General features: G+C 55.8%; 100 protein-coding genes, 1 tRNA gene, 3 pseudogenes and 1 CRISPR repeat array (1 of these 105 only partly in view). Of the genes and pseudogenes, 56 read left to right on the top strand and 48 right to left on the bottom strand.

Annotation, left to right across the window (positions count from 1 at the left end):
- Positions 1-14: 14 nt before the first annotated feature.
- The 4 genes from IPN69_01490 to IPN69_01505 form a co-directional block, all read right to left on the bottom strand.
- Positions 15-578, bottom strand: a complete 564-nt coding sequence (locus IPN69_01490; protein ID MBK8809393.1) for a TlpA family protein disulfide reductase — start codon at positions 576-578, stop codon at positions 15-17.
- 13 nt (positions 579-591) lie between these two features.
- Complete coding sequence (locus IPN69_01495; GenBank protein MBK8809394.1) at positions 592-3,696, bottom strand: FHA domain-containing protein; 3,105 nt, start codon at positions 3,694-3,696, stop codon at positions 592-594.
- A gap of 125 nt (positions 3,697-3,821) precedes the next feature.
- Entirely contained in the window at positions 3,822-3,974 is a 153-nt protein-coding gene (locus IPN69_01500) for a hypothetical protein (GenBank protein MBK8809395.1), read from the bottom strand.
- A complete protein-coding gene (locus tag IPN69_01505) occupies positions 3,943-5,250 on the bottom strand; it encodes a dipeptidase (GenBank protein ID MBK8809396.1) in 1,308 nt (435 codons plus the stop codon). Before IPN69_01505 ends, IPN69_01500 begins: the two co-directional genes overlap by 32 nt.
- A 195-nt stretch (positions 5,251-5,445) precedes the next feature.
- Between IPN69_01505 and IPN69_01510 the strand changes: the two genes are divergently transcribed.
- Positions 5,446-5,883: a hypothetical protein gene (locus IPN69_01510; GenBank protein ID MBK8809397.1), complete on the top strand. Its 438-nt coding sequence runs from the start codon at positions 5,446-5,448 to the stop codon at positions 5,881-5,883.
- A 75-nt stretch (positions 5,884-5,958) separates the two neighbouring features.
- On the opposite strand, the gene IPN69_01515 is transcribed toward IPN69_01510, so the two are convergent.
- Both IPN69_01515 and IPN69_01520 read right to left on the bottom strand, forming a co-directional pair.
- The gene (locus IPN69_01515; protein ID MBK8809398.1) at positions 5,959-7,956 is read right to left on the bottom strand and encodes a tetratricopeptide repeat protein; all 1,998 of its coding nucleotides are present in this window, start codon (positions 7,954-7,956) and stop codon (positions 5,959-5,961) included.
- 59 nt (positions 7,957-8,015) lie between these two features.
- On the bottom strand, positions 8,016-8,981 hold the full coding sequence (locus tag IPN69_01520) for a hypothetical protein (protein MBK8809399.1): 966 nt from the start codon (positions 8,979-8,981) through the stop codon (positions 8,016-8,018).
- Between the two features lie 366 nt (positions 8,982-9,347).
- On the opposite strand from IPN69_01520, the gene IPN69_01525 reads away from it, so the two are divergent.
- The gene (locus tag IPN69_01525; GenBank protein ID MBK8809400.1) at positions 9,348-9,539 is read left to right on the top strand and encodes a hypothetical protein; all 192 of its coding nucleotides are present in this window, start codon (positions 9,348-9,350) and stop codon (positions 9,537-9,539) included.
- 44 nt (positions 9,540-9,583) lie between these two features.
- Here IPN69_01525 and IPN69_01530 read toward each other — a convergent pair whose 3' ends face one another.
- Complete coding sequence (locus IPN69_01530; GenBank protein MBK8809401.1) at positions 9,584-9,691, bottom strand: hypothetical protein; 108 nt, start codon at positions 9,689-9,691, stop codon at positions 9,584-9,586.
- 19 nt (positions 9,692-9,710) lie between these two features.
- Here IPN69_01530 and IPN69_01535 point away from each other — a divergent pair, with 19 nt between their 5' ends.
- Positions 9,711-12,197, top strand: coding sequence for a S9 family peptidase (locus tag IPN69_01535; GenBank protein ID MBK8809402.1), 2,487 nt, complete (start codon positions 9,711-9,713; stop codon positions 12,195-12,197).
- Positions 12,198-12,224: 27 nt separating this feature from the next.
- Here IPN69_01535 and IPN69_01540 read toward each other — a convergent pair whose 3' ends face one another.
- Positions 12,225-12,641, bottom strand: a complete 417-nt coding sequence (locus tag IPN69_01540) for a type II toxin-antitoxin system VapC family toxin (GenBank protein MBK8809403.1) — start codon at positions 12,639-12,641, stop codon at positions 12,225-12,227.
- Positions 12,641-12,898 carry a type II toxin-antitoxin system Phd/YefM family antitoxin gene (locus IPN69_01545; protein MBK8809404.1) on the bottom strand — a complete coding sequence of 86 codons (258 nt, stop codon included), beginning with the start codon at positions 12,896-12,898 and terminating at the stop codon, positions 12,641-12,643. Before IPN69_01545 ends, IPN69_01540 begins: the two co-directional genes overlap by 1 nt.
- A 132-nt stretch (positions 12,899-13,030) precedes the next feature.
- On the opposite strand from IPN69_01545, the gene IPN69_01550 reads away from it, so the two are divergent.
- The 7 genes from IPN69_01550 to IPN69_01580 all read left to right on the top strand — a co-directional run bounded on the left by IPN69_01550 (position 13,031) and on the right by IPN69_01580 (position 19,505).
- A complete protein-coding gene (locus IPN69_01550; protein ID MBK8809405.1) occupies positions 13,031-14,986 on the top strand; it encodes a CocE/NonD family hydrolase in 1,956 nt (651 codons plus the stop codon).
- Positions 14,987-15,148: 162 nt separating this feature from the next.
- On the top strand, positions 15,149-15,748 hold the full coding sequence (locus IPN69_01555) for a type IV toxin-antitoxin system AbiEi family antitoxin domain-containing protein (GenBank protein MBK8809406.1): 600 nt from the start codon (positions 15,149-15,151) through the stop codon (positions 15,746-15,748).
- The gene (locus tag IPN69_01560) at positions 15,748-16,647 is read left to right on the top strand and encodes a nucleotidyl transferase AbiEii/AbiGii toxin family protein (GenBank protein MBK8809407.1); all 900 of its coding nucleotides are present in this window, start codon (positions 15,748-15,750) and stop codon (positions 16,645-16,647) included. The genes IPN69_01555 and IPN69_01560 overlap by 1 nt, the downstream gene beginning before the upstream one ends.
- Before the next feature lie 125 nt (positions 16,648-16,772).
- Positions 16,773-17,927, top strand: a complete 1,155-nt coding sequence (locus IPN69_01565; protein MBK8809408.1) for a hypothetical protein — start codon at positions 16,773-16,775, stop codon at positions 17,925-17,927.
- A 31-nt stretch (positions 17,928-17,958) separates the two neighbouring features.
- Positions 17,959-18,546 (top strand): hypothetical protein, encoded by a 588-nt coding sequence (locus IPN69_01570; protein MBK8809409.1) that lies wholly within the window; start codon positions 17,959-17,961, stop codon positions 18,544-18,546.
- A gap of 12 nt (positions 18,547-18,558) precedes the next feature.
- A complete protein-coding gene (locus tag IPN69_01575) occupies positions 18,559-19,077 on the top strand; it encodes a ClbS/DfsB family four-helix bundle protein (protein ID MBK8809410.1) in 519 nt (172 codons plus the stop codon).
- A gap of 23 nt (positions 19,078-19,100) precedes the next feature.
- Positions 19,101-19,505 carry a hypothetical protein gene (locus IPN69_01580; protein MBK8809411.1) on the top strand — a complete coding sequence of 135 codons (405 nt, stop codon included), beginning with the start codon at positions 19,101-19,103 and terminating at the stop codon, positions 19,503-19,505.
- Here the strand turns inward: IPN69_01580 and IPN69_01585 are convergent.
- From IPN69_01585 to IPN69_01595, 3 genes are all read right to left on the bottom strand, one after another.
- Positions 19,491-19,880 (bottom strand): hypothetical protein, encoded by a 390-nt coding sequence (locus tag IPN69_01585; protein MBK8809412.1) that lies wholly within the window; start codon positions 19,878-19,880, stop codon positions 19,491-19,493. The genes IPN69_01580 and IPN69_01585 overlap by 15 nt on opposite strands.
- A gap of 127 nt (positions 19,881-20,007) precedes the next feature.
- Positions 20,008-20,514: a hypothetical protein gene (locus IPN69_01590; GenBank protein ID MBK8809413.1), complete on the bottom strand. Its 507-nt coding sequence runs from the start codon at positions 20,512-20,514 to the stop codon at positions 20,008-20,010.
- A gap of 154 nt (positions 20,515-20,668) precedes the next feature.
- Entirely contained in the window at positions 20,669-21,556 is an 888-nt protein-coding gene (locus IPN69_01595; protein ID MBK8809414.1) for a dienelactone hydrolase family protein, read from the bottom strand.
- 131 nt (positions 21,557-21,687) lie between these two features.
- On the opposite strand from IPN69_01595, the gene IPN69_01600 reads away from it, so the two are divergent.
- The 3 genes from IPN69_01600 to IPN69_01610 all read left to right on the top strand — a co-directional run bounded on the left by IPN69_01600 (position 21,688) and on the right by IPN69_01610 (position 27,126).
- Positions 21,688-24,891 carry a hypothetical protein gene (locus IPN69_01600; GenBank protein MBK8809415.1) on the top strand — a complete coding sequence of 1,068 codons (3,204 nt, stop codon included), beginning with the start codon at positions 21,688-21,690 and terminating at the stop codon, positions 24,889-24,891.
- Positions 24,892-24,970: 79 nt separating this feature from the next.
- Complete coding sequence (locus IPN69_01605) at positions 24,971-25,753, top strand: hypothetical protein (GenBank protein ID MBK8809416.1); 783 nt, start codon at positions 24,971-24,973, stop codon at positions 25,751-25,753.
- On the top strand, positions 25,741-27,126 hold the full coding sequence (locus tag IPN69_01610; GenBank protein MBK8809417.1) for a prolipoprotein diacylglyceryl transferase: 1,386 nt from the start codon (positions 25,741-25,743) through the stop codon (positions 27,124-27,126). Before IPN69_01605 ends, IPN69_01610 begins: the two co-directional genes overlap by 13 nt.
- Before the next feature lie 109 nt (positions 27,127-27,235).
- On the opposite strand, the gene IPN69_01615 is transcribed toward IPN69_01610, so the two are convergent.
- Positions 27,236-29,149 (bottom strand): hypothetical protein, encoded by a 1,914-nt coding sequence (locus IPN69_01615; protein MBK8809418.1) that lies wholly within the window; start codon positions 29,147-29,149, stop codon positions 27,236-27,238.
- Between the two features lie 11 nt (positions 29,150-29,160).
- The gene (locus tag IPN69_01620) at positions 29,161-29,901 is read right to left on the bottom strand and encodes a DUF305 domain-containing protein (GenBank protein ID MBK8809419.1); all 741 of its coding nucleotides are present in this window, start codon (positions 29,899-29,901) and stop codon (positions 29,161-29,163) included.
- 150 nt (positions 29,902-30,051) lie between these two features.
- Between IPN69_01620 and IPN69_01625 the strand changes: the two genes are divergently transcribed.
- Together IPN69_01625 and IPN69_01630 are read left to right on the top strand one after the other, a co-directional pair.
- Positions 30,052-30,198 carry a hypothetical protein gene (locus IPN69_01625; GenBank protein MBK8809420.1) on the top strand — a complete coding sequence of 49 codons (147 nt, stop codon included), beginning with the start codon at positions 30,052-30,054 and terminating at the stop codon, positions 30,196-30,198.
- Between the two features lie 51 nt (positions 30,199-30,249).
- Positions 30,250-31,254: a DUF362 domain-containing protein gene (locus IPN69_01630; protein MBK8809421.1), complete on the top strand. Its 1,005-nt coding sequence runs from the start codon at positions 30,250-30,252 to the stop codon at positions 31,252-31,254.
- Between the two features lie 469 nt (positions 31,255-31,723).
- Here the strand turns inward: IPN69_01630 and IPN69_01635 are convergent, their stop codons facing one another.
- The 3 genes from IPN69_01635 to IPN69_01645 all read right to left on the bottom strand — a co-directional run bounded on the left by IPN69_01635 (position 31,724) and on the right by IPN69_01645 (position 36,871).
- The gene (locus IPN69_01635) at positions 31,724-32,869 is read right to left on the bottom strand and encodes an alanine racemase (GenBank protein MBK8809422.1); all 1,146 of its coding nucleotides are present in this window, start codon (positions 32,867-32,869) and stop codon (positions 31,724-31,726) included.
- A 124-nt stretch (positions 32,870-32,993) separates the two neighbouring features.
- Positions 32,994-35,234: a TonB-dependent receptor gene (locus tag IPN69_01640; protein ID MBK8809423.1), complete on the bottom strand. Its 2,241-nt coding sequence runs from the start codon at positions 35,232-35,234 to the stop codon at positions 32,994-32,996.
- A 374-nt stretch (positions 35,235-35,608) separates the two neighbouring features.
- Positions 35,609-36,871 carry a transcriptional regulator gene (locus tag IPN69_01645; protein ID MBK8809424.1) on the bottom strand — a complete coding sequence of 421 codons (1,263 nt, stop codon included), beginning with the start codon at positions 36,869-36,871 and terminating at the stop codon, positions 35,609-35,611.
- Positions 36,872-37,018: 147 nt separating this feature from the next.
- Here IPN69_01645 and IPN69_01650 point away from each other — a divergent pair, with 147 nt between their 5' ends.
- From IPN69_01650 to IPN69_01680, 7 genes and pseudogenes are all read left to right on the top strand, one after another.
- Complete coding sequence (locus IPN69_01650; GenBank protein ID MBK8809425.1) at positions 37,019-37,210, top strand: hypothetical protein; 192 nt, start codon at positions 37,019-37,021, stop codon at positions 37,208-37,210.
- Between the two features lie 298 nt (positions 37,211-37,508).
- Complete coding sequence (locus IPN69_01655) at positions 37,509-37,673, top strand: hypothetical protein (protein ID MBK8809426.1); 165 nt, start codon at positions 37,509-37,511, stop codon at positions 37,671-37,673.
- Positions 37,660-40,098 (top strand): PD40 domain-containing protein, encoded by a 2,439-nt coding sequence (locus IPN69_01660; protein ID MBK8809427.1) that lies wholly within the window; start codon positions 37,660-37,662, stop codon positions 40,096-40,098. The genes IPN69_01655 and IPN69_01660 overlap by 14 nt, the downstream gene beginning before the upstream one ends.
- Before the next feature lie 42 nt (positions 40,099-40,140).
- Positions 40,141-40,407 carry a hypothetical protein gene (locus tag IPN69_01665; protein MBK8809428.1) on the top strand — a complete coding sequence of 89 codons (267 nt, stop codon included), beginning with the start codon at positions 40,141-40,143 and terminating at the stop codon, positions 40,405-40,407.
- Between the two features lie 35 nt (positions 40,408-40,442).
- On the top strand, positions 40,443-41,990 hold the full coding sequence (locus IPN69_01670; GenBank protein MBK8809429.1) for a M12 family metallopeptidase: 1,548 nt from the start codon (positions 40,443-40,445) through the stop codon (positions 41,988-41,990).
- Between the two features lie 179 nt (positions 41,991-42,169).
- Complete coding sequence (locus tag IPN69_01675) at positions 42,170-42,865, top strand: hypothetical protein (GenBank protein ID MBK8809430.1); 696 nt, start codon at positions 42,170-42,172, stop codon at positions 42,863-42,865.
- A 109-nt stretch (positions 42,866-42,974) separates the two neighbouring features.
- Positions 42,975-44,500, top strand: a pseudogene (locus IPN69_01680) (IS1182 family transposase).
- A gap of 1,172 nt (positions 44,501-45,672) precedes the next feature.
- Here the strand turns inward: IPN69_01680 and IPN69_01685 are convergent.
- Positions 45,673-46,011: an ADP-ribosylglycohydrolase family protein gene (locus IPN69_01685; protein ID MBK8809431.1), complete on the bottom strand. Its 339-nt coding sequence runs from the start codon at positions 46,009-46,011 to the stop codon at positions 45,673-45,675.
- 565 nt (positions 46,012-46,576) lie between these two features.
- On the opposite strand from IPN69_01685, the gene IPN69_01690 reads away from it, so the two are divergent.
- Both IPN69_01690 and IPN69_01695 read left to right on the top strand, forming a co-directional pair.
- On the top strand, positions 46,577-48,055 hold the full coding sequence (locus tag IPN69_01690) for a hypothetical protein (protein MBK8809432.1): 1,479 nt from the start codon (positions 46,577-46,579) through the stop codon (positions 48,053-48,055).
- 17 nt (positions 48,056-48,072) lie between these two features.
- Positions 48,073-48,342, top strand: coding sequence for a hypothetical protein (locus IPN69_01695; protein MBK8809433.1), 270 nt, complete (start codon positions 48,073-48,075; stop codon positions 48,340-48,342).
- A 402-nt stretch (positions 48,343-48,744) separates the two neighbouring features.
- Here IPN69_01695 and IPN69_01700 read toward each other — a convergent pair whose 3' ends face one another.
- The 13 genes from IPN69_01700 to IPN69_01760 form a co-directional block, all read right to left on the bottom strand.
- Positions 48,745-50,847 carry a TIGR03986 family CRISPR-associated RAMP protein gene (locus tag IPN69_01700; protein MBK8809434.1) on the bottom strand — a complete coding sequence of 701 codons (2,103 nt, stop codon included), beginning with the start codon at positions 50,845-50,847 and terminating at the stop codon, positions 48,745-48,747.
- A 17-nt stretch (positions 50,848-50,864) separates the two neighbouring features.
- On the bottom strand, positions 50,865-52,439 hold the full coding sequence (locus tag IPN69_01705; GenBank protein MBK8809435.1) for a hypothetical protein: 1,575 nt from the start codon (positions 52,437-52,439) through the stop codon (positions 50,865-50,867).
- Positions 52,436-54,223: a hypothetical protein gene (locus IPN69_01710; protein ID MBK8809436.1), complete on the bottom strand. Its 1,788-nt coding sequence runs from the start codon at positions 54,221-54,223 to the stop codon at positions 52,436-52,438. Before IPN69_01710 ends, IPN69_01705 begins: the two co-directional genes overlap by 4 nt.
- Positions 54,224-54,233: 10 nt before the next feature.
- On the bottom strand, positions 54,234-55,670 hold the full coding sequence (locus IPN69_01715) for a hypothetical protein (GenBank protein MBK8809437.1): 1,437 nt from the start codon (positions 55,668-55,670) through the stop codon (positions 54,234-54,236).
- Positions 55,663-57,297 carry a hypothetical protein gene (locus IPN69_01720; GenBank protein MBK8809438.1) on the bottom strand — a complete coding sequence of 545 codons (1,635 nt, stop codon included), beginning with the start codon at positions 57,295-57,297 and terminating at the stop codon, positions 55,663-55,665. Before IPN69_01720 ends, IPN69_01715 begins: the two co-directional genes overlap by 8 nt.
- 364 nt (positions 57,298-57,661) lie before the next feature.
- Positions 57,662-60,907: direct repeats of the CRISPR family, unit length 37 nt; unit sequence GTCTTAATGGGCTGCTACTTCTTACGCCCCAAGGAAG.
- A gap of 258 nt (positions 60,908-61,165) precedes the next feature.
- Positions 61,166-61,438: a CRISPR-associated endonuclease Cas2 gene (gene cas2 / locus IPN69_01725; GenBank protein ID MBK8809439.1), complete on the bottom strand. Its 273-nt coding sequence runs from the start codon at positions 61,436-61,438 to the stop codon at positions 61,166-61,168.
- Between the two features lie 5 nt (positions 61,439-61,443).
- Positions 61,444-63,570 (bottom strand): CRISPR-associated endonuclease Cas1, encoded by a 2,127-nt coding sequence (gene cas1, locus IPN69_01730; protein ID MBK8809440.1) that lies wholly within the window; start codon positions 63,568-63,570, stop codon positions 61,444-61,446.
- A gap of 215 nt (positions 63,571-63,785) precedes the next feature.
- Positions 63,786-64,151: a hypothetical protein gene (locus IPN69_01735; GenBank protein ID MBK8809441.1), complete on the bottom strand. Its 366-nt coding sequence runs from the start codon at positions 64,149-64,151 to the stop codon at positions 63,786-63,788.
- Positions 64,152-64,156: 5 nt separating this feature from the next.
- On the bottom strand, positions 64,157-65,188 hold the full coding sequence (gene cas6, locus IPN69_01740) for a CRISPR system precrRNA processing endoribonuclease RAMP protein Cas6 (protein ID MBK8809442.1): 1,032 nt from the start codon (positions 65,186-65,188) through the stop codon (positions 64,157-64,159).
- A gap of 596 nt (positions 65,189-65,784) precedes the next feature.
- Positions 65,785-65,860 (bottom strand) — tRNA-Thr (locus tag IPN69_01745).
- 212 nt (positions 65,861-66,072) lie between these two features.
- Positions 66,073-68,298, bottom strand: coding sequence for an acetate--CoA ligase family protein (locus IPN69_01750; GenBank protein ID MBK8809443.1), 2,226 nt, complete (start codon positions 68,296-68,298; stop codon positions 66,073-66,075).
- On the bottom strand, positions 68,295-68,882 hold the full coding sequence (locus tag IPN69_01755) for an indolepyruvate oxidoreductase subunit beta (protein MBK8809444.1): 588 nt from the start codon (positions 68,880-68,882) through the stop codon (positions 68,295-68,297). Before IPN69_01755 ends, IPN69_01750 begins: the two co-directional genes overlap by 4 nt.
- 18 nt (positions 68,883-68,900) lie before the next feature.
- Positions 68,901-70,535 (bottom strand): indolepyruvate ferredoxin oxidoreductase, encoded by a 1,635-nt coding sequence (locus IPN69_01760; GenBank protein MBK8809445.1) that lies wholly within the window; start codon positions 70,533-70,535, stop codon positions 68,901-68,903.
- 680 nt (positions 70,536-71,215) lie between these two features.
- Here IPN69_01760 and IPN69_01765 point away from each other — a divergent pair.
- The 9 genes and pseudogenes from IPN69_01765 to IPN69_01805 all read left to right on the top strand — a co-directional run bounded on the left by IPN69_01765 (position 71,216) and on the right by IPN69_01805 (position 75,909).
- Positions 71,216-71,527: a transposase gene (locus IPN69_01765; GenBank protein ID MBK8809446.1), complete on the top strand. Its 312-nt coding sequence runs from the start codon at positions 71,216-71,218 to the stop codon at positions 71,525-71,527.
- 8 nt (positions 71,528-71,535) lie between these two features.
- Complete coding sequence (locus IPN69_01770; GenBank protein MBK8809447.1) at positions 71,536-71,712, top strand: hypothetical protein; 177 nt, start codon at positions 71,536-71,538, stop codon at positions 71,710-71,712.
- 148 nt (positions 71,713-71,860) lie between these two features.
- Positions 71,861-72,454: a transposase gene (locus IPN69_01775; GenBank protein MBK8809448.1), complete on the top strand. Its 594-nt coding sequence runs from the start codon at positions 71,861-71,863 to the stop codon at positions 72,452-72,454.
- Between the two features lie 535 nt (positions 72,455-72,989).
- Positions 72,990-73,139, top strand: coding sequence for a transposase (locus tag IPN69_01780; protein ID MBK8809449.1), 150 nt, complete (start codon positions 72,990-72,992; stop codon positions 73,137-73,139).
- Positions 73,076-73,216, top strand: a complete 141-nt coding sequence (locus IPN69_01785; protein MBK8809450.1) for a hypothetical protein — start codon at positions 73,076-73,078, stop codon at positions 73,214-73,216. The genes IPN69_01780 and IPN69_01785 overlap by 64 nt, the downstream gene beginning before the upstream one ends.
- Positions 73,182-73,586 (top strand): hypothetical protein, encoded by a 405-nt coding sequence (locus IPN69_01790; GenBank protein ID MBK8809451.1) that lies wholly within the window; start codon positions 73,182-73,184, stop codon positions 73,584-73,586. Before IPN69_01785 ends, IPN69_01790 begins: the two co-directional genes overlap by 35 nt.
- A 2-nt stretch (positions 73,587-73,588) precedes the next feature.
- On the top strand, positions 73,589-73,729 hold the full coding sequence (locus IPN69_01795) for a hypothetical protein (GenBank protein ID MBK8809452.1): 141 nt from the start codon (positions 73,589-73,591) through the stop codon (positions 73,727-73,729).
- A 185-nt stretch (positions 73,730-73,914) separates the two neighbouring features.
- Positions 73,915-74,391, top strand: a pseudogene (locus tag IPN69_01800) (transposase).
- A gap of 540 nt (positions 74,392-74,931) precedes the next feature.
- Entirely contained in the window at positions 74,932-75,909 is a 978-nt protein-coding gene (locus tag IPN69_01805) for a hypothetical protein (GenBank protein ID MBK8809453.1), read from the top strand.
- Positions 75,910-76,125: 216 nt separating this feature from the next.
- Here the strand turns inward: IPN69_01805 and IPN69_01810 are convergent, their stop codons facing one another.
- From IPN69_01810 to IPN69_01820, 3 genes are all read right to left on the bottom strand, one after another.
- Positions 76,126-77,619 carry an ABC transporter ATP-binding protein gene (locus tag IPN69_01810; protein MBK8809454.1) on the bottom strand — a complete coding sequence of 498 codons (1,494 nt, stop codon included), beginning with the start codon at positions 77,617-77,619 and terminating at the stop codon, positions 76,126-76,128.
- 235 nt (positions 77,620-77,854) lie between these two features.
- The gene (locus IPN69_01815; protein ID MBK8809455.1) at positions 77,855-78,901 is read right to left on the bottom strand and encodes a BMP family ABC transporter substrate-binding protein; all 1,047 of its coding nucleotides are present in this window, start codon (positions 78,899-78,901) and stop codon (positions 77,855-77,857) included.
- A 66-nt stretch (positions 78,902-78,967) separates the two neighbouring features.
- Positions 78,968-80,284, bottom strand: coding sequence for a thymidine phosphorylase (locus IPN69_01820; protein MBK8809456.1), 1,317 nt, complete (start codon positions 80,282-80,284; stop codon positions 78,968-78,970).
- Positions 80,285-80,396: 112 nt separating this feature from the next.
- Between IPN69_01820 and IPN69_01825 the strand changes: the two genes are divergently transcribed.
- Entirely contained in the window at positions 80,397-80,894 is a 498-nt protein-coding gene (locus IPN69_01825; protein ID MBK8809457.1) for a hypothetical protein, read from the top strand.
- Positions 80,895-81,051: 157 nt separating this feature from the next.
- Here IPN69_01825 and IPN69_01830 read toward each other — a convergent pair whose 3' ends face one another.
- The 4 genes from IPN69_01830 to IPN69_01845 are packed head-to-tail and all read right to left on the bottom strand — an operon-like array spanning position 81,052 to position 84,146.
- A complete protein-coding gene (locus IPN69_01830) occupies positions 81,052-81,528 on the bottom strand; it encodes a 2-C-methyl-D-erythritol 2,4-cyclodiphosphate synthase (protein ID MBK8809458.1) in 477 nt (158 codons plus the stop codon).
- A 35-nt stretch (positions 81,529-81,563) separates the two neighbouring features.
- Positions 81,564-82,229: a 2-C-methyl-D-erythritol 4-phosphate cytidylyltransferase gene (gene ispD / locus IPN69_01835; GenBank protein MBK8809459.1), complete on the bottom strand. Its 666-nt coding sequence runs from the start codon at positions 82,227-82,229 to the stop codon at positions 81,564-81,566.
- Positions 82,230-82,269: 40 nt separating this feature from the next.
- Positions 82,270-83,403 carry a TRAM domain-containing protein gene (locus IPN69_01840; GenBank protein ID MBK8809460.1) on the bottom strand — a complete coding sequence of 378 codons (1,134 nt, stop codon included), beginning with the start codon at positions 83,401-83,403 and terminating at the stop codon, positions 82,270-82,272.
- Positions 83,404-83,447: 44 nt separating this feature from the next.
- The gene (locus tag IPN69_01845) at positions 83,448-84,146 is read right to left on the bottom strand and encodes an SDR family oxidoreductase (GenBank protein MBK8809461.1); all 699 of its coding nucleotides are present in this window, start codon (positions 84,144-84,146) and stop codon (positions 83,448-83,450) included.
- Between the two features lie 93 nt (positions 84,147-84,239).
- On the opposite strand from IPN69_01845, the gene IPN69_01850 reads away from it, so the two are divergent.
- The 6 genes and pseudogenes from IPN69_01850 to IPN69_01875 all read left to right on the top strand — a co-directional run bounded on the left by IPN69_01850 (position 84,240) and on the right by IPN69_01875 (position 90,765).
- Positions 84,240-84,830: a hypothetical protein gene (locus tag IPN69_01850; GenBank protein ID MBK8809462.1), complete on the top strand. Its 591-nt coding sequence runs from the start codon at positions 84,240-84,242 to the stop codon at positions 84,828-84,830.
- Positions 84,830-86,220 (top strand): annotated as a pseudogene (gene radA / locus IPN69_01855) (DNA repair protein RadA). Before IPN69_01850 ends, radA begins: the two are co-directional and overlap by 1 nt.
- A gap of 174 nt (positions 86,221-86,394) precedes the next feature.
- Positions 86,395-86,847, top strand: coding sequence for a nuclear transport factor 2 family protein (locus IPN69_01860; GenBank protein ID MBK8809463.1), 453 nt, complete (start codon positions 86,395-86,397; stop codon positions 86,845-86,847).
- Positions 86,848-87,104: 257 nt separating this feature from the next.
- Positions 87,105-87,767, top strand: coding sequence for a hypothetical protein (locus IPN69_01865; protein MBK8809464.1), 663 nt, complete (start codon positions 87,105-87,107; stop codon positions 87,765-87,767).
- Positions 87,768-87,774: 7 nt separating this feature from the next.
- Positions 87,775-88,569: a phytanoyl-CoA dioxygenase family protein gene (locus IPN69_01870; protein ID MBK8809465.1), complete on the top strand. Its 795-nt coding sequence runs from the start codon at positions 87,775-87,777 to the stop codon at positions 88,567-88,569.
- A 15-nt stretch (positions 88,570-88,584) separates the two neighbouring features.
- On the top strand, positions 88,585-90,765 hold the full coding sequence (locus tag IPN69_01875) for a GH92 family glycosyl hydrolase (protein ID MBK8809466.1): 2,181 nt from the start codon (positions 88,585-88,587) through the stop codon (positions 90,763-90,765).
- Positions 90,766-90,771: 6 nt separating this feature from the next.
- Here the strand turns inward: IPN69_01875 and IPN69_01880 are convergent, their stop codons facing one another.
- Positions 90,772-91,335 (bottom strand): hypothetical protein, encoded by a 564-nt coding sequence (locus IPN69_01880; protein ID MBK8809467.1) that lies wholly within the window; start codon positions 91,333-91,335, stop codon positions 90,772-90,774.
- A gap of 64 nt (positions 91,336-91,399) precedes the next feature.
- On the opposite strand from IPN69_01880, the gene IPN69_01885 reads away from it, so the two are divergent.
- Together IPN69_01885 and IPN69_01890 are read left to right on the top strand one after the other, a co-directional pair.
- Entirely contained in the window at positions 91,400-91,942 is a 543-nt protein-coding gene (locus IPN69_01885) for a hypothetical protein (protein ID MBK8809468.1), read from the top strand.
- A gap of 12 nt (positions 91,943-91,954) precedes the next feature.
- A complete protein-coding gene (locus tag IPN69_01890; GenBank protein MBK8809469.1) occupies positions 91,955-93,358 on the top strand; it encodes a phosphoenolpyruvate kinase in 1,404 nt (467 codons plus the stop codon).
- On the opposite strand, the gene IPN69_01895 is transcribed toward IPN69_01890, so the two are convergent.
- A complete protein-coding gene (locus IPN69_01895; protein ID MBK8809470.1) occupies positions 93,355-93,810 on the bottom strand; it encodes a PilZ domain-containing protein in 456 nt (151 codons plus the stop codon). The genes IPN69_01890 and IPN69_01895 overlap by 4 nt on opposite strands.
- Positions 93,811-93,907: 97 nt before the next feature.
- Here IPN69_01895 and IPN69_01900 point away from each other — a divergent pair, with 97 nt between their 5' ends.
- Positions 93,908-94,576, top strand: a complete 669-nt coding sequence (locus tag IPN69_01900; protein MBK8809471.1) for a lysoplasmalogenase — start codon at positions 93,908-93,910, stop codon at positions 94,574-94,576.
- A gap of 86 nt (positions 94,577-94,662) precedes the next feature.
- Here the strand turns inward: IPN69_01900 and IPN69_01905 are convergent, their stop codons facing one another.
- The 5 genes from IPN69_01905 to IPN69_01925 form a co-directional block, all read right to left on the bottom strand.
- Complete coding sequence (locus IPN69_01905) at positions 94,663-95,106, bottom strand: BrxA/BrxB family bacilliredoxin (GenBank protein ID MBK8809472.1); 444 nt, start codon at positions 95,104-95,106, stop codon at positions 94,663-94,665.
- Positions 95,107-95,229: 123 nt separating this feature from the next.
- Entirely contained in the window at positions 95,230-95,703 is a 474-nt protein-coding gene (locus tag IPN69_01910) for a L,D-transpeptidase (protein ID MBK8809473.1), read from the bottom strand.
- A 125-nt stretch (positions 95,704-95,828) separates the two neighbouring features.
- On the bottom strand, positions 95,829-96,239 hold the full coding sequence (gene tsaE, locus IPN69_01915) for a tRNA (adenosine(37)-N6)-threonylcarbamoyltransferase complex ATPase subunit type 1 TsaE (protein ID MBK8809474.1): 411 nt from the start codon (positions 96,237-96,239) through the stop codon (positions 95,829-95,831).
- A gap of 316 nt (positions 96,240-96,555) precedes the next feature.
- A complete protein-coding gene (locus IPN69_01920) occupies positions 96,556-96,969 on the bottom strand; it encodes an ester cyclase (GenBank protein ID MBK8809475.1) in 414 nt (137 codons plus the stop codon).
- Entirely contained in the window at positions 96,965-98,536 is a 1,572-nt protein-coding gene (locus IPN69_01925; GenBank protein ID MBK8809476.1) for an NAD(P)H-hydrate dehydratase, read from the bottom strand. Before IPN69_01925 ends, IPN69_01920 begins: the two co-directional genes overlap by 5 nt.
- Positions 98,537-98,958: 422 nt before the next feature.
- Between IPN69_01925 and IPN69_01930 the strand changes: the two genes are divergently transcribed.
- Positions 98,959-99,111 (top strand): hypothetical protein, encoded by a 153-nt coding sequence (locus IPN69_01930; protein MBK8809477.1) that lies wholly within the window; start codon positions 98,959-98,961, stop codon positions 99,109-99,111.
- Positions 99,112-99,320: 209 nt separating this feature from the next.
- On the opposite strand, the gene IPN69_01935 is transcribed toward IPN69_01930, so the two are convergent.
- Positions 99,321-99,866 carry a sigma-70 family RNA polymerase sigma factor gene (locus IPN69_01935; protein MBK8809478.1) on the bottom strand — a complete coding sequence of 182 codons (546 nt, stop codon included), beginning with the start codon at positions 99,864-99,866 and terminating at the stop codon, positions 99,321-99,323.
- Between the two features lie 430 nt (positions 99,867-100,296).
- On the opposite strand from IPN69_01935, the gene IPN69_01940 reads away from it, so the two are divergent.
- The 12 genes from IPN69_01940 (at position 100,297) to IPN69_01995 (ending at position 112,589) form a co-directional block, all read left to right on the top strand.
- Entirely contained in the window at positions 100,297-100,905 is a 609-nt protein-coding gene (locus IPN69_01940; GenBank protein ID MBK8809479.1) for a sigma-70 family RNA polymerase sigma factor, read from the top strand.
- Positions 100,906-100,967: 62 nt separating this feature from the next.
- Positions 100,968-101,207, top strand: a complete 240-nt coding sequence (locus IPN69_01945) for a zf-HC2 domain-containing protein (GenBank protein ID MBK8809480.1) — start codon at positions 100,968-100,970, stop codon at positions 101,205-101,207.
- A 203-nt stretch (positions 101,208-101,410) separates the two neighbouring features.
- The gene (locus tag IPN69_01950; GenBank protein MBK8809481.1) at positions 101,411-102,844 is read left to right on the top strand and encodes a S8 family serine peptidase; all 1,434 of its coding nucleotides are present in this window, start codon (positions 101,411-101,413) and stop codon (positions 102,842-102,844) included.
- A 49-nt stretch (positions 102,845-102,893) separates the two neighbouring features.
- Entirely contained in the window at positions 102,894-103,655 is a 762-nt protein-coding gene (locus tag IPN69_01955; GenBank protein ID MBK8809482.1) for an aquaporin, read from the top strand.
- 60 nt (positions 103,656-103,715) lie between these two features.
- The gene (locus IPN69_01960) at positions 103,716-104,483 is read left to right on the top strand and encodes a glucose 1-dehydrogenase (GenBank protein MBK8809483.1); all 768 of its coding nucleotides are present in this window, start codon (positions 103,716-103,718) and stop codon (positions 104,481-104,483) included.
- A 66-nt stretch (positions 104,484-104,549) separates the two neighbouring features.
- On the top strand, positions 104,550-106,106 hold the full coding sequence (locus IPN69_01965) for a GMC family oxidoreductase (protein MBK8809484.1): 1,557 nt from the start codon (positions 104,550-104,552) through the stop codon (positions 106,104-106,106).
- A gap of 62 nt (positions 106,107-106,168) precedes the next feature.
- Positions 106,169-107,200, top strand: coding sequence for a VOC family protein (locus IPN69_01970; GenBank protein MBK8809485.1), 1,032 nt, complete (start codon positions 106,169-106,171; stop codon positions 107,198-107,200).
- Between the two features lie 42 nt (positions 107,201-107,242).
- Positions 107,243-107,680, top strand: a complete 438-nt coding sequence (locus tag IPN69_01975) for a YHS domain protein (protein ID MBK8809486.1) — start codon at positions 107,243-107,245, stop codon at positions 107,678-107,680.
- Between the two features lie 97 nt (positions 107,681-107,777).
- Complete coding sequence (locus IPN69_01980) at positions 107,778-110,384, top strand: glucosidase (GenBank protein ID MBK8809487.1); 2,607 nt, start codon at positions 107,778-107,780, stop codon at positions 110,382-110,384.
- A gap of 5 nt (positions 110,385-110,389) precedes the next feature.
- A complete protein-coding gene (locus tag IPN69_01985) occupies positions 110,390-110,605 on the top strand; it encodes a hypothetical protein (GenBank protein MBK8809488.1) in 216 nt (71 codons plus the stop codon).
- Positions 110,606-110,737: 132 nt separating this feature from the next.
- Positions 110,738-111,766 carry a ferric reductase-like transmembrane domain-containing protein gene (locus IPN69_01990; GenBank protein ID MBK8809489.1) on the top strand — a complete coding sequence of 343 codons (1,029 nt, stop codon included), beginning with the start codon at positions 110,738-110,740 and terminating at the stop codon, positions 111,764-111,766.
- 67 nt (positions 111,767-111,833) lie between these two features.
- Positions 111,834-112,589: a hypothetical protein gene (locus IPN69_01995; protein ID MBK8809490.1), complete on the top strand. Its 756-nt coding sequence runs from the start codon at positions 111,834-111,836 to the stop codon at positions 112,587-112,589.
- Between the two features lie 116 nt (positions 112,590-112,705).
- Here the strand turns inward: IPN69_01995 and IPN69_02000 are convergent, their stop codons facing one another.
- Complete coding sequence (locus IPN69_02000; GenBank protein MBK8809491.1) at positions 112,706-113,725, bottom strand: NAD-dependent epimerase/dehydratase family protein; 1,020 nt, start codon at positions 113,723-113,725, stop codon at positions 112,706-112,708.
- Between the two features lie 97 nt (positions 113,726-113,822).
- Positions 113,823-115,343, bottom strand: the 3' portion of a protein-coding gene (locus IPN69_02005) for an insulinase family protein (GenBank protein MBK8809492.1). Its footprint extends 1,299 nt past the window's final position; the window shows 1,521 of its 2,820 coding nt (coding positions 1,300-2,820); its start codon lies off the right edge, out of view; the stop codon is at positions 113,823-113,825.

The raw sequence follows: 115,343 nt of genomic DNA on the forward strand, positions 1-115,343 counted from the left end.
GCGCGTTTCTGCAGTTATTCGTTGACGACCTTCGCGACCGTTTGCTTCATCTTGGCGATGACGTTGCCGCCTCCACCGCGGAAAACGCCGGTGAGCTGACCCTCGCGGTTGATGAGGATCGTTTGCGGAATGCCGCTCATCTGGTTCTTGCGCATCACTTCAAGCGTGAGATCTTCGTGGGCCCAGCCGATCGTGTAGTTGATCTTCATTTCGGCCATAAACTTTTCGATCTCTTCTTTGCTTTCGGGGTTGACGTCGAGTCCTATCACCTCAAGTCCTTTGTCCTTATACTTTTCCTGCAGTTCGACGAGATGCGGGATCTCCTCGCGGCAGGGGCCGCACCACGTCGCCCAGAGATTCAGCAGGACGGTCTTCCCTTTCTTGTCCTCGATCTTGAGCACCGAGCCGTCAAGGTGACGGTTTTCCGCCTTTGAAATCGCCGAACCGACCGGCGGATACTTCGATTTTGAAACATCGCCGGTATTCCCGTTCAAAGGGTCGGCGGAATTTGCAGCCGGACTTGTCGAACAGGCCGAAACGACGAACAAAACGAGAACCAATAAAACTACTGACTTCATAAAAACTGCTTCCCTATCCAATGTCCTGCATTCGCAAGACGATCAGCGTCGCAAAAAACAAAAAGAAGAACATCAACATCAGGACGACCTGATTCAACACTTCGTCCATCCAGGGATGAAGGAAGTTGACGTAGGTGCTTAGATTCTTGTCAACCTTCGTCGGGTTGTCGATCGTCGGCTCCTTATCGAGTTTCGGCATATCCGGCGGCGACTTTCCGACCGCCAGATTGTCCTTCATCTTGTCTTCGTAATCGTCGATCTTCTTTTCCTGCTTTTTCTTGTAATCCTTGATCTTTTCGCGCGAATCCTCGATCAGTTTGTCGTTCTGCGCCTCGACCCAATCGTAATAGCCCTTGCCGTTGGTCTTGCCTTTCGGGTCCGCGCCTTCGGGCTCGAGCGTGTCGAGCGTCGAAAAGCGCTTCATCGCGTCAAACGACCAGGTTGCCGGCATTATCAGTCCGGCGACCTTGTTCATCCCGCTCGGCACACCGACCAGTCCCGAAAAGAGGATCTGCGGGATGAGAATCAAAGGGACGAGCGACGTCGCCATTTCACCCGTGCTGACAAGCGCCGAGATAAGAAGCCCGAGCGCGATCCCGACGCTCGCCGTGATCAGCATTACCCAAAGCTGCGGGATTCCCAAAAGCTCTCCGGGCATCGGCATCAGATCGACGAGATCGAGCAATTTCAACGGCACGAACAGCATCATACACTGCAGCCCGACGATGATCCCGAGGACGAAGATCTTCGACCCCACATACGGCAGAAGCCCCAGATTGACCATTCGCTCGCGATTGTAAACGGCGCGTTCGCGAATGATCTCGCGCGCCGAAACCGAGGTCCCGAACCAGACCGCGACGAGCGACATCACGAAGTACGCAAAATCGCGAGGCTGGTTTTCGCCCATCACGAAATACGTCAAAACGGCGATGATCGGCGCCTGCGCGAAAAGAATGAAAAGATTGAGCTTGTCGCGGAACAGGACTTCCCAGTAACGGCGCGAAAGCGTCAGGAACTGCCGGATCCCGCCGAAGACTCCCAAACGCCGCTTTTTCTGAACGCCCTGCGACTGCAGCGTTCCAAGCTGCTTGAGCGGCTCGAAAACGTTCTTCTGGAATTGCGGCGTCTTCAAGAACTTCTGCTTCCATTCTTCGGCGACCTGTTCGTCGGCCTGTTGCGTACTTCCGCCGCTCGCCACGATCTGTGCGATCGGTTCCTCAAGCTTGTCGTAGAGTTCCTTGAAACTCGACGCGCCGAGATGCTTGAGCGCTTCGTCCGGCTTTCCGTAAAACGCCAGTTTCCCGCGCATCAGGAGCACGATCTTGTCGAACAATTTGACGTTCTCCATCGCGTGCGTCGTCAGGATCACGGTCCGCCCAGACTCGGCGATCTGTCGGAAAAGCTTCATGATCTTTTCCTCGGTGGCCGGATCGAGACCCGACGTCGGCTCGTCGAGAAAGATGACCGACGGTTTCGTGATCAGTTCGACGGCGATCGAAACACGTTTGCGCTGGCCGCCCGAAAGTTGGTTGATCGGGACATTGCGGCGCTCGCTGAGACCGGTCACGTCCATCACCTCGTCGATGATCTGGTCGATCTCTGATCGCGAAACGTCGCCCGAAAGCCGCAGTTTCGCAACGTAATAAAGCGTTCGGTAGACCGTCAGCTCACGGTGGATGATGTCGTCCTGCGGAACGTAACCGATCGACTGCTTGAGCGAATCGAGATGCTCGTAAAGGTCGAGATTGTTGATCAGGACACTGCCGCCCGAAGCCGGCCGCATTCCGTTGAGCGCGTCCATAAACGTCGATTTTCCGGCGCCCGACGGCCCGAGAAGTCCGACGAATTCATTCGGCAGGATCGACAACGAAACATTGTCAAGAAGCCGGATCATCCCGCCGCCCGAACGATTCTTGACGTCTTTGGTGATATTCACCGAGTCGATCCGCGTTTTCGAACGTGTGTCGAAAACACCGATATTGTTCGCCTGATCGACCTGGATCAGAAACGAACCGATCTGGACGTTGTCATTCGGAAAGACGCCCTGCCGCGAGATCCGTGTGCCGTTGACGTAAACGCCGTTCGTCGAATTGAGGTCCTCGATGACGATTCCCGAGCCGGTCTGCAACAATCTTGCGTGGTGATTCGAGATCTGCAGCCCGTCGAGCCGGATGTCGCAATTTTCTGCACGGCCGATCGACAGTTCCTGTTTCGCCGCGAAGTTGAGCGTCATCAGAAGCGTCGGCTGGCTCGCTTCGGCGAGCGAGACCTTTTGCGACAGATCGCCAACCTTCGCGACGATCGTTTTCGATCCGACGGATTCGACGAAATTCGATAGATCGCCGGCCTGGGCGGACGCGACCGCGCGTTGTCCGGCAAGACTCGCGCCTTTCGGAGCCTGGCGCGTCGGCGAATTGAAACGCACGATCGGCCCGCCCAATCCAAGCGTGATCTCGTCGTTGTGATATATGGGGGTTTGCGCCGAAATCCGGACGTCATTGACGAGTGTGCCGTTGAAACTGTTATTGTCGTTCAGCAGATAGATGCCGTTGTTTTCGATGATCTGCGCGTGTTTGCGCGAAACCATCACGGCGTCGGGTTCGAAGACGATGTCGCACGACGGATCGCGGCCGAGCCAGATCTGCGGTTTCGTTATCGGATACGGAGCCGAATGAACCGTTGATTTTACGAAGTCCAATTGCGCCCGCCCGGTTGTCGTTACCGGCGGCGGCGTCTGGCTTGCGGCCTGAACGGGCACGGGAACCGGCGTCGGCTGAATCTGACTCGGCGTTGCGCTCATCGGCCCGGCGGAGACCTCGAACCAAACGACCCGCAGCGTCGGACCTTGCGTACCGAATTGAAGTTTGTCGCCGATCGCGACCGGGTGCGGTTGCGACACACGCTGGCCGTTGGCGTAGGTTCCGTACGACGAATTCAGGTCGCACAGATACCATTGGCCGCCTTCCCAACGAATTTCGGCGTGCTTGCGGGATACCATCGGGAACCGTGCGCTGTCGTACACAATCTGGCAATCAACCTGATCGCGGCCGACGCGAACCACGCTTTGGCTATATGATTTTTCGGACGAACCACCGTCGTCAGCAAGAACTATTTTCATTGATGTTTTCGAACGATCTGGAGTACGAACAATTCTAGCCTAATTGCGCTGAATGCAAAAACGCGGTGACCGTTAGCTTGTTCTTCGCCTGTGCTTGCCCGCCCGCTCACGCTCACCTTAAGGACTCAGTCCCTTTTGCCCTTTTCCTTTTTCCTTTTTCCCTTTTCCCTGTTGCCCTTTTCCTTTTCCCTTTTGCCCTTTTTCCCTTTTCCTTTTGCCCTTTTACCTTTTCCCTTTTGCCCTTCTCTACCCTTTCCCACGTTGAAGCCGTTTGGCAACCTTCTGGACATCGTCCAGGACGCGGAGCAGATTGCCGCTCCAGAGTTGTCCGATCTGTTTTTTCGTGTAGCCGCGGCGGACGAGTTCGATCGTCACGTTGAGCGCTTCGGAAGCATCGTCGAACCCCTCGACACCACCGCCGCCGTCGAAGTCCGAGCTGATCCCGACGTGGTCGATCCCGATCTTTTTGACCAGGTAATCGATATGGTCCACAAAATCCTTGATGTTGACATCGGGGGCTTTGTCCTTCAGACGCGCGTTGATGATCGGCCGCGCCTTGACGCGAAAGGCCGCCATCTTCTCCATATACGCGCTGCGGTCGGCTTCAGGCAGTTTCATCACATCGGCGCGTTCCATCATTTTGATTCCTTCGGCGACGGCAAGTTCGCGCATAATCTCGTTCGTCAGTTTCGAACGCAGTTCGCTTTTCTCTTTGTGAACGTAACTGCGAAAAGCGACGGCCTGCACGACACCGCCGTTTTTGCGGATCGCTTCGAGCTGTTCGTCGTCGAGATTCCGGCTGTGGTCGCACAACGCGCGGGCACCGGAGTGGGAAGCGATGACCGGAGCTTTCGACAGCGCGATCGACTGCAGATTCGCCTGCTTCGAGGGATGTGAAAGATCGATCATAATTCCCCATTTGTTCATCTCGCCGATCGCCTTTTTGCCGAGCTCGCTGAGCCCGTTATGAAGCCACTTTCCGTCGCGCTCTCCGGTGTTCGAATCCGCCAACTGGCTGTGGCCGTTGTGCGCGAGTGACATATAACGCGCGCCGCGTTCGGCGAACTTGCGGATCAGCGAAAGATCGTTGCCGATCGGATAGCCGTTCTCGATCCCGATCATCGCCACCAGCTTTCCGGACTTGACGATCCGGCGGACGTCCTTCGATGTTCGCGCAAGTTCGATCTTGCCAGGCGCGATCTTCTGCGTCAGACGGTCGATGGCGTCGAATTTGTCGATCGCGTTCTCGTAGGCCTTTTTGTAGGCTGCGTCGTTGAGTTCGCCCTGTCCGGTATAAACGATCATCCACGACACGTCGAGGCCGCCGGCGATCATTTTGGGCAAATTGACCTGCGTCGGCAGATCCTGCGTGTAATTCCTGGTATCCGTAAAGTTGCGCGTATCGATATCGTTATGTGTGTCGAGCGTGATGATAGCCGCGTGGATCTTCTTGGCTTTCGCGACGATCTCGGCCTCGGACATCGTCTTTTGCGATACTCCGGAAACGGGCAAAAGGACGGCAATCAGTACGAGCAGCGACAGTATTCTTTTCATAGTCCGACTAGGTTATTGCAGAACCGTTTCCGAGGCAAATCTTCGCGCGACTTCCTGGGAACTTCACCTTTTGCACTCCGATGACCCGTTTCCCACGCGGAATCCGTTTCTCAAAGCGGAGGAACAGTTTTGAGGAACCGGTTATCATCGGATTTCTGGACGCGATCCGAAACAAGTGCGAAACTGGAAAGCAATATGAAGACAATTTTGATTTTTGCATTAATGATGACCGGACTGGTCTTTATCTCGCCGCGCGCCGCGTTAGCCTGCAGTTGCCAGTTGAGCCCCAAGCCGCTCAAAACGCAGGTCAAGCAAGCCTTTGGCGCGAGTGCAGCGATCTTTTCCGGTGAAGTGCTCGACATCAGTCGCGATCCGAATAGCGAGGGCCGGTTGCTCGTCAAGATCAAAGTCACCGAGAACTGGAAAGGCAAGACCGCGGCCGAAGTGCTGATCTCGACGGAGGAACAGTCTTCGATGTGCGGATACACATTCGAAGTCGGCAATACCTATTTGATTTACGCATACGGCTCGAACGCCGCCGGCCTCAGCACGACAAACTGCTCGCGAACCGCCCGACGCGCCGATAACCAAGACATCGCGTTCCTCAAAAAACTCAAGCCCAAGAAAGGTTGAAAACAATCCGGAACCGCGCACGGAGTATGGAGGCACGGCCGCAGAGCGGTCGGCGCGCCCCGATCGCAGTGAACTTTAATTTTGTCCCAGCACCCGCCGCAGATTGTTCTGCGCGGGAGTGAAATTCGGGTTGATCTGTAGCGCTTTCTGAAATTGCGCGGCCGCTTCCTGTTTCCGGTTCTGCTCGGCATAGATCAGGCCGAGCGTGTTGTATGCTTCGGGCACGTTCGGATTCTTTCTGATCAATTCCTCAAGAATTCCGATTCCTTCCGCCGACCGGCCCGTCATATGAAGCGACAGCGCCAGATTGCGTTGCAAATCGGCATTGTTCGGCGCGAGCTCGGCAGCTTTCCTGAAAAACTCCGCCGAATGCGTGTAGCTCTTTTGCTTGATCGCAGCCACCGCGAGGCTCGTGTAAGCATCGAGTAGTCGGTTCGCGTCGAAAAACTGGCCGTTGTCAATCTCGACCGCTGTTTTGAGATTCGCCGCGGCGGCGTCGAAATTGCTTTGATTCGTTTCGACAACCGCCAGGTTTGCGTAGGCAAGCACGAACTTCGGGTTCAGTTCGACCGCCTTTTGAAAATTCAGCTTCGCCTCCGCAAGTTTGTTCTGCTTGATCTGAACCGTCCCAAGGGTGTTGTAGGCGTCGGGCAGTTCGGGTTTCTCGCCGATCGCCGAAGAGCATTGCGCGGCAGCCTCGTCAAAGCGATTCTTTTTCTCGAGATAATTGCAGAAGTTGTTCTTGACGAGATAATTGTTCCCGGTAACCGAAAGGGTCCGCGTGTAAAGCGTTTCGCTCGTTTTCCAGAACGCCGCCTGACGGAACGACAGCGCCGTCGCGGCAAGCAGACAAATGCCGCAGATGACGGCGACAACGGTCCTGTTTAACCGAAGTCGCTCGAAGATCTCCGCGGCCATCCACACAACCAGGATCGACAGACCAACGTACGAGACGTATGTATACCGGTCGGCGAGCGCCTGTCGCCCGACCTGCAGGATGCCGATGACCGGAACGAGCGTCCCAAGAAACCAAAACCAACCGACGAACAGATACTTTCTTTCCCTGAGCTGCCACAGGCAAAGCACCGTAACACCGACGAGCAGCACGATCGACGCCGCGATCTGCGCGGCGCCGAAATCACTCTCGAACGGATACCAAACGCCCAGATTCGCGGGATAAAAGAACATCGCGACATACTTCGCGTAAGAGACGACGCCGTTCAAAACACGGTCGCCCAGCGGAAACGTCTCGATCGATTGAATCGCGCCGCCCGCTTTCTGGGCAAAGACGGTAATGATCGATGAAACCAGGCTGAGGGCGAAAAAAGGTATCTTCTCTTTGACGAGCGGCAACAAACTGTCCGGCGTCCATTTGTCGAACCGCTCAAGCGCCCAGTAATCGAGAAGGATGAGCGTGAACGGCAGCGTCACGAGCATCGGTTTTGACGCCAGGCCGAGCGCGAAACATAAAACGGCGGCCCACAGAAGACCCGACCGTTTCTCATCCGAGGCCGACCGTGCGTATTTCAGATAGAACCAGGTCGTCAAAAGCCAGAACAGGGTTGAAAGAACGTCTTTGCGCTCGGCGATCCACGCGACCGATTCGACGTGCGCCGGATGGACCGCGAAGATCGCGGCGACGACCGCGCTTTTCCAAAAAGCCTTGGTCAGTTTGTTGACGACGACGAAGAGCAGGATCGAATTGACAATGTGAAAAATGACGTTTACGGCGTGATGCCCGGCCGGCTCGACACCGAAAAGACTCGTATCGATCTGGTGCGAGATCCAAGTCAGCGGATGCCAGTTGGCGACGTGAAACGCCGTCAGCGCCCATTTTAGATTTGTAAGACTGAACCCGCCCGAGACGAACGGATTTTCGTAAATATAGACATCATCGTCGAGATTGATGAAATCGAAACCGACGGTTTGAGCGTAAATCACCACGCAAACGACGGTGAGACCGGCCCAAACATAGTAGTTTGCGGTCAAAACAGGACCGCGGGCGTGCTCACGTTCCGAGTCCTTTTCCGCGGCCTCCGGAGCGCTCGTCTTCGTGATCTTTCTTTTTGCCATTGCGCGATGTCGCAGTTTGAAATGAACCGCCCGAATACGGCCGGAAAACAAAAACTCCTCTATTCGGATTCCGGATCGACCTTCGGCGGTCGCCCGTCGGAATAAACGAAACTGTAAAACCCGACCTGATCTCCGTAAATGACTAACGCGTCAAGCTTTTCGTTCCGCTCAAGTTCGGCAAGTTTTCCGATGATGAAATTCTGTTCCTCAGCCGTCAGATGCTTGCGTTCGATAAAGAAAACACAGCCGGAAAGCCTTGGCGGAAGGGAGTCCTTCCCCATTACCTTGAACGACGTCGCGCTGACCTTGTTCAGATCGATCTGGTAGTCCATCGAATAGGTCGCCGCTCCCAGCAAAAGCGGTCTGGCGAACTGTTTCTGATATGCCGCCGCGACTTCCTCGACGGTCTTCTTTGTTTCCGGGTTGACGAGCCTGAGCAGTCTGGTCCTGACGGCTTTCCGGTCCTGCGATTTGGTCAGGTCGTATTTGGTTCCGCCAAAATCGCTGGCGAGCTTTTCGAGCGTTCGGTACTTCGGAGAGTCGGAAGCCAGCGCAACGGATCCGCCTTCGAAGGTGAACGATGTAAACGGATCCTCGCTCGCGCCGATGTCGGCGAACACATAATCTTTGGTCGCTTCCGCAAGTTCCGCAAGTTCGCCGTTTTGGAGTTTTTCGGCGAGGTCCGAAAAATCCATCGGCAGGCGATAACCTCCGGCGACCATCTCGGCGAGTTTCGCCTTTGGCTTGATCACTCCGTTGGAGGCGAGTTCCGGAGCGACCTCGAGTCCTTTCGGGTTCATACCGACCGGTGCGTTCCGGGGTTCCAATGCTTTTGCCTTTTGCGATTTCGAAAACTCGGGGTCGGCGTTTTTCTCAACAGTTGTTTTCAACGGATTCGCGTTCCCGTTTACGTTAACGGCGCGGTTCGAATCGTCGGATCGGTTGCTCTCGACGGCCGCAGGACCGCAGCCGATCGAAGTCATAACCGAAAGCGCCGCCGGCAATAGTGTATTAGCGATTCTCATATCGAAGATCTCCGTTGGCCGGCGCCGTCGACGGCCGTGCAGAAAAGCAATTGAACGGGAAAGCGTTTTCGAACGATGTTAGGTCCTATCGATATCAAAGTCAAAGATATTGCGCCGAATCGGCCGACAGCCGCGCGCAAAACGTGCGGCTCCAAACGGACGGCTTGACTCGCCGGCAATCGGCGGTTTCTTCGCCTTAGGATGATCACCCCGCAAAACTGTTGACCGCCGGTAAAGATGAGTAGTACTATGTTGGCGAATCATACTCGAATCGACCATTTGTTGCCGTTCGGTTTCCGACCCGTTCATAACGTCTTAATTCGTTTGATAGATACGACGAAGCACACCGAGGAGACCCGGCGACCGATGAGAAAAACGACTGTACTTTCAGCGATAACTTTGATGCTCTGCGTTCTCGTGGGATACGCCGCGTTTCAGGCGGCGAATCTCGTCAAGAATTTTGTCGGCGACCGTTTGAACGCTTGCCACTCGGAGACAGAACGCGGCTGCGGGCAGCGGAATTCGCTTTCGACCGAGCGCGGACCTCAGCGGCCGTGAACTGACGTCAGCAATTTTCGCCGGACCTGCGTTTCGCCGACCTGTTACGGCGAGTGCAGAGATTTTGCGCGAGTATCAGGCTTTGCATCCTTCGTTTCGCGACCGGGAATTTCCGATCGCATCGCTTGCTCCCGGAAACGGATCCGGGCCATCGCGAGGACCCCTTAAACCATGACAATCAGAAAATCGTTATCACTCGCCGCATTGTTCTTGTCTTTGGCGGCGCTTCTTCCGGCGCAAACCGTTCGCCGTCCGCTCGTACTCGACGACCTTTTCAAGATCAAAAATGTCAGCGATCCGCAGATCTCGCCGGACGGCGAGTGGATCGCCTACGTTGTTTCGACGATCGATACCAAGGCGGACAAGTCGAATTCGGATGTTTGGATCGTCAGCTACGACGGCAAGACGGATCGCAGGATAACTTTTACGGCGACCGACAACGAAGCGTCGCCGCGCTGGAGCCCGGATGGAAAGTATCTTTCTTTCGTCTCATCGCGGCCCGGCCCGAACAAAGGCAGTCAGGTCTGGCTGCTTGATCTCGCCGGCGGCGAAGCGCGGCAACTGACCGAAACGAAGGGCCGGCTTCAAGGCTACGAATGGTCGCCCGATTCAAAACGCTTCGCGATGGTCATCGGCGACCCTGATCCTGAAGCGGACGCGCCGGCCGATCCGGCGAATCCGAAGGCGCCGAAGCCGATCGTCATCGATCGTTACAAGTTCAAGCAGGACGGCCAGGGTTACTTGCGCTCGGACCGAAAGAGTTATGTTTACATTTACGACATCGCGACGAAGCGGCTCGACCGTCTGACCAAGGGTAAATCCGACGAGGGCGCGCCGGCCTGGTCGCCGGATGGAACGCGGATCGCCTTCACATCGAACCGCGCACCCGACCCGGACCGCGAACCTTCGTTCCGGATCTATGTCGCCGAAGCCAAACCGGGTGCGACCGAGAAACAGGTTACGCCGGATTCGAGCGTCGGCTCACGCGGCCCCGAATGGAGCCCTGACGGCAAATGGCTTGCGTTTCTCGAAACCGATGAGAAGAAATACGGCGCCTACGGGATGAATTATCTGACGATAGTCGCCTCCGACGGCAGCGCCGCTCCGGTTCGTCCGAAAGCCGCGCTCGATCTCGACCGCGGAGTTTCGGACCCGTTGTGGAGCGCGGACGGCAAATTGATCTCGTTCTTCGTGACCGACGACCGTTCGGTCTATCCGGCGAAACTCGCGATCGCCGGCGGAAACGTCGAAAAAATGCTCACACCGCCGGTCGTCGCCGGCGGCTGGACCGAAGCCAGGGGACGCATCGCGCTTCTTTCCGGCGGCGACAACGCGCCGAACGAAGTTCACGTGCTCGAAAACGGCAAGCTTCGCCGATTGACGCGCCAGAACGATGATCTTTTCAATCGATTGGAACTGCCGCCGACCGAAGAGGTCAACTTCAAGAGCAAGGACGGCACCAGCGTCGGCGGACTGCTGACCTATCCGGCGGGCTACGTGAAAGGGACAAAAGTTCCGCTGCTGCTCAGGATCCACGGCGGACCGAACGCGCAGGACCAGCATTCGTGGAGTTCCGAGCGCCACTTTTTCGCGGCCAACGGCTACGCCGTACTCGCGGTCAATTACCGCGGAAGCTCAGGACGCGGACAGAAATTCTCGCGGGCGATCTGGGCCGATTGGGGGAACTTCGAGGTGCAGGATCTGCTCGCGGGCGTCGATCACGCGATCGCGATGGGCGTCGCCGATCCCGAAAGACTTGGAGTCGGCGGCTGGAGCTACGGCGGCATCCTGACCAATTATCTGATCGCCAGCGACAACCGTTTCAAGGGTGCGACGAGCGGGGCGGGAACGGCATTTACCGTATCTTTCTACGGCACGGACCAGTACATTATCCAGTACGATTACGAGATCGGACCGCCTTGGGATCCGAAGTCTTGGGAAACGTATCAAAAACTCTCGTATCCGCTTCTGAAAGCCGACCGGATCAAGACGCCGACCCTCTTTCTTGGCGGCGAGAAGGATTTCAACGTTCCGATCTCGGGCAGCGAGCAAATGTATCAGGCCTTGAAAAGCCTCGGCATCGACACGCAGTTGATCATCTATCCGAATGAGAATCACGGAATTCAGCGGCCGAGCTACGTCCGCGACCGATACGAGCGCTATCTCGGCTGGTACGACAAAAACGTCCTCAAGAAGACACCGGAACCGAAGCCCGCGATCGCCGGCTGGGAAGGAAAATGGAGAGGTACGCTGAAGAATTTGCCTGCAAAACCCGATGCTTCCGCGGTCGAGGTTGAAATGGAGATCGGCGCGGTTCCCGTCAAGGACAACACCTGCGGGATATGGAAGACGACGTATCTCGAACTCGGCATCGTCAAACAGGTCAAGGATTACAAACTCTGCCGCGGCACAGGCGCCGACGATCTTTATCTCGACGAGGGCAACGGCATCAGACTGGCGGCGCGGATCATCGGCGATTCGCTGGTCATTCCCTTCAAATACGATAATCTGTTGATCGTTTCGACAACCCGCCTGCGCGGCGAGGTCTTGGAGCAAGAGATCCTGACCGTCGAAGACAAACCGGCCGTCAAAGGCGCGCTTCCGATGAGCGCGAAAGGGATTCAGAAGCTGGAGTTGAGAAGGGTTCCGGTCGAATAACCAACGTCGATATCGATCGAGACGATTCTAGATCCAGGGATTTAGAATCTCAACCCCGGTTTCTTTGAAATCGCCTACGTTGCGGGTTACCAGAATGAGGTTATTTGCGATTGCGGTCGCGGCGATCAGCGAATCCATAAACGGCAGAACGAGTCCTTTCAACTCGAGCCGCGAAGTTGTTTCGCCCCAAACGAGCATTTCTTCGGTCCCGATTCCAAGGATGCGTCCGTGATAGCGGACGATGAGCGCTTGAAACCAGGTTTCGAGTTCCGCTCGTTTCCTGGACGACTCGAGTCTCGAAATGCCCTTTTGGATTTCGCCGAGAGTGACGACGCTCAAATAGAGCCGGTCCTCAAGCTGGCCTGAAAGCCACCGCACTACTTTCGCTTCCGGCGTCCGCTTTCGGAATTCCGAGAAGATGCAGGTGTCGAGAAGGAAACTCATCAGTCGAACTCCAGTGTTTCGCGTCCGGAACCCGCTTTCGAGCGTTCGAGATCGATCCCCGAGTTCCGGAGCGGACTGTTCAAAAGAAAATCTACAAAGGGTTCCGCTCTTGCCGTCAATCGCAGGTAATCCTGATACGAGATCAGCACGGCGGTTTCGACGCCGTTCTTGGTGATCAGTTGCGGTTCGCCTTCGACGGCGGCGGCTATCAAAGCACTCAGTCGATTTTTCGCATCAAATGTCGATACATTCTTCATTGGGGCATCCTCCTATCTTTAGCTAGGCTAGCTAATCTTACATAGAATTCGATCTTGTCGCAAGTTCTTTTTTCGTTCGGTACGCGTTCGGCGGCACTTGCCGAAAAGCAAAACTTGACTGAGTATGGAAAAATGAAATCATCGGCATTGAGACCTTTCTCGTTCGCGGCGCTGCTTTTGAGTATTTTGATTACCGGCGTTTTCGCGCAACCCCGCGCGCAGCAGGATCCGGAACTGATCGCGAAGCGGAATGCGGTCGAGAATGAACTGCTGTCGGTCGCGATCGTCGAACGCAAAGTGATGATCGCGATGCGCGACGGCGTCCGCGTGGCGGCGGACATTTACCGCCCGAAGGACGCGACGAAGAAGTACCCGATCATCTGGTCGCGCACCCCCTACAACTTCAACTTCTGGGACGTAAGGCTCGGCGCTCCGCGCGATATGTCGACGCCGCTCGACGCGGTCAAGCGCGGCTACGCTTACGTCGTGATGAACGAACGCGGCCATTTTTTCTCCGAAGGAAATTACGACATTCTCGGCGCGCCGACGACCGACGGCGAAGACGCGCTCAAGTGGCTATCGTCGCGCCCTTGGTCGAACGGCAAGGTCGGCGCGATCGGCTGTTCGTCAACCGCGGAATGGCAAATGGCGGTCGCATCACAGGGAAATCCGGCGTTCGCGGCGATGATCCCGCAAGGTTTCGGCGCCGGCGTCGGACGCGTCGGACCGTACTACGAGCAAGGCAACTGGTACCGCGGCGGCGCGATCCAGATGCTGTTCATCGCCTGGCTCTACGGCGAGCAGAATCAGATCCGGCCGATGTTCCCTGCGAATCTGACGCAGGAAGAGTTGATCCGCGCATCGAAATCGTTTGACCTCGGACAGCAATTGCCGCCGGTCGATTGGTCGAAGGCTCTGCGGCATCTTCCGGTGATGGACATCCTCAAAGCCGTCGACGGGCCGCGCGGAATCTTCGCCGACGAAATGCCCGTGCCAACGGGCGGCGCGATGGTCCGGCGGACACCGAACGATCCGGCGTGGTACAAAGGCGGGCTGTGGCACGACAATATGAAGATCAACGTCCCCGGATTTTGGTTTATGTCGTGGTACGACGTCTCGACGGGGCCAAACCTCGCGGCGTACAATCACGTCCGCAAAACTGCACGGCCCGACATCGCCGACAAGCAATACGCGGTGATCGCCCCGACGCTCCACTGCGGCTACACGCGCGCAACCGAAGATACTGTCGTCGGCGAACGGTCGATGGGTGACGCCCGGCTGAATTACAGCGAATTGACCTACGGCTGGTTCGATCATTTCCTGAAGGGCGAAGAAAACGGGATTCTGCAGAAAATGCCGAAGGTTCGATACTACACGATGGGCTCGAACAAATGGCAGACGTCCGAATCTTGGCCGCCGGCGGGCGCGAAATCCGAGACGTTTTATCTATCGAGCGGCGGCAAGGCAAATTCGCTGAACGGCGACGGGGTTCTGCAAACAAGTCCGCCGGAATCCGACAATCCCGACCGTTTCACATATGATCCGATGAACCCCGTCCCGTCATTTGGCGGCAATGTTTGCTGCACCGGAAACGCCGTCCGGGGCGGATCGTTCGACCAGCGCAAGATGGAAGAGCGCCCGGATATTCTGGTTTACAGCACGGAACCGCTCAAAGAAGGGATCGAACTGAGCGGCCCGATTGACGTCACGCTCTATGTTTCGTCGGACGCGAAGGACACGGATTTCACGGTCAAGCTGATCGACGTCGACGCCGAGGGCCGCGCCTGGAACCTCGACGAGACGATCCAGCGGTTGCGCTACCGAAACGGCTACGACAAACCCGAAGTCTGGATGGAATCCGGCAAGGTTTACAAGTTCACGTTCCAGCCGATGACGACCAGCAACTATTTCGCCGCCGGCCACCGCATCCGGATCGAGATCTCGTCGAGCAACTTCCCGAGATTCGACCGCAATCTGAACACCGGCGGCCGCAACTACGACGAAACAAAAGGCGTCATCGCCAACAACGCGGTCCATCATTCAAAACAATATCCGTCGTCGATGACGATCTCGGTTGTGAGGAAATAGCCCTGGGGAGATTAGAGCCATAATCATGTCTACTTCTTGGAAGAAAGCATTCTATGTTTTTATTACAACTTCCAATCATTGAAATAAAGGCGTCAGAACCCTCAATTATTGGTTGGATAGAATCCCTAATAGATGTTAATCTCGTTAGGGGATTTTATCCATATGGAAAGCGCGTCGCAAACCAAGGCATCCGAGATCTTCCGCGCAAATGGCGGAACGCTTCGTACATCGCAGATCCTTCGGCTCGGGATCCATCCGAGAACTCTTTACCAGATGCGCGAAAGCGGTCGGGTTATTCAACTGAGTCGCGGCGTTTATCGGCTCGCAGATATAGCTCTGCTTGCGAACAGCGACCTCGCGACCGCGGCGATTCGGGTTCCGAATGGGGTCGTCTGTCTGGTTTCGGCGCTTTCGTTTCACGAGATAACCTCCGAAATCCCGCACGAGGTTTACCTTGCGATACCGACCGGCAAAGAAAAGCCCAAAGTCGATTTTCCGCCAACGCGGGTGTTCCATTTTTCAAGCGATAGCTATTCCGCGGGAGTTGAAGAGCTCCAAATGGGCGGCAATCCCATCAAGATCTACTCGAAGGAAAAAACCGTTGCCGATTGTTTCAAGTTCCGGAACCGAATCGGTCTCGATGTCGCAATTGACGCGCTCCGACAATGTATTCGGAAAGGTGGTTCTCGAAGTAAGATTATGGACTTTTCGAGAATCTGCCGGGTTGAAAATGTAATTCGCCCATACCTGGAGGCAACTTAATGACAAAGACGAATCTCGCCGCCTCGATACATCAGCGGTTACTAAATCTTGCGCGTCGCGACAATCGGCCGCTCAACGAACTGTTGCAGCATTTCGCGATCGAGCGTTTTCTTTACCGACTTGGCAAAACGAATCATAGGACGGCGTTCGTTTTGAAGGGCGCGCAGATGTTGCGAGTTTGGAACGCTCCCGCCGCTCGCCCAACTATGGACATCGACCTACTGGGAATGACGGAGAACAATACTGACAATCTGACGAGCATTCTTGAGGAGTGCTTTGCCATCGAAGTGGAAGATGGCGTTGTTTTCGATCCGAAAAGCTTGGAGACGAAAGTGATTAGGAAATCCGACGCTTACCAAGGAACCCGCGCCACTGCGAATGGGCTACTCGGTAAAATCAAATTGCAACTGCAGATCGATGTTGGTTTCGGAGACGCCGTTGTGCCGGGTCCGGTTGAGATTGAATTGCCTCAGCTGCTCGATTTCGGACAACCACTGCTTTGGGGTTATAGCCCCGAAAGTGCGATCGCGGAAAAATTTCATGCAATCGTAGTCCTCGATATGGCTAACACCCGGATGAAGGACTTCTATGACATTTGGTTACTTTCCACGAACTTGGATTTTAACAACGCAGTCTTGGAAGAAGCGATCCGCAAGACGTTCGAGAGACGGAAAACGGCGATTCCCGTCGACACGCCGGTTGCCTTTACTCACAGATTCACAGAAGATGAGTCGAAGAAACTGCAGTGGCACGCGTTTTTGCGAAAGAATAGGCTGAATCTCGACCTCACTCTGGGAAACGTAACGGACGCCATCAAGGAGTTCTTGCTTCCTTCGATTCAGGAGCAAGTAGTAGACCACTCGGAGTCTATTGAGCAAACGCAAACTCCTGTAGATTGAAACGGTAATGGTAACGAGCGCCTTTGCCGATCCATGGGCGTAAGATTCTCCAACGCGACGGATACGGATTTTACCATCAAGCTGGTCAATGTCGACAAACGGGCCGCATATGGAACCTCGACGAAATGATCCAGCGGGAAGACAGGCGAAGCTCGGACAAAACTCGTTCAGAGTCGGGCTCCTTCCTAACCGGAAACGGCCTGCAGAAAACAGTCGGCTATGCCCGAAATCCCGGCAATGATTCGGCGCATCGGACAGCAGTAATTTCCGTGCCCGATAAAGCCGGACTTTGGCTCCATCGTATGACCCTGACGGATTCACTTTGCACGCACGAGAACCCGGTCGTCGCTTACCGGGCTCGGCGGCTTCTGGCCGGCGAGCCCGAAAGCTCGCGGGCGATGAGCACGTTGGGGCGTGAGGTCGGCTCGTCGAAGATGGCGAAGCGTCTCCTCCTTGCACTGAACGGCGAGCGTTTCAATCCTTATCGCAAGTGGCAGGGGCCGCACTGGACGCTGTATTCGCTGGCGGAAATCGGGTTTCCTGCGGGCGACGAGAGGCTCCTTCCCCTGCGTCGGCGCGTAATGGACTGGATGTTCGCGCCGGCGTTCCTGAAGCCGCCGATGACCGCGTTTTTCCCCGATCAGCCGCGGCGACCGCGGCGCTGCGCCTCGATGGAAGGCAACACCATCTGGTCGCAAATTGTACTCGGCATCGTCGATGACGAGCGCGTGCCCGTTCTCGTTGATCGCTTGGTCGAGTTTCAGTGGCCCGACGGCGGATGGAACTGCGACAAGCGACCGGTGGCGCGAACATCCTCCGTGCAGGAGACGCTTCTGCCGCTCCGGGGACTCGCTCAATGGCATCGCGCCACGGGAGATGCGCGCGCGCTGAAGGCCGCGCAGCGCGCATCCGAGTTCCTGCTCGACCGGCGTCTTCTCTGGCGAAAACGCGACGGAGCGCTCATCAAACCCGAGTGGGGCGGCCCTGTCGACCGAATCCACTATCCCATCCGCTTCTACGACGTGCTGGGCGTGCTCGTGGTGATGGCGGAGATTGGTATGGTCCGCGACCCGCGATGCAAGGAAGCCCTCGATCTTCTCGAAAGCAAGCGCCTCCCTGACGGCACGTTCCCGGTCGAGTGGACCAACGTAAAGAAGGCCGACCGAATCGTGAGCCGCGGGACATACGCGGACTGGGGAACCCGTCACAAAAGAAAGGGCAATCCGTTTGTGACCGTCGATGCGCTCTATGTACTCCGGGAGGCCGGACGGGCAGCGTGAAACGCCGGTCCGAAAACATCGGGAAGACGATATGGTGATGATGAAAAGTTGGAAGGCAATCGTTTTGCTCAGTGCATTCTTGGCGGTAACGGCTTGCAGTTCGGCGATCCAATCTCGGGTCACCGATAATCGCCCCGCACAGTTGACTGTCGCCGATAGAGCACCGGTTCCGGACCCAAAGATCTTATGTTCCCGCGTCGCGGACATCAAGAAGATTCCACTGAAAGAGGACCAACCGATTGAGGATTCAGCCTACCGAGATGTTATCGACGCGGGCGAGGCCGTGCTTCCCTGTTTGATCGAAAAGGTCGCGGACTCAACGCCGATGGCGGATCCTCGAGGAATTCCGGGGCCGACAGACACACGAATCGGTGATGTTGCTTATTTCGTCTTAAGTCGCATTTCGAATCTGGATTTTATCGAGTTGCTGCCGGCTTACGTGCAGAAGGAATACCAAACGGAAGGCGTTTTTGCGTATCATCGCTATGTCGCCAAGCGCGAGAACCGCTTGCAGTTACAGGCAAACCTGAGGGACTGGTATAAAAAGAGGCGGCCTTCTACCCGCCCAGATTCCGAAAATGCGCCTACGAGACATCCAAGTTCCGTTTCCGAGAACTGACGACCGAACTCAATGAAATACGAATCGAAACACGAATTGATCGATGACATTCGAACCGAGCACGCTTCGTTGTGGGCGCGGCTCGCCGAGATTCCCGATTCGCTTTGGAACGAGCCCGGAGTCTGGGGCGACGGGTGGAATCTGAACGACCTCGTCGCTCACCTTGCGGAATGGCAGTTTATGTTCCTTCGTTGGTACGACGACGGCCTGAACGGGGTGAAACCCGAGATGCCCGCGCCCGGATTCAAATGGAGCGAAATGCCGCGACTTAACCGTTTGATCCGGGAGAAGCACCGATCGCGGTCACTGTCGGCGGTTCGTGCCGATTTTGATTCGGGTTATGAACGGATCCTGAACATCGCCGAGTCTCTCACGCCCGCTCAGCTTTTCGAACCCGGCCATTTCAGTTGGACCGGAAAGTCTGCGCTGAAAACGTATCTCGGCGCGAACACCGCGAGCCATTACCGTTTCGCGATGAAAGCCGTCAAGCGCTGGCAAAGGCACGGGCCGAAACAAAGTGACCAAAAGTGACGAAATCAAGGCCCGCAACGATTTTGGAGTATTTTGAGGAAACGCATCCCTCGGAAGTGAGGGAGCTTTTGATCGAAGCGCATCGATTCTTGCAGGAGAATTTGCCGCCTTTTGCGACCTGCGGCATCAAATGGCGGTTGCCTTTCTACACTCTCAACCGTAATATCTGCTACCTGAACCGTCATCCGGATCACATCACCCTCGGATTTTCCTTCGGTTACAAACTCTCACTGCGTCCGGGCGTTTTGCTTGATGAAAACGGGACTTTGAAACACATCCGATATCTCGAACTCTTCAGCATCGGCGATCTATATTCGGAAACCGTGAACGGCATCTTGCAGGAAGCGTTGATCATTGATGAGATGATGCGAAGAAAGTTGAACGAAAGGCGGATTCAGAATATCTTGCAAGAGTCATTTTTTTCTTAAAACGAGTTTGATGCTCGGCGGCGGATCGATGAGTGAAAAGGCCTCGGACTCGCCCGCGAATTCGATCTGTTGACCGTCGAGTGTCTTCGTAGCCGAGGCCTTAAGTCGATAGGTTCGCCCTGAAAATGCGCTCAACCGGAAGCGTCCGTCAGAATTACTTTTGAGGTCGCAGACAGAGCCTGTGAAACGCAGCGACGTGGATCTGACGGGCGAATCAACGTCAGCGGACTTCTTCCTGATTTCCATCAGGTAACACCCGGCATAAACTCCCGGAAACGCCTGATCGAAGAGCTTGATCTCAACGCCGGCAGCGGGTGCCCCGTTTTCCCACAATACCTGGCCCTCGATCGCTATTTCCGAGATCTTCGGAGGCAAACGCCAAACGATTCCTTCGATCCTGCTTCCGACTCCGATCTCAAGAATTTTCGCCTCAGAGCGTTCACCGCCGCCAGGATAAAACGTCGTCGGGAAAGGACTCTCGGGATCGGGATTCGAATTGTAGTTAATGCTGAGCGTGTATCTTCCCGCGGGGATCTGTCTGATCGAAAAATCGCCGTTTGACCGGCGCGCGCTCTTCCCTCATTCGGTTTGCAGACTCGGCGAGAACCGTGCCCGCCACTCGACCTTCAGCTCCCGATCGCGAGAGTCTCCGCAATTCAAGGATTTGTTCACCGGCGAACTCGAACGGCAGATTCCCTTCACAGAATCCGGTCCCGAATCCTGACTTTTTGTCGCCGCCGGCAAAGACCAGGTAAATTTCGCCGATGGTGAATTCCGCGTCACAGGAGAATCCACTCTTGTTTTGAACGCGTATTGACTCGGCATTCTCGCCCGACAGGACTTCCTTTACCTCGAATAGCGTGGTTTCAGTCTTGAACGATCCCTTGTTCGACTTTTCAACACCGATCGCCTTTCCGACGAAAATCGTCGTGTAAAAATTGAACCGTTCGCAGGTTGACGCGCGCCCGCACGTACACCCATAGACAGAAAGCGCAGAGCCCAACATCATTGCCAGTATGGTAGCGAATACGGCCAACACCGAAAGTCGGCCACCGCCCGCGTTTTGAATTTCCTCTACCATAAATCCAACGCTGTCGTCAGCTAGCGTAAGAATTCTTGCCCGGGAGCGTCCAGTTCACGGGCGGCCCGACGGTTTCGCCCGGTCACTTCAAATGCTTCTTGAACCAATCGAGCGTCCTTTCCCAGGCAAGTTTCGCGGCTTCGGCGTCGTAGCGCGGCGTCGTGTCGTTGTGAAATCCGTGCTGTTTGCCTTCGTAAGTGTAGCTCTCGTAAGTCTTCTTGTTCTCTTTGAGCGCCTTCTCGTAGGCCTCGATGCCGGCATTGATGCCCTGGTCGTTGCCGGCATAGTTGAACAAAAGCGCGGCCTCGATCTTCGGGACGTCCGCGACGCCGGCCTGGCGGCCGTAAAACGCAACGCCGGCATTGAGATCCTTGCCTAAACGCACCGCCAACTGATTGACCATTCCGCCGCCGAAACAGAAACCGACGGCCCCGAGTTTCTTCTTGCTGTCGGGCCGCGCCTTGAGCCACAGCGCCGAGGCGACAAAATCCTCAGTCATCTTCTTGCCGTCGACCGTGCGGAACGCCGCCACGCCTTTCTGCTCGTCGCCGGGATAGCCGCCGACCGACGTCAGACCATCCGGAGCGAACGCCATATAGCCGGCCTTGGCGAATCTTCGCGCGACGTCCTCGATATATGGATTGAGCCCGCGGTTTTCGTGGATCACGAGCACGGCGCGGAACTTCTTCCCTTTCGCCGGCTTCGCCAGGTAGCCCTTGACCGAGCCGTTGCCGTTCGGCGACGGGACAGTTTCGTAACTCAATTTGAGGGTTTTGTCGTCCTTCGGAACCGTCTGTGCCCAGGCGAAATTCGGCGTCAGGCTCTCAAAGATCGCCGCGGCCGTCAGTCCGCCGACGGCGAACTTGGTCAAACTGTTCAGAAATGACCGGCGATCCATATCGCCGTGCTGATATTCGTGAAAAAGATCCAACAACTCCTGCGGGTACTCGTCTGCGGTCTTGCGTTCCATATTGTTCTCCTCGTTTCGAAAAGATTAACCGAAATTCCATTCGATTCAAAACTGGAAATCCATACATACCGATCAATTGACCTCTGCTCGGTTTGGGCATATATTCGCCGGTAAGACTCTAACGTGGACATATGAAGAAAAAACATTTCATGATGTATGGCGTGATCGTCGCGATTTCGGTGGCGGCTGGCTTAAACCTGAGGTCGGCTAACGCGGAAAGCCAGTCTCAGTTTTCAAGTCCGGCCGCGGGTGCTGGCGGCGTTTGCAACGACGGCTGGGACAGCGCTTTCTCAATCACCGGCACTGACGGCTCCGTGCGTAGTATCGTGTCCGATGGCGCCGGAAACGTTTACATCGCCGGCAGTTTCTCCGTGGTCAACGGTGTCGCCGCGAACCGGATCGCAAAATGGAACGGAACCACCTGGACTGCGTTAGGATCCGGCATCTCCGGCGGAAACATTCTCGCTATTGCGGTCTCGGGCACCGACGTCTACGTTGGCGGCGGATTCACTTCGGCCGGCGGAGTCGCGGCGAACAAGGTTGCCAAATGGAACGGCAGCTCCTGGTCTGCGCTCGGAAGCGGACTTGGAACCGGTTTCGAGGCGGTTTACGCGCTCGCCGCATCTGGGACCGATGTCTACGCCGGCGGGACGTTTACAACGGGTGCCGGGTCTTCGTTACACATCGCTCGGTGGGACGGTTCGGCATGGAACGGACTAGGATCAGGAGCCGACTCGGACGTCCTCGCGATTGCCGTTTCCGGAAACACGGTTTATGCCGGAGGCCGGTTTTCGACAGCAGACGGCGTCGCGGCGAGTCGCGTCGCGAAATGGGACGGAGCAACTTGGTCGCCTCTCGGAGCCGGGGTTTTTGGATACGTGCAGGCTCTGCAGATCGTCGGGACCGATCTTTACGTCGGCGGCGGGATCAGCTCAGGCGTTCCCGGCGGCAACAATATCGCCAAATGGAACGGATCCATATGGACCGCGCTCGGAACCGGGATCGGCGACGCGCCAATAGGCTTGCCGCCGGTCTCGGCGATCACGGTTTCCGGCAACGACGTCTATGTTGGCGGCGCATTCGCGAGCGCCGGCGGATCATCAAGCATCGCCCGCATCGCGCGCTGGGACGGCGTCCAATGGAATGCCCTCGGAAGCGGAACGGGCGGGTCGGCGAGCCAGGTCAACGGCATTGCGGCCGCCGGAAGCACCGTTTTCGTCGGCGGTGATTTCGCGACCGCCGGCGGATTGCAGGCCAAAAGCATCGCGACCTGGAATTCCGGCACGTGGTCCGCGTTTCCGGGAACGGGCCTTGAGTCAACGCCCTCCGCAATCGCGCCGGCCGGAACCGATGTCTACGTTGGCGGCGCATTTACAACGGCCGGAGGCGTTCCGGCCAACAACATCGCGAAATGGAACGGATCGAACTGGTTGGCACTCGGGACCGGAACCAACGGTACCGTTTCAGCGATCGCCGTTTCCGGAAACGATCTTTACGTCGGAGGTACATTCACAAACGCCGGCGGCGTCACCGTGAGCAACATTGCCAAATGGAACGGCGCAAGCTGGTCGGCGCTTGGTCCAGGCGTCGGCGGACCCGTTTATGCGATCGCCGTTTCGGGCGAGGACATCTACGTCGGTGGCGGTTTCACGACGGCCGGGGGAAACGCCGCGAACCGGGTCGCCAAATGGAACGGATCGTCCTGGAGCGGTCTGAACTCGGCGATCATTCCGAACTCTGTCACTGCGATCGCGGTCGCTGGGAACAGTGTGTATGTCGGCGCCGGTTACACGACGCTTGACGGGCCCAATTATTTCCTGAAATACGAGGGATCGGCGTGGACGCCTCTCGGGACCGGAATGACAGGCGGCGGAGTGGATTCGATCGCGGTTTCGGGATCGGACGTATATGTATCCGGCGGGTTTACGTCGGTCGGCGGATTGTCCGCGGCCCGCGTCGCGAAATGGAACGGCGCGAGTTGGTCGGCACTCGGTTCGGGACTGCCAGGTAATTCGAACCTGGTACGGTTGGCGATGTCGGGAACGGATCTTATCGCAGTCGGCGATTTCACGGTCGCCGGCGGAATTCCCGCGAACCGTGCCGCGAAATGGAACGGCTCCGCGTGGTCGCCGCTCGGAGCCGGTTTGAATGGAAGCGGGACGCAGGTCGCGGCGGCCGGCGGCGAGATCTATGCCGCCGGAAATTTCGCGGTCGCCGGATGCAACGTGTCGCCGTTTTTCGCCCGCTGGCGAAACAACCGCTGGCTTGGTTCGACTACTGACTGGCACGCGGCCTCGAACTGGTCCGACGGAACCTTGCCTGGGGCCGGAACCGGTGTGACCATATCCAACAACGACGCGCTGATCGCGTCGGGGAACGTAACGCTAACCAGCCTGATCGTGAGCGGTTCGCGTACCGTGACGATCGCCGCCAGCCGGACTTTGACCGTCAACGGCCGTCTCGATCTTTCAAACGGCAACATCGCCGGCGCCGGGACGCTGATCGTCAACGGCGACCTGAATCTTAATGGTGAATCTCTGTCGGGGCTGTCTTCGGTCACGGTCAACGGAAATCTGTATCTCGGCGCGGGATTGGTCTCGGGAGTTTCGAGTTTCGTCGTCAGCGATTGCCGGGCGGCGGCGATAGCCGGCGGCAGCGCATCTTCTTTTTTCGTATCTCCGCTCACACGCTGCGTTTCGGGGAACGGCGTTTTCCGGTTTCCGGTCGGCGCCGGCGGTGTTTATTCGCCGGTCGAGCTTTCCGCGGTTTCGGGAAGCGGGAGTTTCACCGTCGAAGCGAGATCGGGCGCCTATTCGGGTGCGGCGAACGGGCTTCCGGCGAACAGGCTCCAGCGTTGGTGGAATCTTGCGAACGGCGGCATCACGCAAGCCGATGCGACATTCTCGTACCCCGATTCCGACGTCGTCGGATACGAACCGCGCTACAAGGTCTTCAGCATCAGCGGCGGAAACGCGCAACTTTTGCCGACAACGCTGAACGCGACGACGAACCGCGCGTCGGTCTCGGCGCTCAGCACTTTTTCGGCGTTCACTATGGCGGAAGGGCCGTCAACCCCGCAGATGCTCAAGGGCCGCGTTCGATCGTCTGCCGGTCGGGGAGGCAACGGAGTCATTCTCACGTTGACCGACCAAGCGGGCAATGTTCGGTACACGGTAACCAATTCGTTCGGCTACTACCGATTCCAGAACGTATTGACCTGGGAGACTTACACGATCCGTGTGTTTTCGAAACTCTACGTCTTCAGCTCGGACACGCGGGTCTTCGAGTTCACAGACAATCCGACCGACTTCGATTTCACGGCGACGAACCGTTGAGCGCGATTCTGATGCTTCGGAGACTTAAACCGTTTCAATCGCATCGAATTGCGAGATGCTTAGGCGCGGTTTTCCAAGAATGGCACGATTCAAGCTCGAGAAATGGTATTTCGACTGTGTCACCGCAAGCGGTACCGTCTTTATCGGTTACGCCGCGAAGTTGAATGCCGGTCCTTTCCGTCTTGGATACGGCGCCGTGATCACAAAAGCGGCGGACGGGCCGCCGACGCAACGCCAGTCGTTCTTCAATGGAACCGTTGACGACGCGGCGGGGAACACTCTTTGGACGAACGATCCGCTCAAGGTCCGCGGTGAGTGGACGGCAGGCTCGGGAATCCCGCCGACGATCCTGTTGGACGAATCCGCAGGACGCATCGAGTGGCAGTGTCTCGGCGCGAACTGTGCCGTCGATGTCCGCCTTGACGGGCAATCGATGATCGGAACAGGCTATGTCGAAAAACTGTCGATGACGATACCTCCCTGGCGGCTCCCCTTCACGGAACTGCGTTGGGGCCGTTTCATAAGCGATGATCGCAGCAACTACCTGGTCTGGATCGATATGAGAGGCGAAACGCCGCGAAACTGGGTTTGGTTCAACTCGCCGCGGCCCGTCGCTGGAACCGTCGACGGCGACGGAGTCCGTGCGAACGATGCGGAGCTGATCTTCAACGGCTCCGCGCCCCTGCGTAGCGGCAATGTCGCCGAATCAATTTTTGGGCGCTTCCAATTCCTGAAGATCCTGCTCCCTAGGGGCGCGCGTGGAATCCGGGAAGACAAGCGAGTCTGTGATTGTCTGTTGAGGACGCAAGGGGCGGAGTCGAAGGGCTCCGCGATCTACGAGGTCGTGATATGGGGTCGATAAAGACGATCTTTGCCAAGATTCTTTACGCGGCGCTCTTCGTCGTTCTTCTCCCGTGTTTTCTGGTGTTGTTTGCGGTGAACGTCGAGATTCCGCTTACGATCGAACGGTTTCCGTGGATCGGGGCGGTTTTCGCGGGCCTCGGAACCGTCGTTATGCTCTGGGGAATGCTGGATATCCGGTTCCGCGGCAACGGTTTGCCGATGAATGCCTTTCCGCCGGAAAAGCTGGTCGTGGACGGAATCTACCGCTGGATCCCGCATCCGATCTATACAGGCTTCGTGCTGATCTGTTTCGGCGCTTCCCTGTTCCAGGGTTCCGCGACGGGAGCGCTTCTCGTAACTCCGATCATCGCGCTTTCGGCGACGGCATTGGTCTTGGGCTACGAACGCCCATACCTGCTTGATACCTTCGGTAAACTGCCGCGACCCGTTTTGGGAATCACGAATATGCTTGGCCCGATCGGCCGCGCTCTACGTCTGAACGATGTCTGGCCGTCTCTTCTCCGATTGAACGAGCGGCTTGCCAACGCCTGGGACGCGAAAAGGATCGGCTCCGCTCGAGTAATCAATCACGCGGTTTTCGCTGGCGTTGCGGGAGGCGCGGGTTGCTTCATCACCGTGCTTGCGGCCGGGAACGAACACGTGGCGACGGTCTCGCTGACAATGTCGGCGAGCATCCTCGGTGCCGCGGTAGTCGGGCAACTGATGGAAGGCTCATCGGAAGGCCTGAGCCGCCCGCTCGGCTACTTCGGAGGATTGCTCGGGATCGCGGCTGTCGGCGTCGTTCTCATGATGATCTCTTTTCCGATGCTGCCGGTTCTGGCTGCTTTTGCGCTCGCGGGCTCGTGGACGCAGGCGATCGGCCGGTTGCGCTGCATTATTCAGGGTTGTTGTCACGGTGCGCCCACGCGAACCGGAGATTCGGGCATCGTGGTTGTTAACCCGCATTCTCGGGTGACTCTCGCCGGACTCAACGGGACGCGCATTTATCCGACACAGCTTTATTCGATTCTCGGCAACGTCGTCATCGGTACCGTGCTCGCGTCCTTGTGGACGGCCGGCGTGGCCCTGACTCTGGTGATCGGGCTTTATCTGGTACTGGCAGGACTCGTTCGATTTGTCGAAGAACGCTATCGGGGCGAGCCGCGGACAAGTATCACCGGCGGTCTGCGAATCTATCAGTGGTTCACGATCGGTATGGTGATCGCCGGGGCGCTCGCCATGATGGTCGATTCGGAAAATGCTCGTCCGGTCACTGCCTCGGCGATCTTGCCGGCAGTTGCAACGGGCATCGTGTTCTTTTTCGTTTGTGGATTTGCGGCAGGCGTCGACTTCCCCGAATCCACGCGAAAGTTCTCGAGGTTGTCGGGTTGATCCGACACCAACCGACACCAACCGATCCGATCTGCCCGTGATTTGCAAAAAAAAGGCCGGAGTGGGCCCCGGCCTTTGGTCTATTCGGTCACGTGTTCGCAACCCTTGGTTAAAGCGCCGGTTGCTTCAGAATCTCAGCCAGGCCGCGGATCCGGGCGGCGTCGGCTTCGTTCTTCGCAGCGGCGGCTTCGACCGACGGTGCGAGTTTGTTGAGTTCCTTCGCCGTCTTCTTGTTCAGCTTTGAGATCTCGGCGTCCCGTATCGCTTTGCGGACCGCCGCGATCCGCTCGGACGGAAGCGCCCGCGAACGCTCCAACTGATCGACATACGCCTTGGCAACGACCAGCCGCCGCGGCCAAACGGTTCGTTCCTGTGACTGAACGTTCAGTTCGGCGACGCGAACCGTTTTCGCGGCGTCGATCTCGTTTTGCGTCAGATTGGCTGTCGGCGTGAGTTCGAAAACATCAAGCCCGCGTTCGATCTCAGAGCCGTAAATATGGCCGTTGTACCAGTAAGCAGACCAGAATCCCGCCAGGATCAGCATTTTGGGATCGATCGCGCCGCGGTCGAAATATCCGATCTCGACCGGACTTGCCGGATCCGTGAAATCCATCAGCGAAATGCCGCCCTGATACCACGCCTGAACTTTGATGTCGCGGCCCGGAACCGGGATCAGCGAACCGTTATGCGCGACGCAGTTCTCGGTGTCGCCCTGCGCTGCCGGCAATTTGTAGTAGTTCTTGAAATCAAGCTTGCCGTCCTTGAGGCCGAAGATCGCGTTTGCCCCCCAAACGTTCGGGTCGGTGGCACGGCAGCGCGCGCCCATTCCGCCGCCCCATTCATCGGTGAAGACAACCTTTTTGCCGTCGTTCGAGAACGAGGCCGAATGCCAATAGGCGTAATTCTTGTCGTTGACGGCGTCGATCCGCTTCGGATTCGCCGGATCGCGTATGTCGAGCAGGATTCCGTTGCCCGAACAAGCGCCGGCGGCAAGTCCGATCTCCGGGTAGACCGTGATGTCGTGGCACTGGTCGGTCTCGACCGGACGGGTCGCGCCGTTGTTGGCGTGCGAGCCGCCGTCGGTCAGAGCGTTGATCTTGGTGTCGTCGGCGAAGACGCGCGGGCTGGACACGACCTTCGCGTTCTGCGGCGCCGCGACCGGGACCTTGATCACCTCGATCCGGAAATACGCGGTATTCGGATCCTTGTCGGGCGGCCCGTCCGAACATCCGGCCAGTTCTTCGCTTTGACGGACGAACGAGGTTCCCGATACATAAACGTAAACGTTTTCCTTGTCCTTCGGATCGACGACAAGCGTGTGCGTGTGCGAGCCGCGACACGTTTGAACTGCGCCGACCTGTTTCGGATTGCGGATGTCGGCGATGTCAAAGATGCGGACGCCGCGAAAGCGGTCCTTGTTCGCCGCCGGAATCTCGGGGTTCTGGCCGGCCTCGGGCGGCACCGGCGCAAAACCGTCAACGCCGCAATCGAGCCGTCCGTTGGGCATTTCGACCGACATAAACAAAAGATTGCCGAAAACCGAAACATCGCCCTGGCCACCGGGGCAAAGCAGCGATGTCAGAAGTTTCGCCTTCGACGGGTCGCCGATGTCATAGATGTTGATGCCGTAAAAGTTGCCGAGAAAGAGTCGATTGCCCTGAAACGCGATGTCCGAATTGGCGAACGCGAGCCCGGCGTACGAGAGCCGAAACGGTTTCGGGATCATCGCCGGATCCGGAATGCCGAGTTGGGAAAGCGTCGATTTGACCCGCGGCGAGTCGGGATCGTCGGTCGCGAGCTGAAAAGCGTCGGGCTTTTTCATCAGTTGGACGTGTTTGATCCCCAACGCGGTCTCGCCCGCGTCGTAAACGCCCGGCGTGAGCTTCGACCGGGGATCATCGACGTTCGCGCCCTTCATCCCGACCGGGAGTTTCGGTGCCGGTTCGACGTTCTGGGCCAACGAGGCAACCGCGAACGCGGCGACCAACAATATCGCAAAAAGTACCAGTTTGATTCGGTTCATCGTGTTGATTTCTACGGTTTTTCACCAAGCAAGGTTTGCATTATTTTGATTTCGGCGCGTTGGCCGGTATCGACATCGCTCGTGAAGTTGAAGAGTTCGGCGTCCTGGCCGGCACCGGCTGTATCGAACAGGTCTTTGACCATCACCAGGGCTCCCTCGTGATGCTGGATCATACCACTGAGAAATAGCCGGTCGAATTCCCTGCCTTTCGCGTTTCGGAGCGCTTCCAACTGTTCCGCCGTCAGCATTCCAGGCATCGAGTGCTCCATTTTGGGTTCTTCGGTCTTGCCCCCCGAGTGATGCGAATGGCCGCCGGTTGGTTTAGATTCCGGCATTTCCGTCGTTTGGCCTCGAGCCTCAAGCCACCGCTTCATAAAGTTGATCTCGTCGCTTTGCGACTGGCTGATACGCGCTCCAAGCAGACGAATCTCCTTGTTGTCGGTCCGCTCGGCGATGAGCGCCGTCATTTCGACGGCCTGGGCGTGATGCATGATCATCCCGCGCATAAATTCGAGGTCCTTCGGAGAGATCGGCGGCAGTTTGGCCCGCGTCGATGGCGGCAAGATCTTGCTCGGCTGTCCCGGCGTTCCCGGCTGAACAATGACCGGCTTATCCGTCGAAACGACTTCCTGGCCGAACGCGGTTTGCAGAGACATAAGAAGAGCGACGACCGCGGCCAGGAACAGAGTCCGCAAAACCGCCTGACGCCCGGCGCGCGAGCGATTTTCCCCGAACCCGGAAAACCCCGGCATTAAGTGATTCATCATTGAGTACTCAATTTACCACAAACCGTGAGGCGTTCGGTAGCAATACCTTGGCACCGCTCTTGCACCCGGAGTTAGTTTGAACGAGATCCGGCAACACAAACGGATATTTCGGAATTGCGCTTCCAAGATCGGCTGATGAGCGCCGAACGCGTCGTCGCAAATGCTTTCGGCGCGCCGAGTCGCACGATTCACCCAGGAAACGAAGCACTCGCGTCGCATCTTACGCCGCGCGCCCGGATCCTGTTTGACTGGCCGGACGGTCGGCGTTACGATACGCGGTAGGTACGGATCACGGCGCGGATGCCGGAAAATTCGGTGTTTGGAGGCAAACGGATGAATCGAAGATCGTTCCTTGAAAAGCTGGCCGGAACGGGCGGCGCGTTGCTGCTTTCGCCGCTGTCCTCGGCGTGCCAGACGAAGGTTCCGGCGCCTTTGGGCGCAAAAACCAGGATTGCGTTCGTGAAAACCACGGACCGGGCCGCGGGTGTCAAAAAAGCGATCGGATTGCTCAATTCCGACGGTTTCCGGGACAAAAGCCTGTTTATCAAACCGAATTACAACAGCGCCGACATCACTCCCGGCTCGACCCACGCCGATACTCTTGTCGCGCTCATCGAGGAACTCCGGAAAGCCGGAGCGAAGGAGTTCACGGTCGGCGACCGGAGCGGGATGGGCAAGACGCGGGAGGTTATGGAGGCGACCGAGGCGTTCCGCATCGCGAAGGACCTCCGCACGAAAACTCTCGTTTTCGACGAACTCGCCGATAGCGACTGGGAGCTTTTCAAATCGGACTCGATGAAGTGGCCGCGCGGCTTCTTGCTCCCGAAACCGGTGCTGCGCGCGGACGCGATCGTTCAGACCTGCTGCCTCAAAACTCACCGCTTCGGCGGACATTTCACGCTTTCGCTCAAGAACTCGGTCGGGTTCGCCGCCCGCCGGATCCAGGGAGACCCATACGATTTTATGCGCGAGCTCCACAGTTCGTCGGACCAACGCCGGATGATCGCCGAGATAAACACGGCCTATAAACCGGCACTGGTCGTCCTCGACGGTGTCGAGGCCTTTACGACGGGCGGGCCGGACAAGGGAAACGTCGCCAAATCGGAGGTCATCATCGCCGGCACCGACCGCGTTGCGATCGATGCCGTCGGGGTCGCGATCCTGCGGCATTTCGGCACGACTCCGGAGGTTTCGAAAGGAAGGATCTTCGAGCAGGAACAGATCGCCCGCGCCGTCGAACTCGGCCTCGGCATCGCCTCGCCCGAACAGATCGAGTTCGTCACGCCCGACGACGCCAGCAAAGAATACGCAGCACTGATCAGCAAACAGTTTGCATAAGAAGACCGGATTAAGTTTTAGGGACGTCCGAAAGGAATTTCCTTTCCCCGCCAAACATGCGAAAAACGGGAAAATCAGTATGATCCCGAATTACGCAATGGAAAGTTTGCCCGCGAATTTCCGCGAATCGGCGCGAATAGAATTTTGTCCGAACGCGTCCGAACAAACCGCTTTTCGAAGCTTTGTGTCCCAATTTCATAAAAACGGAGTCTTTCGGCGCGCTCTTAAACCGGATTTCCATTCGCGCCGATTGGCGAGGATTCGCGGGCAAAATCCGCTAATGCGTAATCTGGGATGATTTCATCTTGTTTTTCGCGTATTTCGCGGGAAGCTCCTTCAAATGCGTAGTTTGGGTTCAACTTTGTCGAACTCGCAGCCAAACTCCGGCTAAGAGATTTAGCTTATCCATGTTTCGTCGGCACGCCGTGCGCCCGCCGATTGGACAGCTAATGGGTAATCTGGTTTTACTTCACCAGCCGCCGCGGATTTCCCACCGTCCGACGACCCGCCCTCCGTCCAAAAGGTTGTAATGATTGTGCTGCGCGGCCGTCAGACACGAGTGATTGGCCAGAACGCGAACCCGCGAACCGACACGGAACCGCTCGAAAAGCGCCGCATCGGCGACTTGGAAGACGCCGTGTTCCTGCGATAGCGATTCGACACGCAACCCGAGTTCGTTGCCGACTCCGTCCAGGATCCGGCCGTAGCCGCAGGCATCGTCGAATTCGGCCGGGCCGCGGTCTTTGCTGAGCGCGATCGCCCCGGCGTCGACGACGATCTTTCGCCGGGCCGGGTCACGGTGGGTGACGGCCGTCAGGACAGTCAGCGCGCAGTCGTCGAAGGCACAACTTCCGAGCGTCGCCTGAAAAGCGTCGAAGAAGATGTAGTTTCCCGGGCGGACTTCGTCGATGCCGCGGAGATGATCCGCCTGATTGATCGTCGGCGTCGATCCGATGCTGACGCACGGAACGGGTATCCCGCCGGCCCGGAGACGATCGGCGAGTTGGACCATCGAATCGCGTTCTTCGGCCGCGATGCGCCGGATCTCGGCGACCGACCGCGCGTGGTAAGAATGGCCGGCGTGTGTCAGGATGCCTGCGAAATCGAGATTGGCGGAGCGCGCGATCGCGGCCGGGATCGAGACCGCCTCGGCCGACTTCGGTTCGACTCCGCACCGGTGGTAGCCGCAGTCGATCTTGACAAAAACCGGGAACCGAAGGCCGGCGGAACCCGCCGCCGCGTCGAGCGCCGCGACCGTGTCCACGTCGTCGGTCAGCAGATTGAGTCTGATCCCGTTTCGCGCAATCGCGATCGCGTCGGCGAACTTGCCCGGTTCGATCGGCACCGCATAGGTAAAATCGCGAAATCCTTGGTCGGACATTGCGCGGACCTCGGCGAGCGTCGAGGCCGTCAGCGCCGGCTCGCGCCCCTCGGTCTGCAGCCGCGCGATTTCGGCGGATTTGTGCGTTTTGATGTGCGGCCGAAGCCGGACGCCGTGGCGGTCGGCGATTCCGGCGATGCGCACAGCATTGCGCCGCACGCGATCCACGTCGAGGATCAGCGACGGCGTTCTCAGTTCCGGAAAGACCGCTTGGGTGAATTCTTCATTTGACATAGGAATCGGTCGGATTGCCTCCGTTTTGCCGGAAAAAGCAAAATCTCGCTTTCATCTTACACGCCTGACCGGAGACGGTCGACGAGAGCTGCCATCGCCTCGAGAAATTCGCCAAGATTCGGGTTCAGTCCTTTCCGAGGCGGATGCGAAATCCGGCGCGGAAGATGACCGGCGGTCCGACGGTCGGCGTCGGGGTGCGGCCCGTCGGATAGCGGTTTCCGGTCAGGTTCTCGGCCGCGACGAAGATCTCCGCGCGGCGGCCGACGGGGCGCGACACAAAAGCATCGAGCGTCAGGTAGCCGCCGAGCGACAACTGGTTGAGATCGTCGTCGAACTGGCGGCCGGTCGCGCGAAACTGGACGACGGCGGTCAAACGGGCGGCATCGGCGTATTTCAACTGAAGAGTTCCCTGATGACGGGCAACCTGCGGAATCCTCTTTCCGATCAGTTCGGGAGCCGTCTCGAACTCGGCCACAACGGCGTCGGCGAACAGATAGCCGCCGCTGACCGTGAAGCGCCGCATCGGTCGAACTTCGAATTCCGTCTCGACGCCGCGTGAACGGGTCCGTCCGGCGTTGCGCCTTTGGCGCGTGATCACGCCGCCATTGATGGCCGTCGTGACATTGGCCACGGGGTCGGAAACTTCGGACCAAAAAAGAACTGTTCGCGCATCGAACCGGCGGACGGCGAGACCGAAACCGGCCTCGGCGCCGCTTAATCTCTCTGACTCGAGGCGTTCGTTGGCGAGCGTCACGACGTTGCCGACCCGGAACCCGCGGTAGAGTTCATTGAGCGTCGGCGAACGGAACGCTCCGTAAACCGAACCGAATACCGAAACGGCCGCTACCGGCCGGAAACTGACCGAAAAATGCGGGCTCAGACGTTTCTCCGACCGATCGGGAAATCGCGAAACCGATGTCGGCGCGCCCGTCAGCGGTCCCGTTTCGGAAAACCCGCCCGAAGCGTCGCGCAGATCAAGTCGGATCTTGCCGGTCACGGTCAGCCGGTCGGTCACGCGGAAGATGTCCTGGGCGAAAATACCGGTGACGGTTTCGCGGCCGCCGGCCGACACCCGTGCCGTCGCGGCGTTCTGCGAAAGGACCGTCTCATCGCTCGACCCCGAAACGCGCCGCGTTTCGATTCCGGCGAGCAGGAATTGCTTTGAGCCGAAGCCGCGCGACCAGATCGCGGAAAGACCGAATTCGGTCGACGGAACGAACTGTATCCGGGTCATCGTTTCGGTTGCGCGGCTGGCCGAAACGGCCGAGAACAGCTGGTCATAGCCCTGCGAACCGCCGAAGACTCGCAACGCGATCGAACCCCCGGCCACGGTTTCGATGTCGAGGCCGCCCGAGAACCGGCGTGAGAACGTCCGGTTCGTCTGAAGCCGCGTCCCGTTGGCCCGCGCTTCGCCGAAGACAGTCGCTCCGGCAAACGCCCGGACGCGCCGGCCGAAACGCTTTTCGACGCGCAGGTCAAGGTTCGCATATCGCGATCCGGCGCGCGCATCGGCAGTGCCACGCAGATCCGGAGTGACGACGAAATATCCGTCCGAACGCAACGCATCGACAGCCGCCGTTATCCCGAAACCGCCGACTGATCTTCCGGCGAAAAGCGACAGTTCGCCGGTTTCAAGGTTGCCGCCCGAGGCCGTCAACGAGAATCCGTCGCGCCGCCGCGAACGGATCGAGACGAGGCCGCCGAGCGCCCCGCTGCCGTATGCCGCCGATGTTCCTCCGCGGACGACCTCGACGAGTTCGACCGCTTCGCGCGGGATCCGGCTCCAGTAAACCCATCCGCCAAACGCATCGGTTTGCGGGATTCCGTCGAGCAGCACCGCGGCCCGGCTCGCGCCGCTGGCGCCGACACCCCGGAGGCTGACGCCCTGCGCGGTCGGGTTGGCGGCGCGGCTGCCGGTCCGCCGAAACAGCTGAAAACCGGGAATCTGCCGGAGCGCGTCGTCGATGCCGAGCGCCGGAGTCGAATCGAGCGTCTCTCGCGAGAGCACTGTCACGGCGGCGGCTGTCTCTCCGATCCGTGTTTCGACGCGGTCGGCCGAGACCGTGATCTGCTCAGAGATCGAAGCCGGAGCCAGAACGACGACGATGAAATCACCGTCCGATCCCGCCTGCCAGACTCTCCGAAACGGTGCGAATCCCCGCGCTTCGACGGCGATCTCGCCGCGTCCGTCGCCGGTTGCGACCGAGAACTCCCCTTGTCCGTCGGTGACCGCATCGTCGACTACGACCGCGCCGCGCCGGAATTCGACCCGCGCCCCGGCGACCGCCGCGCCGTTCCGGTCGGTCACCGTTCCGACGACCTCGACTTCCGGTAAGGTCTGCCCGAAAACGGTCGGGACGGCCACAAAAATCGCGATAGCGGTGAGTCTTATGGCAACTAAGAGCATGTCAATGATGATTGCGAAAAACCCGCCGGCCCGCAACTCGTGGCAGCCGCTCAAGCAATCGGAGGATTATCTGATTTGACCGTGTGATCCGGCCCGGCACGGTCGAAGTTTTGAACTATGAAGCGATGATCGCCGCGGATGAACCTGACGTTCGCGGTAAATCCCGGGCAAGCGACCGGTCCGGCCTTTGACGGCAAGGTGATGTGCCCTGCTCATTGCAAAACGGCCATCCGGCAAATTCATCGCCAAATGCCCGTAAATACTGAAGCCGGTGAATGACGCGCAGAATGGTTTCGTGCGTTGCGTCCGCGTCAAGCATCGACTACAGACGTTTAATTCTTCCTTTCCAAGAAGTTCTTGCTGATGGTGACAGTCCAAACATCAGGAATGGGTTGATTGTATGAAGTGCTTTGAGTGAATACCAATTTTGAACCGTCATAATCGCTGAATGTTGGGATATCTTTCACCTGGCCCGTCACGTTCAGAAATCCGGAAAGACGATTTTTCCCCTTGTCGTTTATGAAATAGCTGCTTTCGATTGCGATGCTGTCTCCTTCAAAAACGGGAGTTCCGTCTTCCAGTGTGGCAGACCTGACGATCCAAACGCCTGTTCCATTGTCACGGTTCGGCGATTTGGTGGTAAAAACCGCTCCCGTATGATCTGTGAATTTCTCAAAAACCCGCAGATGTTCGACCCAACCGCAAGCGTCCAGATAACCTGCGTCGGGATACATATTCTTCAAGTGAATCCGGTCGCCGACCACCAGCGGATCGCCGTCGCTCTTGCCGCTTTCAGAAACGATCTCCCAACTGCCCGAACCGTTTTCGCGGTCGGGACTTCGGTGGGTTGAAACAAACATCGTTTCGGTCGGAACCTTGCTGAATTCGGGTTTGCTCCAAACCGCGCCCCACGCATCGAGATACGAGCCGTCGTTGGGATAACGGTTTTGCAGATGGACGACCGAACCGATCTTGATCGCAGATCCATCGGATAAGTTGAGATTTCTTGCCGGCTTGCTTGTTTTCTTGCTCAGCTCATCGGTCTTGGAACCAACAAAACCGACTCCGGCAAGGAGTCCAACCGCCAATGCCAAAACAACTATCATCGGTGTGATGAACGATTGCCAGGACCTCGAGGGCTTGGATGGAGCAGCGACGGCTTTCGTTCTCGGTTCCTTCCCGAGTATTGCTTGCGCCGCCTCATCATCAAAGGTGATCGTTTCCTCACCGCGAGTATATTGTATGGATTCTTCTTCGATGACAAGCAGGTTTCCGTCAGGCCGGACGACGTCGGCGGTGAAGCGATAGCCTACTTTGGGGACGGTTTCGATAAATGATTCGCCAAGAATACTTCTGAGCCACGAAATGTTTCTTGCAAGCGTTGATTCTTCGACAAAGGTATCCGCCCAAACCGCGTCGAGCAGTTCGCTCTTTTTCGCTACGCGTCCGGCATTTTCGACAAAATAAAAAAGCAGGTCGAATTGCTTCGGAGTAAGCTGTATGGGCTCATCTTCACGCCACAAACAAAGCTCAGCCGCGTCCAAACTAAATATACCGAATCGGTAGACTTCCTTTGGTTTTCTTGGATTGCCCATTTCCATATACGGGGAGAAGTGCCGAGATACTAACATAATCCCAGGACAAATCCAAAAAACATCCGAAAAATATCCAGACTTTACTTTTCGAAGATCATAAATTGGCTGTCATCGCCCAAAGGAGATCTAGTTTCGATAAAAAGCAAAATGGAAATCAAGCGGAAGTTTGAAAAATTGACCGTCACCAAGCGGAGCTTCCTCATCCACGACGGCACCGTGCTAGAGAACGTGGGCCGCGCGCACGTCCGCGGTCACGCCCAGTTCCAGGCCAAGAACCTGACCGCCGCGTGGTGCGCCGCATCGACTGGCTGCATGGCTTCCACAAGCCCAAATAGTTGAAAGACAGATGAGCGATTCGGTTTGGCGAATGTACCGCCGATTCACGCCGTTTTGTCGGTCAAACGAACGATTATCGACAAGCCGGAAAGAAATCCGAAAAACATCCGAAAAACATCCAGACTTCTTATTTCGAAAATCATACAGTCTCACACATCGCCGAACGAGCGTTTTATTTTCGATAAAAAGCAATATGGAAATCAAACGAAATTTTGAAACACTTGTTGTCACGAAACGAAGATTCGTCATTCGCCAAACACCGGCGGTTGAACAAACGGTCTGTGCGGAATGCGGCGAAACGATGCTGCCGATCGCCCAAGCCGCGGTTTTGTTGCGCATCAAACAAAGCCGGATTTTCCAGATCGTTGAAACGGGCGCTGCACATTTTACCGAAGCGGAAGCGGGCGCATTGATGGTCTGCCTGAATTCGTTAGGGAGATTTTTAGACGCGAATGAAAGAGAATAAAGATTCCAATCTACCTTCAATAGAAATCTCATTGCTTGGCAGATTTGGGGCGAAAATTGACGGCGTTCCGATTGATGAGAAGCGCTGGTCGCGCAGTTCCGCTAAATCTCTGGTTAAACTGCTCGCACTCAAACCGTTTCACACGCTGCACCGCGAACAGATTATGGATCTGTTGTGGCTTGAGCAAACGCCGGAGACTGCGCTGAACAATCTGAACAAGGCTATTTATGGCGCGCGTCGGGCTTTTGAACCTGATCTGGAAAAAGGTTCGGCCTCGCAATTTCTGGTAACCCAAAAGAATCAGATCGTTCTCAGTTCGCCCGGAATGTTGCGGATCGATCTCGACGAATTTGAAAGACTCGCCAATTTGGCACTGCAGAACAACGATATCGATGCGGGACAGAAGGCTCTCGAAATTTATCAGGGCGACTTGCTCACGGAAGACATTTACGAAGATTGGATTTACTCCCGCCGCGAAACGCTCCGGCTTTTGTTTCGCAAAACAGCGACCAAAACCGCCGCGCTTTACGCTGCCGGAAACGATCGAACTGCGAGTATCGAGATCTTGAAAAAGCTGTCTTGTGACGATCCGTCCGATGAATACGTGCAACGGTTGTTGATGCGTTTATACGCAGAAACGGGGAGCAAATACCAGGCAATAAAGCAGTTTGAGCAATGCCGCGATTCTCTCCGCGCTCTCGGCATCGAGCCCGAATCGGAAACAATAAAAATCGAGCAGAGCATCAAACGCGGTGAAATTCTGCCGGTTGCAAACGAAATAAAAGCCACGCCCACCATTCCGGTGATCGCCGCGCCCCGGATTCGACAGCTTACGTTTCAAAACGGTTTGGTCAGAACCCCCAGATTTTTGCCCGGCGGCCAATCAATCGTTTTCAGCGCGGCCTGGAACGGCAACGCGGCCGAGCTTTACTCGATGCCGCTTGATACCGGCGAAATGCATTGTTTAGATACCGAGAATGCCGAGGTTTTTTCGGTTTCCACCGCCGGAGAAATAGCCGTCGCCCTGCAACCAAAGTTCGAAGGATATTTCAACAGTTCCGTTCTGGGCAAATTAACACTCAATAACAGACCGACGCACGAGATTTTAGACGGCGTTCATTGGGCGGACTGGCATCCGGCACGAAAGGATGAAAACTCACTTCCTGACGAACAGTGTTTGGCCGTCGTTTGCGAACGTGACAAGAAGACCTATCTGGAATATCCGGTCGGCAATGTAATTTTCGAAACTGCGGGTTGGATCGGACATCCGAGATTTTCAAACGACGGGCGGAAGATCGCCTTCATTGAACATCCGCTGCATTATGACGACCGCGGTTATGTGTCGGTGATCGATCTGGAAAGCAAAGAACATCGCCGGCTCACCGAAAATATGCCGAGCGTTCAGGGGTTGGCCTGGTCGAACGATGAAATTTGGTTTACGGGGTCGCGCGAAGGTCCGGCGCGGATGATCAACGCGATCGATCATAAAGGCAAGGAACGCCTGATCTATCGCGGAACCGGCAGACTGACGATTCACGACGTTTCCGCGAGCGGAGCTGTTCTCGTGACAGATGATAGTGTGCGTATTCAGGCCGTCGGCGGCGGCGCGGGCGAGGAGATCGAGCGCAATCTTTCGTGGCACGACTGGACGCTGGTCCGAGACTTAACGGATGACGGCGAAACCTTGCTGTTCGAAGAAGCCGGATTCAGCGGGGGAAGCGAGCTGACCACCTATATCCGCAAAACCGACGGTTCAGCGCCCCGAAAACTCGGCAACTGTTCGGCGGCCGCCTTTTCGCCTGATAACCAATTCGCACTTTTGCGATATCTGACCCCGCATCATCAATTGGCTTTCGTCCCGCTCGGCGAGGGCGAGATCAAACTACTGGAAAACGATCCCGACGATCGGTTGGCTTATGAAGTGTATGTCGATTTTTTCCCGGACGGCAAACGGATCATTTTCACCGCCACCGGAAGCAGCGGTCGGCGTGTCTATGTCCAAAACATCGACGGCGGCAAGCCCGTCCCGTTCACGTCCGACGAAGGCGTGACAATGGGCTCACTTCATTCGATTTCGACCGCCGGCAGATATGTTGTCTTAACCGATTCCGAACACAGACTGAGGCTTTACCAAACCTCCGACGGCACTTCTACGCCGCTAAAGAATCTGGAAAAGGATTTTTGGATGATTCGCTGGGCGGATGACGGTGAAAATCTGTTCGTGTGGAAACGCGACGGTCTGCCGGCAGTCGTTTACAAATACAATCCGGTGAGCGGAACGAAGGAAGAATGGCTGACACTGATGCCGAAAGATCCGCTGGCCAATCAAATGGTCGGAATCAAACTCTCGCCGGACGGCAAAACGTACGCTTACTCCTACATACGCGAATCGTCCGAACTGTTTTTGATGGAAGTCATTAAATGAATTTTTAGACTTTTCGAAAAAAAAATCCAAAACAAGCCGTTTTTGGAAGTTTTCTGGAAGTTTTGGCAGTTATTGTGGATTCGTTCGCAAGGGCAATGTCCCGAAATTGAGGTTTTTATGATCACTCGGAAATCATTCTTTATTCGCTGGCTCTTATTCCGCGATGAAAAAGAACCGCAAATGGAAAAATCCGTGATTGACATTGAGCATATCCAAAGCGGTAACAGCCAGCGTGTTTCAACTCTGGATGAAGCCAGTTTGTGGATGCAGGAAATAGAGGCGGATGGTGAAGAAAAAGTAGAAGAATAAAAGGAGAAATTAACGAAAGTTAAAAATAGAAACAGATGAGCAAAACACTACGAAAGAACAGTTCCAACAATCGAATCGTCATTTTTTTGATGATTCTCGGCTTGACTACAATTTTTTTGTCCGGCTGCGGGCAACAACCTGCTGAACCGGCAAAAAATACAGCGTCCAACACAACTACCAATAGTCCTGATTCCGCACCTACTGAAGGCTACACGGGTGAGACCAAAAAGCAGGAATTGAAGAACATCTCACTTCCTTTTGCTGAGGGTGAGGACCTGTCAGTCGAAGTTGCCAACGACGGCACGGTGATCTACGAAAGAGATATGATTCTCGGAAATATTTCCGATTTCACCAAGAACAGTTCACCGGCAAGCGCTCAGTTATCAGGCGATACATCAGCGAAAAAAGATACGAAACCCGGGATTTGGGCTAACTCCACAATCCCATATGTCCTTCCGGACAACCATGGCAAAAAAGATGTTATTTTAGCGGGTATCAAGGAAATAAACGAAAAAACAAACATTTGTTTAGTGCCTAGAACCACTGAAACAGACTATGTTGAGTTTGTCTCGAAAGATGGAAGTTGGGCGAGGCTTGGCAGAGTGGGGGGGCGACAGGAAATCTCCATTGATCAGACCTGGACATCCCTGAAGGCGGGCACTGTGGCTCACGAGATAATGCACACTGCCGGATTCGTCCACATGCAATCACGTGAAGATCGTGATGAAAATGTGACAATCAACTCCGACAACATCGAATCAGGCAAGGAATCTCAATTCCGGAAGCTGAAGGATAAGTCAAGCAACATCGGTGCATATGATTTTACCTCTGTCATGCACTACTCTGCTAAGGGTTTTTCCAAAAATGGTAAAAATACAATTGATGTCAAAGCGGGCGGGGACGCTTCGAAAATGGGACAACGCGATGCCTTGAGTACCGGGGATATTGCAGCAATTGCAGTTAAATACACCACTGCGGGGGCGTGCAAGTCCGGAGGCGAATCAAAGACCACCGCGGCAGCCGGAACATGCGGAGAGGCTCCCGGTGATGACGAAGTCTATATCTATGAACATATTTTCAGCCAGGACAAAGGCGGAAAATGTGTGAAGTTAGGAGTAGGCGAATACAAAGATGCCGCCGCCACGGGCTTAGCCGACAACATTATGAGTTCGATCAGAGTTGGTAAAAATGTTCACGCAGTCGTCTGTGACAAAGAAAATTTTGACGGAGCCTGTATGGCATTTGATGCGGATGACGATAATTTTACGAACAATGCAACGCTGAAAAATGATATTGCCTCCTCGGTTAAGGTTGTCAAAGCAGAGATCTGTTCCGCGACCGCGACCGTGGCAATGCCTATTGCCTGGACGAACAAAACGGATAAAACCCTTCGCATAAATTGGGTCAAAAGTGATTGCACGGAAGAAAACAACTCGAGAGAAATCAAACCCGGTGATGTTTATAACGGGTCGGCGGGTGTCGGTCACATCTTCCACATCACTAACTTCCAAACGGGAGAAAAGTATGGATATATCCATGTGAACAAATCAACCGCAACTCAGGATATTAAAGACATCAAATAGACTTTAATACAATTTGCCGTCTTTATTTCCGATCCTGAAATAAGGGCAACAAAACGATGAATGATGAATGTGGAATTGAAGCAGGATTCTTGCATTCATCATTCATCGTTTATCAGCGGTCGGGCAGAAAAAGAACAGACCGAAAAAAGGTGAGATTAACGAAAGTTAAGGTAATAATCATGAACGAAACATTACGAATCAAAAGTTCCAACATCAACATCATCCGTTTTATGGTGATGATCGTTTTATGTGTCTTTTCGATGTCCGGCTGTCGGCAGGCCAATGATTTGGCCAACGCCAACAAAGCAACGATCAGCAACACGGCGGCAAATACAAATCCGAACGCAAACGCCAACAGCAATGCTAACAGCAACTTGACGGCAAGCAGCAACGCCAACACTGAGGATAAGAAGTCCAACGCGGAGATCGAAACAATTTCCACTGATCTTACCGAGGGCAAATGCAAAACGACCAGTGAAGATGAAAGCGACGTGATAACACAGGAATGTCCGGGTGTTGCGGGCTACAAACTCGAAGTCGCCGAGCACGATGCTCAGAAAACGATCAACGTTTTGTCGCCATCGGGCAAAACATATAGCCTTGATTTTCAGGGCAAAGTTTCGGGCGGTCTCTCCACTTTGGGGGAAAAGGCTGAATGGCGTGTGAAAAAAACAGGCGGCAAGGAACAGCCCGTCGGGTTGATCACACGTTTCAACTTCTCCAAAAGCGGGGATCCGAACAATCTCACTTCATATCTGATCGTCACGAAAATTGACGGTGACAAAGTCTGCATCACGGACATCGTCAAGACGAAAGACGCCAATGAAAAAGCCAGACAATTGGCCGATGTCGCTCCGACCAAGCCGTGTCTCTAATCGGCTAAAGAGAGGCTGTCTGAAAAGTCCCCTCGGGTTCGGCGATTTTCGGTCTCGGGAGTGTTGTTTGAATTTCGTCGAGTTGCATACGTGGGTTATAATACTAAGTATGATACACGAGAAAAGGAAGAAGGTGGTCTTCAAGCATTACGATCAGAACCAACCGATGTTGTTGCCGCCGAGCCTGGATGATCTGGTGCCCGCGAACCATCCGGTGCGCGTTGTGAACGAAGTGATCGAGCGGATCGACATCGGCGTGCTTGAGCTTGGGTACAAAGGCGGCGGAGCGTCGAGCTACCATCCGCGGCTGCTTTTGAAGGTGCTGGTTTACGCGTATCTTCGGAATATCTATTCGTCCCGGAAGATCGAGCAGGCGTTGCAGGAAAACGTGCATTTCATGTGGCTCGCCGGCAACGCGAGGCCGGACCACAACACGCTGGCGGACTTTCGGTCGAAGCGGCTGAAAGATCATCTTGAGAAGATCTTTTCGCAGGTCGTGCTGCTGCTTGTCGAAGAGGGGGCGGTATCGTTGCGGGAAGTGATACTGGACGGGACGAAGATCGAGGCGAACGCGAACCGGTACACGTTCGTCTGGGCAAAGACGGTGGAGCGGAACAAGCAGCGGATAAGGGAACAGTTGCGTGACGTGTGGAAGTACGTCGAGCGGGCGAGCGCGGAGGAAGAGCAGGCGCCGAACGAGCCGGATTTTGAGGCGGTGGACCCGGAAGCGGTGACGCGCGCGGTGAGAGCGATCGACGAGGAGTTGCTGAAAGCCGAGCCCGATGCGAAGACAAGGCAGCGGGTGCGGAAATTGAGGCGGGAGTTGCCGGGCCGGGCGGCGAAGGTCGAGGCGCAGGAGCGGATGCTGGACGGGCGACGAAGCAGTTCGAAGACCGATCATGACGCGACGTTCATGAGGATGAAGGAAGACCATCTGGGGAACGGGCAGTTGAGACCGGCGTACAATGTCCAGCTGGCGACCGAGGGGCATTTTCTGACCGGGTACACGCTGACACAATCGGCGGGGGACACGACCGCGCTGCCGGAGCATGTCGGCAAGATGATCGAAACGTACGGAACGGAACCCGAAAGCGTGACGGCGGATGCGGGTTACGGCAGTGAAGAGAACTACGCCTATCTGGAGAAACGGGCGATCAAGGCATTTGTGAAGTTTCCGGGGTTCGATTCCGGGAAGCCCAAGGGGAAGTTCGCGGCAGACAACTTCCAATACGACGCAGAGACCGATACTTACCGGTGTCCGGCGGGGCACGTGATGGAGTTCTCGGAGGATCGCGTGAAGACGACGCAGAACGGCCGGAAGCAAAACGTCAAAATCTACCGGACCGAGGCCTGCGGCGGATGTCCGATGCGGGCCGAATGTTCGAAGGGCGAGGGGGACGGTCGATCGAGCGCAACGAAGAAGTTCTGAGGCACCGGCGCAAGGCGCGCGAGATGCTCGAAAGCGAGAAAGGCGTCGAACGGAGGAAACAACGGTACGAGGTCGAGGCGGTGATCGGAAACATAAAGGAAAACAAGAAATTCAGAAGGTTCTTACTGAGGGGGTTGGCAAAAGTACAGATTGAGATCGGATTGATCGCGATCGCACACAACCTGCAAAGGCTGGCAACCGTCTGAAAAGGCGGAAATGCGCTCGGCGACCGGCCAACTGATGACGGCCGAAGCGGACTCTCCCAAAACAGACAACAGAAAAACGGCAATCCCAGAGACTTTCTGAGTGACTTTCCAGACAGCCTCTGAACGTTGTCGTCGCTCCCGCGACTCGATTCAGATCGCGCCCTTTTCCGTGGACTCACGCCCACTGCCACAACGTGCCGCCGCTCCCGCGGCTTAAGCTCGGGAAACAACCGGCAACCGAGATTCCAATCGCCCGTCGCGCCTGCAAGGCGCAACTCGTACCGGTTGACGAACGCCAAACTTTGCACTTTTTTGCATAGTCTTCCGTTCAGCGCCGGGCTGCGGCCCGGCGGAGTCGACGCGGCCACATCTCGGGCTACCGCCCGACGCCCTCGACTATATGACGGGCAGTAGCCAGTAATGTTGTTCCGAATGAAGATCGGCGGGCCGAAGCCCGCCGCTGAACGTTGTCGTCGCTGCCGCGACTCGATTTGTCTTTATAGAGAGTTCTTCTTAACGAGCCTGATGCTTTGCGCGAACTCCGCGCTGTATGATTCCCGCTGTTTCGGCATGTACTGCATATTTCGCACGAACGTGCACACTATTTCGCGCGAAGGTGAACACTATTTCGCGCGAAGGTGAACACCGGATTTCCGGTCGCGGCTGGTCGATGAACTGACCGCGGAGCATCATTCTTTTTATCCATTTTCAGGAGGAAAAAAGAATATGCCCGCACATCGGCTTGATATGCGACTAATCAGAGAAGTACTGCGATTGAAATACGGAGCGGGGCTTTCGCATCGCGCGATCGCCGCCGCGCTCGGTGTGAGCGTCGGAACGGTTTCGAACTATCTCGGCGCGTTTTTACGGTCGGGGATGACGTATCCGTTTCCCGGCGAGACGGACGACGAGGAGCTCGGGCGGCGGTTGTTTCGGCAAAGTCCGGCCGCCGGCCGCGCGCGGCCAAGGCTTCCGGACTTTGCCGAAACAAGGGAGCAGCTGCGCCAGAAGGGCGTGACGCGCCTCCTTCTGTGGGAAGAGTACTCGGCGGGAGCGGGCGACGCGGAAGTGTACGGCTACACGCAGTTCTGCGTCCTGTACCGGCGATGGCTCGGGCAGCAGCGTCTGTCGATGCGGCAGACGCACCGGCCGGGCGAGAAGATGTTCGTCGACTATTGCGGCAAGACGGTGCCGGTGGTGGACGCGGCGACGGGCGAGGCGCGCGAGGCGCAGATATTCGTCGCCGTGCTCGGGGCGTCGAACTTCACGGGAATAGCGCCGATTCCGTGTAAGGCTCCGAGGATGTTTCCGGTTATCGCACCGGTGCTGTCGCTGTCTCCCGAGTGGTTTACCGCAAGCAACAAGGCCCCACTGAGATCATTTTCACTCACTAGCGAACAATAGATCGAGATCGCCAGAGCTTCTTCGCCGACCCAACCCCCGCCTAGGACAGAAACGCGCAATGCTGAAACACGTACGAAGTAAGCGTGCCCGCTCGCAGCGCGAGCGATCCGCTGTCATCGCGAACGCGACCGATCACCAGGCGTCGGCCGGGCCGCGGGCCGTGCACGCTTACTGAAGTGCGCGTTTCCGCAGTCCGATCCCCGGGCTTCAATTTCAATGGTCCCCGCGTCTGACGTCGCCGGTGGCCGGGATCCGTCATAAGCGTTCGACGGACTTCGATCGATGTTGGCCCCGGCTGCCCAATTCCGGTTACGGAGGAATCCCGAATCCCCGTAGTCGTAAGGGCACGGGCAAACCGTGTTAACTAGACGAAGCCATATTACATTCGACCGCGCAGTCTGACAAGATATTTTTGAGCCGTGCAAAACGAACGTGTTCTGCCTCAAGACGAAATCCGCGAAGTCTTGCCAATCTCAATCGAACAAATTCGAAAGCCAAGATTCGGTAGTTTTTTTCGTTTTGGATGAAAGGCATTGCCAATTTCTGACATTACTGTAGATGACGAGCAACGCCTAAAGAGAGAATTCGTTGAACCCAAGCCGACAATGAAGGCAAAAACGCTCAAAAGACGCGATAAATCGGACAATTCGGGCGAGAGAAGGGAGAAATACAATGAGACTAAAAAAACACCAAATGATCGCGGCGCTGATAATAGCGCTTTTCGCCTGCGGCTTGTCCGCGGCGCAAAACGCGGCGGAAGAAGCGGCGATCAGTATTGAAAAAGAAGGCAGAACGGTTTCGATCACGGACGCGACCGTTCTAGAGGACGGCAGACGCGTTTTGGTGATTGAGAAAAACGAAACGGTCAAGCTCGTTTTGCCTTCCGGCGTATCGGTCGAGAGCTCGGATTTGAATTCTGTCCTGGTCATTAACGACTCGATCCTATTGGGGAAAAAGGAGAATACCGAAGCCGTAATTGCTGCAAAAAAAGCCGGCAAGGAAATCGCTATCAAGGGAGTGATAAAGCTCGTTGTTAGGGTTGTCGAGGTCGACTTCACTCGACAGATTATCGCCGAGTCCACTTTTTTGCCTTACAAATCGGTCAAAGACAATTTCGGAAAGAAGTTCGCTCAGTCTTACTTTGTCGTTCAGGTCGACATTCGAAACGAGAAGCTAAGCAAGCAATTCATCGTTCAAACGCTAGATGTGATCATTGATCCTAACCAGTGTCAGAACGGAAGGTATCTCTACCGCGACTTTAACGAATCCCTTTGCACGGCCATTTTTGAAAAATACTTCATCTTTCCTTCGACGCAGCAAGGAATCCGTCGCGATGAAGTGATCGGCATGGCGAAAGCCGATCTCGGTCGAAGCAATCGGAATCTCGGGTTTCGTGCGCTTTCATTTACGGCCAGCATGGGAACCGTTCTATCCGGCTTCAAAGGGCTGATCGGCACCGATGGCCTATTGGGAATCAACGTTTTGGGTACAACCGTTTCCGATGCGGCGAAGGCGTTGTTCCCGGACAGTTCCGCCGAAAAGCTGGAGAACGTCAAGAGCGCGCTTCCGACCGAAGACGTGATCATAAAGAGCAAGGAGTCGAAAACGTTCAACATCTTCATTCCGACCGATCAGATTTTTTACGACCAATCGTGGCAGGATTACATAAAGCCTGCACGCGACGCGGACGCCAGCGCCTACGCACTCAAGAAGGTGTTGAAATTGCTGCTGCTTTCAACCGCGACGGGCGTTCTGGTCGACAACGACGCGCCAAAGGTGAAGGTTCAATCCGACGATGCGCTTGGCAAGGTGGCGGATAAGTTCGAAATCATACGCGCATTTCCGGAAGATGTAGTGAAGCGCAATGAGAAGGCACTCAAGATTCTCATGGACCTTGAATCGACGCTTCGTGATCCGGATCCGAAGAAGAGTCAGGCGGCCGAAAAAACTCTAAAAGACATCGTCAGGGAATTGCGCAACGATCCGTTTTTCGAAGGATATTTCAACGCAAAGAAAAAGGACATTTCAACCGGCGCGGGAATCGTAAAGGCGATCGATGAGTTATCACGACAGCTCTTCACCGAAGATGCAAATGATAAATCAGGGCGGATCAAAAAACTCGAGGAAACGATCATCCTGCGTGCACTTTAACTTAGAGGAGAAAAATTATGTCAATCGTCAAACATCTTGATCCCGGCCACAGTTCACTTTCCCAGCTTCAGGGGACCTGCAATACCCTTGAACGCGGGCTGAGAGCCAAACTGAAGTCGCTGCAGGCGGCCACCAACCCGGATAACGCCAAGATCACCGTCGCAACTTTTGAGGAGTTCGACGGCCCGAAAAGCGAACTCGGGAAGGCAAAGCTCGACCCCGGCGAGGGTCATACGGCCTTCATAAATAATGAAGTCGTGAAGATCTCAATCACTCGCAGTTCGTAAAGAGATTCGGCAAATTGGCCGAGGGAATAATAGGCACCGAACTTGTGCCAAACCGTTCCGGCCGACCAAGCCTGCGCAGTTGCGGTCGGCCGGCCGCGGTGTGCGCCCAAATCGAATTATGCGCGGGCTACGCCGACAAGGCATTTGGCGCTTCATCAAATTGGTTGAATTCAACTCGATCGCGCCCTCGGTGATGTTGGCGGACTGAGTCAAGTACGAAAGAATCTTCTGATTCCAGTCATCGATCCGCAGTGATATGTCACCTAGGAGTGGCACCACGCGTCGACCGCTCCGACGCAGTGCACGCATACTCCGCGCTTCCCCAGTCCCTGATCGTTTCTTCCGTGTCGACACGACCGCTTGAGTTCGAGACCGAGCGCCACCGCAGCGGCATTCCGGGCTTCACAACTCGTTCAATGTTGGAAGGCCAAGGTTCGAAATCCGGTTCAGGCTCTGGCGAGCTGTTTCGTTTGCGACGAACCACTTGAAAGTCTCTTCTTCCGGATCTTGGCCTCTGATTACCGGATACCGTACCGGCTGCGTCACGTTGTTGGGGTTGCCGAGAACCGACAGCGCACTGCTGATCTCGCTCGACACTGACGACGAAAAGCAACTTCGAATGTTCTCAAGGTCGTCATCGGGCATATTCGGCTCCGCTTTTTTCTCGAGCTCATAAATGTCGGGAATTTTGTCATCCCACAAAACGGAGGACTTCCAGACCGTCCCGTAACGAGATGAAAGAACTCCATCCGCGGAATATCGATTAGCGCGATCCACCAAGAATAATCCTACCGGATCGAGTCGAACCGTGCCGAGCCCCAACGGCTTACCCAACCCCAACTTGTGCCAGTATTCGAGATAGGGTCGAACGGCGAAAATCAAGGCTGCCAATTCGGCTGTGCTCAGATTCGAGAAGTCGATATGAAAATAGAAAACCGCCCCTCCCTTTACCGGCTTCACTTTCATTTTGAGATTTCTTCGTTCTTGCGAATGTCGCGTTGCCCAAGGACGAACCTCGTTAGACCGATCGTGGATATAAAACTTACGTCCATGTGGCCGGCACGATGTGGAGTTCAGATTCTTTTTGGCAATGAACGTATCGTCCGGCTTCTTGAAGTAAAGTGCCGGCGACGGGGGCTTTGGCGCCGACAACGCCCTGAGTAGAGTGAAGCCGTCATCAGCCGGATTCAAATCGAGGCATTCCTCCATCGACTTCGGCTGTTGAAGTGTTCCATCAGTCCGACGAAGTGAATGAAGCATTCCCGCCGACGGCAGTATCCGACCCGCAAGTGAAAGTTGCGGTTCATCGTCGTTAGCGTGAACTTGATCTTCGGTAGCCGATGATTGAACGAACCCAAACATCTGTTCGGCGATCGTAATGAGCTTTCGATCCGAATTGAAAGGGATCAGTTCGGGATCAACGGCTTTGAAGAAATCAAAGGTAGTGTCCGGCTTGTCAACCGGATCATTCGGACCCCGGACCAGATCCCGCCAAATTGACGAGAATGAAACTTCGTTGACCAAATTCCCGTCTCTATCGGCCGTTCGGTAGTAAACCAAATCGCCGGTCCGAAGTCGTAGCGTTTCGTCGCTCCCACGTTCGGTACCGGAAGGCTGAAATGGCAGCAACGGCCCGTCGGACTCTCTGTGATCCGACCGCAGATCCGCAAGAACATGGAAACGATTGATTGCTTCGTTCGCAACTTTTAAAAGCCCACGCTCGGCGTCTAGATCGCCATCTTCACCCTGATCCCAGAATATAAAAAGCTCGTATTTTCGCCCCAACTCCGCAAATTCAGCTTGCCGCTCCGGATTCCACATAACGCGAAGAAAACCACGCTCGTAATTGTCCCGTTCGCGAGGTTGTTTGCTCACACGAGAGCGATATTCGGCTTCGGAGATCGGTTCGACAGTCGTCGGATCATCGACATCCTTCGAAAGATAATAAAACTTCTGATCGTCGAATTTGAACGTTGAAAAACGGCCAGGGTTTGCCAACTGAAGCCTGATACAGCCCCCGGATACCATTCCTCGAATCCTCGGATCGAATCGGAACTTACACAAGGGCCTGAGACGATAGTCGTCACTGCCTTTCTTGATTATCATTCCAATATGGTGCATCGCTTCCTGCGGCGTCTTCCGAAACGAATATGTCTGGTCCTGCAAAACTCGTAACGCCGAATTGCTTGCCGCCTCAACAATCGAAGAGAGCATCCCGCGGATGGTCGTCGCCGGAATCGCCGGGAAATCTCCAATTTCAAATTGATCGACGATCGTCGGTTCCCGACCCTCCGGATCTGAATGTTGTTGACCGCCGACGACGAAAGGAGTCTCCGATTCCAACCTGCAAACCAATCGGCCAGAAAAGCAATTCTCGGAGTAGCGGTCATGAGTCACGTTTCCCAACTCACCACGTCCGCCGTTTTTGAACTCACTCACTTTCAGATCGTCAATTCGATCTTCCTTTCTTACCGGCACAAAATGATACGGATTGTGAAATGGCATAATTTCTCCTATTTGCCCTAAACCATCGCGGCCAGGGCCTTGACCGCCGATTTAAGCGATCGGGTCGGATTCTCACTGGTCAAAGGGAATCCCTGATTCAATTCCTTCACGAACTCCGAAACGCTGCGATCATTGCTCGTGACACCGGTAATCGACGCGCGGCACCGGCCATAGCCTTTCGCGCTGCCCAAGCCGAATGTGATGTCGCCTTCGGCCAGATCGCGGAGCGTCAGGACAAGCAGTCCGAGCGCTGCGTTCCGATCGCCCGTACGCGAAAAAGCGTTGAGGTCGATTTTGATCGATCCTTTGAGTTTCGGCCGAAATCTGGTTGTGGCGTTGAACTTCGCCGAATGCGCGCTGCCGCCCGTAAAGCGGTCGATCGCGACGAATTCCTGGATTTTGATCGGACCGTTGTCCTCCGCGCTGTCCGTCTCGGGCATGAAATCCGTCACGTCGAACGGCGAACGCCAACCTGGCGCGCCGAACATCTGGCATGCGGGGCACAACTTGCCGGCAACCTCGGCAATGTCCTTTATCGCGCCGCACGCCGGTTCAGGGCCGCCGCCGTCGGGATGGCACGCCGCATCGTTGCCGCCGATGGTTCTCAATATCCGTTCTGCTTGACTTCTAAACGCCCCCCGAAACGATCGCGCCGGAAGCAGCGTCAACCCATTGCTGTCGTAAAGCGGGAAATGGTCGGGTTTGTCCGCCCCCTTTCCTGTTTGCGAAGTGTCGTTTACGAGGAAATTCGAATCGAATTCGAGCCGGAGTCCAATCTCCAACATAGGCGTGGAACCGACGGCGCGGGCCGCAATCGCACGGCTGATGATGCCCTCAAATTCATCCTTTGGCAGTTCGCGGTGAATCCCGTATCCGACCGTCAAGCAACCGCCTTTCGCCCATTGATCGAGTGCGTCCTTATCAAGCACCGTGATCCTCTCCGGTTTCCAACTGAATCGCCCCCAGCCGTTTCCGGTCTCCGCGCCGAGCGTTAACCGGCCATGGTTGAATCCTTCGAGCAACCCCAGCATCACTTCGATTTCATCAAATCCGGACTCGCCATTGGTATCCTGTCCGCCGATCCGCAAACTGAACCCGGCGCCAGCGGGAACAAATTCGGTGTGGAACAACTTGTTCTCACTGACCGTTTTTGTCCGTCGCGCGATCTGTGTCGATGCGGCGACGCCTGTACGCCGTTTTTCATGCCAATATGGCGGCTTGTGTGCCGGGTCCGGCCAAGTTGCCCCGTCAGACGGTCGGACCATCGAGGCATCGAAGAAATCGGCCTTTCCGCCAACTGAATCCTCTTCTTTGGGATCGGGTGATCCGAAGATCCGATCGACGAAATCAGAGTCAGATGCGTCTTCCGCAAAAGCCCGGAGCTTCCCCTTGATCGTCGCGCCGGGGATGTAGGGCTTGCCGTCGACGTCGACGCAGAGTGCCGTTACTTCGACAGGTTTTTTCGTCTTTTCATTCACTAAACCCTCGCGCTCGACCGTCTCACCGCTGCCTGAGTGGAATGGCGAGGTTGTCGTCAGCTTCCCTTCAATCAACCATCGGCGCGTGAACTTTGCGGGCTTCTTTTCCGTCATTGCATCCCTCCTTTGCCGGGTCCGGCAGCATAAACGCGGACTTCGCCGTAGCCGTTTTCCGGAATGTACGGGTTCGATTTCCAATCGATTCCGTGGCGACCGCGGACCGACTTATCCAACGGCAAGCCACGCGAAACCGCTTTCGTCAATTCGCCAAGATCAAGCCCGTCTTTCTTCAACGCAAAAACGCTTCCCGCTTCCGTTAAGAGGAACGGCATGTACTTCCCGCCGTCGCCGAACCGCTTCCAGACATACTCGCCGCCTGCAAGCCGCTGACGCGCGAAGTAATGCGAAAGCTCCGGTTTGCCCGGCAGTTCAGACCAGTAGTTCCGATAGGCCTCGGACAATTCTTCCGCACCCGAAAACTCGTCAAGATTCGACGGGTCAAGCATAAGCGCCGGTGTCTGAAGATACACAAACACAAACCTCTCATCCGACGGTGCCGCAACTTCAGCATCTCTGAAAATACCGGAGCCAAGCTTGATATCCGCCCGAGCTTTGGTCTTGCCGAGGAATCGCAGCGTGCCGAGACATTCGATTAGATGATTCAATTGCTGAATTGTCCGAAAACGCTCGGAATCGTCCTCAATGTCGCCGAAATCAATTCGCCCGAGCCATTTGTGCCCGTCGGGAATCACCATTTGATATGCGAACAGATTTTCGTCCATTGCTTTGCGACGATCCCGATCGTGCCGGTTTCTCACTTCGAGCTTCGTCGGCGGCAAATCCCAGGCAAACAATTTCTCAGCCTCATTCCAGCGTTCGCGCTTCCAATCCATCTGGAATGCGGGCGCAGCACCGTCGAGCAGGCAAGCTTCCGATACGGCCGCCAGATCAACGAGCGGCGTGTCTTTCTTGCCCGCGGCCATCGAAAACGGAATCGCGAGTGGTCGCGTGTTCGAGCCTGCAGGCGCCGGCATCGCGTGCGTGAACCGGATCTTTTCAAAATTGCGCCAAAGATCGGCATATTCCGCGCGCGGTGAGTCGATTGTGTTGTTGATCCCTTCAGCCGGGTCAGTGCCCAAAAAGGCGAGCCACGACGTCGCGAAGCAGCCCTTGATCGCGCCGCCCGTGATTATTTTGTCAGATTCGAACGTGTTCTCGGCGATCTGATCCTTGGTCAGACAAAACGGTGATTCGGGCCGGATGACAAAATCAAGTGTCAGCGGCGCGGCGTTCGGAACGGCGTTCAAATTTACCGTTGACGTCATTTCCCTTTCGCCCGGATCGATTCTGACATCCGTCAATTCGCCGAACCCAACGCTTTTTTCGGCGCCGAGACAGGTCATGAACGCGAGTCCGCGCCGGAGTATGCGTTCCTTTGCTTTCGACTCATTCCGATCAACGGCAAAAAACCGCACCTTTCCGGTAAAATCAACCGGACTTCCCGGCGCAAACGGTGAATCGATCACGAGCAGCGCGTTGTGCATTACAGCCCGTCGATGATCATCGATCTGAATACGGTAGGATTTGGCCTCCGACCCGCCGGACTTCGGATGTATGAGATTCGTGAACTCGAGCGTTCCGCGATTCGGACGATATGATCCTGGGTCCGCCTCGTCGCCCATCAGTTCCGCCCATTCATTGCGGGAAATGCCGCCAAGGTCCTCCTGTTCAAGAAACGATTGTTTGAGCCGCCCTTTTACAAGCGATCGCGGCAGTAGGTAATCGCCGTTTTCATCACGAGCGAACGAGGCGTCGATTCCGTAGCCGCCGGCTGAGGTAGATTTTGTCAGAACGGGAGCGCGGAACGTGAGCGTTATAGTCAGGGTTACATCTATCATTTTTCCTCCGTCAGCCGAGATAGTCCCAGAGCGTGTTCAAATGAATCCAAACCGCCGGATTCGCGGCGAGTTCGTCCTTAAGATCCTTCGCCGGATCGACCGGACTGTTGAGCAGCGGCGCGATTTCGGCCAGGGACTTCCGATCGGCATCGTTTAATTCCTTAAGGAGTTCATCGATCTCAGCCTTAACGTCCGTTCCGGCAATCAGCATCTCGGCGATCCGATACAAACGGCGACGCGGTAGCGAATCGGCAAAGGCGCTGAATTCTTCGGCAATCCCAGCCATGTTCGCGCCACTGAGCAACAACGATTCGAGCCGCAAATCCTCTACTATCGCGGCCGGAGTCCGGCGCAAGCGGTAATCGTCGATCTTGCCGCCGACATGATCGAAAGACTCGAGCACCTCGTACGCGAAATAGTTGCCGTTTGGATCCTTACGGTCCTTCGCCGATTCCGCCAGGTCGTGCGCGAGTTCCTTTATGCGCCGGATCGGCGCGTTGTGATGGCAAAAGACGATTCCCGCGCTGTGCGTCAGATCCGCGCCCACGAACTCCCAGTCTTTCGAAAACTCGAAAAAGAAACGGAGCGTATCCCAACCCTGCCATGCCGGAACGACCCACATGATCTCGTCGCCACCCCACAACAGCGTCTCGATGCGAAGATTCTCCTCATTCCGAGGATTCTTATCATTCAGCCAGCCATTGCGCCGCTCCGGATCGTCGATATATTCGAGCAATCCGCGGAGCATGTCCTTTCGCAGCTGTTGCACTTTTTCATCAAAGCCACGGAGCAGTTCCGGGGATCCGCATTTTTCCGCCTGGATCCTGCCGAATTTGTTGCCGTCGAGATAAATGATGGCCATTTTGTGGTTCAGGTTCCCGCGTGTCGCGTCGGTCGCGATCTGTTCAAAGTCGTTCGTAAACTTTTTGTCGAGACCCGTTAGCCGTTTGTAAAACTGCTCCTTTTTAAGCTCTTTGCCATATTCGTGGCGGGCCAAGACGGACGCACACCGGCCGCGTTCGGTCGCCGGCCGCAAGCGGTTCTCTTTGCACGGTTTCGCGGTCTCATACTTGCTTGACGGAATGGCAAACGACGGCGCGCGAAGCTGCTGAAAGCGGTTTTTCGCGAGCGCCAATTCTTTTTCCTTTTCAAACTCGCCGTTTGCCGGAACATAATCGACGACAAAGGTTGCGTGCACCCTTTCACTGGTTAAGAGGTAGCTTCGCGTCTTTTCGGCGACCGCCTCAGGATCATCCGACTCGAACTCAAACAAACCCGACGACGCGCCAACCGCGATGCGTCTTAAGGTTGTTCCCATTTCGTCGTCAATCGCGCGAATCGCATCGAGCAAGATCAAGCCGCCGCCGCGGATCGTGTTCAAGTCCTTCGTATCGTCAACAAAACCCGATATGTTTACGCCTTCAACACGCAAATAGTATTTATTCATTTCTTTTCCTCAAGAATCTCTTCAAATGAGCGGCGTATCGCCTCAGCAGCCTTAAGGCCGAGTATCCGAACAAACTCCCCAAGCTGACGATAATCACAAACGCGACGCCGAGGCGCCAGTTCAACAACGGCCTCGGAGTCGCAGTATTGGCAGGCAATTGCAGCAAATTGGCCAAAAAGCGATATATCGAATCGAACACGTCCGGGACCGCAAGAAACCCGACAATGATCGTGACGACCACTCCGATGGCAGCGACGACCGAAAGCCGCTCCGCGGAATCGCCCAATCTCGCCGCTTCTTCCTGATTGACAAATTCGTAACTGGCCCGAATCTGTTCCTGCACCTCACGAAACAGCTCATCGATGTCTGTACTTTTCCGCGCGAGTGCATACATTTCGAGCGCCTGTTGCTGGTTCGATAGCAGCGGAAAGCGATACATGTTGGTGAACTCAGTAAACTGTCGGTACAAATCCCTGAATTCCTTGAGCCATTCTTCTTGGCCGTCAGGCTGCATTCGTTCGGCGGAAGTGATGCTGCTCAGTTTTTCGCTGAAGCGGAAGAGCGTTGTTCTGACATACAGCAACAGGAGCATCTGGTCGAAATACATTTCGCGAAAATGAAGATGAGTCGGTGAATAACTCGGCGGGTCGCCGAGCATCGCGCCGCTGTGGGTTGTAAAGCCGTAATATGTGCCGAATTGCTCCCAACGGTGGTAGGTTCGCTCCTTCGCCCAGTCGCGTTCAAAATCGGTTGGATTACCGGTTTCAGGGCGGTCAACGTTCAGCAAGTTTATCCACTCGAGGTACCGATCGGCATTCCAATGATCCGATTCCTTTAAGTCGCCGATTTCCGGCCAGAGCGCCTTAGCTCCGCCCGCAAGTAAGGCTGCCGTCCAAACGAACGCGCGGTTGTCGGGATAGACGCTCCGCTGTTTGGCGTCATCCTTGCAAACGAGCAAACAGCGATTTCGCTCGACCGGAAATTCCAACAGTTTCCACCACCAATCGTACCGTTTTTGCGAACTTTCGCCAGTATCATTGGATGATTTGTCACTTTTTCGCGACGCTACCCGCGTCAGTGCGTCAACGGACTCCATCGGGAAGAATCCGACCATTTGATCTCGGTGCTCAGGATACGGAGGATCGAAAAACCTGAACATCTCGTTGACGTATAGCAGATCGTCCAATGTCGGAGGATTGCGTAAACTCCTACCCTTTTCAGGTGCGTCAAAGTAGAGATCGAGAATGAGGAATCCGTTCTGCAACAAATCCCACGGCGCGCCGTATTTGGCGCGCGACTCAAACAGGACGAGCCTTACATTCTCGACGCGAAGTTTCAGTTTTTTGCGGCGGTGATTGAGCACAAACGACGGCGAAAAAGGACTTCCGGACTCGTCTTCCAGCCTAAACCATTTGGCGCGCGTGAAAATCACGGCGTCGGTTTCACTGGTCAGATATTTCTTGCGGGCATCAAGGTCTTCGTCTTTGTCTTTCAGTTCATTGAAGACGAATTCGCTTTCTTTGTCGGTTGAGACCGTAAGATCATAGGCAAACGGCAGGACAAACCTTGAGTACGAAGCGCCGCCGGTGCGGTTGGGAAGGCCGTATTTGAGGACAGGATTTTTCATTGTCGGGCCGCGTACGGGAATCGGGAAACCGTGCTCCGAACCTTGATCGGCGGTTACGGTCCGCCGTTCAAACAATTGCTTTTTCAGATCTGAATGAAACGTCGTGTCGGCGCGAGCCCGTGATGTGGTTCGAGAGAGTATCCGCTTTTTCAGAAACGCGTCCTTCCGGCAGTATTCGCCTCGGGGCGATCAAACATAGTTTGAATGTCCGGATTATAACTCCGATCGCTGAAAAAATGAAATGTTTTTTATCGCGCATCGACGGTTTCTTCGTTCGGAGTTTCATCCTCCCCGCGCACCGCTGTGATCATTGCGATCGCCGCGCGGCATCGCACCGGAGTCTTAATGGACCGACCGCAAACTGGTCTTAATGGGCTGCCACTTCTTACGCCCCAAGGAAGCGACCGTCGAGGTCACAGCTTCAAAGGTTCTCGTTGGGTCTTAATGGGCTGCTACTTCTTACGCCCCAAGGAAGCGTACGAAGAAATTTTTGAAGCCGTTAAACTCGAGGGTCTTAATGGGCTGCTACTTCTTACGCCCCAAGGAAGACTCGTTTTACGTTGCGGGTAAATTCAACGTGAAGGTGTCTTAATGGGCTGCTACTTCTTACGCCCCAAGGAAGTTACGCGGCCGCGAGCCAGGAAGCGCCTTTTACGAATTTGTCTTAATGGGCTGCTACTTCTTACGCCCCAAGGAAGTTCAATGATTACTACGACTCGCGCGTAGTCTAGTCTTAATGGGCTGCTACTTCTTACGCCCCAAGGAAGTTGGGTCAACCGTCTGGCACGTCTCGAGAACTACCAGGTCTTAATGGGCTGCTACTTCTTACGCCCCAAGGAAGATATGATCCCAGGTCCAGATACTACGGCCGATAGGGTCTTAATGGGCTGCTACTTCTTACGCCCCAAGGAAGTATTATGGGTAAAGCAACACATATTCGTAATTTTCCTGGTCTTAATGGGCTGCTACTTCTTACGCCCCAAGGAAGCAAACGAATCAGTATGTTACTTCCCAACAAAAGTCTTAATGGGCTGCTACTTCTTACGCCCCAAGGAAGGATGCTCATGTACAAATTAATTCAATTGATTCGTCTTAATGGGCTGCTACTTCTTACGCCCCAAGGAAGGATGCTCATGTACAAATTAATTCAATTGATTCGTCTTAATGGGCTGCTACTTCTTACGCCCCAAGGAAGCCGGCGGAGGTGCTGCTGGTATGTATGCAGCATGCGTCTTAATGGGCTGCTACTTCTTACGCCCCAAGGAAGCCTTGCCGCACAAGCGCAATACAATGCTGACAATCCCGAGTCTTAATGGGCTGCTACTTCTTACGCCCCAAGGAAGCGGACAGTAAATACTGGTTGTTTGCCGAGAAGGCGTGTCTTAATGGGCTGCTACTTCTTACGCCCCAAGGAAGCAGACCACGTTCGCGGCGACCAACGCGGCACCGAGTCTTAATGGGCTGCTACTTCTTACGCCCCAAGGAAGAACAGCAGAAAGAGGTGATCGAGAGGTCAGGCTTTTGTCTTAATGGGCTGCTACTTCTTACGCCCCAAGGAAGTCGTATTATTGGCAACGTGGTTGAAATAATCGTTCAGTCTTAATGGGCTGCTACTTCTTACGCCCCAAGGATGCGACCTATTTCGGCTGAGGCTACTGTGAGAGTCTTAATGGGCTGCTACTTCTTACGCCCCAAGGAAGAAATATGACCGCGACGGTTAAATTCAAGCAAAAACGGTCTTAATGGGCTGCTACTTCTTACGCCCCAAGGAAGAGATGGAAACCTATATTTTCAGTACGAAGCCGGAGAGTCTTAATGGGCTGCTACTTCTTACGCCCCAAGGAAGCGGAAAGACAATAGTAAACGTCCTAGCCGATGTAATGTCTTAATGGGCTGCTACTTCTTACGCCCCAAGGAAGAAAAGAAGAAGAACAAGTATGACTGGTTCTTTGGTCTTAATGGGCTGCTACTTCTTACGCCCCAAGGAAGAGGGGTCGCACCTCGAACTGACCTATGACATCACTGACAAGTCTTAATGGGCTGCTACTTCTTACGCCCCAAGGAAGCAATCATCAATGTCGGGACCAATCGCAGCGAAGGCGAGTCTTAATGGGCTGCTACTTCTTACGCCCCAAGGAAGTCTGGGGCACCGGGCTCCTAAGCAATTCCGCGATCTAGTCTTAATGGGCTGCTACTTCTTACGCCCCAAGGAAGTCATGCAACTTCTTTCCGAGGAAGTGATACTTTATCGTCTTAATGGGCTGCTACTTCTTACGCCCCAAGGAAGATCGCCGGATTCGCCGTGCCGACGTTCCTGACCGGGAGTCTTAATGGGCTGCTACTTCTTACGCCCCAAGGAAGTTGTGCAATATAACTTTCACAAACTGAGTCCGGATAGTCTTAATGGGCTGCTACTTCTTACGCCCCAAGGAAGTAGTACCAAAACTCCCGACTGCGTTCATGCTGTGGAAGAGAGTCTTAATGGGCTGCTACTTCTTACGCCCCAAGGAAGGACGGCCACGACCTATCACCACAAGATCAACACCGCGAGTCTTAATGGGCTGCTACTTCTTACGCCCCAAGGAAGATGATAACAATAAAGAAGCCAGATATAGTAAACATGTCTTAATGGGCTGCTACTTCTTACGCCCCAAGGAAGCGATGCCAAAGGGGTCAGGACGCCGGCCTACCGGGTCTTAATGGGCTGCTACTTCTTACGCCCCAAGGAAGGACCAAAGCAACCAAGGCGACTGTGTGGGAACTTGTTCTGTCTTAATGGGCTGCTACTTCTTACGCCCCAAGGAAGAAAAAGGAAAATGAAATCAATCACGACTTTTACACGGTCTTAATGGGCTGCTACTTCTTACGCCCCAAGGAAGTTTCATGCAAGCGATGCGTGAGGATCAACGGCTTCTGAAGTCTTAATGGGCTGCTACTTCTTACGCCCCAAGGAAGAAAAAGCTTTGCAAAGCACAAGGTTCACCACGGCTTGTCTTAATGGGCTGCTACTTCTTACGCCCCAAGGAAGGAATGATATGTCCGCAATAGATGCAATACTGACTTTTTGTCTTAATGGGCTGCTACTTCTTACGCCCCAAGGAAGTAGCGTCAATTACGACGACATCCAAACCGGTTTTGTGTCTTAATGGGCTGCTACTTCTTACGCCCCAAGGAAGCGAACAACGACGGCGCCAAGACGGCCACGACCTATGTCTTAATGGGCTGCTACTTCTTACGCCCCAAGGAAGCTACTGCAATTCCTTTCCGCCAGGAGTCACTCCCGGTCTTAATGGGCTGCTACTTCTTACGCCCCAAGGAAGCCGCAACAAAGAAGCACACCTCTGGGAAATGAGGAAGTCTTAATGGGCTGCTACTTCTTACGCCCCAAGGAAGCAACAATTCGAAGATTGGGTGTTGCGACAAGGGTCTTAATGGGCTGCTACTTCTTACGCCCCAAGGAAGACGTCGGGTTCAGACGTGAACAAGGTCAAGCCGTCAAGTCTTAATGGGCTGCTACTTCTTACGCCCCAAGGAAGCATATGAACCACGAATTGAAGATTCAGCGTTCGACTAGTCTTAATGGGCTGCTACTTCTTACGCCCCAAGGAAGAGCCCCTTCCGGATCCTCCGTGTTTTCAGCAACTTACACGGGCTGAATGTATGCACCTCTCGTTTCGCCGTTTCCCGAACCGATTTATAACATGTTTTCGTCATCAAATTCAACCATAAACCCTTTGTTTTCAAATAGATCATGCACCCCAGCCGCGAATTTTCCCGCACATTCGGCGATAAACTGAATCGATTCAGCGGTTTACCGTCAAACGGGGCTGTTTTGAGCTTTTTGTTGCCGAGGTGCACACATTCAGTCCTAAACTTCGTAAAAAGCCTGATCCTCCGCCGGTGGTTTTCCGCCGATAACCAGACACCGATCGAGACACGCCTCGCAAAGCTTGTAAATCCGCAATGCGTCATTTTCCACGAGCAGCGCCCGCAGGTTTTCGGTCATCGCCGCCTCGTCCCGCTCGTCAAGGTCGCACTCAAAAACCGAAAACTGCGTACGATTGCCCCAGCGGTCAAGTTCCCGCGATATTCGCAGGCGCCGCTTGTCATCCGATATGTCGTATGCGATTACAAGAAACATCCGCCCTACCTGAACTCCATCGGCCGATAAGCGGGAATTTCGCCGCGCAGCACTTTTATGTAATGCCCGATCTGGAGATCGATACAACCGCGCCAAGTCGTCTTGATTCCCGCCCCTTTGTGCGCCGTCACCGTGTTCATACGGCTCTCAAACTGCCTTACGAATTTCCTTCGGGCGTCATCGCTGAGCCTGCAAAATTGCATCGGAGCCTGATCGGCCGCCGCCGCGGCGCCGTCCGCCTCTTCGTCTTCGTCGTGATTCCAGTCCTCGAACGCAAAATCGTCGGTTGAAAACATTTTCGAGTTTATCACCCTCGTAACCAGCGCATCGACGACCGGCGCGCGGAATTCTTCGATGAGATCCGAGCAAAGCGCCGGATGACCGTAACTGACGGCGTGCAGGTTTCCGATATCGGTCGACAGTCCACGTCCGCGAACCAAAGCGTAGATATTCTGAAAAAGCATCGAGTATCCGAACGACAGCAACGAGTTGACCGGATCAAGCGGTGGCCGCCGTGAGCGGGTCTTGAATTCGAACGGCGGATCGATACAGCAACTGAAGCCGCGAAAATAGGCCGCCCCCGCCGCCCCTTCGCATCCGAAAATCTGTTCATTGTCAGCCGCTTCGGCAAGCGAATCGGCAGCCGTTGCCATTGACTGAAGCGCCTCGTCGAGCGATGGGCTTTTGTTTTCACGCTGGCGGCGCATAAGCAACGCGCGGCCGCTCGCGATCTTGCCGGCGACGATTCGGCGGGCGGTGTCGGTGACGAAACTCTCGTCCGCCGATCGTTCGAACTGCAATTTCCGAAGCTCGACGTTTTCCGGCGACCGTGCCTCGATACTGCCGAGAAACCGTCCCTGACCGGCGAAAAACGAAATTGGGATCCGTTCTTTGAGACAACTTTTGATTGCCGCCGTCGTCACCTGCGAGTTGCCGTAGAGAATTATCTGGTCAAGTTTCGCGATCGGCAACGACAGCAACTCGGCATCGTCCTTCTCAATCCGGATTCGCGAGTTCTCGCAACTGATTACCGCGCCATGCTCATGAACGTAAAGCGTGCAGAGCGTATAGAGCGCCGGCGGCGCAAACTCGTTGGGCTCGGTCGCATGGGCTGATGCGTCTTTCACTGATTCGATCGTCATTTCTTCCTCCATCAATCCGAGCGCTTCTTTGATTTCGCGGCTTATCGCGGGGTTGAATCCGCCCGGCATTGTTTTGTAAGCCTCCGAAGAAAAAAGCCGGAACGGCATATCGACATCGTTCTTCTCAGCAGACCCCGGCGTCGGAACAAGGCAGAAACTATGCGTAAATGTCGCGCCCAAATAGCGGAACCCCTCGGCGAAATTCGTGACGCGCGTTTTGCCTTCGTTCACGGAAAGTTTGAGCCCGGCGAGTATTTGTCGCGTCAGTTTGAGCGCCGACTGCGCCTTCGGCTTGCTTTTGCAGAGAATAAGAAAATCGTCCGCGAAACGGACAAGCTTTCGGCCGCCGGCGCTGATCTCTTCGTCGAACGAGTCGAGAAACAGGTTTGCCAGATACGGCGAGACGGGCTGCCCCTGCGGCAGACCGCGATCAACCGTGAACAGTTTCTTCCCGTCGTAGATCCGCGCGGCGATCCATGACGAGATTAGGTTCAGGATCTTTTCATCGGCGATCAGTTCGGTGACCGTTTTCAGCAGCAGCGCGTGATCAACCGAATCAAAATAAGATTCGATGTCCGCCTCGACGACCCACGTATAGCCCGAGTCGCGCAGGAACTTGATCTGCGCAAGCGCCTGTTTTACCGATCGCCCGCGCCGGTAGCCGTATGAGCAGTTTTCGAATTCCGCTTCGAACAGCGGTTCGACGTGGGCGATCACGGCGTGTTGCGCGATGCGGTCGCGAACGGCGGCGACATTCAGGACCCGCTCGCCACCGGATTTCTTCGGTATCGCGAAACGCAAAAGCGGTAGCGGAAGATATGCCCCGCCGATCAGATCGTTGCTTAAACGGGCTATCTCAACGTCGATCCGAGCGGCGAAACGCGGAATCGAAACGCCGTCGATTCCGGCGCACCCGTCCGATTCCTCGACGCGCCTCCAAGCGCGGCGGAGCGCATTGGGGGAGAAGAGTTTTGCGTGAAGTTGCTCCATTGGAATCCACGGGCAATCTCATTGCAGTTTGCCGAATACGGCCATATTGCATCAGCCGTACGTCACTTTGCGCGAAGATCTTGAACAACTACGGAAGTCAGGTTCAATTCGTCGCGGACGTCAAAACCTTGCACATCTTAATGGGCTGCCACTTCTAACTCCCGACGGACACGGTTTCCACCCCAAGGTGCACACATTCAGCTTGCGCGATAGCGTCAAAGACCGGCAATTCTGCGTAACGTATCCGCGCCTGAATGGCCGTCGAATTCGGGCGAACGTTCAAGTTCCCGCGCGAAGCCAGTTTCGTCCCAACGCGAAGCAGGCAGGTGGTACGTAATCTGTTCGCCAGCCGCGGTTCCGATCCCGAGCACGAACCAATCGGGTGCGCCGCTCCCGTCGGAATGAAACCGCGAACGCCAGACCCCACGTTGGGGCTCGTATCTGACGATTTTACGGCAAAGCGCGATGAACACCGTGATCCGATGATCGTATAGCTCGCCGAACGTATGATACCCATCGGAAATCAAATTCGTGTCGCATCCGCGCGCGATCTCTTCGTTTATCTTCTCTTCCTTCGTCATTCCTTTCAAAACGCCATTTTGTATGCCCCGAAACCAAACGCGGTCGATTCGCCTATATGAAGCAACTCGCCGATCAGCAAAACTTCGATCAATTCCGAAAAATCGCCGCGACAGGCGATAGTTCCGGTGAATCCGTCCATCCGGATTTCGCGCCGATCGTCTTTTGAGTATCGATGATACGACTTGAGCCGCAATTCTCCACCGATGATCTCAATTCTTTTGGCCGCCGCAAGCAAGCGGTTTTTCCAACGAAAAAACTCCGCCTGCCCGGGCCAGTCGTCGCCGTATGCTTGCCAGACCCTTCCGACGCGATCCGCGACCGCATCCATAATATCGTAAAAGTCGGCCGGGCGTCGCGCCACCTTCCCGCGCGCGATCGGACGGGCTCCGGCCAAAACCGGCGAGCGATCGTAATAAAGGGTTACGGGCGAAGTGAATTCCAAAACGATCGCGTTCGGTTCGCCAACCGTCGCCAGACCGTTGCCGTAAACGCCGGCGTCGACGACAAACGGTTTGCCGAACGAATCGCCGGCCCGCAACGATCGTCCGGCGCCGATCATATCGCGGACATCGACGAGCTGAAATCGCGCTTTTTCGAGATTTTGATTCCGCGATTTCACATCCAGACCCTTCAAGCCAAATTTGCCGAAAGTGTCGAGAATCCTCATCGCGCGTTCAGTCGTTCGGCCAAGCGCAACGAATTCGAACGTAACGCGGCTGCCGCGTTTGAGCGGAACATCGATGTCCAACGGCCCCGAGATGACGTACGGAACCGGCAGGTTTTCATTGCTGCCGAGCGGCTTGCCGACGGGCAGTTCCGGGTAGAGTTCCCGACGCGGTTTGAACATAAACGGAAAGTCGCAGACGCGCCCAGCGAAAAGTTCGCAATCGGTGCAGTCCGTAAGTTCAGGATTAACGCAGACCTCGCGCTTGAGGACATCACCGTAACCGCCCCTCAGCCGCGGCGCCCAAAACCCTAACGGCGCGTTATCATCGAGGAGTTCGATCTCGAATTGGAATTTTGAAAAGTGAAACATATTTCTTCTACTTTTCAATCAAATTGCCTAATGCGTGTCTGCTTCTGGGAGCCATCGTTTTCCTATCAACGCGACCGCCATCGGTCGTAAGGGGAATGCCAGCCAGTTTCCCGGGTTGGACGGTGCGATTTCGGGTTTGTTTTGAGCGGGCCCGCTTTGCGGGGCGGGACCGTCGAAATTTGCTGTTCGGTTATGGCTGACAACGGATTTATAGCATGGTTTTTCTCGGGGAAGCAAGAGAATTCTTGGGAGAATTCTTGGGTTGAAGGTCTTGAATTTTGGATTCTAATCGACTAGTTCGGATTGTGATCACCGAATCGTGCGCGGACTATCTCGATCAGACACACACGGGATCGCACTTAGTTTGGAGCGACGCGAACTTAGCTCGGAGAGGTTGCAGTTTAATTCGGACAGCTATGAACCAAGTTTGGCCACGTATTTCGGAGTGAGGTGCTCTTGGTTTGGAGCTCTTTGAAATGACTCTAGAGAGAGGCGCGCCTGGCTCGCAGGAATCCGATGGCGGACGACAGTCTGTTAACCGTAAACAAGGTTTGCCTGTTTGCACGACCTGCCCCGCCCATAAGTCTTTGAAAGAATGGAGCCGGTGATAAGACTCGAACTTACGACCTGATGATTACAAATCAACTGCTCTACCAACTGAGCTACACCGGCTTGATGTCTGTGAGAGGCAAGGTGAAATCGTACAAAATTGGTAACGGTTGTGCAAGCGGCGGTGGTCAGTGGTCGGTGGTCAGTGGTCGGTGGTCAGTGAGCAGTGGTCGGTGGTCGGTGAGCAGTGGGCGGTGAGCGGTGAGCGGTGAGCAGGGAGCGGTGGTCGGTGGTCAGTGGTCGGTGGTCAGTGGCCGGTGGTCGGTGGCCGGTGGTCAGTGGTCGGCCTTTAGCATTTGATCGCAGTAGACATTGAACAGACGCATTGCGCGGTCGGCGGTGCGGAAGACCGGGATCCGGTGTTCTTCCAGCATCTGAGCCATCGGATCGTACAACGTTCCGGCATCGACGACCGTCACGAACGCCTTTCTCGTTGTGTCCTTCAATCCGATCAAACGCTGCACGATCGAGCCTTCCCGCGTTATGTCTTCATTGTGTCCGGCGTCCGCTTTGAGCGTGTTCAAAGCGGGTGTGAGCGGAACGCCGCCGATAATCACGACATCGAAATCGTCGTCTTCGATGAGGGCATTTATCACGTCTTCACACGCCGCGTCGTTGGCCATCGGCGTCAGATCGAGCGGGTTATGGGCGTCAATGATCGTGTCGATCTGGGAACGTTTGAAAATCTCACGCAGGCGTCCGGCGGTTTGGTTGCTGAATCGATTCAGCTCAAACGCTCCGACGTTGTCGGCAAATGCAACGCATTCAAAACCTGCATTCGAAACCGCCGCGAGCCTTTTGCCGGAAACTTCGCTTCCGTGCAGGAACGTGAAGAGTCGGGTCAGGTCTTCAAAATCGTTCAGCGTTTCCGCAACGATCACGCCCGCGCTCTGAGCGAGGCTTCGCGTGACGGCGTAATCTCCCGCGATCGACGCCGTATGGCTCGATGTCGCCTTGGCGCCGTCAGGCGTTCTGCCGGCCCGATAAAGCACGACGGTTCTTCCGCTGGCAGTGATCTCTTTCGCCGCCCGCAGAAACTTCACGCCGTCGAGCGGCGCAAAGCCTTCGACATAGACCGCAAAGAGATCGATTTCCGGATCATCCTTCAGATAAGTCAGGTAATCGCCGATCGTGACGTCCATTTGATTGCCGAGCGAAATACTGTATTTCGGGTTGATTCCGGCAAGTTTGTTCCCTTTTGAGATCACGAATGCGCCGCTTTGCGATATCAGACAGACGGGCGAGACCTCGCCTTTGGGCAGAGCAAGTTTGTAGGCCGGAATGAACATCGTGTCGTAATGTCCCGGCTGCGAGCGAACTCCCAGACAGTTGCCGCCGTTAATCAAAGGCCCGCGCCACGCTGTCCGGCGCGAATCGGCGAGTGCCTTTCGCATCCGTCCGACGATTTCGGCGCTTCCGCTTTTTTCTTCCAACCCGCCCGGAATGATTATCATACTCTCGGCCTTTTCGAGTTCGATGATTTCCGAAACGGTTTCGGCAACCTGTGCCGCGGCAACGCTGATGACAAACAGATCGACCGTCTGCGGCAGAGAGGCAACGTCGGGAAAACAGCGGCAACCCTCGATCGAGTCCACCTCAGGTTTGACGATAAAGATCCGCCGCCGGTCGAACTCTTCGCGAAGCAGGTTGTTGACGATGATGTGGCCGGGATTGAGCTTTTCCGAAACACCAATGACCGCGATGGATTCCGGCTCGAGCAGATTTCTTATCTTATGGACCGGACGGGCGTTGTCCTCGCCGGATCGCACTTCGCCGAGTTTGATCAGAATGTCCAGCGCGATCAGCTTTTGATCGCGGACGACGAGCGGATTGATCTCGAAATCGGTCACGCCCGCCCGACAGAACTCGTCGGCGACCGACAGGAGCTTCCTGATCGATTCCCGCAATTCGGCCGGCTGCAGACGAGGCTTTTGTCCCCGAAGCGTTCCTGTCAGAAGCGTCGCGACAGCAGTTTTCAGAAGCTCGGTCTTGATCGTTTCATCATCCGGCAAGGAACTCGAAAAAACGGCGATGTCCTTCCCTGTCTTGAAGTTAGCCGTCAAAAAGTCGGTGTAGATCCCGCCGGCGCCGAGGGTTACGACCGCGCCGAAATCGTCCGTCCAACGCATTCCCAACAAAAGTTCGTTTCCAAGCGCGGGGCTGTAATCGATAAACTCACTGACCGTGAAACCCGTTAGATTCGCTCCGCCGAACTTTGTTTCCATCTGTCCGATGGTGCGGGCGATGATCTCCGGATCGTTGGCAATCACGGCAACGCCGCCGACATCGCTCTTATGAAGGATATCCGGCGAGACCACCTTGACCACCGCTTTGCCGCTTTCGATCGCTGTGAAGCTTGCCTTCCGGGCCTCGGCAAGACCCGTTACGAAGATCTGCGAAGGGGTTTCGAATCCAAGAGCCCGGAGTATCTCGAAGCCCTCGATCTCGGACAAGACACCGACGCCCCGTGCCCTTGCGCTTTGAAGAATTCCGGAAATCATAGGCCCGGCGATCCTTCGGCAGCGAGCCTGCCCGCGTGATACGCCTTGAGATTTGCGGTGACGACCTTCTCACCCTTTCGGGCGAACATCTGAGAGATGAACTTTTCAATGGTCTCGGCCCGAACGGGCAGAAAATGCGAGGCCGCACCCACCATAACCATATTCCCCGAATGCGCCGAGCCCGTCTTTTTGGCTACCTGATCGCTGTCAAGCATCACGTGATGCGGCGTCAGTTCGATCTGTCGCAGAACTTCGCCAAGATCGGGATAATTCGCGATGTTCTTCATCGGATCGGTCGAGGTAACCAACATCCCGTCTGCCGACAAATAAGCCAGATAACGGAGGCTTTCCAGAGGCTCCATACTCAAGATCATCGACGCGGCACCCACCGGGATCATATCGCTGGAAATCGGCTTATCGGATATGCGCAAATGGGCGACGACCGCCCCGCCGCGCTGTGACATTCCGTGAAGCTCGGACTGTTTGACATAAAAGCCCTCGCTCATCGCGCTCGACGCGATGATACTCGAAACGGAAAGCGCGCCTTGTCCGCCGACGCCCGCCATTATGATGTCGTATTTCATAAACAATTCTCCCTTTGCTCAAACGGCAACAAGTTCGGAACCGGCCGGTTCAGCTTGTTTATCGCGTTTTTTCCTTCTCAGCGTTTCAAGGCATTCGCGGACTGTGATGATCACGGATAGTCCGTTGTAATTTATTTCTTGATGGATGATTTCCGCGTTGCGTTCATTCTGTTTCGGATGGGCACTCAGAACATAAACGTGCTCAGGCTTGGCGCCCAAACCCAGGACCACGCTTTCAAGCCTCGAATCCGGAAGAATCGTCGGCTGCCCGCCGGTCATTCCGACTGTTTCGTTGTCCAGAATAATGACCGTCATATCCGTATCCGCGGCGATGCAATCCATAAGGGCCGTAACGCCCGAATGCAAAAACGTGCTGTCTCCGATGGTCGCGATCGCCGGACGAAGACCGGCGTCGGAAGCGCCTTTCGCCATTCCGATCGAAGCGCCCATACAAACGCACGTTTCGATCGCCGAATACGGCGGCAGAGCCCCGAGCGAATAGCAGCCGATATCGGATGCCATAAAGACGCTCTCATTGGCATCGACAGCACCTTTGATCGCGTGAAAGCTGTCGGCGTGCGGGCAGCCCGTGCAGAGCCTTGGCGGACGATTCGGCAACGCGAACCCGGAAAGTTCAAGTCCGCGGTGAGGAGGCAGGTCCAGAGCGTTCCGGATGTTGTCAGGCGTCAGCTCTCCCTCCCTTGGAACCTCGCCCGACAATTTTCCTTGAATCCGGACCGCGGGCTCAATGATTCCGCGCAGATATCTTTCGAGATAGGGATAACCTTCTTCCAGAATCAGAACCCTTTTAACGTGCGAAACGAGCTTTCTGATCTTCTCGACCGGAAGCGGATAGACTCCGATATGCAAATGGGACGGCTCGGAATCGAGTTCGGAAAGATTTTCAAGATAATAATTCTTTGCGATTCCGGTGGTGATCACGCCGAGTTCGTTGTTGTCCTTCGAAAGTCTGAGCGAGTTGTACGCCGATCTTTCGGAATAATCGAGGAGGTCCTTTTGCGTCTCAAGGAGTTTGTGCCATTGCCGGCGCGCATTGACGGGAAGCAGGATCCAGGATGCCGGAGAGTCAGCCCTCGAAAGCGGGCTTTCGGCCCGCGGCTCGCTGACATTGACGACACTCCGACTGTGAGCCAACCGGGTGACGATCCGAACCATCACGGGAATGTGGAATCTCTCGGAAACATCAAAAGCCTCGCGGGTCATTTCGTAGGCCTCTTGCTGATTTGCCGGTTCGAGACAAACGATGTGCGCGAAATCTGCGTAATACCGGCTGTCCTGTTCGTTCTGAGAACTGTGCATTCCCGGATCATCCGCCGAAACGACGACGAGGCCGCCGTTGATCGTCACCAATGCGGAGTTGATAAATGGATCCGCGGCGACGTTCAAGCCGACGTGCTTCATCGAAACCATCGCTCGGCGACCTGCAAATGAGACACCGAGCGCTTCTTCGTAAGATGTTTTTTCGTTGGCGCACCAGGCAGCAAATGGTTTGTTATGTTTTTGTTTATGAGCCAATAAATACTCAAGAATCTCGGTCGATGGGGTGCCCGGATAGGCGTAGGCGGCGTGAATTCCCGCATCGATCGCCCCCAGCGCAACTGCTTCATCCCCGAGTAAAACCTTCTGTGTCATATATTCTCCAAAGATATCTAACTTTATGAATGCAAAGAACTACGACTTTTGATGAGCAAGAGATGTGCCGTTGCGTTCCTTATGATTTTAGTGGTGATTTCACGTCCAAAAGAGCCGGTTCTGTGGAATTTTGAGGGACGTTGGGTAAACTTCCGCAGTGGATATCGCGCTTCGCACACCGAATTGGTCCGGCCCGGATCGAGTCCGGATTTCAGATTCGGGAACTTTGAGAAACCCACGGGTTCTTTGTATTCGGGGCCGGGACGAGTCGGTGCCATCTGCGGTAGCGGTTGTGCAAAACCTTCAGAAGTTTGAGTTCATAGATCAAAATCAACGGCTTTCTTCTTGTTAATTGCGACTAGCTTAATTGCCACTAGCTTAATTGGAGGCTGTCTGAAAAGTCCCCTCGGGTTCGGCGATTTTCGGTCTCGGGAGTGTTGTTTGAATTTCGTCGAGTTGCATACGGGGTTATAATACTAAGTATGATACACGAGAAAAGGAAGAAGGTGGTCTTCAAGCATTACGATCAGAACCAACCGATGTTGTTGCCGCCGAGCCTGGATGATCTGGTGCCCGCGAACCACGGTGCGCGTTGTGAACAAGGATCGAGCGGACGACATCGGCGTGCTTGAGCTTGGGTACAAAGGCGGCGGAGCGTCGAGCTACCATCCGCGCTGCTTTTGAAGGTGCTGGTTTACGCGTATCTTCGGAATATCTATTCGTCCCGGAAGATCGAGCAGGCGTTGCAGGAAAACGTGCATTTCATGTGGCTCGCCGGCAACGCGAGGCCGGACCACAACACGCTGGCGGACTTTCGGTCGAAGCGGCTGAAAGATCATCTTGAGAAGATCTTTTCGCGGGGCGCTGCTGCTTGTCGAAGAGGGGCGGTATCGTTGCGGGAAGTGATACTGACGGGACGAAGATCGAGGCGAACGCGAACCGGTACACGTTCGTCTGGGCAAAGACGGTGGAGCGGAACAAGCAGCGGATAAGGGAACAGTTGCGTGACGTGTGGAAGTACGTCGAGCGGGCGAGCGCGGAGGAAGAGCAGGCGCCGAACGAGCCGGATTTTGAGGCGGTGGACCCGGAAGCGGTGACGCGCGCGGTGAGAGCGATCGACGAGGAGTTGCTGAAAGCCGAGCCCGATGCGAAGACAAGGCAGGGGTGCGGAAATTGAGGCGGGAGTTGCCGGGCCGGGCGGCGAAGGTCGAGGCGCAGGAGCGGATGCTGGACGGGCGACGAAGCAGTTCGAAGACCGATCAGACGCGACGTTCATGAGGATGAAGGAAGACCATCTGGGGAACGGGCAGTGAGACCGGCGTACAATGTCCAGCTGGCGACCGAGGGGCATTTTCGCCGGGTACCTGACACATGGCGGGGGACACGACCGCGCCGGAGCATGTCGGCAAGATGATCGAAACGTACGGAACGGAACCCGAAAGCGTACGGCGGATGCGGGTTACGGCAGTGAAGAGAACTACGCCTATCTGGAGAGGGCGATCAAGGCATTTGTTCGGCATGAAGCCCAAGGGGAAGTTCGCGGCAGACAACTTCAATACGACGCAGAGACCGATACTTACCGGTGTCCGGCGGGGCACGTGATGGAGTTCTGGAGGATCGCGGAAGACGACGCAGAACGGCCGGAAGCAAAACGTCAAAATCTACCGGACCGAGGCCTGCGGCGGATGTCCGATGCGGGCCGAATGTTCGAAGGGCGAGGGGGACGGTCGATCGAGCGCAACGAAGAAGTTCTGAGGCACCGGCGCAAGGCGCGCGAGATGCTCGAAAGCGAGAAAGGCGTCGAACGGAGGAAACAACGGTACGAGGTCGAGGCGGTGATCGGAAACATAAAGGAAAACAAGAAATTCAGAAGGTTCTTACTGAGGGGTTGGCAAAAGTACAGATTGAGATCGGATTGATCGCGATCGCACAAACCTGCAAAGGCTGGCAACCGTCTGAAAAGGCGGAAATGCGCTCGGCGACCGGCCAACTGATGACGGCCGAAGCGGACTCTCCCAAAACAGACAACAGAAAAACGGCAATCCCGGAGACTTTCTGAGTGACTTTCCAGACAGCCTCGCAGCGTAACCTCAAGACTTTCTTGGCTTTAGCCCAATACTGCGGCTAAAGCCGGGATCGAGTTTGAATCTCGATGAGGCTGTCTGAAAAGTCCCCTCGGGTTCGGCGATTTTCGGTCTCGGGAGTGTTGTTTGAATTTCGTCGAGTTGCATACGTGGGTTATAATACTAAGTATGATACACGAGAAAAGGAAGAAGGTGGTCTTCAAGCATTACGATCAGAACCAACCGATGTTGTTGCCGCCGAGCCTGGATGACTGGTGCCCGCGAACCATCCGGTGCGCGTTGTGAACGAAGTGATCGAGCGGATCGACATCGGCGGCTTGAGCTTGGGTACAAAGGCGGCGGAGCGTCGAGCTACCATCCGCGGCTGCTTTTGAAGGTGCTGGTTTACGCGTATCTTCGGAATATCTATTCGTCCCGGAAGATCGAGCAGGCGTTGCAGGAAAACGTGCATTTCATGTGGCCGCCGGCAACGCGAGGCCGGACCACAACACGCTGGCGGACTTTCGGTCGAAGCGGCTGAAAGATCATCTTGAGAAGATCTTTTCGCAGGTCGTGCTGCTGCTTGTCGAAGAGGGGCGGTATCGTTGCGGGAAGTGATACTGACGGGACGAAGATCGAGGCGAACGCGAACCGGTACACGTTCGTCTGGGCAAAGACGGTGGAGCGGAACAAGCAGCGGATAAGGGAACAGTTGCGTGACGTGTGGAAGTACGTCGAGCGGGCGAGCGCGGAGGAAGAGCAGGCGCCGAACGAGCCGGATTTTGAGGCGGTGGACCCGGAAGCGGTGACGCGCGGTGAGAGCGATCGACGAGGAGTTGCTGAAAGCCGAGCCCGATGCGAAGACAAGGCAGCGGGTGCGGAAATTGAGGCGGAGTTGCCGGGCCGGGCGGCGAAGGTCGAGGCGCAGGAGCGGATGCTGGACGGGCGACGAAGCAGTTCGAAGACCGATCAGACGCGACGTTCATGAGGATGAAGGAAGACCATCTGGGGAACGGGCAGTTGAGACCGGCGTACAATGTCCAGCTGGCGACCGAGGGGCATTTTCTGACCGGGTACACGCTGACACTCGGCGGGGACACGACCGCGCTGCCGGAGCATGTCGGCAAATGATCGAAACGTACGGAACGGAACCCGAAAGCGGACGGCGGATGCGGGTTACGGCAGTGAAGAGAACTACGCCTATCTGGAGAAACGGGCGATCAAGGCATTTGTGAAGTTTCCGGGTCGATTCCGGGAAGCCCAAGGGGAAGTTCGCGGCAGACAACTTCCAATACGACGCAGAGACCGATACTTACCGGTGTCCGGCGGGGCACGGATGGAGTTCTGGAGGATCGCGGAAGACGACGCAGAACGGCCGGAAGCAAAACGTCAAAATCTACCGGACCGAGGCCGCGGCGGATGTCCGATGCGGGCCAAATGTTCGAAGGGCGAGGGGGACGGTCGATCGAGCGCAACGAAGAAGTTCTGAGGCACCGGCGCAGGCGCGCGAGATGCTCGAAAGCGAGAAAGGCGTCGAACGGAGGAAACAACGGTACGAGGTCGAGGCGGTGATCGGAAACATAAAGGAAAACAAGAAATTCAGAAGGTTCTTACTGAGGGGGTTGGCAAAAGTACAGATTGAGATCGGATTGATGCGATCGCACACAACCTGCAAAGGCTGGCAACCGTCTGAAAAGGCGGAAATGCGCTCGGCGACCGGCCAACTGATGACGGCCGAAGCGGACTCTCCCAAAACAGACAACAGAAAAACGGCAATCCCGGAGACTTTCTGAGTGACTTTCCAGACAGCCTCCAATTCATACAACCGAAGACAAATCGGAGTTTTGACACAACCTCGGTAGCGGATGGTTGAAGATCGGTTGATATCAATACTTCGGTCCGGGAGTGCTGCAACCAACCATCCGCTACCGCAGATGGTACCGACTCGACGCGATTGCAACGCGATTCGGGATTCCCAGTCTGGAACCCTTGGAATTCTGGAATTGGGATTTAGGTATCGTGTGGCCGCGGCTGCCCGCCCGCTCACGCAGGCGGTACTGACTCGCCGCAGATCAGGAAATCGCAAATCCGTGATCCGAAATCCGTTGGGAATCGACGCGGAGAACAAGCGGAAAGGCACCGGCGCCGGAGATCTCAAGGTTGTTCCCGTGAAAGGACCGCGCTGAACGAAAAACCAAGTGAAAAACTTGTTGACGCTTGTTAAACGATTGCGGTACGATAGGATTTGCCCGTCGGGGCGGGATCAATTCGTTTAACCTCTTTCTGCATCTTCAACAAAGAGCATCATTTCGGTAATCAAAAAGGAGACGATCGTGAAGTTTCAACAGTTGTTCAAAAAAAGTTTCGGAGTATTACTTTTGGGCGTTTTGGTGTTTTCGGCGGCGGTTGTCGCACAGGATCGCAAGGCGACTCTGGTGGTCGGCGACGAAAAACGCGAAATGCCGCTAGCGGGCCCGAACAATCTCTACTGCGCGGGATATGTTCAGACCGAACCCGTTGACACGTCGGCGAAGATCGTCGGCGCGGATAACGAACAGGAGCAATATACTTTCGCGCAGGGCGACAACCTGTATGTCAATGTCGGCGCCAACAAGGGTGCGAAGGTTGGCGATATGTTTGCCGTCGTCCGTCCGCGCGGCCAGGTTGAAACGCGCTGGACGAAGAAGGGCGACCTCGGTTATTACGTTCAGGAGGTCGGCGCGCTCGAGGTCGTGAAGGTCAAGGCAGAAGTTTCGGTCGTGCGCGTCAAAACGTCGTGCGACAACCTTTTGTTCGGCGATCTGCTGCAACCGATCCAACCGCGGACCTCGCCGATGTCAATGCAGCGTCCGGCGCTCGACGTTTTCGGCGACCCTTCCGGTAAGGCAATGGGACGAATCTTTCTCGCCCGCGATATGCGGGAACTCATCGGTCGCGAACAGATCGTCTATATCGATCTCGGCGCCGAGGATGGGGTCAAGAGCGGTGATTATCTGACCATTTTCCGCCCGCTCGGAAAGGGCGGCGTGACGCCTTATTCGCAAAAAGAAAATATGAGCTCGCGCGACGAGGGATTCCAATCCGACGAGTTTCGCGGCGGCAAATTCTCCAATCAGGCCCCGCGCAAAAAAGGCAATCTGGCGCAAGGCAGGGTCGTAACGACCGAGAACGCCAAGTTGGACCGGCCGTCCGACCTACGCAAGATCGTCGGCGAAATGGTGATCCTGAGTGTCCAGGGCAAGACCGCGACGGCGATGGTCGTCCGCGCGGCGCAGGAGATCCATACCGGCGACTGGGTGGAAATGCAGTAGCGTTCGATTTTCGATTTTCGATTTTCGATTTTGGATTGGGCCGCGGGGATTACCGGCGGCCCTTTCCTTTGTGCACGGCCTGCTCCCGATCCAGGAATCACAAGTGCAACGGTTGCCCGCCCGCTCACGCAGGCGGTACTGACTCGCCGCAGATCACGGCCCGCAAGTCCGCAGTCCCAAATCCGCAATCCCAAATCCGCAATCCCAAATCCGCCATCAGTTTCCTCCGGTCATCATCAGGCCGATCTCTTCTACGGAGGTCGTCCGCGGGTCGACCTCGCCGACGATCTTGCCTTCGCGAATGACTAGCAGGCGGTCGGCGAGCGCCGTCACCTCTTCAAGTTCCGCTGAAACGAGCAAAACAGCGGAACCTGCGTCACGAAGGCCGATCAGCTTGCGGTGGATGAATTCGATCGCGCCGATATCGACGCCGCGCGTCGGCTGCGACACAAGGAGGAGTTTCGGATTGATGTCGAATTCCCTTCCGATGATCAGTTTTTGCTGATTGCCGCCCGAAAGCGATTTCGCGGACAGTGTCGGATCCGGCGGACGTACATCGAAATTCTCGATGATCGAACGGACGCGCGCATCGATCGTCGCCTGATTCAAAAATCCGCCGCTCGCGACCGGCGCGCGGTAATGAACGCCGAGAATGGAATTTTCGGCAAGGTCCGAATTGAGCAAAAGCCCGCGCTTGTGCCTGTCTTCCGGGATATGCGCGATGCCGAGTTCGATCCGTTGCCGCACGGTCATTTTGGAGATCTCGCGATCGCCGAAACGGATCGATCCAGACCGGACCGGCGTCAATCCGGCGATGGCTTCGACCAACTCCGTCTGCCCGTTCCCTTCGATTCCGGCGATCCCGACGATCTCGCCCGCCTTCACCTCGAACGAAACACCGGCAACCGCCTGACCGTGCTTGCCGGCGACCGAGACGTTTTCGACCTCGAGGACGACCCCATCCGGCGTTGCGTCGGTCTTCTCGACGCGCAACAGGACGTCGCGTCCGACGATCATCCGCGCGAGTTCCTTGGCGTTGGTGTCCGCCGTCTTCACGTTGCCGACGACTTTGCCGTCGCGCATTACTGTCACGTCGTCCGAGATCGCCAGCACTTCTTCGAGCTTGTGCGTGATGATCACGATCGTCTTTCCCTGATCGCGCATCCGGCGCAATATATTGAAGAAATCCTCGACCTCCTGCGGCGAAAGAACGGCTGTCGGTTCGTCGAGGATCAGAAACTCCGCCTTGCGGTACAGCGCCTTGAGCAATTCGACCCGTTGCTGCGCGCCGACCGAAAGGTCTTCGATCATCGAATGCGGATCAATGTTGAGTCGTAGTTCGTCCGAAAGCGCGCGGATCGCATCATTCGCCTTTTTCCAGTCAATGCTCGCCTGATTTCCGCCTTCGGCGCCGAGAATGATGTTCTCGCCGACGGTCATCGTATCGACGAGCATAAAATGCTGATGCACCATCCCGATGCCGAGCGCGATCGCGTCGTGCGGATTGTTGATCGTGACCGGTTTGCCGCCGTATTCGATGGAACCCGAATCGGCGTTGTAAAAACCGTACGCGATCCGCATAATGGTCGACTTACCCGCGCCGTTCTCGCCGACGATCGCGTGGATCGTCCCCTTTTCGACGCGGATCGAAACATCATCGTTGGCAACGACGCTGCCGAAGGTTTTTGTAATGTTTTTTAGTTCAAGCATCTCTTTAGATAGCAGTAAGCAGTGAGCCGGGAGCAGTGGTCGGTGATCAGTGGTCGGTGGTCGGTGATCAGTGGTCGGTGGTCGGTGGTAAGTTACTCTGTACCGCTCACCGCCCACTGCTCACCGCCTACTGCTCACTGCTCACTGCTCACCGCTCACCGCCTACTGCTCACCGCCTACTGCTCACCGCTCACTGCTCACCGCTCACTGCTCACCGCTCACTGCTCACTGCTCACTATTTCGCCATCGCGTCCGTGACCTTGATCTCGCCGGCGACGATCTTCGTTTTTGCGGCCTCGACGCGCTCGATGACATCTTTCGGGATCAGCGCCCGGTTGAAGTCGTCCATCGCATACGCGACGCCGTCCTTGTCGAGCCCGAAGGCGTGGAATCCGCCGTTGAACTGCTTGCCGAGGACTTCTTTGACGACGTCATAGACCGCGTTGTCGACGCGTTTGACCATCGATGTCAGGACGAATCCGGGTTTGACCATATTCTGGTTCGAATCGACGCCGATGACGAACTTGTTCGCTTCGCCCTGCGGGTTTCGGCCGTATTGCTCGACTGCGTCGAACGCCCCGAGACCCGAATTTCCGGCGGCGGTGAAGATCACGTCCGCGCCCTGACCGATCTGCGAGAGCGCCAGTTCCTTTCCCTTTCCAGGATTGTTCCAGGCCGAATCGGTGACGCCGACGTAGTTGTCGATGACCTTGATGTTCGGATTTACTGACCGCGCGCCCTCTTCGTACCCGGTTTCGAACTTATGAATCAACGGAATGTCCATCCCGCCGATGAATCCGAGAACGCCCGATTTCGATTTCGACGCGGCGATCATTCCGACGAGAAACGAACCTTCATGCTCACGGAAAACGAGCGATGCGACGTTGCTTTTCGGCGTCTTGCCGTCGGCCTCGAAGATCACGCCGTCAACGATGGCGAACTTGATGTTCGGATAATCGGTTGCGACCGTTTGCATAATCGGCCCCTGAGCGAAGCCGACGCCGATGATGAGATCGAAGTCGCGCTCCGCAAAAGCCCGCATTGCCGGTTCGATCGAGGTCGGATTGCCGGGTTCAACGTCGTACAGACAAACGTTCAGATCCTTTTCCGCGCGCCTGACGCCGTCCCAGGCCGCGGCGTTGAACGAACGGTCGTTCTTGCCGCCGATGTCGAAGACGATGCCGACCTTGATGTTGCACTGGCGCTGCGCTTCGGTTTTGGCGCCGCACGATGCCAGCATCGAGGCAGCGATACAAAGAGCGATTAGACAGACGAATTTCATAAGCAAGTACAAATGATCGCGATAATTCGGTTCGAAAGGACGAAAAAACCGAACCGCCTTTGATCTCTATCGGACAACTTCGTGGATCAATCCCAGATTTTCAGGTTTTTCCCCGCCTATTTTATACGCAGTCCGCAATTTTTCGCTAATCGTCGCGGCCTGAGATTTCGAGCGCGCGTAGACCGTCCCGATGAGGTCGCCGGCGGCGATCTTGTCGCCAAGCCGGGCCGCGCATTCAAATCCGACCGCGTAGTCGATCAAATCCTCGGCCTTGACGCGCCCGCCGCCGAGTGCGCAGATCGCGTCGCCCACCGCGCGGGTATCGATCTCGGAGACGAATCCGGAGTCGGCCGCTTTGATCTCGGCTTTTACGATTCCCTTCGTCAGCATCTTCTCAGGCGTATCGCAGATCGTCGGATCGCCTTTTTGAAGCTCGATATTAAGGCGGAATCTTTCAAGCGCGCTGCCGTCCCATAGTTTTTCAAGGCACATCGCGTTGGCATCGTCGAGATCCTTCGCAATCCCGCATAAGACGACCATCCGCGCCGTCAATTCAAGCGACAGGTCGAGCGTCGGTTGAGAGAGTTCGTCGACCTCGCCGCGCATTATCTTCAGACATTCGTAAACCTCGAGCGCATTGCCCGCGAAACGTCCGAGCGGCTCGCTCATATTGGTTATCACGGCCTCGGTCTTGACCCCGAAATCGGTTCCGGCGGCAACCATATATTTCGCGAGGACGCGCGCGTCCCAGAGGTTTTCCATAAACGCGCCGTTGCCGGTCTTGACGTCGAGAACGAGCGCGTCGAGATCCTCGGCAAGCTTTTTCGACATAATCGATGCGACGATCAACGGCACGGACTCGACCATCGCGCAGGCGTCGCGGAGCGCATAGAGTTTTCGATCGGCGGGAACGATCCGCTTTGTCTGACCCGCCAGCGCAAAGCCGCACTTCTTCAATGTCCGCTTGATCTGCGCGCTGGAAAGCCGGACGTTGTAACCATCGATCGACTCGAGTTTGTCGAGCGTGCCGCCGGTATGGCCGAGGCCGCGACCCGAGATCATCGGCACCGCCACGCCGCACGCGGCCGCGAGCGGTGCGATGATCAGAGACGTTTTGTCACCGACCCCGCCGGTCGAATGCTTGTCGGCGATAGGCGCGTCGATGTCGCTGAAATCGAGCGTTTCACCGGAATGGAGCATCGCCCGGACCAACGCGTTCTGCTCGCTCATATTAAGGCCGTGAATGAACATCGCCATTACCAGCGCAGTGATCTGATAATCGGCCCACGAACCGTCGCTCACGCCGGCTATGAACGCCTCTATTTCGTTTTCCGAGAATCTTGCGCCGTCGCGTTTTTTGCGGATCAGGTCTTGTGGAGTCATTAAATAAAACTTTAGCAAATTTTCCGTGGATTTTCGTCAAAAAGATGTTCCATTTTGGACGGGTTTAGTTGATAATTGAATTCCAGGTTTTTGAGAGGTTGTAAAAGCAGTAATGAAAAATCCAAGAGCAGTTTTCGGTATCGTCGCATTCGTCGTCGCGTTTGTTTTTTCGGTCGGTTTGGTGCGCATCTTCTTCCCGGCGCCGTTTGTGCCGTACGCGCCTGTCGCCTATGTTCCGCATCACCGTCATTCGGGATTGGCGTCGGAACTGGAGAGTTTTATCGAACGCGACAAATCGAACGGCAGCTATCGCGAGGACCGTATCCTGGTTTCAAACGTCGTTTCGGTTGCGCACGCCGAATCGGTCAAGGAGTATTGGGAAACTTCGTCATCGATGGATGCGCGCAATTTTCCGAGGGATTTCAGATTCGCCTGGAAGGAACATATGAACGCGTGGTACGAGTTCTCCGAGTTTCTGAATGCGCGCAAAGGAAAGAAGGTCGACCGCGCCGAGTTTAATTTGGAAGCCGCCCGGCTCGACGCCGAGATCTCGCGCACGTGGGATGATGTCCTCGATGCCGCCCGCGCGCACGGAGCGCACGTCCACTGAGCTTAGTTTGACGATCTGGGAATCAGGCACTTGTGAAAATCAACATTTTCGCAAGTGCCTTTTTCATCCCATCTCACGCGCCGCGCAGGCGAGACAGGTCAGTACCATCTGCGGTAGCGGATGGCTGACGATTGGCATCAAGCTCGTATGTCGATCATTATTGCTCCGAAGCCAACAACACTATCGCCTCGGCCCGGACCGCACGGATCTCGCCGACCGCGTCAATTCCCTCGCCCGTCTTCGCCTTCACCGAGACCAGTTCGATCCCGATTCCGAGGGCGCTCGCAAGATTTGCCCGCATCTCATCGATGAACGGGCGAAGCTTCGGTTTTTCGAGGCTGATGGTCGAATCGACGTTGACCACCGAAAAACCGCGCTCACGCATCATTCGCACCGCTTCTCCCAAGAAGACGAAACTGTCGGCGTTCTTCCAACGGTCATCGCGATCCGAGAAATGCGTCCCGATATCGCCGGCGGCGAGCGCTCCGAGGATCGCGTCCGTTAAGGCGTGCGTCAATGCGTCGGCGTCCGAATGTCCGACGGCTCCCTTTTCGGACGGGACGCGGACGCCGCCAAGAATCAGCGGTCGCCCGGCTTCGAGCCGGTGTATGTCGTTCCCGAGTCCAATTCGCATAAAGTGATAACTCCGGAAATGGCAAGCGCCAAAATTTACAGGAATTGTTCGACGAACTTCAGATCGTCGGGCGTGGTGACCTTGATGTTGCGCGCGTTCCCGTCGACGATTTTGATCGCAACCCCAAATTTTTCAACCAGATAGCATTCATCGGTCGCGGCATCGCCAAGATCGCTGTGCTCATATGCGCGAGTCAGAAGTTCGAGCCGGAAGGCCTGCGGGGTCAGCGCCCGACGCAATCTCGTTCGGTCGACCGTTCGCAAGATCCCGCCGTCCGAGACCTCTTTTATCGTATCGGTCACCGCAGCCGTCAAGCACGCCGCGCCGAATTCTTCCGCCGCGCGAACGGTCGCGCTGATCTCGTCGGCGGTCACCAGCGGACGTGCGCCATCGTGAACCGCGACGACGTTACAGTCATCGCCAACCGCCCGCAGTCCGTTGCGAACGGATTCGGCCCGGGTCGCGCCTCCGGCAACAATCGCCTTGAGTTTTGTAAGTGCGAACTGTTTTGCAATTCCCGCGAAATCAGAAACTCGTTCCGCTGAGAGAACCAAAACGACCGCGTCGATCGCGGCGCATTCTTCGAATCTCGCAAGAGTATGGATCAACAGTGGTTTGCCGGCGACTTCGATAAACTGTTTGGGGATTTCGCCGCCGAACCTGTTTCCGCTGCCGGCGGCGACGATGATGGCGGTATTCATTTCAGTTGGAAGCTGCAACCAACGACCGGGCAATCCTTTCTTATGTTTCCTCGATTATCGTCGATTGTCTGAGATCGCGCGTCGCCTTTTTGAATCCGACCGAACGCGAATCGTGAATGCTCATCTGATTCTCGCCGCTTTCGGAAGACTCTTCCCACAACCGGCCGAAGATCATCTTTCCGGCGGTTGTCTGCAGAACGCTGGTGACCGCAATATCGGCGGTCTTCCCGATCAGCCGTCGGGCGTTGTCGACGACGACCATCGTGCCGTCATCCAAATACGCGACGCCCTGGTTGTATTCCTTGCCTTCCTTCAAGATAAAGACGCGCATCGCTTCGCCCGGCAGCACGACCGGCTTGAGCGCGTTCGCAAGTTCATTGATGTTCAAAACCTGGACGCCGCGCAGTTGCGAGACCTTGTTCAAATTGAAGTCATTCGTAACGATCACGGCCTCAAGCTGCTTGCCGAGTTCGATCAGTTTCAGGTCAACTTCCTTCACGTGCGGGAAATCGGTTTCGATGATCTGAACATCGAGTTTCGAATTGTTGCGAAGCCGCTGGAGCATATCGAGTCCGCGGCGTCCGCGTTGGCGCTTGCTCGAATCCGGGGAATCCGCGACCTGTTGCAGTTCCGTCAAAATGAACTGCGGGATGATAAGCGTTCCGCCGAGGAATCCGGTTTCGGCGACGTCCGCGATGCGCCCGTCGATGATCACCGAGGTATCGAGAATCCGATAGTCCTGCGGAGCGGCCTTGTCGCTGAAAACCCCACCGAGAACCGAAAGATCGATGAACTCGCCCTTCGCCGCGCCGACCATAAGTCCGATATACCCCATAAAAAAGGCAAGCGCGACGGTCAAGAACGTTTTCAGTTCGGCTGAAACGGCGTCGGTTTCCTGATGGCTGATGAGCGTTCCGATCAGGAAGGCGCCGACGATCCCAAGAATCGATCCGACGGCCGCGCCGATCAGCGTTTTCAAACTCGCCTGCCGCGCGCGCATCTCAAAGGCGATCACAAGGAGAGAAATAACGGCACCGACGACGGCTGAAAGGATCTGCCGGGTTTCGAGCGAGGCATCGAGATGGACGGTCTTTTCCAATGGGTTCAACAGGTAACCCATCAGCGCGAGAAGCGCCACAAAACCGATTCTGATAAAGAGAATATCGAGTTTCATCCAAGAAAATTTTAGCACGAAATGGCGGTTTATCTACAACACCGTTATCCGACCGAAATCGTCCGTCCGTTGACGCCCGCGGCTTCGGAAGAAAGCAGAAAAAGAACCGTGCGCGCGACGTCGTCGTTCGTAATTCCCGTTTCCTCAACGAACAGATCGTTCTGCTTCAGTCCCCTGACGCCCTCGACGGCCACGCAGTTGACGCGAAAATGTTTCGGAAGCGCCGCGGCCATCGATCTTGTCAGCCCCTCAACCGCCGCGCGCGACGTTTGATAAAGGACGCCGTTCGTCCGATCGCCGATCGGCGGGACGATGTTCACGATCCGCGCTTTCGGCCGCGTGTTCATCAAACGGAAAGCTTCCTGAATCAAGAAGCACGGACTTTTCACGGCGGTGCCAAGCATATCTTCAAGCGCCGGATCGTCGAATTTCAGAAACTCCGATTCGTCGTCCAATTTCAAACAAACCACCAGAAGATCGATCCGGCCGAACATCTTGTCGATCTCGGCGACCGCAAATTCCGCGCCGGTTTGAGTCGCGAGATCGGCCGTAACCGAGCCCGCAAGCGTTCCGAGCGACCGCAGTTCGTCGAGAGACCGATCCGACTCGGCCGAGCTTTCGTCATCGACGCTCACGACAAATGCGCCCAACAATGCGAGTTGAAGCGCGACCGCGCGACCGATCGGACCGGAGACGCCGGCGACGAGTGCGACTTTTTCCGCAAAGGCGTGGGTTGACCGCATAGGATGAGCATACAAAACGGCGGAGTTAAATCAAAACCAACGCTGTTATTCGCGGGCGCGATTTGATAAAGTATCGGTGTTCGAAACAACGATATGAAACGACATCTGCCCGTACTTTTGCTGATCGTTTGCGTTTTGGCCTCGGCCGCTCAGGTTTTTGCGCTTCCCGCGAAGATCGATTCGGGTTACATCCTTCTCGGCGGGACATCTTATGACACGCCGGATTACCAAACCTATCTACGTTTCGACCTTTTCGCGCGCACCGGAATGCCGCGCCGCGAATACCGTATGTTTGCCGAACAGCCATATAGCGTCTACTTGAGCTTTCCGTCGCGACCTCAAGGCAAATTCGATTACCGGCTTGTGATGCCTTACGCGCCGCAGCGTCTGACGATCAACGGAGAACTGCTTTCGCCCGTCTGGTACGGAGATTCGGAGTGGAAAATCCAGTCCGACTTAACGACCCCGATCGGCACCGTCAATTCGCCGCCGACAGTCGTCCTCAGCGCCCCGTTTTCGATGAGCGGAAGTTCGATGCTGCTCGGTGCCTACAACATCGGTTTCAAGACGGTCGGGCGCGGAACGCTTCAGGTTCGATTCGAGAATCTCGGCGGCAAATACTATATGCGCGAAGCACAGTATTCGTTCGGAGACGCTCCGCCGGGCGAAATGCTCTCAAAATAATGGCAAAATCACCCGCGACGATCTTCGTTTGCCAGAATTGCGGTCGTCAGGAAAGAAAATGGATCGGGCGCTGCGTCGATTGCGGCGAGTTCAGCACGTTCGTCGAAGAACGGTTTCGTCCGACGCCGCAAGCTGCCGGCAAAGCCGCGGCGGGCGGCGCGCGCCTGACGACAGATTCTTTTCGCGTCGTTAAACCACTGTCTTACAATGACATCGAGTCTCAGGACGACGCACGGACCGCGAGCGGCATCGCGGAATTCGACCGCGTCCTCGGCGGCGGAATCGTCGCCGGATCGCTCGTACTGATCGGCGGCGCTCCGGGAATCGGAAAATCGACGATCATCATCCAAACCGCGGACAAACTATCGGCGACCGGCGGACGCGTTTTGTATGTTTCGGGCGAGGAATCCGAACGCCAGATCAAGATGCGCGGCGAACGGCTCGGCATCGAGGCCGAAAATTTGTTTTTGCTTCCCGAAACGAATCTCGAGAACATCCTCGCCGAGATTGGAACTCTCAAACCCGATTACGTCATCATCGATTCGATCCAGACGGTTTTCACCGAAAAGGTCGAGTCGGCGCCGGGATCGGTCTCGCAAGTTCGCGAGGTCGCCGGCGTCTTGATGCTCTTTGCGAAGCAGACCGGAACGCCGGTCTTTCTGATCGGGCACGTAACCAAAGAAGGTTCGATCGCCGGACCGAAGGCGCTCGAGCACATCGTCGACACGGTGCTTTATTTCGAGGGCGACCGGCATCACAATCACCGCATCATCCGCGCCACGAAGAATCGTTTCGGCGCGGCCAACGAGATCGGCGTGTTCGAGATGACGAGCACCGGACTGATCGCCGTCGGAAATCCGTCCGAGGTGTTTCTGCAAGAACGTCCCGCGGGAGCGAGCGGATCGGTCGTGACGGTTTGTATGGAAGGAACGCGACCGATGCTCGTCGAAATTCAGGCACTGGTCTCGGGAACCAAATTCGGCAGCGGCCGGCGGATGGCGCAGGGATTCGATTACAATCGCACTTCCCTTCTGATCGCCGTGCTCGAAAAACGCCTCGGATTCCAACTCGCGGGTGACGACGTTTTCGTAAACGTCGCCGGCGGACTCGAGATCGACGAACCGGCGGCCGATCTCGGAGTCATCGCGGCGATCGCTTCGAGTTACAGGAATCTCTCGATCCCGCCCGAAACCTGCGTCTTCGGCGAGGTCGGACTGACCGGCGAGGTCCGCGGCGTGCTTCAGGCCCAGGCCGCGCGCGCGAGGCGCAAACGCTTGGATTCAAAAAACTTATCCTCCCCGCTTCAAACAAAAAAGGCCTCGAAAAACTGCTCGGAATGCGCGTCGTCGGCGTCAGGAATCTCGACGAGGCGCTCGAAGAACTGTTTTAATTTGGGATTTGTGAATTGGACTGCGGATTTGAAGTGCGTGTGCCCCGCGCGCTAAATTCATCATCTTTGGAAAACCAAAGGTTTCCGAATCCGAATCGAGTCTTGCAACCCTTTCGCGAACAAAGACGTATGATCTCTTTTCCCCGATTCATACAAACAAGGCGTCATAAGATCATGCAATTCAAATTCATACAGTGCGCGCTTGTGATCGCGCTTGCCGGCGTTTCGGCCTTCGCACAATCCAAAGATGAGTCCGCGCTCAGGGCGCTTGTCAACAAGATGGCTGCCGCGCAGGCGAACTACGATCCGAAAACGCTCGACAACGTTTTCACCTCCGATTTCATCGAGGTCTCGCCCGTCGGCGAGGTCGATCCGCGCGATAAGGTTCTCGGGTTTTACAAACCGGAAGACAAGCCGCCGGCGGATAAAATGACGCTTACGATCGAAACGAACGAGTTTTCGATACGAAATTACGGCAAATTCGCGATCGTCATAGCGAGGTTCGATTACAAGATCGTCAGCGGCGGAAAGCCGATGCCGACCCGCAGCATCCGCGCGACCGTCGTCGCCCGAAAAGAAAAAGGCGAGTGGAAAATCGCTTCCGCGCAATATACGGGAATCAAGTGATTTGTGATTTGCGATTTGCGATTTGCGATTTGCGATTTGCGATTTTGGAATTGCGATTGGGAATTTGCGAATTTGGAATTTGGAATTTGGAATTTGCGATTTGGAATTTGGAATTTGCGATTTGGAATTTGGAATTTGGAATTTGCGATTTGGAATTTGCGATTTGGAATTTGGAATACGTGGAATCTTGAATTTGGAATCTTGAATTGGAATCTGGATTTGATTCTCTTGCGCGATTGGTTGAAAATTGCCGCACTATGGAAAACTCAAAAACCATTGTGCGGCTTTCAATTGTTGCCGGACTTCTGATTCTTGCGATGTTCTCGGTGACGCTCGTGACCGGTGTCTCGCAGGAGAAGTTCGAAGCCGTGACCGAAGCCGGCGCTTATGCGAAAGCGCTCGTCGCCGAACAGAATCCGCTGCGATTGATCTTTACTGTCGATATCGTCTTCATCACGGTTTTTACGACGCTCTTCGTTATCTTGCCGCAATCGCTCAAAAGATCCGGCGACGGATTCACGAATGCCGTCGCAAACCTCTCGATCGGCGCGATGCTCATCTGCGGATTTCTCGATTTCGCCGAAGATCTGCATATTTTGACGATGCTCGATTCGGCGATCAAATCGCTTGCGATTTCCGAATCGCAGATCGCGTTCCAGGCGTTTCTTTCGGCGCTCAAATTCTGCGCGAGTTATCTTTCGCTTTTCGCCCTCGCATTCATACTTCCCGGCCGAACCTGGGCCGAGAAGATCATCAAATACAGTCTCTGGTTCTTTCAGCTTCCGATCGGCGCGCTCGTTTACACCGCTCCGGCGGAGTACCGTATGCCGTTCGGCCTGTTGCGATTCTTGTTTATGATCTCCGGATTCTTTCTCATCGCCTGGAACTTTTCACGCGAGGAAGAAGAGCTTCCCTTCTAGAAAACATATGTACCAGATCAGCGCCGGACAATCGGCGGAGTTGCAACGAAACGGACATATCCTGCTGCGCGGACTGGCATCGCCCGACGAGATCGCGCATTTTGGTCCGGCTATTCGCCGCGCCGCTTACGAATACTCCAACGAAACGCGAAGTCTCGAAGAAAGAGATACTTACGGCAAGGCTTTTCTGCAGACAATGAATCTTTGGCGCCACGACGAAGACGTCCGGCGGTTCGTCTTCGAGCGCAGATTCGCCGCTGTCGCGGCGGCGCTTCTCGGCGTCGAACGCGTCCGGCTCTATCACGATCAGGCGCTCTTCAAAGAGCCGCGCGGCGGTTTCACGCCCTGGCATCAGGATCAATACTATTGGCCGCTCGACACGGAAAAGACGATCACGATGTGGATGCCTGTGGTCGATATTGACACGCGAATGGGAATGCTGACTTTCGCTTCGGGATCACACGCGCAAGGGCCGGTCGGAAGCGTCAAGATCTCGGATGAAAGCGAAGCGGCATATGACGAATACATCGCGTCCAAAGGATTTCCCATCGCCCGAGCGGATGCGATGCGCGCCGGCGATGCGACATTTCATCTCGGCTGGACGATCCACTCGGCCGGCGGCAATGACTCGCCCGAAAAAACCCGCGAAGTGATGACGGTCATCTATTTCGCCGACGGCGCGCGCGTCAAAGAACCGCAGAACCCGAATCAGGAAGACGATCTTCGCGTCTGGCTCGGCGGAAAAATGCCGGGTGAACTCGCCGATTCGGAGATGAATCCGATCTTGAATCACTCTTTGTAATCGATTTTCCGCCAAATGAAAACTCTGACATCAGCGTTTCTCCTGATCTTCGCCGCGCTTTCAATGAACGCGCAAACCGTTGATTTTACACAGTTTGTCGACCCGTTCATCGGCACCGACGGCACCGGTCACACGTTTCCGGGAGCGACGGCGCCGTTCGGTATGGTTCAACCGTCGCCTGATACGAATTATTTCGGCTGGACTCACTCGTCTGGCTATCAGTTCAAAGACAAACGGATTCTGGGATTTTCGAACACGCATCTGAACGGAACGGGCGCGATGGATCTCGGCGACATCCTTTTGCAGCCTTTCTCCGGATCGCCGATCCGCAGCGATTTCAGCAGCGAAAATGACAAATCAAGTGAAATCGCGTCGGTCGGCTATTACTCGACTCGCCTCAAAACGTTCGACATCAGCGTCGAACTGACGGCAAGCGAACGCGTCGCGTTTCATCGCTACCGGTTCGATTCCGATTCGCCGAAACACGTCCTCATAGACTTTCAACACGGACTCGTCTGGTCGGAAGATTCGAAACGCGTAATCGCGAGCGACGTTGCGGTCGAAGACGCCAACACCATCAGCGGATTCTGCGAGACCGAAAATTGGGTCCGGCGAAAGTATTTCTTCGTCATCAAATTCGACAAACCCTTTACCGAACAGCGAAAGCTCAGATCGCGTCCGGGTGAGAAGGCACCGCTTCACGTTCTTACATTCGACTTGAAAAAGGGCGGGCAAATCCAGGCCAAGATCGCGATATCGACCGTCAGCGTCGAGGGCGCGAAAAAGAACCTCAAATCCGAAGTGCCGCACTGGAACTTCGATCGGGTTCGCAAAGAAACGACGGCGAAATGGAACAGATATCTGTCGCGGATCGACATCGCCGCCGATCGGAAGCAGAAGCGGATCTTTTACACCGGTCTCTATCATCTGCTGATCCAGCCGAACAACATCGCCGACGTCGATGGCCGATACCGCGGCGCCGACTACAAGGTCCGCAAGGCGATCGGCGGCGCTTATTATTCGACGCTCTCTCTGTGGGACACGTTTCGCGCGGCTCATCCGCTGTATACGCTGATCGTCCCGGAACGCGTCGACGGCTTCGTAAACTCGATGCTCGGTCATTTCGACGCGCGCGGGTTCCTGCCGATCTGGACGCTTCAGGACGGCGAGACGCATACGATGATCGGCAACCACGCCGTGCCGGCGATCGTCGACGCCTATCTGAAAGGATTTCGAGGCTTCGATGCCGAACGCGCGTTCGCCGCGATCAAGCGAAGCCTGACCGTCAGCCAGAAGCATTCCGATTGGGATGTCTACGATCGGTTCGGTTACTATCCGTTCGACAAGATCGACGGCGAGTCGGTTTCCCGCACGCTCGAGAGCGGCGTCGACGATTTTGCGGCGGCGGCGTTGGCGCGCAGGCTCGGCAAGACGGTAGACGCGGAATTCTTTTCAAAACGCGCCGATTTCTACCGGAATCTCTTTGACCCCGAAACGAAACTGATGCGGGGGAAAGACTCGAACGGACGTTGGCGGACGCCGTTCGACCCGCTCGCGCCGACTTCCCCGCTCCGAAATCCCGGAGATTACACCGAGGCGAACGCGTGGCAATACAGTTTCGCGCCGCAACATGCCGTCGACGGTTTGATCGCGCTCCACGGCGGAAAGTCGGGTTTTGCGTCGAAACTCGACAGGTTTTTCGAACGAAGCCAAAAGGACGAAAACGAAACGCATCTCAAGTTCCTTGGGCAAGAAGGATTGATCGGGCAATACGCGCACGGCAACGAACCGAGCCACCACATCGCCTATCTTTACAGATTTACCGACGACGGTTTCAAGTCCGATGAACTGATACGCGAGATCACGGGCCGATTTTACGACGACACGCCGTCCGGGATCACCGGCAACGAAGACTGCGGCCAAATGTCGGCGTGGTACATTTTTTCGGTCCTTGGCTTCTATCCGGTCAATCCGAGCGTCGGCGAGTACGTCCTCGGTGCGCCGCAAATCAGAGAGGCAACCGTCAAACTCGCTGGTGGCAAGACCCTCAGGATGATCGCGGACGGAATTTCGAATGACGCGAAATACGTCAAGAACGCAAAACTCAACGGCCGTTTGGTGAGCGACAACTTGCTCAGGCATTCGGCGCTCAAGAAAGGCGGGACGCTGACATTCGAGATGTCCGCGAATCGCTGAAAACGATCATTCGTAGTCGCTCGCGATCTCGCCGATCACCGTCTGCTGGCTGTGGACGTTCTGCAGCAATCTTGCGATTTCGTTTTCAACGTCCGAAAACGCGAGTTGAAAGAGACTCGAACCATCGAAAAAAGGCTCGCCGGTAACCTCGAGCGCGGCGTAAGGAAATTCAAATTCATCGAGTTCGCCCGCCGTTTCGGCGACGACCCTCGCCATCGTCAGCCCCGCCAGCGGACCGAGAAACAGGTCGAACGCCACGCTTCGGCCCTCGATATCGGCGAAATACCGGTTCTTCCGGATCTCGTTTCCCTCAAACGCTCCGAGGGCGCGATACTCGTCCTCGTCGAGAAACATCTCGGCGATCTTGATATGGCCCGACGTTGGGATTCGCTGCTGGAGATGCCGCGTCCACTCACGCGTCAACGGCACGCGAACACGCCGGAATCGAAGCCTCGTCCCGCTCACGTAATTGTCGTAGATCTGCAAATGCGCGTCCGCCGGCGAGAACGAGCCGGGCAGATGATCGACGACAAAGAGCCTGCTGAATTCATCGCGGTATGTTTTGTCCATTTTTTTCAAATGTTCTATACTCTGTTGTTTTCAAAGCAATTTTATCAGTTTTTGGAGTTTTTTTATGCGTGTCAGAGCTGTTTCATCATTGATTTTTCTTTCCGCGGCGTTTCTTTTCGCGGCCTGCGGTGGCGGCGAACAGCCGGCCAACAATACCAAACCGAACGCGAACACGCCGGCAAATCGGCCGGCGAATACCGAAAGCAATCTGACGACGGTCGCGAAGACGCCCGAACCGGCGACGAACGAAGCGGCGACGCTCGGGCCGCTGATGAAGAGCTTCTGCGAAGCGATCGCCAAAAAGGACGATGCGACCGTCCGCAAGTTCTACTCGGCCGCCGCACTCAAGGGGCTTGAGGCGGATATGAAGGAAGAGAAGCTGACATCGCTAGTCAAATATCTTGAGACAGACCAGATCTCCGACTGTCAGGTAAGCAACGAGAAGATCGAAGGCGAAAGCGCTTCGGCGCTCGTCAAGACCAAGGGCGCACCCAACGGCGCGCGTTGGAAGTTCGTCAAAGAAGGCGCGGAATGGAAACTGACGGGCGAAACGGTAGATGTTCAGGCCGTCAAGCAATCGGCCACGAACACGGCGCCGGCGAAGTAGATCCTGAATGAAATGAGCGAAAGGTTCGAGGAACTTGCCCGGCGCCTTTTTCGCGAACGGCTTGAAACGGGCACATCATCGGCGGCACTTTCGACCGGCCGCGAGCCGGTTCACGTCGTCTACGGAGGCGCGAACCTATTCACGTCCGAAACGCCTTCAAAATTTGGAGTTGTGGCCCTCCGTTCGCTTGAGAATTACGCGCCGAACTTCGTCGAATTGGCCAACGCCGTCTGGCTGAAAGGCGCCGACACGCTCCCCCGCTTCGAAAGCGTTATCAGAGATCTCGAATTCGAACTCGCCGACGATCCCGAAAAAGCAAAGTCCAAGAATCCTGACGCGTGGTTTGCGTGGACCGTCTACAACCGCGTCATCGAAAAACTTCAAACCGAACCGGTCGAGGATTTTCGGATCGACTTCGAGGACGGTTACGGAATCCGCTCGAACGAGGAAGAGGACTCGCACGCGACTTCAGCTGCGACCGAACTGGCAGCGGTTTTCAACAAGGACGCCCCTGATCTCGCATTCTGCGGATTTCGCATAAAATCCTTTCAGCGAGAGACTTATCCCCGCGCGACGCGGACGCTCGAGTTGTTCCTGAATGTTTTCCTCAAGGAATCGAGCGGCCGTTTGCCGGCAAACTTCGTTGTCACTCTTCCCAAAATAGTCTCTCCAGACGAGGTGTCCGTGCTTTCGGAATTGCTCGCGGGGTTCGAGTCGGCGCACGAACTCGAAACGAATTCGATCGGCGTCGAGATAATGATCGAAACGCCCGAAGCGGTGATGAACTGTGCGGACATCGCGCGCGCCGGCGACGGACGGGTCGCGTCGGCCCATTTCGGCGCATTCGACTACACGGCCGCGTTCGGAGTGACTGCCGATCACCAGCATTTGCAGCACGACGCCTGCCGGTTTGCGAGGCAAATGATGCAGGCGTCGCTTGCGCCGCTCGGGCTTCGGCTTTCGGATTCGGTGACGACCGATATGCCGGTTCCGATCTTTCGCGGCCGCGATCTCACGACGCGGCAACAGTCTGAAAACCGCCGGGTGGTGCATTCGGCGTGGCGGAAGCATTTCAACAACGTCACGCATTCGCTGATCAACGGTTTCTATCAGAGTTGGGATCTTCACCCGGCGCAGCTCGTCGCGAGATATGCCGCGATCTACGCCTTTTTTCTCGAAAGCGCCGACGCGCAGGGCGCGCGCCTCAAGAACTTCGTCGGTAAGGCGACGCAGGCGATGATGACCGGAAACTTGTTCGACGACGCCGCGTCGGCTCAGGGGTTGCTCAACTTCTTTCTGCGAGCGGTTCGTTGCGGAGCGATGACGATCGACGAGATAAAAGAGAAAACCGATCTCAGCGAAGAAGAGCTGAGATCGGCATCGTTCAACAAGATAATGGAGTTTCGGGCTCGTTAGGCTTCGCTCGACATTATCTGTTCGAGCAATTCGTCCTGCATCCGGCGTTGATCGGTGATATGCGGCGCGGGCTTTTCACTGCCATCGGCGAAACTCGGCGGCTGCGCGAACGGATCGACCTGCATCGGCAAACCTTCTTTCGCCAGTGAATGGGCGATGATCTTCCCGACCAATTGCTGCTCAAACTGCGTGATGTCGACGAACTTCGCGCCGATTCCGTTATCGTCGAATTTGTACAAGACCTTGCAAGTCAGCGGCAGCCAGTTCCCGTTCGGCAAACGGATCTCAAGCCGGAAAGTCTCGCCGGTAAAGATATTTTCGTCCCAGTCGATCAGGCATCCGCCGATGCTGATCTGCTGCAGCACGGTTTCCTGCTTCTCACCGAATCTCGTGTACCGGATCGCCGGAATGTCGAGCGAGAATCGAATATGTTGTCGTTGGCTGATTGACATTGATTATCGGGACTTTCTATCGGTAATTCTACCCGTAAACAATTGATTTAGGCAACACAATTCTTCTTTGAAGGCTGTTTTGCAGTAAGATACGCGAATGACTCTCCGCATCGTTTCGGTCTTATTTTTCATTGCGCTCGCCGCCGAGATCTTTGCGCTTGCGACCGGCAGCGCCGGCATCGAGTTTGTCGCCAAACCGTTGCTGATGCCGATCCTGATCGTCTATTTTGCGATCAACACCAACGGGCCCGATCGGACACGACTCGCAATGATCGCTGCGCTTGGGTTTTCGTGGCTCGGCGATGTGCTCCTGATGTTCGACAAACATTCGGGCGGAATGTTTGTTTACGGTCTCGCTGCCTTTCTGACCGCGCATCTTTTGTACATTTATTTTTTTGTGCGGATCAGAAAACTGAATCGCGTCGAGAAGCTGCCGAATGCGTTGGTCTTCGTCGCGATCGCCTTTTATTCCTCGGCACTTTTTGGATTTGTCGCGCCGTGGGTCGGCGAAATGCTCATCCCGGTCGCCGTGTACGCGATCGTCATTTCGACGATGTTCGCGGCGAGTCTCGCGGCTTTCAGGTTTGCGGATCAGGATTTCGGGAAGTGGTGCGTTGCGGGGACGCTTCTGTTCGTGATCTCGGACTCGATCCTCGCAGTCAACCGTTTTGCCGCGCCGTTTCCGGTCGCGCCGATCCTCGTGATGCTGACCTACGGAACCGCGCAATTCCTGATTTGCGAGGGAGCGAAAAGAAATCTGGTTTGAAGTTACGCCTTTAGGCGGCAAAAGCCGTGACTTTTGCCGCCTAAAGGATTAGAAAGCGCCGCCTGAAGGCGGAACTCCGAACTGAACTAGTTTCCGGCCGCTTCGGACTTGGCGCTGACTTCGTCGAACGCCGCGACGAGTTGTTGCGCGATCATCAGCGGGTGACGACCTTCAAGGTCCTTGCGTTCGAACATCTTGACGAGCTTCCCGTCCTGTATGAGCCCGATTGACGGCGATGACGGCGCGTAGGGCGCAAAATACTCGCGCGCGACGTCCGTGGCGTCGATGTCCGCGCCCGCGAACACCGTGATCGCGTGATCCGGCTTGTTCGGCGAATTCTCGAGCGCCATCGCGATGCCCGGCCGAACGCCGCCGGCCGCGCAACCGCAAACCGAATTGACGACGACCATCAGAGTACCCTTCGTATTCTCGACCGCCGCCGCGACCGCTTCCGGCGTTTTCGTTTCTTCAATTCCCAACTGCGCCAACTCCTGGCGCATTCCGTGGATCATTATTTCTGGATATGGCATTTTTGTATTCCTTTTTTGATATGAATCTTTACTTTAGTTTCAAGTATTCAATGTTAGACGCGATTCGTCAAGTGAAAATCCCAAATCCACAATCCCCGATCCGAAATCCGCAATCCGAGTCGGCTACGGCAAGATCGTAACCCGCGTCCCGACCGGAACGGCATTGTACAGTTCGGTCATTTCCGGGTTCTCGAGCGCCACGCATCCCCACGTCCAGTCCTTTGCGGTGCCGCCGCCGTGGATGTAGATCTCGCCGCCGAGCGCGGTGTTCTGCGGAGGCATACGCTTTTCGCCGATCGCTTTGAGAATCGCGTCGTGTTCGTCGGCATTGATCAACCCGGATTCGAGCCCGCGTTTTGCGACTTCGGCGCCGGGGTAACTGAGGCCGAGCGAAAGGTGATACTTGCTTTTGTCGTTCTTGACAAAAACATAGAACTCGCCCTCCGGGGTCTTCCCGTCCCCCGATTGTACCTTGTCGCCTTCGGGTGCGAATCCAAGGACGATGCCGTAAGTTCTTATGAGCCGATCGCCGTCGAACAATTCAAGCCGGCGTTCTCTTTTCTTGACGACGATCCGCGGTTGTCTGAGATTCTGCATTTCACTTTTCGTAGCACAGGCAGCGAAAGCGACTGCCGCGATCAAGAAAACAACGACAAATCCGAAAGTCGCAAAGGCGCGACCGAATCTTCCCGCGAATGTCCGCAAATCCGCGCTGATCATTTTCATTTGTCCGTGACCCTAACGACTTCAATCCGCCGCGGATCGTCGCCGTCGCCTTCGATGTAAACCTTAATTACGCGGTCCGGAAAGACGAAATCCGTCAGGCGTTCGGACCATTCGACGATTGTCACCGCCTTCGGATCTTCCAGTATCTCGTGCAAGCCAACAGCGCCCGCGGCGTCGGCTCGCCCGTCGATGCGCCAGAGATCGATGTGATAAACGTCGAAGCGATCTGTCCGGTAAAGATTGACGAGCGTAAAACTCGGACTCGTCACTTCATCGACGTCATACCCAAGCGCATCGAGAATCCCCTTCGTGAAGAGCGTTTTGCCCGCGCCGAGACCGCCCGACAGCAAGATCATCTCGCCGCCGGCCAACTCGGCGCCGATTTCTCTCCCAAGTTCGAAAGTCATTTCAGGTGTTTTTGAATTGAATTCCATCAAGGTTCAAGATTCCGGGAGCCTGTCGGAAAAATCCGATTAAGTGTGCGGAGCACACGCACGTACGATAGCACCACGTGAAGCGGAGCGGAACCCAAGTGTCAGCAGCAGACAATTCAAGCGAGCGTGTGAAACAAGCGGACCTGTTGCAAACACTAAAGTTACGCGTGATACACACGCTTCGGAAGTCGGCGCGACGGACCACCTGGGTTCCGCTCCGCTTCACGTGGTGTTATCGCAAGTTCGCGTGCTCCGCACGCTTGAAGATTCCAAAATCCGAAATCACAAATCACAAATCCGAAATCCCAACGCCGATCTGCGAGAACCAAGACAGTTTATCCCAATAGCCCCTTTGATACACGATCTTTCCGTCGCGGAATGTAAAGAATCCGCAGCCGCGGATCTCGAATTTCCTGCCCGTCGGATTAATGTCGTAAAACGCGCCGAGGAAAGTACCGCCGCCGATCCATTCCCAAGCCGCGCGATCGCCGTCGGCGATCACATTTTCGACCCGTGACCAGGCATCTGGAAATCCCTGGAAGAACTGCTCCGTATCGTATCTGTTCTGCTCGATCCCGATCGAAGGTTCGCCGGCGGCGACCTGAAAATTGACTGCGTCGGCGGCGTAGCATTCGACCACGGCGTCGAGATCGCGACGCTGAAAGGCACCGATCCAGTTCTCCAAAAGTGCTTTCGAATCAATCATTTGCTTCTACTTTGCGATAGGCGTCGACAAGCACGTCACGAACGTCGCTCGCAGTCATCGCGCGTTTGCCGAAGCGTTCTTCAGCGACATCACCGGCGAGTCCGGCGACGTAGACGGCCGCAACGACCGTTTCGAAAATATCAATGCCGAACACTGCCGCTTGCGCAACGAATCCGGCGAGAATCCCGGCCAGCGTATCGCCGTTCCCGGCCTTTCCGAGACCCGGATTCCCTGTCGGATTGATGACGACGCGTCCGTCCGGCGCGGCGATCAAAACCCGTTCGCCCTTGAGCAAGAGAATCACATTATGTTCTGTTGCGAAACTCCGTGCGGCACCGAAGCGGTCTTCGATAACAGACTTGTCCGCCGTTCCGAGCATCTGCAGGAATTCCCCGTCGTGTGGTGTCAAGATCAGAGGGAGTTCGGCCGAACCTTGGAGAGCGAACGGCGACAGCGCCGTCAGACCGCCGGCGTCGACGATCATCGGTGTCCGGCGGTTTTCGACGATCGACCGAACGTACGCCATATCGTCGCCGACGCCCAAACCGCATCCGAGCGCGACGGCCGACGCGCGTTGGCTGAGCATTTCGATCTCATCGATCGCAGTCTTTGATAACCGGCCCGATTCGTTTTCGTCAAATCCGCGCGTAATGACCTCTTCGATCATTTTCGACGCGATTGCTGCCTGCGCCGAACGCGTCGTCGCAACCGTCACGAGTCCCGCACCGGAGCGCATCGCGGCGTTGCCCGCAAGCGCCGCCGCGCCCGCGTAGTCGCGTGACCCGACGACGAGCAGCGCGTGGCCGCGTTTGTATTTGTGCGAATCGCTCGAAAATTCTGTCTTTTTCAACCACTCGCGGGCATCGCTTGCCTCGGAAACGAAGATCTTTGACGGCGAGTTGTCGATCAATTCAGGCGGCGAGCCGATATCGGCGATGACCAGTTCACCGTTGGCGCGGATCGCGGGCGGAAACACGTTCGCCAGTTTCGGAGCAGTAAATGTGACCGTCAGGTCGACGACGGAATGCGGGCCGATCGGCCGCGCCGAGTCGGAAGCAAGGCCCGAAGGTAAATCGACAGCGACCCGAAGCGCTGCGCTGTTCGCGACCTTCTCGGCGAGTTCCGCCCAAATGCCCTCGATCGGACGCGCGAGGCCGGTCCCGAACAATGCATCGACAATGCAATCGTGACCGGTGAAGTCAATCGCTTCGGGCGCCGCGGATTCAACGAAATCAAATCGCTCCGACCCCTTCAACGCGACACATCGTTCGAGGTTGAGACGCGCATCGCCGTTTGTTTCACCGACTTTGCCGATCAAAAAGACCGAGACATCCGCACCTTCTTTCCAGAGAATCCGCGCAAGCGCCGCACCGTCGCCGCCGTTGTTTCCTCTCCCGCAGAGCACCAGGACCCGGCGGTCACGAACCGAGCCGTCAAATCTCGCGCGAATTGCACGAAAAACCGCCAACGCAGCGTTTTCCATCAAAACGATCGACGGAATGCCGTAGTTTTCGGTCGTCAAACGGTCGACCTCGCGCATCTCTTGGGCTGAAAGGACTTTCAACATCTCAGGTCGATTTTGCCACGTTTCCGGCGCGGGTCCAACCGGGTCGAGTTCTGGCGATTGCAGAGACGCCGGATTACTACAGATTCCAGATCATTCCAGATTCCGTGAATTCCTACATTGGCAATATGTGAACAATTGAGAGTTGATAGTTGAGAATTGATGGCGATCCGCAACCGACGAAGCTCAAATCCAAAATCCAAAATCAGAAATCCAAAATATCCAAAATCAAAAAATGGGCCGTGTTCTCGCTAAACACGGCCCTTTGAAATTACAGACTGGAGATTGTAAACAGACTTCGGACAGATTCCTGATGAACCATTTTGCTTGCCACTGCGCTTGACCACCGTTCTATCTTCCGTTGTTTATAGAAAGGTCTATTCACAAATCGATTCCAAAAATTATCATTTTAATCGAAAAAAATGAAAAAAACGGCCAAACGCGCCACATCGCGGCCGGTTCCGTCGCACGAAAAGCGGTTTGCGACCGCGCCGCCGTTGCTGACAGAGATCGCGACATCGCCGCGCGCGTCGCTCACTCCGATGCCCGGCGCACTTCTCGTGAATCCGGTTTGACGTCCCGCCGTGTCATTCTGCCCATCTGCGCAAAAAGATGTGATCTGAGCCTCGTGATCATCATTTGACGTCTGTTCTTTCCGCCTAAAGTGCATTGGCGGGATGAGAGTTTCTCGCTTAGGATGCAAACGAACGTGCTAAGGTGACAGAAAAAGGCGCCCGAACCATCGGATTCGGGCGCAAGTGTTCAACAGGAGGAGCGTGAATTATCAGGCGGCGATCTTTGAAATTCCGATACCATATCCAACGGCGACAGCGGCGAGGGATTTCCGCAACTGCGCACGGCCGCGACTGAGACGCGACATCACGGTTCCAATCGGGACATCGAGCACCTGCGCGACTTCTTTGTAGTCGAACTCGTGGACATCTGCCAGCAGCACGACGGCGCGATAGTGTTCGGGCAGTTTATCTAGCGCGGCCGTTACCTGTTTGTCGGTAAGGTTCTCGGGAACCGGTGCCTGACACGCTGCCGTCAAGAACGTCAGATCGTCCGCTTCCTGGAAGTATTTGGCCCGCGTGTATTTCTTTCGGCGATGGTGGTCGAATTTGTTGAACATTATCTTGTAGAGCCACGCCCGGCAGTTGGTTCCCGGTTCGAAGTGTTCAAACGATTTCCACGCCTGCAGATAGGTTTCCTGGACAAGGTCCTCGGCCTCGACCGGGTTCATCGTGATGCGCTTCGCCGTGCGAAAAAGGTCGTCGAGATGGCGTATCGCCTCGGCTTCAAAAATTTCCGGGGTAGTTTGGATTGTCATAGTAAACTCCTGTTTATGTCTGCAACTGATTGCGTCGTACAGACATTTGTCGGACGAAGACCGAAATCCTTACAGCTTTTTTTGGAAAAATGTGGTTCGTAAGTGCACACTAATGCGTTTATTGCTTTCCGGGATGAGCTTGATTTCATTTCTCGGTGTCGGGAACGACGATTCCGTCCGTGTAGCGGAGTTAATTGACGAGAAGATCTCTGCCGAACTCCCGAAAACTGGAATAAAGCCGTTGCTACTTGGGTTTAAGATGTTGACCATGGGAACCAAAAACAACATTCAGAGTGCAAAATCACGGAACGAAGAGGCGGCGGAACTTAAGCGGCTACAACGGTTTCTCAAGCGAGCGGTCCAGAAGGAAAGGGCTCCCGACGCGCTCCGACTAAGAATTCAAAAGATGATTCGCGAATCGTAAAGATCGATGCCACAGACCGCAGCAACAACAGACAGATTCGATCCGACCGTGTGGGTGGACGAGCACGGGGATTATTTGTTTTCGTTCGCGCTCGCCAGGGTTCGCAACGAAACGGTGGCCGAGGACCTCGTCCAGGAGACCCTGCTCGCGGCAATTCAAGCACGCAAAACATTTGATCAGCGCTCTTCAGAACGAACGTGGCTTTCCGGAATTCTGAAACACAAGGTCATCGATCACTTTCGGCGAAGCTACCGCGACGTCGAACTTTCGGATGAAGAGGATACCGATCTTTCGGCATACGATCATTTGTATCAGTCAGAAGGCCGTGGAAAAGGCCACTGGACGGCGATGTCGAAACCCGATACGTGGGAACAAACGCCCGAGGCCGTAATGGAACACGCGGAATTTCGCGGTATTCTTTCGACTTGCCTCGGCAACCTACCCGATCGCGTCGCGAACGCTTTCGCGCTCCGCGAGTTCGATGGGTATGACAGCGACGAGATCTGCGCGCTTCTTGAGATCACACCAAACAATCTTTGGGTAATGCTTCACCGGGCCCGGCTTCATCTACGGAGATGTCTGGACCACAACTGGTTCGGAAAGGTGCGGCAATGATGGCAATGGAACTAAAAACAAGGATAATACGCTGGATTTCTATTCGGGCAGAGGAGTGCAAGGTGGTCGCCCCGCTCTACTCCTACGCTCTCGACCGCAAACTGACCATCGTTGAGCGCATCCGGATCCGTATTCATCTGGCGACGTGCAACGCCTGCACCAAATATGTCGAGAACCTCAAGTTTATGCGGCAGGCCTTCCGCGCGCACGATGCCGTTATCGACTCACCCGAGAATCAGGTCCCGCTCAAGCCAGATGCACGGGAACGGTTGAAGACTGCGACTCGTGACGCGAAGCCGTAATCATCGCCGGTTCAATCTTTATACCAGGCAATCACGATGCGAGTTCGACTTGCGTCGTGATTTTCCTCTCAAGGGTGCTCGAAGCAATGCGCGCCTCAACCCAACCTTTTAAGTCCAATCATCGAACCCAAGCGTCTTTTTCCCTGCTGCCGATTGCTTTTTTCCGGGAATAAATCCGAACGCATCCGTGGTTTACGGGATGTATGTTCGACGAAAGACACACGCACACACATCGCGAAAATCGTTTTGCAGTCATTCCTACTGAGGAAAAACTCGGAGCCAGCCCGCGTTTTGCAGGGCGCGGAGTGACCATCGCTTTTCTGGATTCCGGTTTCTATCCGCATCCGGACTTTGCCGAGCGCGTCATCGCCTTTCACGATGTTGCCGGCGAAGAACAAACCCCCGCGGACACCGGACCGCGACCGATTCACTGGCACGGAACTCAAACGGTCACTGCCTGTGCCGGCGGCGGTCAACTGTCCGACGGGATCTACAAAGGACTCGCTTCGGCTGCGAAACTCGTCCTGATCAAGGTGTCACGGAACGGTCGGATCGGCGATGACGAGATCAAGGCGGGACTGAAATGGGTCATAGCCAACCGGGAGAAGTTTGATATTCGCATCGTCAATATGTCGCTCGGCGGAGATATGGACGAATCGACTCACGAGAGCCGAATCAACCGGCTCGCAGAGAAACTGGTTGAAAAAGGCGTCATCGTGACCGTCGCCGCCGGAAATGCCGGAGAAACACATTCGATCCCGCCCGCCAACGCACCGTCCGTGATCACCGTCGGCGGCTATACGGACGCCAACAAATTCGATTCGAAGAGCTTTCGGCTGTATCACTCGAATTTCGGCGAAACCATCGACGGCATCGTGAAACCCGAGATCATCGCGCCGGCAATGTTCGTGGCCGCGCCTATCCTTCCCGAGACGGAAGAGTACAAGGCGGCCGAAGCTCTCTCACTTCTTGCTGATACGCCCGATTACGCATTCTCGACAATGCTCGACGAGCACTTTCGGGCATCCGGACTCTCGAACGCCGCTTTCGCGCTCGACACGGCTGCGATTCGGAATCTGGTCGAACAGGGACTGAAGGAACGAAAAATCGTCGCGACGCATTACCAACACGTAGACGGCACCAGTTTTGCGGCACCGATTGCGGCATCGGTCGCGGCGCAGATGATGGAAGCGAATCCGAAGCTCTCGCCGATGGCCGTCAAACACATTCTGATCTCAACCGCGCACCGTCTGAACGGGTTTTCCGCCATCCGCCAGGGATTCGGAGTTCTGAACGCGGCCGAGGCAGTTTCGCAGGCGCTGCGCGAGTCACACGCCCTCGGCCACAACGAACTGTCGCCGCCGCGCGCCACGACCGGCGGCATCGCTTTCTTTCATCACGATGACGAGGCCCGAACCGTGAGCGTCGCCGGCGACTTCAACAACTGGGACCGGTTTCGTGATCAGTTCAAGAAATGCAGCGATGGCGTCTGGCGCATCGAGATTCCGGCGCTCGAAAGCGGAGAATACCTGTACAAGCTCGTCATCGACGGCGAGGTTTGGAAGGAGGATCCAAACAATATGATGAAGCGCGAAGACGGATTCGGCGGCTTCAATTCCTTGCTCCGTCTGCTTTGAAGCGAATGGAATAAAGTCCGGAACCGGGACGATTCAACTGAGCGGAATGATCGACGCACTTCGAAACAACTGGCGTGCATATGTCGCGGAAGCGACCGGACTCGGTGTGTTTATGATCTCGGCCTGCGTCTTCTCGGTGCTTCTTTTCGGTCCGACGGCGCTCCCGATGCCGAATATGCAGACGGGCCTTTTCGTAATGGGTGGCGCGATGGGCGCGACGGCGATCGCGATCTTGAAGTCGCCATTCGGAAAACTCTCAGGCGCGCATATCAATCCGGCCGTCACGCTTACATTTTGGCGGCTTGGCAAGATCCGGGGAGTTGACGCGGCTTTCTATATGCTTTTTCAGTTCATCGGGGCGTTTGCCGGGGTTGCCGGATCGCACCTCGCGCTCGGCGACGGACTCGCCGCGGTGAGTTTCGCGGCGACGGTTCCGGATGGGTCCGGCCCGCTTGTTTCGTTTGCCGCGGAATGCGCGATCTCGTTCGGAATGATGATGACCGTTCTCGCCGTCTCGAATCATTCGCGGCTGGCGGCTTTTACACCGTTCGCTGCCGGCGCGCTCGTCGCGATTTTCATCGCGTTCGAATCGCCGGTATCGGGAATGAGTATGAATCCGGCACGGACTTTCGGATCCGCGATTGTCGGCGGGATCTGGACGAACTGGTGGGTCTATTTCGCAGCGCCGCCACTCGGGATGCTCGCCGCCGGCGAGTTGTTCGTCAGGCTTCGCGGCGCAGGCGCGGTCGTTTGCGCAAAACTGGATCACGACAGCAGTTACCGCTGTATTTTCGACTGCAACGCCAGATAGACATCCGGCAGTGCGCTACAGCGATTCACGTTCAACTATCTTTAGCGGCTTACTAAACATATGAGACTAAAAGACAAAACAGCAATTATCACCGGCAGCAGCCAAGGCATCGGCCGCGGCATCGCCGAAAGGTTCGCGCGCGAGGGCGCGAATGTCGTCATCAACTACATCGGAAACATTGATATGGCCAACGAGGTCAAATCGAACGTTGAATCGCTCGGTGGCCGGGCGATCGCGGTCAAAGGGGATGTTTCAAAGATCCCGGACATTGAGAATCTTTTCGCCGCCGCCATCGCCGAGTTCGGCAAGGTCGATATTCTCGTCAACAACGCCGGCGTCGAGCGCCACGCTCCGTTCGTCGAAGTCTCCGAAATGGACTACGACTTTGTGATGGACGTCAACGTCAAGGGCACTTTTTTCGCCGCACAGGCGATGGCGAAACACCTCATCGGAACGAAGCGGCGCGGAAAGATCATAAACATCAGTTCGGTCCATGAAGATCTGCCGTTCCCGAATTTCACTGCATATTGCGTCAGCAAGGGCGGCATTCGGATGCTGACGAGAAATCTGGCCGTCGAACTCGGTCAGTTCGGCATTAACGTCAACAACATCGCGCCCGGCGCGATAGAAACGCCGATCAACCGGAATCTGCTGAACGATCCGATGAAACTCCAGTATCTGCTTGGCCAGATTCCCTTGAACCGGCTCGGCAATACCGACGACGTTGCCGGTGTCGGTGTTTTTCTGGCCTCGAACGAGGCCGATTACGTCACCGGATCGACGTTTTTCGTCGACGGCGGATTGACCTGGTTTTACGAGGAACAATAGAGAGCCGGCAGCAAACCGTGAGCAGATCTGCTCACCGCTTGCTGCTGACGGCTCACTCTGACAGTTATGAAATACGACATCATTATCATCGGCACCGGCGCGGGCGGCGGGACGCTTCTTCGCAAACTCGCGCCATCGGGCAAACGAATTCTGGTTCTCGAACGCGGCGACTTCGTCAAACGCGGACTCGAAAACTGGAACTCGCGCAAGGTCAACGTCGAAGGACACTACAACACAAAGGAAACCTGGTACGACCGCGACGGCAAACCGCTCCACCCGCATACGAACTACAATGTCGGCGGAAACACGAAGTTTTACGGCGCGGCGCTTTTTCGGATGCGTGCCGAGGATTTCGGCGAACTGAAGCATTATGACGGCGTTTCACCTGCGTGGCCGATTTCTTACGCAGAACTCGAACCGTACTATTCGGAAGCCGAAGCGATGTATCACGTCCACGGGACGCGCGGCGAAGACCCGACGGAACCGTGGGCAAGCCGCGGTTTTCCGCATCCGGCGGTTTCGCACGAACCGCGCATCGAACATCTCGCCGAAGACCTCTCGGCGCTCGGATGCAAGCCGTTTCACGTTCCGCTCGGCATCAAACTGAAAGAAAACGACCCGCGGAGCGAATGCATACGTTGCGCGACGTGCGACGGATTCCCGTGTCTGGTAAACGCCAAAGCAGACGCGCATATTTGCGGCGTCGAACCCGTGCTCGATTATCCGAACGTCACCCTGCTGACGAATGCTTTCGTCAAAAAGCTCGAAACGAATCCGACCGGCAAGATTGTTTCGGCGGTCGTCGTCGAGGTCGGCGGCGCAATCGAGCGGTTTTCCGCCGAGACGGTCATCGTTTCGGCCGGCGCGATCAACTCGGCCGCGCTGCTGCTTCGCTCGGCGAATGAACTGCATCCGAACGGCCTCGCGAATTCGAGCGACCAGGTCGGCCGCAATTATATGGGGCATGTGAATTCGGTTATGCTTGCCGTCTCGAAGTGCCCGAACCCGACGATCTTTCAGAAAACACTCGCGGTTAACGACTATTATTTCGGGAGCGAAGACTTTCCTTTTCCGATGGGACATATTTCATTTGTCGGAAAGCTCGACGGCGTCACTCTTTCGGCGGGCGCGCCGGCGATCGCACCGGGTTTCACGCTCGATCTGATGGCAAAGCATTCGCTTGATTTCTGGCTCACGACCGAAGATCTTCCGCGTCCCGAAAATCGCGTTACGCTTAATTCGAACGGTGAAATCGTGTTGAGTTATACGCCGAACAACGTCGAGGCCCACAAGCGGCTGCAATCGAAACTGAAGGAATTGATGAACCGCCAGCGCAAATGCGACATCCACGGCCACGAATGTCATCAGGGTGTTTTCGCCAGAAATCTCTACCTCGCGGAGCAGATACCGCTCGCCGGCGTCGCGCACCAGAACGGAACGCTCCGCTTCGGCGACGACCCGACGACTTCGGTGCTCGATCGCAATTGCCGGACGCACGACGTCGAGAATCTCTATGTCGTCGACGGCAGCTTTTTCCCGTCAAGTTCGGCCGTCAATCCGGCGCTGACGATCATTGCAAACGCACTGCGCGTCGGGGAGAGGATTCTGGATCTTGGATCATAGATCTTGGATTTTGGAACGAGTTCATCTTGTGCCCAATGCAAAATCCAAAATCTAAAATGAAAATGATGGAACAACAAACGCACAGAGAACTTCCCTTCGGTTGGATGATTATCGGATTGTTGGCGCTCCTGGCATTTTTGGGGTCAACAACCCGCGCCAATGTGAGCCGTGTCGAGTCGGTCGGATTCACGGTCTCCGATATGGAACGCGCACTCGATTTCTACACTCGCATTTTGCCGTTCGAAAAGGTCGCCGACGACGAAGTATTTGGCGACAATTTTGAACGTCTGACAGGAGTGTTCGGCGCCCGCGCTCGGATCGTTCGCCTGAAACTCGGCGACGAGACGCTCGAATTGACGGAATACCTGACCGGCGGCGGCCGGCCTGTTCCGGTCGATTCGCGAAGCAATGACCGATGGTTCCAGCACGTCGCGATCATCGTTGCGGATATGGAAAAGGCGTTCGATGTCCTGAAACGCAACAAGGTCAAGTTCGTTTCGACCCGTCCGCAGACACTGCCGAAAACAATACCGAACGCCGCCGGGATAAGCGCGTTCTATTTTCGCGATTTCGATAACCACGTGCTCGAAATCCTGCGGTTTCCGGCAGACAAAGGCGCGACGAAATGGCACGCTCTTTCGCGATCCGGCAGGCTTTTCCTGGGAATCGACCATACCGCGATCGTCGTCGGGGGCACTGAATCAAGTCTCGGATTCTACCGGGACGCGCTCGGCCTGACGATCGCCGGGACGAGCGAAAATTTCGGCACCGAACAGGAACACTTGAACAACGTATTCGGTGCTCGATTGCACATCACCGGTTTGAAAACGACGAATCCCGGAATCGCGGTCGAGTTCCTCGAATACAAAACCCCGCGCGACGGACGACCGTTTCCGCGCGATACCCGGAGCAACGATATTTGGCACTGGCAAACGAGCTTTGAGGCCGATTCCCTTTCGGATCTGGTTCAAAACCGCAGTTTCGAATTCATTTCCAGCGGGACAGTCGATGTTTCCTGGAATAAACGCGCACGGGAACGAGCTATATTGACTCGTGACCCCGACGGACATGCCGTCCGGGTGATCGGGAGGTAAAAAGTGAAGAATATATGGTTGATAGTTGTCGCGGCGGTCGCGATCGCGGTCTCGGCGTGTGCGGGTTCGTCCGGCACGGAAGGCGTCAAGCCAGTGAACACGACGCCGGAAAACGTCGCGATCAGGGGTTTTGACACGGTCGAGTACTTTACGGCCAATGCGCCCGCCGCGGGAAACCCGGAGTTCGCTTTTGTTTGGAACGGCGCGAAGTGGCTGTTCTCGTCGGCCGACAATCTTGAGAGATTCAAGGCCGATCCTTCAAGATTCGCGCCGCAGTTCGGCGGTTACTGTTCGTGGGCCGTTTCCCACGGCTACACCGCCGACGGCGATCCGATGGCGTGGAAGGTTGTCGATGGCAAGCTCTACCTCAACTACAATTTGAAGGTCAAAGAGAAATGGGAGGCCGAGCAGGAAAATCTCATCAAGGAAGGTGAAAGGAACTGGACCGCCTTCAGGAGGAAGAAACCGGAACATAAGTAACCGGCGAGCTCAACGATCGCGCGCCATTGCACGAACTCGAAGCAAACGTGCGCGAACTCGGGAATAAATGTTCCGGAATCCGGAATCCAAACGGTATATGAACGCAGAACGACACAGACTGAAGGAAGGCAGCGACTGGAAGCTTTGGGGGCCGTATTTGTCTGAACGAGCGTGGGGAACCGTTCGCGAGGATTACTCGCCGCACGGCTCGGCGTGGGATTTCTTTCCGCACGATCAGGCGAGATCCCGTTCCTATCGCTGGAACGAGGACGGACTTGCCGGGATCTGCGACGCTCAACAGCGTGTCTGTTTTTCGGTCGCACTTTGGAACGGCCGCGATCCGATCTTGAAGGAACGGCTTTTCGGACTCACGGGCAGCGAAGGCAATCACGGCGAGGACGTCAAGGAGCATTACTTCTACCTCGATTCGACGCCGACGCATTCCTATATGAAATTCCTCTACAAATACCCGCAAGAGGAATTCCCGTACGCACGATTAATCGAGGAGAATCGTCGCGCCGGAAAAATGAATGGCGAATTTGAACTATCGGACACCGGGGTCTTCGACAGCAGCCGATACTTTGACATTTTCGTCGAATATGCAAAAAACTCGCCCGAAGACATTTCGATCCGAATCACGATTGCCAACCGCCGCGGTTCAGAGGCTTCGATCAACGTTCTCCCGACTGTCTGGCTGCGCAATACCTGGTCCTGGGACGGCGACGAAACCAACCGCGGCGAGATCCGGCTCGCCGCCGATGGTTCAGTCGATATCGACGAACCGACGCTTGGCGCCTACCGACTGTTCTGCGACTGCGCCGACGCGGTGCTGTTTTGTGACAACAACACGAACAAACTGCGTCTGTTCGGAGTGCCCAACGAGTCAGACTACGTCAAAGACGGCATCAACGACTTCATCGTCAACGGCCGGCGCGATGCGGTAAACCCCGAAACCCGAGGCACGAAGGCGGCCGCGAATTATTTTTTGAGCCTCAAAGCCGGCGAGGAAAGATCGATCGAACTTCGCCTAGCGAAAACCGCGGCAACGCTGCCCGAGGGCAAACGACCTGCGGCCGGCGTCTTCGAAGAACGGCGTTCGGAAGCCGATGAGTTCTATTCGGGGCTGATTCCGGCCTCTCTTTCGAAGGACGCGCAAAACGTAATGCGTCAAGCGTTTGCCGGAATGTTGTGGTCGAAGCAGTTCTATCATTTCGATGTCGACCGCTGGCTCGACGGCGATCCCGCCCAACCCGCGCCGCCGGCGGAACGAAAAAAAGGACGCAACGCCGAATGGCGCCATCTGAACAACGCCGATGTGATCTCGATGCCCGACAAGTGGGAGTATCCCTGGTATGCGGCGTGGGACCTCGCTTTTCACGCGATCCCGTTAGCGCTTGTCGACGCGGACTTCGCAAAGGAACAGCTGATCCTGATGTTGCGCGAGTGGTATATGCATCCGAACGGGCAAATCCCGGCCTACGAATGGGCGTTCGGCGATGTAAATCCGCCGGTTCATGCCTGGGCCGCGCTCAGGGTCTATCAGATCGACAAGAAACGTGCGAGACGGGGCGACACGAAATTTCTCGCCCGGATCTTTCAAAAACTGATGCTCAATTTCACTTGGTGGGTCAATCGCAAGGACGCCGAGGGATTGAACGTCTTCGAGGGCGGGTTTCTCGGGCTTGACAATATCGGCATCTTCGACCGTTCGCGGCCGTTGCCCACGGGCGGGCGTCTCGCGCAGTCGGACGGAACGAGTTGGATGGCGATGTATTGCTTGAATATGCTTGCGATCGCTCTTGAACTCGCTGCGGTCGATGATTCGTACGAGGACGTTGCGACCAAATTTTGGGAGCATTTCGTTTACATCGCCGATGCGATGAACAATCTCGGCCGGGAAGGCATCTCGCTTTGGGACGAGGAAGATGGCTTCTATTACGACGTGCTGCATCTGCACGACCAGCGAAATATGCCGCTGAAGGTGCGGTCGATGGTCGGCCTGATTCCGCTTTTTGCGGTCGCGACAATCGATTCGGCAATACTCGACACATTGCCCGATTTCAAAAACCGTTTTGAATGGTTCATCGCAAATCGGCCGAAATTGACTGCGAACATCGAGCGAAAGGGAGATTGTACGCTGCTATCGATTGCCTTTCGCGAACGGCTCGAACGCGTCTTGAAAGTGATGCTCGACGAATCCGAATTTCTGTCCCCGCACGGGATCAGGGCGCTCTCGCGGTTCCACAAAAACAATCCCTACATCCTTGAGGTCAATGGCGAACATCATCGGGTTGACTATGAACCCGCCGAATCGTCGTCGGGATTATTCGGCGGAAACTCGAACTGGCGCGGTCCCATCTGGATGCCGGTCAATTATCTGCTGATCGAGTCGCTTCAGAAGTTTCACCACTTCTACGGATCGGACCTGTTGGTCGAATTTCCGACCGGTTCGGGCAAGAAGATGGATTTATGGGAGGTTTCCCAAGAGCTTTCGCGGCGGCTTTCGCGGATCTTTTTGCCGGGTGTCGACGGACGGCGGCCGGTCTTCCGAAACTCGCCGGAATTCGATTCCGACGAAAACTGGCGCGATCTGGTTTTGTTTTACGAGTATTTTGACGGTGACACGGGCGCCGGCGTCGGAGCAAGTCACCAGACGGGTTGGACGGGCCTCGTCGCGAAACTGCTGCAGCAGTCCGGCGATTAGAGATTATGATTTTGGCCGAGTTGCTGGTTAACGGAGTTTTTGTCTATCTCGCGCTCGGCGCGGCATTCGCATTGTGGTTCGTCGTGTTTCGAATCGGGAAATTCGACGCCGCGGCGGCTGGAACCGGTTTCGCGTTTCGCGCAATCGTTTTCTTCGGGGCAGCGGCGCTTTGGGTGATCCTCGCCGCGAAGATCGTGAGCCGGAGGCCGGATGACGCGTAAACTCCGAAGTCTCCATTTTTGGATATGGGTATTGATTGCTGTCGGTTTGACGATGATCTTCGTCGCGTCGATCGCGTTGCGCCACCCCGAGCCCATTAACGATTCGATTCCGTCGAGGATCGCGCAAGAAAGATGAGCGAAAGATACGCTGCAATCGGCTGGAACCGGCAGAAGAAGATCTATGACGCGATTCTCGCAACCGGCGTCGCGGCTTACCTCGCATTTTTCCTTGGGCTTGGATCGATCGTCGCCCCGAGCGCGACGATCGAAACGCTGCTCATCCGCGGATTCGGAACCTGCGCAATCATCCTGCTCCACATCGTCTTGCTGATCGGCCCGCTCTGTCGCTTTTTTCCGGTCCTTCTGCCGGTCCTTTACAACCGGCGACATCTGGGCGTGACGACATTTTTGATGGGTGCCGTCCACGGAGTTTTCTCGATCGTGCAGTTCCACGCTCTCGGTGTCCTCAATCCGATTGTCAGCGTTTTGGCAAACAACACACGGTTTGGAAGCGTCCCCGACTTCCCTTTTCAGATTCTTGGGCTGATCGCGCTGGTCGTTCTTTTTCTTATGGCTGTGACGAGCCACGATTTCTGGCTCAAGAACCTTTCGGCGCCTATCTGGAAGGCGCTTCACACTCTGGTTTACGTTGCCTACGCATTGCTTGTCGCACACGTCGCGCTCGGCGTGTTGCAGGCGGAAACGTCGCCGGTTCTTGCCGGATCCCTCGGGATCGGCGTCGCGGCCGTGACGCTTGCGCACCTGGCGGCTGCGATCCGCGAAACAAAGAGCGATCACGAGTCGATGTCGATCGACGAATTCGCGGAAGTCTGCACGGTCGACGAGATCCCCGAAAATCGCGCCTGCGTCCGCACGGTCGGCGGCGAGCGCGTTGCGGTTTTTCGTTACAACGGCAAGATCTCGGCGATTTCAAACGTCTGCCGGCATCAGGCGGGACCTCTCGGTGAGGGAAAAATAATCGACGGCTGCATCACCTGCCCGTGGCACGGATTTCAGTATTTGCCCGAAACGGGAGCTTCACCGCCACCGTTTACCGAAAGGGTTGCGACGTTTGACGTAAGAGTCACGGACGGTCAGGTCGCGGTTCGGAGAAAACCCAACGCTCCGGGAACGCGTTCCGAACCGGCGCGCATTGTTTAGCGTTCTTTATGCGCTTCACGTGCGATCCGGCGCACGATTCTCAAGTTTTAAGCAACGCCTTGGAATTATGAACAACGAAGATTTCTACATCGGCTATCTGCCAAAAATGCCGTCGCGCCAGGCGCGTTTTGTGAAGGTCTTTGTGATCGCAACGCTCGGCGTCGCGGTCATTTTGATCGGGATATTCTGGATCGGTCAAAAGAGATTCGCGCGTTCGGTCTTCGAGTTCGGCAATGTGCGCGAATTCCGCGGGACTATCCGCTCCGGAGCGGTTCCGTTTCTGATTTTTGAAAAAGACACTCAAACTCCCGGATTACCGGAATTCGAACGCATCCCGCTCGTCGCGGAGGGAAAACACGGCGCAGATGTCGAGGCGTTTGACGCGAAACGCGTTTCGCTTCGGGGAACGCTTATCTTTCGCGAGGAGATGAAAATGATCGAGATCGCCGCCGGGTCCGTCTCGATCCTCGATGTCGAATCCGCGAAGCCCCTTGAATCCGGCCAGTTGCTCGGGGGGTTCACTCTTCGAGGGGAGATCGTCGATTCGAAATGCTATCTCGGGGTGATGAATCCGGGTCGCTCGAAACCGCATCGGGACTGTGCGGTCGCTTGTATTCGCGGCGGCGTTCCGCCACTGTTTTTAGTCACGGACAGTTCCGGGAAAGTCTCCGAGTTGTGGCTTGTCGGCGAATCGGGTCATCCGATCGGACGCGACTTGCTCGATTTCATTGCCGAGCCGGTCGAACTGGCAGGGCAAGTCGAACGTCGCGGCGACCAGTTGTTCTTTTGGATAAATCCGGCGAACATCAAGCGCCTGCCATAAACCCCGACAAACCCGAAACGTCGGGGCATTGAAAAACCAGGCGGACGGCATTTTCCGACAGGCTACTTGAATCTTGGAATCCGTCGGAATCTGGAGATGGACCGAACGTTGAGCGTCTACTTTCCGAAAAGTCCGTCGCCGAGAAAATGTTCGCGGAGATATTTGATAGTATCCAGGAGCGTTTCCTGCGGATCGCGCGCCGCGAATCCAAGTTCGTCTGCGGCTTTTAACGAGTCGAAATACCAGAAATACTCACCCATCTCGACTTCCGACGCTTCGAACGGCGCCGGTTTGTTCCAGTGTTTGTAGAACGAGCTGATCAGATTCGATCCTGCAACGGCCACCTTCTTCGGGACGCTGAACATCGGTGCGGGCACGCCTGTGAGCCGTTCGAGCCGCGAGAAAAAGTCGCGCACGGTCCAGTTCACCGCACCGAGCAGGTATCGTTCCTGGTGTCGGCCGCGGTCGAGCGCGTTCATAAACGCCGTCGCCGCGTCGCGCGCGTCGACGAAGTTCAATCCCCCGGAGGGCGTGATCGGAAGCTTGCGGGCCATAAAGTCGAGGACGACCTTGGTCGAACTCAAGCGTTCATCGCCGCTGCCCAATAGCAGCGACGGCTTGAGGATAACGAGTCGTTCGCCTTTGCCGTCGAACGCCTTGAGCGCCGTTTTCTCCTGATAATACTTCGACGCGTAATACGGCCATTTGCTGAGAATCTCGAGCGGCTGCGGATACGATTCGTCGGTTATCTCGCCGTCGTCGGTGATCGCGCTCGTCCCGCTCGACGAGGCGAGAATGAAATTCTTGACTCCGTTTTCCTTCGCCGCCTCGCACAGAAGCCGTGTTCCCTCGACGTGGATCTTGTTCATCTGCGCCGCGCCGTCGTAGGCGAACGACACTTTCCCGGCGAGATGATAGATCGCCTCGCAGCCTTTTGTCGCCGCCGCCACATCGCCCGGCCGTGTCACCGACCCGGCAAACGGCTCGACTCCGGCATCGGTCATCCATCCCGGCACGCTCGAAGCCATAACGCGAAGGTTCTTCGCGCCGGCTTCGAGAAACTGATGCACAAGGTGCGCTCCGAGAAATCCGGTCCCGCCGGTTATGAGAATCTTTTTTTCAGGTTTCTTGGCCATCTTTTTTATTTGCGATTTGCGATTTTCAATTCGCGATTGGGATGTGACGCCATCGAAGAGTGACGAGAAACTGTAAATTGAAAACCGCAAATCGGACCTACTTGATCAGGACCGGTTCGCCGAAGCCGAGTTCCTTTAGTCTCGGAAGCTGTGTTTTCGCGTCGCCGACGACCAACCAGTACATCTTACCAGTGTTCAGGTATTTCGCCGAAAGTTCGCGAATGCGCGCGATAGTCATCGATTTCACGATTCCCTCGCGTTGCTTGACATAGTCCGGCCGCCAACCGTATTTGCTGATGTTTGCGAGCATCCCGAGCTTGGCGCCGGCGGTTTCGAAGGCACGCGCGTTGCTTTTGATTAGAAAACTCTTGGTGGTCTCGAGATCAGCCGCCGAGAAGTTCTTTCCGTAATCGTTCAAGATCGATTTCACGAGTTGGGCCGATTCGAGCGTTACATTCGTCCGGACGCCGCTCGCGATCGAGAACGCTCCGGGCGATCTGGTTCCCGAAAACTGCGAGCTGATGCCGTACGTATAGCCTTTGCCCTCGCGCAGTTGCTGCGTCAATTGCGAAGCGAATCCGCCGCCGCCAAGAATGTAGTTCATTACCGTGGCGGGATAGAAATCGGGATCCGTCTGCGCCAGCGCCGGATACCCGAATCGGATCACCGACTGTTTCGCGTCGGGCACGTCGTAAAAGAACACCTTCGACGAGTCCGGAGCTTTCGGAGTCGCAAAATTCGGGATGACGACCTTTTTCGCCATCCAGCGCTTGTTGATCGAGGCCAGCGAACCGACAAGCGCCGCCTTTCTGAGATCGCCGACGACGTGCATCCGCGCCACCGACGGCGAAATGTTCTTCGCGTAGAAAGCTTTCAGATCATCCATCGTGATCGCGCCGACCGATTCGACCGTTCCGAGTTGATTCCGCGAACGGATGTTGTCCTTGCCGTAGATCAGACCGTTGAAGCTATTGGTTGCGATCGCGTTCGGATTCGCCGACTGCTGGCGGATCTGACTGATGACGCTTTGCTTGACCAGTTCGAATTCCTTCGCGTCCCAGCGCGGTTCGAGCAATATCTCTTCGACGAGCGCGAGCGTCGCCGCATAGTTTTTCGAAAGCGTCGTAACTCCGAATCGGATGTCTTCGGTGCCGGCGACGACCTGGATCGAAGCGCCGAGTTGCTGGATCGCCTCTTCAAGCTCCTGCGGCGTCCGGCGCGCCGTTCCTTGGGTCATCATCCGCGCCAGCAGATTCGAGACTCCGACCTTGTTGATATCTTCGAGAAGCAATCCGCCATCGATGACGATCTCGAATTGAACGAGCGGAACCTCCCGGTTCTCGATCCCGTAAACCGTCATCCCGTTCGTCATTTTCTGTTGCCAGACGGTCGGCACGACGACCGATGGCGCCGGACCATACGAGGGTTCGACCGTGCGGTCGAAGCTCGACGGCGTCCGTTCGTAAGTCGCGTTCACGTTCGGATCGACGTCGTCTTCCGCGCCTTGAACAATCTTTTCTTCAACGACCTCCGCCTTTCGCGAGCCTTCGAGGGCAAGTTCCGGCTTGCCCTTCGGCACGAAACTCGTCGCGACATAGTTCTTGTTCTTGATGTATTT

The organism is Acidobacteriota bacterium (assembly GCA_016715115.1).
Classification (GTDB): domain Bacteria; phylum Acidobacteriota; class Blastocatellia; order Pyrinomonadales; family Pyrinomonadaceae; genus JAFDVJ01.

Coding starts and splice junctions, on each gene's coding strand:
- IPN69_01490 (MBK8809393.1), bottom strand. CDS start 578: ATGAAGTCAGTAGTTTTATTGGTTCTCGTTTTGTTCGTCGTTTCGGCC.
- IPN69_01495 (MBK8809394.1), bottom strand. CDS start 3,696: ATGAAAATAGTTCTTGCTGACGACGGTGGTTCGTCCGAAAAATCATAT.
- IPN69_01505 (MBK8809396.1), bottom strand. CDS start 5,250: ATGAAAAGAATACTGTCGCTGCTCGTACTGATTGCCGTCCTTTTGCCC.
- IPN69_01510 (MBK8809397.1), top strand. CDS start 5,446: ATGAAGACAATTTTGATTTTTGCATTAATGATGACCGGACTGGTCTTT.
- IPN69_01515 (MBK8809398.1), bottom strand. CDS start 7,956: ATGGCAAAAAGAAAGATCACGAAGACGAGCGCTCCGGAGGCCGCGGAA.
- IPN69_01520 (MBK8809399.1), bottom strand. CDS start 8,981: ATGAGAATCGCTAATACACTATTGCCGGCGGCGCTTTCGGTTATGACT.
- IPN69_01525 (MBK8809400.1), top strand. CDS start 9,348: ATGAGAAAAACGACTGTACTTTCAGCGATAACTTTGATGCTCTGCGTT.
- IPN69_01530 (MBK8809401.1), bottom strand. CDS start 9,691: ATGGCCCGGATCCGTTTCCGGGAGCAAGCGATGCGATCGGAAATTCCC.
- IPN69_01535 (MBK8809402.1), top strand. CDS start 9,711: ATGACAATCAGAAAATCGTTATCACTCGCCGCATTGTTCTTGTCTTTG.
- IPN69_01540 (MBK8809403.1), bottom strand. CDS start 12,641: ATGAGTTTCCTTCTCGACACCTGCATCTTCTCGGAATTCCGAAAGCGG.
- IPN69_01545 (MBK8809404.1), bottom strand. CDS start 12,898: ATGAAGAATGTATCGACATTTGATGCGAAAAATCGACTGAGTGCTTTG.
- IPN69_01550 (MBK8809405.1), top strand. CDS start 13,031: ATGAAATCATCGGCATTGAGACCTTTCTCGTTCGCGGCGCTGCTTTTG.
- IPN69_01555 (MBK8809406.1), top strand. CDS start 15,149: ATGGAAAGCGCGTCGCAAACCAAGGCATCCGAGATCTTCCGCGCAAAT.
- IPN69_01560 (MBK8809407.1), top strand. CDS start 15,748: ATGACAAAGACGAATCTCGCCGCCTCGATACATCAGCGGTTACTAAAT.
- IPN69_01565 (MBK8809408.1), top strand. CDS start 16,773: ATGATCCAGCGGGAAGACAGGCGAAGCTCGGACAAAACTCGTTCAGAG.
- IPN69_01570 (MBK8809409.1), top strand. CDS start 17,959: ATGGTGATGATGAAAAGTTGGAAGGCAATCGTTTTGCTCAGTGCATTC.
- IPN69_01575 (MBK8809410.1), top strand. CDS start 18,559: ATGAAATACGAATCGAAACACGAATTGATCGATGACATTCGAACCGAG.
- IPN69_01590 (MBK8809413.1), bottom strand. CDS start 20,514: ATGATGTTGGGCTCTGCGCTTTCTGTCTATGGGTGTACGTGCGGGCGC.
- IPN69_01595 (MBK8809414.1), bottom strand. CDS start 21,556: ATGGAACGCAAGACCGCAGACGAGTACCCGCAGGAGTTGTTGGATCTT.
- IPN69_01600 (MBK8809415.1), top strand. CDS start 21,688: ATGAAGAAAAAACATTTCATGATGTATGGCGTGATCGTCGCGATTTCG.
- IPN69_01605 (MBK8809416.1), top strand. CDS start 24,971: ATGGCACGATTCAAGCTCGAGAAATGGTATTTCGACTGTGTCACCGCA.
- IPN69_01610 (MBK8809417.1), top strand. CDS start 25,741: ATGGGGTCGATAAAGACGATCTTTGCCAAGATTCTTTACGCGGCGCTC.
- IPN69_01615 (MBK8809418.1), bottom strand. CDS start 29,149: ATGAACCGAATCAAACTGGTACTTTTTGCGATATTGTTGGTCGCCGCG.
- IPN69_01620 (MBK8809419.1), bottom strand. CDS start 29,901: ATGCCGGGGTTTTCCGGGTTCGGGGAAAATCGCTCGCGCGCCGGGCGT.
- IPN69_01625 (MBK8809420.1), top strand. CDS start 30,052: ATGAGCGCCGAACGCGTCGTCGCAAATGCTTTCGGCGCGCCGAGTCGC.
- IPN69_01630 (MBK8809421.1), top strand. CDS start 30,250: ATGAATCGAAGATCGTTCCTTGAAAAGCTGGCCGGAACGGGCGGCGCG.
- IPN69_01635 (MBK8809422.1), bottom strand. CDS start 32,869: ATGTCAAATGAAGAATTCACCCAAGCGGTCTTTCCGGAACTGAGAACG.
- IPN69_01645 (MBK8809424.1), bottom strand. CDS start 36,871: ATGGGCAATCCAAGAAAACCAAAGGAAGTCTACCGATTCGGTATATTT.
- IPN69_01650 (MBK8809425.1), top strand. CDS start 37,019: ATGGAAATCAAGCGGAAGTTTGAAAAATTGACCGTCACCAAGCGGAGC.
- IPN69_01655 (MBK8809426.1), top strand. CDS start 37,509: ATGCTGCCGATCGCCCAAGCCGCGGTTTTGTTGCGCATCAAACAAAGC.
- IPN69_01660 (MBK8809427.1), top strand. CDS start 37,660: ATGAAAGAGAATAAAGATTCCAATCTACCTTCAATAGAAATCTCATTG.
- IPN69_01670 (MBK8809429.1), top strand. CDS start 40,443: ATGAGCAAAACACTACGAAAGAACAGTTCCAACAATCGAATCGTCATT.
- IPN69_01675 (MBK8809430.1), top strand. CDS start 42,170: ATGAACGAAACATTACGAATCAAAAGTTCCAACATCAACATCATCCGT.
- IPN69_01690 (MBK8809432.1), top strand. CDS start 46,577: ATGAGACTAAAAAAACACCAAATGATCGCGGCGCTGATAATAGCGCTT.
- IPN69_01695 (MBK8809433.1), top strand. CDS start 48,073: ATGTCAATCGTCAAACATCTTGATCCCGGCCACAGTTCACTTTCCCAG.
- IPN69_01700 (MBK8809434.1), bottom strand. CDS start 50,847: ATGCCATTTCACAATCCGTATCATTTTGTGCCGGTAAGAAAGGAAGAT.
- IPN69_01705 (MBK8809435.1), bottom strand. CDS start 52,439: ATGACGGAAAAGAAGCCCGCAAAGTTCACGCGCCGATGGTTGATTGAA.
- IPN69_01710 (MBK8809436.1), bottom strand. CDS start 54,223: ATGATAGATGTAACCCTGACTATAACGCTCACGTTCCGCGCTCCCGTT.
- IPN69_01715 (MBK8809437.1), bottom strand. CDS start 55,670: ATGAATAAATACTATTTGCGTGTTGAAGGCGTAAACATATCGGGTTTT.
- IPN69_01720 (MBK8809438.1), bottom strand. CDS start 57,297: ATGAAAAATCCTGTCCTCAAATACGGCCTTCCCAACCGCACCGGCGGC.
- cas2 (MBK8809439.1), bottom strand. CDS start 61,438: ATGTTTCTTGTAATCGCATACGACATATCGGATGACAAGCGGCGCCTG.
- cas1 (MBK8809440.1), bottom strand. CDS start 63,570: ATGGAGCAACTTCACGCAAAACTCTTCTCCCCCAATGCGCTCCGCCGC.
- IPN69_01735 (MBK8809441.1), bottom strand. CDS start 64,151: ATGACGAAGGAAGAGAAGATAAACGAAGAGATCGCGCGCGGATGCGAC.
- cas6 (MBK8809442.1), bottom strand. CDS start 65,188: ATGTTTCACTTTTCAAAATTCCAATTCGAGATCGAACTCCTCGATGAT.
- IPN69_01750 (MBK8809443.1), bottom strand. CDS start 68,298: ATGATTTCCGGAATTCTTCAAAGCGCAAGGGCACGGGGCGTCGGTGTC.
- IPN69_01755 (MBK8809444.1), bottom strand. CDS start 68,882: ATGAAATACGACATCATAATGGCGGGCGTCGGCGGACAAGGCGCGCTT.
- IPN69_01760 (MBK8809445.1), bottom strand. CDS start 70,535: ATGACACAGAAGGTTTTACTCGGGGATGAAGCAGTTGCGCTGGGGGCG.
- IPN69_01775 (MBK8809448.1), top strand. CDS start 71,861: ATGTCCAGCTGGCGACCGAGGGGCATTTTCGCCGGGTACCTGACACAT.
- IPN69_01795 (MBK8809452.1), top strand. CDS start 73,589: ATGAAGGAAGACCATCTGGGGAACGGGCAGTTGAGACCGGCGTACAAT.
- IPN69_01810 (MBK8809454.1), bottom strand. CDS start 77,619: ATGCTTGAACTAAAAAACATTACAAAAACCTTCGGCAGCGTCGTTGCC.
- IPN69_01815 (MBK8809455.1), bottom strand. CDS start 78,901: ATGAAATTCGTCTGTCTAATCGCTCTTTGTATCGCTGCCTCGATGCTG.
- IPN69_01820 (MBK8809456.1), bottom strand. CDS start 80,284: ATGACTCCACAAGACCTGATCCGCAAAAAACGCGACGGCGCAAGATTC.
- IPN69_01825 (MBK8809457.1), top strand. CDS start 80,397: ATGAAAAATCCAAGAGCAGTTTTCGGTATCGTCGCATTCGTCGTCGCG.
- IPN69_01830 (MBK8809458.1), bottom strand. CDS start 81,528: ATGCGAATTGGACTCGGGAACGACATACACCGGCTCGAAGCCGGGCGA.
- ispD (MBK8809459.1), bottom strand. CDS start 82,229: ATGAATACCGCCATCATCGTCGCCGCCGGCAGCGGAAACAGGTTCGGC.
- IPN69_01840 (MBK8809460.1), bottom strand. CDS start 83,403: ATGAAACTCGATATTCTCTTTATCAGAATCGGTTTTGTGGCGCTTCTC.
- IPN69_01845 (MBK8809461.1), bottom strand. CDS start 84,146: ATGCGGTCAACCCACGCCTTTGCGGAAAAAGTCGCACTCGTCGCCGGC.
- IPN69_01850 (MBK8809462.1), top strand. CDS start 84,240: ATGAAACGACATCTGCCCGTACTTTTGCTGATCGTTTGCGTTTTGGCC.
- IPN69_01860 (MBK8809463.1), top strand. CDS start 86,395: ATGCAATTCAAATTCATACAGTGCGCGCTTGTGATCGCGCTTGCCGGC.
- IPN69_01865 (MBK8809464.1), top strand. CDS start 87,105: ATGGAAAACTCAAAAACCATTGTGCGGCTTTCAATTGTTGCCGGACTT.
- IPN69_01870 (MBK8809465.1), top strand. CDS start 87,775: ATGTACCAGATCAGCGCCGGACAATCGGCGGAGTTGCAACGAAACGGA.
- IPN69_01875 (MBK8809466.1), top strand. CDS start 88,585: ATGAAAACTCTGACATCAGCGTTTCTCCTGATCTTCGCCGCGCTTTCA.
- IPN69_01880 (MBK8809467.1), bottom strand. CDS start 91,335: ATGGACAAAACATACCGCGATGAATTCAGCAGGCTCTTTGTCGTCGAT.
- IPN69_01885 (MBK8809468.1), top strand. CDS start 91,400: ATGCGTGTCAGAGCTGTTTCATCATTGATTTTTCTTTCCGCGGCGTTT.
- IPN69_01890 (MBK8809469.1), top strand. CDS start 91,955: ATGAGCGAAAGGTTCGAGGAACTTGCCCGGCGCCTTTTTCGCGAACGG.
- IPN69_01895 (MBK8809470.1), bottom strand. CDS start 93,810: ATGTCAATCAGCCAACGACAACATATTCGATTCTCGCTCGACATTCCG.
- IPN69_01900 (MBK8809471.1), top strand. CDS start 93,908: ATGACTCTCCGCATCGTTTCGGTCTTATTTTTCATTGCGCTCGCCGCC.
- IPN69_01905 (MBK8809472.1), bottom strand. CDS start 95,106: ATGCCATATCCAGAAATAATGATCCACGGAATGCGCCAGGAGTTGGCG.
- IPN69_01910 (MBK8809473.1), bottom strand. CDS start 95,703: ATGCAGAATCTCAGACAACCGCGGATCGTCGTCAAGAAAAGAGAACGC.
- tsaE (MBK8809474.1), bottom strand. CDS start 96,239: ATGACTTTCGAACTTGGGAGAGAAATCGGCGCCGAGTTGGCCGGCGGC.
- IPN69_01930 (MBK8809477.1), top strand. CDS start 98,959: ATGAAAAAAACGGCCAAACGCGCCACATCGCGGCCGGTTCCGTCGCAC.
- IPN69_01935 (MBK8809478.1), bottom strand. CDS start 99,866: ATGACAATCCAAACTACCCCGGAAATTTTTGAAGCCGAGGCGATACGC.
- IPN69_01940 (MBK8809479.1), top strand. CDS start 100,297: ATGCCACAGACCGCAGCAACAACAGACAGATTCGATCCGACCGTGTGG.
- IPN69_01950 (MBK8809481.1), top strand. CDS start 101,411: ATGTTCGACGAAAGACACACGCACACACATCGCGAAAATCGTTTTGCA.
- IPN69_01960 (MBK8809483.1), top strand. CDS start 103,716: ATGAGACTAAAAGACAAAACAGCAATTATCACCGGCAGCAGCCAAGGC.
- IPN69_01965 (MBK8809484.1), top strand. CDS start 104,550: ATGAAATACGACATCATTATCATCGGCACCGGCGCGGGCGGCGGGACG.
- IPN69_01970 (MBK8809485.1), top strand. CDS start 106,169: ATGATGGAACAACAAACGCACAGAGAACTTCCCTTCGGTTGGATGATT.
- IPN69_01980 (MBK8809487.1), top strand. CDS start 107,778: ATGAACGCAGAACGACACAGACTGAAGGAAGGCAGCGACTGGAAGCTT.
- IPN69_01985 (MBK8809488.1), top strand. CDS start 110,390: ATGATTTTGGCCGAGTTGCTGGTTAACGGAGTTTTTGTCTATCTCGCG.
- IPN69_01990 (MBK8809489.1), top strand. CDS start 110,738: ATGAGCGAAAGATACGCTGCAATCGGCTGGAACCGGCAGAAGAAGATC.
- IPN69_01995 (MBK8809490.1), top strand. CDS start 111,834: ATGAACAACGAAGATTTCTACATCGGCTATCTGCCAAAAATGCCGTCG.
- IPN69_02000 (MBK8809491.1), bottom strand. CDS start 113,725: ATGGCCAAGAAACCTGAAAAAAAGATTCTCATAACCGGCGGGACCGGA.